The sequence below is a fragment of the Oscillibacter sp. PEA192 genome (assembly GCF_003574015.1).
GTDB lineage: Bacteria > Bacillota > Clostridia > Oscillospirales > Oscillospiraceae > Oscillibacter > Oscillibacter welbionis.
Genome location: NZ_AP018532.1, coordinates 457486 through 569791, shown reverse-complemented (window position 1 = coordinate 569791; position 112306 = coordinate 457486). Strand labels below are relative to the sequence as shown.

The following is a 112306-nucleotide window of genomic DNA, read 5'->3' as shown; positions in this document are numbered from 1 at the left end:
ACGATGGTGTTGTCGTTCTGCCACAGGAGCAGATACTCCCCCGACCGCCGGCTGCGGAGTACCGTCTCTTCAAACGCCAGATTGTAAAAAGGGTCCTGGGATCCGGTCTCCAAATAGTGAATCTCCTGACTCATAGCCGCCTCCTCTGCAAAAAGTGCCGGATGTTTTTTCTTATTGTATACCGTCCGGGCGGTCCCGGCAATGTGCAGAACCACCGAAAATGCCCGCCATCTTTCCGCTGCCCGGATGCGGGAGCGCCCGTTGCGGAATCGGACACAGCGGTCCGGGTTCGGCCCCGGGCCGCTGTGAGGGGAACGCATTTTTACCAGATGGCCTTGGTGTCCACGTCCTGCTTCAGCCGGGCGGCAAAATCCGCCACGGACATGGCGCCCAGATCCTCACCGGTCCGCAGGCGGACGGAGACGGTCTGGTTTTCCATATCCCGGTCGCCCACTACCAGCATATAGGGGATCTTCTCCAGGGTGGCCTCCCGGATCTTCTTGCCGATCTTCTCGTTGCGGCCGTCCACCTCCACCCGGAAGCCGGCGGCATCCAGCTGCTTTGCGATCTGATCGGCGTATTCCAGGGCGCGGTCTGTAATGGGCAGGACCTTCACCTGCACCGGGTTCAGCCACACCGGGAACGCGCCGGCAAAGTGCTCGGTGATGACGCCGATGAACCGCTCCACGCTGCCCAGAACCACCCGATGGACCATGACGGGGCGGTGCTTCTGGCCGTCCTCTCCGGTGTACTCCAGTTCAAACCGCTCCGGCAGCTGGCTGTCCAGCTGGATGGTGCCGCACTGCCAAGTGCGGCCCAGGGAATCGGCCAGATGGAAGTCCAGCTTGGGGCCATAGAAAGCGCCGTCGCCCTCGTTGACCTCGAAGGTCTTGCCCATGTCGGTGATAGCGTTTTTCAGGATGTCCTGGTTATGCTCCCACTCCTCCACAGTGCCGATGTGATCCTCCGGCATGGTGCTGAGTTCAATGGTGTAGCTGAGGCCGAAGGTGGAGTACACTTCGTCGAACAGGCGGACCGTCTCCTGGATCACGTCCTTCATCTGGTCCGGGGTCATGAAGATGTGGGCGTCGTCCTGGGTGAAGCAGCGGACCCGGAACAGGCCGTGGAGCGCACCGGACAGCTCGTGCCGGTGTACCAGGCCCAGCTCGCCCACCCGCAGGGGCAGCTCCCGGTAGGAGTGAGGCTCGCTGGCGTAGACCAGCATGCCGCCGGGGCAGTTCATGGGCTTGATGGCGTAATCCTCTTCGTCGATAACAGTGGTGTACATGTTCTGCTTATAGTGGTCCCAGTGGCCGGAACGCTCCCACAGCTGACGGTTGAGGATGATGGGGGTGGAGATCTCCACATAGCCGTACTTCTTGTGGACCTGGCGCCAGTAATCCAGCAGGGTGTTTTTCAAGGTCATGCCCTTGGGCAGGAAGAAGGGGAAGCCAGGCCCCTCGTCCCGCAGCATGAACAGGCCCAGCTCCCGGCCCAGCTTCCGGTGGTCCCGCTTCTTAGCCTCTTCGATCCGCTGGAGGTAGGCATCCAGCTCGTCCTTCTTCGGGAAGGCGATGCCGTAAATCCGCTGGAGGGTCTCCCGGTTGGAATCACCCCGCCAGTAGGCGGCGTTGCAAGCGGTGAGCTTGAGGGCGTTGCCCTTGATGCGGCCGGTGGAGTCCAGATGGGGGCCGGCGCAGAGATCCGTGAACTCGCCCTGCTTGTAGAAGGAGATATGGGCGTCTGCGGGCAGGTCGTTGATAAGCTCCACCTTGTAGGGCTCTGCCTTCTCCTCCATGAACTTCAAAGCCTCCTCCCGGGGCAGTTCGAACCGCTCCAGCTTCAGCTTCTCCTTGCAGATCTTCCGCATCTCTGCCTCGATCTTCTCCAGGTGCTCCGGCGTGAAGGCGAAGGGGGCGTCCAGGTCGTAGTACCAGCCCTCGTCGATGGAGGGGCCGATGGCCAGCTTCACCTCCGGCCACAGGCGCTTCACGGCCTGGGCCATCACGTGGGAGCAGGTGTGCCAGTAGGTCTGGCGGTACGCCGGATTCTCAAAGGTAAACTCGTTGTTCTTCACTTCTTCAGACATGGTTGATCCTCCTTTTGTTCAAGGGGCAGAAAACAAAAATCCCACCCCTGAAAAATCAGGGGTGGGATACAAAATCGTATTCCACGGTTCCACCCTGCTTGCATCCCCGGAGGGATGCCGCTCGTGTCCTCTATAACGGGAGGTCCCGTCCCAGCCTACATATCGGTGGGCGGCTCCAAGGCGGTGGCTGTGTTCCGGGCTCTGGCGGGGTCCGCTTTCAGCCAGCGGCGGTCCCTCTCTGCTGTCGAGTCCCGGACAGCGTCCTTTTCAATGCTTTTTTCAGTAAAAATAAATATATCACGGGCCTTTTTCCTTGTCAAGTGGGGGAACCTGCCTTTTTCCGGACGTCGGTTCCCTCTGTCTTTACAGGCCGGGCCAGAGGATGTCCCGGGCCACCGGTGTGTAGAACAGCCGCTCCACTTCCTCCCGCCGCCGGGTCTGCCCCAGGATCCACATGAGCTTGGCCACCACGGCCTCCGTGGTCATGTCGTAGGCCTCCAGCACCCCCAGATCGCTTTTGAGGCGGTAGCCCACGTGATACACCCCCAGGTCGCTGCCCTCATTCTCCACCTGGGTGGTGAGAACGACGACCCGCCCCGCCTCCATCCAGCGGCGGACGCAGTCGTAAAAGCCGCCCGCCTCCGGCAGGCCGCCCACGCCGAAGCTCTCGATAATCAGGGCGTCGTTCCGCTCCAGCAGGAAGTCCGCCGCATCCCGCCCGGTGCCGGGCACCAGCTTCAGCAGGGCCACCCGCGGGTCCAGGCGGTCGTAAAACACCGGGGCCTCCCGGCAGTCCTGGCGGATGTACCGCAGCAGCACGCCGTCCCGCAGGACGCCCAGCTCCGGGTGATTGATGCTGGAAAAGGCCTGGAAGCTCTTGGAGCGGGTCTTCTTGGCCCGGGTCCCCAGGATCACCCGGCTGTTGAACACGATAGAGACCCCCGGCAGGTCCTCCGCCGCGCAGCGGAAGGCGTCCGCCAGATTTGTCTTGGAATCCGTGGAATCAAATCCGATGGGTCTCTGGGCGCCGGTCAGCACAATAGGCTTAGGACTACCCTGGATCAGATAGCTCAGGGCCGCCGCCGTATACGCCATGGTGTCCGTGCCGTGGGTGATGACAAAGCCGTCATAGCAGCCGTAGTGCTCCCGGATACAGGCGGCGATCTCCAGCCAGTGAGCCGGGGTCATGTTGGTGCTGTCCAGGTTCAGCAGCTGGAGGCAGTCCACGCCGCAGATGTCCGAGATCCCGGGAATATGGGAGAGCAGCTGCTCCGTGGTCAGCTCCGGCGCAAGGCCGCTGTCCGTCACGTCCGAGGCGATGGTGCCGCCAGTGCCGATCAGCAGAATCTTCTTCATCTCATTCATTTCATCCGCTCCTCCGCTCACCCCAGATCCCGGTGGTCCAGCGCTGCCAGGCCGAACCGGGCCGCCAGGTCGATCTCCGCCCGTTCCGCTTCCGTCTCCGCCTGCTTCCGCCGCTGGCGCAGCTCCCGGAGAAACAGGCCCCGGAGGGAGTCCTCCTCCGCCCGCCGCCACAGGTCCTCCGCCATACGGGTGCGGTCCCGGACCTCCAGGGCGTAAAACCGGTCCGCCAGCGCCTCCTGGATGGCCGCGGCGCCAGCGCCGCCCTCTCCGGTCTCGCCGGTGAGGAGGATGCGGTACAGGTCCCCGGCCGTCTCCGGCGGCAGAGCTGCCTCCACGGCGGCCCGGGGCTCTTTTCCGGTGACGTCCACCTCTAAAACCTCATACCGGTGCCGGGCAAAGGGCACAAAGGTCAGGGAGACCTCTCCGCCGTCGGAGATCGTCCCCTCGTAAACCCCCTTCTCCCCCAGCTCGTCGAACCCCCGGCCCTCCGGACAGCCGGGCCAGGCGCAGACCGTCCGCCCCAGTGTCAGGGGCGCCGTCCGCTTGTGGACGTGGCCCAGTGCCAGATAGCAGAGGCCGCTGGCCGCCGCCTCTTCCCGGCGGATGGGGCCGTACCGCGCCTCCGCCCCGTCCAGCTCCCCATGGAGCAGGCCGATGTGACACTTTCCGTCTGCCGGGGCGGTGAAACCCGCCAGCAGGCTCTCCAGCTGTTCCGGGCCGGAGAATGCCGCCCCGTGGATCACCAAGTTCCGCTCCGGCACCTCCACGGCCGTGAGCCTGTTCTCTTTGAATACGTACACATTCTCCGGCCAGTCCACCGTCTCCCAGGGACTGCCGGGTCCGTACCAGTCGTGGTTGCCGGGGGAGATGAACACCCTGGTCCGCATCTGTCCCAGAGCGGCGGCCAGCTGTTCCCCCGTCTCCCGGAAGGGGCTGGCGCTGTCGAACAGATCCCCCGCCAGCAGCACCAGATCGATGCCGTGTTCCTTCACGTAGTCCGCCAGACGGAGAGCCAGCTCCCGGCTCTCCCGGCGGCGGGCCGCCGCCTGTCCGGGCGGCAGGGCGCCGAAGGCGCTGTCCAGGTGGAAGTCCGCGCCGTGCAGAAACCGGATCATCCCTGCTCCTCGGGCCGCCAGCCCTTGCACACATCCACCCACGCGGCAAAGTTGGAGGCGTACCGCTCCAGCTCGTCGCAGGTCATCTCCACGGCGCTGTTGCTGCTGCCTGCGGCGGGGAACACCGTCTCGAACCGCTTCATGGACACATCCAGGTACACCTTCACATCCTCCGGCAGGGCAAAGGGGCACACGCCGCCCACGTCGTGGCCGATCAGCTCGTGGGCCTCCTCATGGGTCAGCATTTTGGCCTTGGTGTGGAACTGGGCCTTGTAGCGGCTGTTGTCCACCTTGGCGTCCCCCGCCACCACAATGATGATGGGCTTGTCCTCCACCTTGAAGCTAAGGCTCTTGGCAATGCGGGCGCCCTCCACACCCACGGCCACCGCCGCCAGCTCCACCGTGGCGGAGGAAACATCGAACTCCCGGATTCGCTCTTCGATGCCGAGGGGCTTGAAATATGCTCTGACTTTTTCAATGGACATGATGGTTCGTTCCTCTCTATCTGAAATTTTAACCAGCCGGTTTGAAATCGTCCCGGTCACCGTACGTCAATCCGCTCCACGGCGGTGCACAGTCCGGTGGCGCTGTCCAGCGTGAAGATGGCCCCCTGGAGCTTGGCGGGTCCCTCCGGCGCCCGGTAGCGGCCCGGCAGGCCGCCCAGGAATCCCTCCACGGACTGCCGGGGGTCGATGCCCAGCACCGACTCGATGGACCCGGTCATTCCCAAATCCGTAATATAGCCCGTGCCCCTGGGACACACCCGCTCGTCAGCGGTGGGCACGTGGGTATGGGTCCCCCACAGGGCGGACACCCGCCCGTCCAGATAGTAGCCCATGGCCAGCTTCTCACTGGTTGCCTCCGCGTGGAAGTCCACCAGGGTGAAGTCCGCCGCGTCTCTCTCCAGCAGCCGGTCCGCCGCCGTGAAGGGGTTGTCCGCCCCCCAGGCCAGGTCGCACCGGCCGATCAGGTTCAGCACCCGGATCCGGACGCCGCCCAGGTCGTAAACACCGCAGCCCCGGCCCGGGGCCCGGCCGGTGTAGTTGGCGGGCCGCAGCAGCCAGGGCGCGTCCTCCAGGAAATCCGCAATCTGGCTCTTGCCGAAGGCGTGGTTCCCCAAGGTCACCACGTCGGCACCGGCGTCGTAGATCCGCTCCGCCTGGTCGCGGGTCAGCCCCACTCCGGCGGCATTCTCGCCGTTCACCACCGTGAAGTCGATGGCCTTCCACTTCTGGAGGGGACGCAGGTGCCGCTCCAGATGGCGGAGGCCGGGCTCCATCACCACGTCGCCCACTGCCAGAATGTGATACAGCATAGCGCGCCTCCCGTCTTTACAATCTAATGTGTTAGTATACCAAAAACCGTCCCGCTTGCAAAGAAAAACCGAAAATTTTTCCGCCGCCGTTGCGTTTCCTCCAGTCATCCCTTATAATGATTCCGGACACTATAAGAAATTCTGATTGCTGGAGGGATGATCCATGGCGGTCAAGCTGGAGCTGTACCGAGTGTTCAAAGAGGTGGCGGAGACGGGCAACATCTCCCTGGCGGCAAAAAACCTCTACATCTCCCAGTCGGCGGTGAGCCAGTCTATCAAGCAGCTGGAGACGGCGCTCCAGGCCCGCCTGTTCGCCCGCAGTCCCCGGGGCGTCTCCCTCACCTGGGAGGGGCAGATGCTCTACCAGTATGTCCGCAGCGCCCTGGGCCTGCTGGCCACAGGGGAGGACAAGCTGTCCCAGGCCCAGCAGCTGTTGCTGGGCACCTTGACCATCGGCGCCAGCGACACTGTCACCAGCTTTTTCCTGACGCCATATTTGGAGGCCTTCCACCGCCAGCACCCGGGCATCCGGCTGAAGATTGTCAGCGGCCGCAGCGCCAAGGTGCTGAGCATGCTGAAATCCGGCGCTGTGGACATCGCCTTCGCCTCCTCCCCCACGGACCCCGCCGCGCTGCATACCTGGTCCTGCTTCGCCACCCACTCCGTCTTTGTGGCGGGCAGCGGCTACGACTGTGACTTCGACCACGTGTATACCCGGCAGGAGATCGCGGAGTTCCCCCTGATCCTGCTGGAGCGCAAGGCCAGCAGCCGGGTGTTTCTGGAGCAGTACTTTCTGCAAAGCGGCATCACCCTGACGCCGGAAATCGAGCTCTCCTCCCGGAGCCTTCTGGTATCCCTGGCCCGGATCGGCCTGGGGGTGGCCGGTGTGACGCTGGAGTTTGTGCAGAAGGCCCTGGACAGCGGGGACATCCGCCTGCTGAAAACCGACTTCACCATTCCTGCCCGCAGCGTGGACATGTGCACCCTGCGGGACGTGACGCCCACCGCCGCGGCCTCCGCCTTTATGGAGATGGTCCGGCAGGACGCCCGGTGACGGCCATGGAACAGCTGTTTCTGATCCTGGAGCTGGTTGGGACGCTCGCTTTTGCCGCCTCCGGCGCCATCACCGGCCTGAAAAAGAACATGGACGTTTTCGGCGTCTGCATTCTGGGCCTCACCACCGCGGTGGGCGGCGGCGTCATCCGGGACCTGCTCTTGGGCATCACGCCGCCGGGCACCTTCCAGGATCCCATCTACGCCGTGGTGGCCCTGCTGACCTCCCTGGTGCTGTTTCTGCCCCGCATCCGGCGGCTCCTCATGTGGGACCAGCGGCTCTACGACTTGGTGCTGCTGATTATGGACTCCGCGGGCCTTGGCATTTTCACTGTGGCGGGCATCCGCATTGCCTATGAACACGCGGCCCGCCCCACCCTGTTCCTGCTGGTGTTTGTGGGCGTGGTTACCGGCGTGGGCGGCGGCGTGCTGCGGGACGTGCTGGCCGGGGACACGCCCTACATTTTCGTCAAGCATGTCTATGCCTCCGCCTCCCTGGCCGGGGCGCTGGCCTGCGTGGTCCTCTGGCCCCTGGCGGGAGAGATGGCCGCCATGCTCTGCGGCAGTGCGCTTGTGGTCGCCGTCCGCATCCTCTCCGCCCACTTCCGCTGGAACCTGCCTCACGCCCATGACTGAACAAACGGCCTCTCCGGATCGGGAGAGGTCGTTTTCTGTCCGGGGGACTCTTTTACAGGCCGTCAATGTTCGAGCCCGGATCCGCCGCTTTTCCCACGCCGCCCAGTGGAGATGCCAGGTTCTCTTCTCCATCTCTGCCATCCATGCCGGGATCGTATCTATACCCTCCGCCTTCCTGACAAAATAAACAGAAATTGAAATCAGGTTTCTAAGCAGCGGAAATGGGCACTCTGTTGCAAAAGAGGGTTGTGCTGTCCCAGTTTTTTTGATATACTAGATTAGTTTTCGGCCATTTCGGGCGGTCTTTCCGCCGAATGGCCCTGCACAACAGTTCACCAAGCAAAGGAGCGCGTATATGAAGCAGAAAAAAATTCCTCTCTCCCTCCAAATCTTTCTGGCGCTGGGGCTAGGCATCGCGGTCGGCATGGCCTTCACGGGAAATCCCACCTTTGCCGTCAGCTATATCAAGCCCTTCGGCACCATTTTCCTGAACCTGCTGAAGTTCGTGGTGGTGCCCATCGTCTTTTTCTCCATTCTCTCCGGCATCATCTCCATGAGCGATATCCGCAAGGTGGGTTCCATCGGCGTCAAAACGCTGGTGTATTATACCTGCACCACTGCCGGGGCCATCGTGCTGGCCATGTTCCTGGCCAACCTGTTCAAGGGCTTCTTCACGGTCATCGACCCCACCGGTGTCACCTTTGAGCCCGGTGAGACCGCCAGCTTCATGGACACGCTGGTGGACATCTTCCCCTCCAACATCATCGCCCCCTTTGCCAACGCCTCCATGCTGCAGGTGATCGTGGCGGCGCTGCTGTTCGGCTTCGGCATCCTGGCCGCCGGAGAGAAGGGACGGCCCGCAGCGGCGCTGGTCGACAGCCTTACAGAGGTCTGCATGAAGGTCATGGACATCATCCTGCGCCTCTCCCCCATCGGCGTGTTCTGCCTGATCCTGCCGGTGGTGGCGGAAAACGGTCCCCAGATCCTGGGCAATCTGGGCCTGGTGCTGCTGTGCGCCTATATCGGGTACTTCCTCCACGCCGTCATCGTCTACTCTGCCACGGTAAAGGCCCTGGGCGGCGTGAGTCCGCTGGCCTTCTTCAAGGGGATGTTCCCGGCCATGGCCATGGCGTTCTCCTCTGCCTCCTCCGTGGGCACCCTGCCTTTGAACCTGGAGTGCACGGAGCGGCTGGGCGCCCGGCGGGACATCGCCAGCTTCGTCCTGCCCCTGGGCGCCACCATCAACATGGACGGCACCGCCATCTACCAGGGCGTGTGCGCCGTGTTCATCGCCACCTGCTACGGAGTGGACCTGACCCTGGGCCAAATGATCACCATTGTGCTCACCGCCACCCTGGCCTCCATCGGAACCGCGGGTGTCCCCGGCTCCGGCGTGGTGATGCTGACCATGGTGCTGGAGAGCGTGAATCTGCCGGTGGCAGGCATCGGCCTGGTCATCGGCGTGGACCGCATCTTCGACATGGGCCGCACCACGGTGAACATCACGGGCGACGCTGCCTGCGCCCTGGTGGTCTCCAACCTGGAGAAAAAAGCGGAGGCCCGACGGGCTGCCCGCAGGCCCCGGGCCTGACCCCAGCCGAAAACGAGCGCGGCGCGGAATTTGTTCCGCGCCGCGCTCACTGTTCTTTTCACAGAGGACCGGTCAGCCCATGCGGAGGGTGTCCCGCACGTCGCTGTCAAAATAGGCCACCGGGTTCTGGGGCTCTCCGTCCTGGCGGACCTCAAAGTGGAGATGGGCCCCTGTTGCCATGCCGGTCTTCCCCACGGCACCGATCATCTCCCCGGCCCGGACGGTGTCGCCCTCCTCCACCGTAAAGTCCCGGCACTGGCCATATAGGGTAGAAAGGCCGTCCCCGTGGTCGATCACCACATAATTGCCTCGCTCCACGTCATAGCCGGACTCCACCACAGTGCCGCCCGCTGCGGCCAGGACTGCCTCGCCCTCCGGCGCGGCAATGTCGATTCCGGTGTGAGTTTCACAGGTCTTGCCGCCCGGCTGCCACCGGGGGGTACCATAGGGGTTGGAGAGGCTGATGGTGTTGGCTCCCTGCACCGGCCACTGGAGGAAACGGCTGGCCGTCTCATCCACCGCATAGACGCCGTAGAGCCACGGGTCTTCATCACCGGCCAGCTGGGGCAGGAGGATCCCGCCGGGGCTGTTTGCGTCATATTCCACCTTCAGCCGCCCTGTGGACAGCGTGTAGGTCTTGGTCTGCTCCGAACCGTCAGTGAAGGTCACCGTCACCGTCAGCCGGGCGCCGTCCATCCGGTCGATGCTCTCCTGATTCGCCACCCGGGGATCCCTGTCCCAGTCGATATCGCCGGTGTCCGGAATCAGGAATCCATAGCGCACCTCCGGGTCATAGCCCTCCGTGACGGCAGCGCCCAGATCCGTCACCACCTCCATGGTCAGGGGCCCCTCTTCCTCCTCGCCATAAACGGCATGGATCACTCCTTCGCCGCTGGAAAGCCGGTACTCCGTGCCGTTGGCCTCGGCATCGAGATAGTTCTGCACCTCTTCTCTGGAGAGGTTGGTCAGAGTTCTGCTGCGGTACAGCGCCTCTCGGTCAATGGCAAGGGAAATAGTTCGAATGTTCTCCCCTGTCACCTGGAACAGACAGCCGGTGTAGTGGCCGTCCTCGGCAGACCAGGAGACTTGACCGGCTGTACTGAAGGCCAGCCCCCCGTTGGCGTTCGCCTCGTAACGCTCCCCCGTGTCGGCGGCATAGGCCGTCAGGCCGAAGGAGAAGCTGGGCAGGGCTGTTACCGGCGCGCCGCTCTCTCCGGGCTCTCCGCCGCCAATGGGCCCCAGCGTTACAGAACCTACCACCAGCGCCAGTGCACAGGCGGCGCATACTGCCGCCCGGAGCACCGGGCGCCGCTTTCCGGGCGCCAGATGTTTGGGGCCGGTCGTCTCCTTCTGCGCTCCCGCCGTCTGCCGGGCGGCGGACAGCACCCGGTCATTCAGCCCGGCGGGGGGCTGGATATGCTCCATCAAATTCTGATAGTCGTTCTTCTTCATGGTCGTCTCCTCCCAGCAGGTCTTTGAGTCTTTTTCGGGCCCGGCGGAGCCGGGTGCGGACCGTGGCCGCCGGAATGTCCAGCAGCCCGGCGATCTCCTCCGTGGAATACCCCTCGGCATAATACAGGTGGATGGGGACGCGCAGCTTTTCCGGCAGGCGGGCCACTGCGTCCCACAGCTCTGCGGCGCCGCTGTCCGCTTCCGCGGCCGTCTCCGGCAGGTCCGCCAGCGCCAGCACCGGACGCCGCAGGCGGAAGCGGTGCAGGTCATGGCACCGGTTCACCGTGCACCGCAGCAGCCAGGCCCGCAGATGCTCCCCGTCCCAGGCAGATGCCTCCTGGCCCAGCAGCCGGAGAAACACGTCCTGGTACACGTCCCCTGCGTCCTGGACGCTCTGCATCCGGCACAGGGCCAGCCGGTAGACGGCGGCACCGTGGTGTTCCATGGCATTGCGCAGCAGGATTTCAGCCTCTTCCATGCAATGCCTCCTTTCTCTCGTTTGAAAAGCGCTTTCAACCTATATACGCCGGGGCGGGCCGAAATGTTTCCCCCTGGGAATTTTTCTGCCGGACAGCGGACGGCCGCCCGCTATATGGAATGCTGTCCTGCCAGACGCCCGGTCCCTTTTGCCCATGAGGCCGGCCCCTGTCCGGCCTGCCGTCAGGAGATCCCTCTCCGCAGGCAAAACAGGCAGGCGCGTTTGCGCCTGCCTGTCCCTCACGCTTCTTTGATTCCGTAGATCTCAAACCGGCCGATCAGGTTCTGAACCGTCAGCTTCTGGGCCAGCAGCTGCTGGTAGGTGGTTCCCCGATTCCTTCCCGCGGCGCGGAGCTTGTCCATGTCCGCCAGGACCTTGTCCCGTTCCTTCAGCAGGTCGGCGTACATGCGGTCATAGGCCGCCAGTCTCTCCGCCTCCGTCATCATACGTTGAACCGGAAGTAGACCATGTCTCCGTCCTGAACCACATACTCCTTGCCCTCGCTGCGGAGCAGCCCTTTCTCCTTGGCGGCGTTGACGCTACCGCAGGCGATCATGTCCTCATAGGCGATGACCTCCGCCCGGATGAAGCCCCGCTCGATGTCGGAGTGGATCTTGCCGGCGGCTTGGGGGGCCTTGGTGCCCTTCTTGATGGTCCAGGCCCGGCACTCGTCCTTGCCGTAGGTCAGGAAGGAGATCAGGCCCAGCAGAGCGTAGGAGCACTTGATGAGCCGGTCCAGGCCGGACTCCTCCACTCCCAGCTCCTCCAGAAACATCAGCTTCTCCTCGCCCTCCAGCTCGGCGATGTCCTGCTCCATCTTGGCGCAGATGGGCAGCACCTGGCTGTCCTCCGCGTCGGCAATGGCCTTCACCTGCTGGTAGTACTGGTTATGCTCCAGATCGGCGAAGCCCGCCTCGTCGGTGTTGGCGGCGTAGATCACAGGCTTCAGGGTCAGCAGGTCACTGGTGGCGATCAGGGCCGCGTCGTCCTCGTCACAGGCAAAGGTCCGGGCCAGATTGCCCCCGTCCAGATGCTTCTGCAGTGCGGTGAACACGTCCACCTCATGCTGGAACTTCTTGTCGCCCTTCAGGGCTTTCGTGGCCTTCTCCACCCGGCGCTGGACCATCTCCAGGTCCGCCATCACCAGCTCCATGTTGATGATGTCGATGTCCCGCCTGGGGTCCGTGCTGCCCTCCACGTGAATGACGTTCTCGTCGTCAAAGCAGCGGACCACGTGGACGATGGCGTCGGTCTCCCGGATGTTGGCCAGGAACTTGTTGCCCAGGCCCTCGCCCTTGCTGGCGCCCTTCACCAGTCCGGCGATGTCCACGAATTCGATGACCGCCGGGGTCTTCTTATCCGGCTGATACATCTCCGCCAGCTTGTCCAGCCGCTCGTCCGGCACCGCTACCATGCCCACGTTGGGGTCGATGGTGCAGAACGGATAGTTGGCGCTCTCGGCGCCGGCGTTGGTGATGGCGTTGAACAGGGTCGATTTGCCCACATTGGGCAGACCCACGATTCCTAATTTCATAAAAGCAGCGCTCTCCCTTGCTGATATTTTCGGACAATTATTGTACCATTTCAGGCCCAAAAGTGCAAGGGTCAGCCTGCGTTCCCCGACGTTTTTCTATCCTCTTTGCAAAAATGTAAAACACTATTGACATTTTGCATCTGCCGTACTATTCTAAAAATGTCAAAAGAACTTGACAATTCAAAGCAAGGAGGCAGTTCTATGAAATTCTTTCGGAACATGGATGAGATGGAACTTCACCTCTCCCTGAACGCCATCCGGGTGGCCTGGTTCTTCACGGTGATGGCCCTGTTTATATGGGGGATCTGGGACTGCGTCCAGACCGGCCGCGTCACCGCGCCCATGTACCTGTTGATCTTTCAGAATCTCCTGTATTTTCTGGCCCTGCAGGTGGGGAGATGGCGCGCCGGGGACCGGGACGGCGCCAGGAGCTTCCTGCTGTATGTCCCGCTGCTGGTAGTCTTCCTGCTGGCCTTCGGCCTGCTGCTGCGGTGCGCGGGGCTGTGAGCTATGGAAAACCGGATTCGGGAGCTGCGGAAGGCGGCGGGGCTCCGGCAGGAGGACCTGGCACGGGAGCTGGGCGTCACCCGCCAAACCATCAACGCCATTGAGAACAACAAGTACGATCCCACCCTGGGGCTGGCCATGCGGCTGGCCCGGCTGCTGAAAACCCCTGTGGAGGATATCTTCCATCTGCCGGACTGACGCAGAACACCCCCGCCGCGATGCGGCGGGGGTGTTTCAGGATCGTTCAGCATCTCCGGGCCGGGTCAGGGTCCGCCGCAGAATGGGCACAGTCTCCTCCTGCCTGTTCTGCGGGGCGGGATCAGGGATACAGGATCATCTTGCCGGGCACGCCGCTGTGGATCTGCGCCAGAGCGGCCTCAAAGTCCTTCATGGGGAAGCGGCCACCGATGACCTGATCCAGCTTGAAATAGGGTCCCTTCATGACCTTGGCGAAGTCCTCCCAGGTCTCCCAGATCTTCCGTCCGGAGACGCCGGTCAGCTGGACCTCCCGATAGACCAGGTCGTCGGTCATGTCGTGGAAGGTGATGGGCTTGGTGGGCAGTCCCACGCACACCAGACGGCCCGCAGCCCGCAGGCACTTGAGGGCGCTGTTGAGGGCGGGCTCCGCGCCGGTGATGTCGATGGCCGCGTCCACGCCCACGCCGCCGGTCAGAGTCCTGACCTCCGCCGGCAGGTCGCACTTGGCGCTGTTGAGCACCGCGTCGGCGCCCATCTTCTTGGCCACCTCCAGCTTCTCATCGATCAGGTCGCAGGCGATGACCTTGACAGCGCCGAAGGTCTTGCTGGCGCTGATGGCTGTCAGACCGATGGGGCCGCAGCCGCTGACCAGCACGGTCTTTCCGTTGACCTCCGCCGCCTCCACGCCGTGAATCCCAGCGCCCATGGGCTCGAACATGCAGGCCGCCTCGTCGGTGACGTCATCCTCCAACAGGAACGTGCAGTCCCAGCGGATCTTGGCGTATTCGGCGAAGGCTCCGTTCTGGGTGCAGCCGAACAGCTTCACGTTCTTGCAGATGTGTGGCATCCCGTTCTTGCAGAAATAGCACTCGCCGCAGGGAATATGGGACTCGCAGGACACCCGGTCGCCCACCTTGCGCTCCGTGACGTTTTTTCCCACCGCCACGATCTCGCCGGCTGTCTCATGGCCCACGGTAACGGGGGCCTTGATCCGCTTCTGGGACCACTCGTCCCATTCCATGATGTGCAGATCCGTGCCGCAGATGGCCGAGCAGTGGACCTTGATGAGGACTTCATCGTCATTGATCTCCGGGATCGACAGGTCAGTGTGATAGACCAGGCCGGACGGGGCGTTGACCTCCTTGACAAGGCCGCACATGGTATCCTTCATTGTCAGCTCCTCCTTTTTGATCCGCGCCGCGCGGCATTCTGACCGAGCCGCTCAGTCGGGATATGCTTATTGTAAAGGGAGAGCCGGCGGCCAGATTGTAACAGGTGATACAAATGCATCTTGTGGAATGGGAGAAAATCTGCTACTATTTTTGTTGATGTTGATATGGAATCCTCTCAGGAAAGGAGGCGGGATGCCCCGTGTCCGGCGACATCCAGATCAGCCCCCACGTGGGGGAGCTTTTTGTCAAATACGGCGTCAGACGCCAGTACCGCAGCGGCGAGGTCCTGCTGGAAAAGGGTGCGCTGTCCGCACAGGCAGGCTTTCTGGTCAAGGGGCAGCTCCGCACCTTCTGCCTCGGTCCCAGCGGAGATGAGATCTCCCTCTTTTACCTGGGACCCGGCAATCTGTTCGGCAGCAGCGCCCTGGTGTATCACGCCAAGGTCATGGTCAGCGTGTCCGCCATCTCTCCGGCGGAGGTCTATCTGCTGGCGGCAGACCGCTTTTGGAAGCTGTGGCAGGAGCACGGCTATCCTCCCCAGGACCTGATGGCCCATTTTGTGCGGCGGATCACCATGCTGTCCGACTATATCTGCTGTTCCCACTTTCTGGAGGATGACAAGCGGGTGGCCTATTTCCTGCACACCTGCTGCGCCAGCTCCGGTCCCTCCATTCCGTACACCCACGAGCAGATCGCGGCCATCACCGGTATGAGCCGTGTCTCCGTCACCCGCATCCTCAAACAGTTTCGGGAGGCCGGCATCCTCCGCCAGTCTTACCGCAGGATCGAGATTCTGGCCCCCCAGCGGCTGTCTGAGGTCTTTGCCTCCCTGGGATATTTTCTGGACTGAGCCCCTTTCGGAAAGCGCGAAAAATTTTTCCGAAAAGGGGCTTGCTTTTTTGGCTCATTGGCGCTAAGATATCGTTAAGAGGTCGTTAAGAATCCGTTAATATTTTTATATTCATGACAACTTTTCGTAAATAAATCCTCGAATCCGAATCGGGAAGGAGGTGTCCTCTCATGGAAGTCGGCGGCTATGTGATGCTCGCAATCGTTGCTGTCTTGGCGCTGGGCTGCATCAACAGCTCCATCAAGGCCCACAAAAACAAGCAGTCTGCTAAAGAGGAGGAGCCTGCCTCCAAATGATTCTGCTTTCCATCTCTCCCTTCATTTTTATTCAGTGCGGAAGCGGCGTCCATTTCGATGGACGCCGCTTCCATACTGGAAAGGCGCACCGCGGTTCCGCGGTGCGCCCTTTTCGTTCTATCTGAAATCTCCGCCGCCCGCCGCATCCGGCGGCTTTTTGCCCTTCCGCAGCATCTGCCGCAGAGCCGCCACCGGGCCGCAGAGTTATTTCTGGCTGCGGGAGTCTCCCGCCATCAGCCGAAGAAGTACTCGAAGAGGTCGTAAGGATTGGTGTACCCGCCGCCGTTCTGGGTGTTCTGATCCTGCTCCGTCTGGCCCTGCACAGCGGACTGCTGATCGGCAGACACGGCGCCCCAGGTCAGCTCCAGAGTGATGGTCTCACCCTGGCGGTAGACGGTCAGTGTGGAGGTATCGCCGGCCGCATAGCCCTTCTTGGCAGCGGTCAGGTCCTCCAGGGAGGTGATCTCCGTGCCGTCGATGGCGGTGATAACGTCGCCCAGCTGCAGGCCCGCCGCAGCCGCCGGACTGCCGTCCTCCACAGAGTATACGAAGGCACCCTGGCTGATGTCATAGCGGTACTGCTGGGCCATGCCGCTGGTCAGGGTGCCGATGGTGGCGCCCAGATAGGCCTTGTTGCTCACATAGCCGTTGGTCATGATGTCCTGGATCATGCTGATGACGTCATTGATGGGGATAGCGAAGCCCAAGCCCTCCACACTCTCGCCGGAGCTGCCGTAGCTGGAGTATTTGGCGGACACGATACCCACCACCTCGCCGTAGCTGTTCAGCAGCGGACCACCGGAGTTGCCGGGGTTGATGGAGGTATCGGTCTGGATCATATTGAAGGGCGTGCCGTCCACGTTGATGGTGCGGTTCACGCTGGAGACCATGCCGCCGCTCATGGAGAACGTCAGGTCCCCCAGGGGGTTGCCAATGGCCAGAACCCGGTCGCCCACATTCAGCTTCTCACTGTCGCCCAGGGTGACGGCCTGCAGGCCGGAGGCCTCGATCTTGATGACCGCGATGTCGTAGTCCTCATCCCCGCCCACATACTGGGCGTCGTATTCATCGCCGTTGTACAGGGTGACCTTCACGGTCTGGGCATCCTCCACCACATGGTAGTTGGTGACAATATAGCCATCCGTGGTGAGAATAAAGCCGGAGCCGGAGGATGCCGTTTGTACCGGCTGACCGAAGAAGTTGTTGCTGTTGGTCCCGGTGACATTGATAGACACCACGCTGTTGACATTGGCGGCGTAAACCTCCGCGTCGCTCATCGCCGTCTTGCCGTCCACGGTTTTCAGTGCGACCTGACTGACGGTGCGGCCGCTGACGTTGACCGAGGTCTCGTCGCCGCTTCTGCCGACGCCCCAGACAATGCCGCCGCCCACGGCGCCGCCCAGCAGGGCGCAGCACAGGGCCAGGGCCGTCACCTTCAGTCCAATGCGGTTTTTCTTCACAGGCTTCATCTCCTGCACGGGCTGCTGCGGCCCGCTGTTATGGTCCTGTACCGGGCCGGGCTGGGGAGCCGAATGCGCCTCCGCCTCGCTGCCGTCCTTCCGGTAGGTGTAGTGATAGAGATTGTGTTCGTCGTTATACATAATGATTGCCTCCTATTATGTATCCCGCTCATCCATTGTTTAGAACAGAGGATAACATGGGATCGTGTCAAAAGTATGAAGTTTCTGATTCCAATTTTTGAATTGTCCTGGACGGCGCTCCGGAAAAAACCGGAAGCTTTTCAGGGGCTCTTCCTTGAACCTTTGACTGAAGTATAGTATGCTTATCTTAAACACATCTGAAAGGAACTTTGAACAAGGTGTTAAGAATCGATTCCATCAAGCTCCCGCCGGAGGCCGGCATGGCGGAGCTGGCCGCTGAGGCCGCCCGGCTGCTCCGGATGCGGGAGAAGGACATTCTCTCCCTGCGCTTACTCCGCCGCAGTGTGGACGCCCGGGAAGAAGTCCGCCTGGTCTACACGGTGGAGGTCGCGGTCAAGGAGGAGTCCGCTATTCTCCGCCGAGCCAGGAGCCGGAAGATCAGCCGGGCCGCACAGGCCCCGGCGTACACGCCGCCGTCTCCCCTGCCTGCGCCGGCGGTGCCTCCCGTGGTGGTGGGCGCCGGGCCCGCGGGGCTCTTCGCCGCCCTGGTGCTGGCCCAGGCGGGGCTGCGCCCCATCCTGCTGGAGCGGGGCCGCCCGGTGGAGCGGCGGAAGGCGGATGTGGAACGGTTCTGGGCCACGGGAGAGCTGGACCTGACCTCCAATGTCCAATTCGGCGAGGGCGGCGCAGGAGCCTTCTCGGACGGGAAGCTGAACACCGGCACACGCGACCCCCGCCACCGCTTTATCCTGGAGACGTTGTTATCCTGCGGCGCTCCGGAGGATATTTTGATCGATGCCAAACCCCATGTGGGCACGGATTATCTCCACACCGTTCTGGTAAACCTGCGCCGCCGTCTGCTGGAACTGGGAACGGACATCCGGTTTGAGAGCCGGCTGGCGGATCTGGACATCCGGGACGGCGCCCTGCGGGGCATCACCGCGGAGGGGCCGGAGGGCGTTTATACCCTTCCCTGCTCCCACCTGCTCCTCTGCCCAGGGCACTCCGCCCGGGACACCTTCGCCATGCTCCATAAAAGGGGTGTGCCCATGGAGGCCAAGCCCTTCGCCGTGGGGGTGCGGATCGAACACCGGCAGGCGGACTGCGACGCCGCCCAATACCGGCAGTACGCCGGGCATCCCGGGCTTCCGGTGTCTACCTACAAGCTCTCCTGCCATCTGCCCGGCGGCCGGGCGGCCTACTCCTTCTGCGTCTGCCCCGGCGGGGAGGTGGTGGCGGCCGCTTCTGAGGCGGAGCGGGTGGTCACCAACGGCATGAGCGAATTCGCCCGGGACAAGGAGAATATCAATGGCGGCCTACTGGTGAACGTGACGCCAGAGGACTATGGCGGGGCGGAAGATCCCCTGGCGGGTATCGCCTTCCAGCGGAAGCTGGAGTCTGCAGCCTACGCTCTGGGGGGTGGGGACTACCGGGCCCCGGCCCAGCGGGTGGGGGACTTTCTGGCGGGGCGCCCCTCCGTCGGCCCAGGCCGAGTGCACCCCAGCTACCGCCCCGGCGTCACCTGGACGGACCTGCGCCGGTGCCTGCCGCCCTTCGTGGCGGATACCATTGCCGGGGCGCTCCCCCTGCTGGGGCAGAAGCTCCGGGGCTACGACGATCCGGACGCCGTCCTGACGGCGGTGGAGAGCCGTTCCTCCTCCCCTGTGCGCATCCCACGGGATGGGACCTGCCAGTCCTCTCTCCGGGGCCTGTACCCCTGCGGCGAGGGAGCCGGCTATGCCGGCGGCATCCTCTCCGCCGCCGCGGATGGGATGCACTGTGCCGAGCAACTCTGTCAATCCATTCAAAAGGAGTCTGATTGTTTATGAATCGCAATATCTGCATCTATCAGGAATTCCTCACGGAAGCCCACAAGGACCGGATCCGGGAGACCGCCCGCCGGACGGGCTTCACCCCCCATTTCTTCAACCTGGACCAGTTTGAGGAGGCGAAGGACTGCCTCCAGCACTGCGAGGTTCTGTACGCCCATTCCGCTGACCTTCTGCGCGCCGCTCCCGCTACGCTGAAGTGGTACTGCTGCTCCTTTGCCGGGGTGGACCTCTACTGCAAGGACCCTGGCCTGTTCGCCAACCCGGACTGCCTGCTGACCAACTCCAACGTCTACGGCGTTACCATCGCCGAGCATGTGGTGATGGTGACCCTGATGCTGCTGCGGCGGATGCCGGAGTACATCGAAATCGTCCGAGGCCACGGCTGGTCCAATCAGTTGCCCGTCCGCTCCATCCGGGACAACGAATTCACCATCCTGGGCACCGGGGATATCGGACGCCATGTGGCGGACCGGCTGCGGGGCATGGGGGCCGCGAAGATCGTGGGTCTCAGCCGCAGCGGAAAGCCCCACCCCGCCTTCGACGAGGTGTATCCCATCTCCGCTCTGGACGACGTGCTGCCCCGCACAAAAATCCTGGTGATGGCCCTGCCCAGCACGCCGGAGACCGTTCACATCCTGAACCGGGAGCGGATCGCCCTGCTGCCCGCCGACGCCTGCGTCATCAACGTGGGCCGTGGCACCGCTCTGGACCAGAAGGCCCTGGCGGAGGCCCTGAACAGCGGAAAGCTGGCAGGCGCCGCCCTGGACGTGATGGACCCGGAGCCTCTGCCCCAGGACGATCCTCTGTGGGACGCCCGGAACATCATTCTCACCCCCCACGTCTCCGGCAACATGACCCTGGGCTACACCTGCGACGAAAACGTAGCCCGCTTCTGTGCCGATCTGGAGAACTACGCCGCCGGGCGCCCGCTGGCGGGACTGGTGGACCGGAACCGGGGATATTAAGCAGTCCGCCGGGGCAGGCCAGTGATATACGAAAGCTATTTGCGAAAGGAGTTTTCCCATGACCATCGGCGAAAAAATCACCCAGAGGCGGCTGGCTGCCCACCTCTCTCAGGAGATTCTGGCAGAGCGGCTGGGCGTCTCCACGCAGGACGTCAGCCGCTGGGAGAGCGGCGAGGTCCTTCCTGATGCGGAAAAGCTTCTCCAATTGTGCCGCGTCTTCGGCATCTCCGCCGATGAACTGCTGGGGGAGAATGCCAAGGCTGATGATGCGTCCGACTTCCTGTCTCTTCCACTGTGGCGGTGGAGTCTCCGGGTGATCTCTCCGCCTCTGGCCTTCGCAGGAACAGCAGCCGCCTTGACAGGGCTGACCGGAGCTGTCTATCATGCACTGACCGCAGACCAGTGGTACACCGATTTCGGCCGCTTCGGCACTGCTCTGCGCAGCACCTGGTGCGGGGCCGTTCTCTCAGCGGGGCTTCTCCTGCTGGCGATAGCTCTGGCCCTGCTGGTATTTGAGGTGCTTCTATCCAAGCGGGACTGATTATGTTGTTGAATTTTTAAGGAAAGGAACTTCATCCATGAACAACTTCACCTTCTACTCCCCCACCCTCTTCACCTTCGGCGATGGAGAAGAGAAAAACACCGGCGCGCTGGTGCGCCGGTTCGGCGGCAGCCGGGTACTGCTGGTCACCGGCGGCGGGTCCGTCCGCCGCAACGGCGCCTATGACGCCGTCACCGCCTCCCTGGAGGCCGCGGGCATCCCCTTTACAGAGCTCTCCGACGTCCAGGCCAACCCCCGCAGCGGCAAGGTATACGAGGGCATCGACCTGGTCCGGCGGACCGGCGCGGACTTCCTGCTGGCACTGGGCGGCGGCAGTGTCATCGACACCGCCAAGGCCATCGGCTTCGGCGCGCTGTACAAGGGGGATTTCTGGGATTTCTTCACCGGCGCCGCCAAGATCGAGAAAACGCTGCCCGTGGGCGTGGTGCTGACTATTTCCGCCGCCGGCAGCGAGGGGTCCGACAGCTGCGTCATCACCCAGGAGCGGGGCAACCTGAAGTGGGGCTGCCCCAAGACGGATGTCATCCGCCCGAAATTCGCCGTGCTGAACCCCCGGTTCACCTGCTCCCTGCCTGCCTACCAGACCGCCAGCGGCGCGGTGGACATGATGGCCCACATCATGGAGCGGTACTTCACCAACACTCCCGACGTGGGGCTGACGGACCGGCTGTGCGAGGCCCTGCTGAAGACCGTGCTGGACGCGGCCCCCAAGGCCATTGCCGATCCCAATGACTACGCCGCCCGGGCGGACCTGATGTGGGCAGGGATGCTGGCCCACAACAACTCCTGCGGCGTGGGCCGGGAGCAGGACTGGGCCAGCCACCAGATCGAGCATGAGCTCTCCGCCTTCTACGATTGCGCCCACGGCGCGGGTCTTGCGGTGATCCTGCCCGCCTGGATGGAGTACGTGCTGCCCCATGATCCCGTCCGGCTGGCCCAGTTCGCCGTGCGGGTCTTCGGCTGTGAGATGAACTTTGCGGACCCGGAGGCCACCGCCCGCCAGGGCATCGAGAAGCTGTGCCTCTTCTTCCACTCCCTGGGGATGCCCATCACCTTTGACGAGCTGGGAGCCAAGGCCAAAGACATCCCGGACATGGTGGCCCACCGGGCGGAGAAGCCCGGCGGCTTCCCCTTCGGCGGCTTCGTGAAGATCCAGCCCGCGGACATGGAGGCTATCCTCCGCCTGGCAGCCGGCGAGGCCCAGTAACAGCAAGCCCGCCCGGGGATCGCTCCCCGGGCGGGCTTTTGCCGTATCCTCGTCACCGGAACTCCCGGGGACTCATGTGGAAGGTGCCGCGGAAGGCCCGCAGGAAGGTGGAATACTCCTCAAATCCGGCCTGCTCCGCCGCCTTCATCACCGGCACGCCGGCGCGGATTAGCTCCCCGGCCCGCAGCAGCCGCTTCTGGCTGATGTACTGGTGGACCGTGTAGCCGGTGACGGCCTTGAACCGGTGCATCAGATAGTACCGGCTGATGAAAAACCGCTTGGAGAGGGACTCCACCGTCAGCTCCTCTCCCAGATGGTCCAGAATGTACCGGAGCACCTCCTCCATCTTGGGGTCCACCCGGTAGCTGTCCCGCTCCTCCTGGGCGGTGCGGGAGCGCAGCACATCCCGGTTCACGTCGATCAGCATCTGCTGGCAGAGGGTATCCGCCATGCGGGCGGCGCCGAAGCTCCGGTCCCGCAGGGCCTCCTCCAGCTGCTGGATGCGCTGCATATAGTGGAGCCGCCGCTCTGCGTCGAAGCGCAGCAGGTGGAACCCCCGCTCCCGGGTGGTGTCGAAGCAGGTGTCCAGCGCCTCGCCGGGGTCGCTGCGCCGCTCCAGCCACTCCCGTCCCAGCCAGATCACCACCCGCTCATAGGGCTCCGCCGGGTCGATGATGGGCCGGTGGATCAGGTCGTGTCCCACCAGCAGCAGGTCCCAGGGCTGAAGGAAGTAGGTGACGCCCTCCACCACATAGGTGACCTTTCCCCCCAGGAGAAGGATCAGCTTGTCAAAGGCGTGGTAGTGATAGTCCACCTTCTGGGCCCGGCTGTCCTTCAGGTGGAACAGCCGGAAGTCCTCCTTTAGATAGCCCCGCTTGTTGATCTCCTTCCGGTCCGGCATCTCCCGCCTCCTTTTCCGCCCGCCGGAGCATCCGCCGGGTCACTCTTCGGCCGTGGAACCGGGCGCCGCGCCCGATGAGGCAGGGCCCGTTTTGCAGGTATTCTACCACACATAGCCGATTTTCACAACAGGCACAGGAAAAGACGCCCCCAATTTGGCGGCCGGGGCTTCATCTGCCGATTGTGTTTTTCTCCCGGATTTGCTATACTGAAAAAAATACCCAACGCTGAGGAGGGACCCCCATGAGCCGTGCCGATGCGCTCTTTCTGCAAAACTGCCGGGACATTCTGGACCACGGGGTCTGGGACACAGACCTGCCCGTCCGTCCCCATTGGGAGGACGGTACTCCCGCCCACACTGTGAAAAAATTCGGGATCGTCAACCGCTATGACCTTCAGGAGGAGTTCCCCATCCTGACCCTCCGCCGGACCTACTGGAAGACCGCGGTGGACGAACTGCTGTGGATCTGGCAGAAGAAGTCCAACAACATCCACGACCTGAACGGCCACATCTGGGATGAGTGGGCGGATCCGGACGGCTCCATCGGCAAGGCCTATGGCTATCAGCTCTCCATCAAGCACCAGTATCCCGAAGGGGAGATGGACCAGGTGGACCGGGTGCTGTACGACCTGAAGCACAACCCCGCCTCCCGCCGCATCCTCACCAGTCTCTACAACCACCAGGATCTCCATGAGATGAATCTGTACCCCTGCGCCTGGTCCATGACCTTCAACGTCTCCGGGAATGTCCTCAACGCCATTTTGAACCAGCGGAGCCAGGACATGCTGGCCGCCAACAACTGGAATGTAGTGCAGTACGCGGTGCTGGTCCACATGCTGGCCCAGGTCAGCGGCCTGGTGCCCGGCGAACTGGTCCACGTGATCGCGGACGCCCATATCTACGACCGCCATGTGCCCATCATTGAAAAGATGCTGGCCCAGACGCCGTCCCCGGCGCCGGTGTTCCGGATGGACCCGTCCGTGACGGACTTCTACGCCTTTACCCGGGACAGCTTCTCCCTGGAGGACTACATCCCCGCCCCCTTCGAGGACCAGATCCCCATCGCTATTTGAGGAGGCCTGCGCTGTGAATGCCATCGTCGTCGTCGATCAAAACTGGGCCATCGGCCGGGACAATGATCTGCTCTTCTCCCTGCCTACGGACATGAAGCGCTTTCGCTCCCTCACCCTGGGGGGCACGGTCATCCTGGGCCGCCGGACGCTGGACTCCTTTCCCGGCGGGCGGCCCCTGCCCAAGCGGCGGAACATCGTCATCACCCACTGCCCGGACTTTTCCCGGGAGGGGGCGGAGACCGTCTCCAGTCTGGCGGCCATGCGGGAGGCCACAGCCGGTACCCCGCCGGACCAGCTGTGGGTCATCGGCGGCGGCAGCATCTACGCCGCTCTGCTCTCCCAATGCGCACGGGCTTACGTGACCCGGGTGGACGCCGCCGCGGAGGGCGCGGACTCCTTCTTTCCCAATCTGGACAAGCTGCCCGGCTGGACTGTAAGAGCCGTCAGCGAGCCGGTGACGGAGAACGGGCTCACCTATCGGTTCTATGACTATGTGAATACGAAGCTGTGCGATTGAGCAGCGGCCCGCCGGGAGATCCCGGCGGGCCGCCTGGTTTTTGCTCCATGGCCTGTGAGTCACGGCAGGCCCCAGATCTCCCGGGCCCGGGACAGCAACGTCTCCACGTTCTCCTGGTGCTCCGCCAGCAGCTGCGCATTGGCCGCGTCCTCCGCCGCATCTCCATAGGGGCGGTACTCTCCCGCCGCCGTAATGTAGAGCTGGTGGCCGGCACAGGTGACGCCGTCCTCCTGAAAGTCATACTCAAAGAGAAGGACGCCCAGTTCCGGCTCGCCGGTCATCCGGGGCCAGATCAGGAGGGAATCTGTGAAGCCCACCTCCTCCCCGTTTTCCAGCGTCAGGTTCGGCATGCCAATCCCCAGATTCCCCGTCCAATGGAGAAATCCAGGCCGGGCCACATTACAGTTGTAACCCTCCCCATCCGTGCCGCACCCCGGGAGGGCCGGAGCCTCCCGCCACCCGGGCTGGGCCCGCAGGGCCTCCATGTAAACATCATAGGGCCGGTAGGCTGTGAAATACCACACAGCGGAGAGCAGGGCGAAGGCGGCGAGGAGCAGGGCCAGAAGACGGAGGAAACGCCGCGGGCTGCGCGGCCCGCCCTGTGCATCTTCCACTGGAATGACATCTTTTCTCATTCCTGCGGCACCTCCTGCGGTGGCAGTTCCGCAATCGCCCACATCTCCTCCTGGGCGGCGGTGGCGGCGGGCAAGTCCACCTCCTCGCCCTCTTTCCACAGCAAGACGGCATCCTCACCCAAGCCGAAGTAGATCGCTTCGGTCTCCATGGCATCATCCGACCAGCTTTCAAACATGGCGTCCCCGCCCCGGTTATAGTTGCTGTCAAAGTCAAACAACTCCACCCGGAGAATGGGCCGCTCCAGATAGTAGTGAAGTCCGTCCGCCTCCTCCCGGAATGTCAGGGCATACCAGGTCTCCCGGCCCTCCCGAAAATCCCAGTGGACCCCCACGCCTCCGCTCTTCAGCCGGTAAACATCCAGCGTATAGTCCCCGCCATCCATGGGGATGCACGTCCATGTAGTGAGGGTCCAAATCCCCACTGCGGCGGCCGCGCATACCACCACGGCAACAATCACGCCAATGATATGGGCCCGGCGCTTGCCCCTCTTCCACTCACCGGATATTTTTTTCACTGCTACCGCCGCGTCATCGGCGGCCTTTTCCACCTCCGGCAGGGGCGCGTCCATAGCCGTTAGGGCGGCACGGCACGCCTCACAGGTTTGCAGGTGTTCTTCCACCGCCGCCCGGCTCTTGTCCGAGCAGACGCCGTCGTGGTACAGGGGCAGCAGGTCCTGTACGATATCATGGTCCAGCTGGTCCATCAAATCCCTCCTTCAATTTCTGGCGGGCCCGGAAGTAGGTGACCCGGGCCCAGGACTCCGTCTTGCCGAAGAGCTCCCCGATCTGGGCAAAGGGCAGCTCCCCAAAGGTCCGCAGGGAGAACACCTCCTTGTAGGGTTCCGGCAGGTCATGGAGCAGCCGGTGGAGCCGCTTGGCGGCGTCCCGGTCCGCAAAGCCGCACTCCAGCCCGTCGTCCCCCGGCTCCTGCTCCAGCTCTCCCCGGTGCTTTCGCTCCCGGCACAGCGAGAGGTACTGGTTCCGGGCGATCTGGCACAGCCACACCCGCAGCTGGCAGTCCCCCCGAAACTGGTCGATGGAGGCCAATGCCCGGAAGAAGGTCTCCTGGGTCACCTCCTCCGCCGTGTGGGCGTCCCGGCTGAGGGCCAGGATGTAGCGGTACACGTCGGCGAAATACGTCTGATAGATCTCCTCAAAATCCGGCACGGCCTCCCCTCCTCTCTGCCATAGGACGCATGGGCAGTAGTTTTGTTACAAAAAAAGTGCCCGGGATTCCGGGCTCTTTTTTATGGCTCTTTTCTGCGGCATTCCCCTACGGGAAACATCGCTCCACAAATGTGGCAATACATGATTTTACTCCCATCCAGGCTCCACTTGGATGATCGGAAGTCCTGTCCCGATAACTCTGCGCCGCAGGAGGGGCACACAAACACCGTTGCATATCGTCGGCTCCACAGGACCAGCCCCACGGCGCCTGCGACAACTGCCGCCACTCCCAGGGGCCACAGGTCCGTTCCGGCCGCGATCATCCCGCCGAACAGGAGCACGCACCAGATCACGAAGCCCGCCCACTTCTTCCATCCGCCCATGCACCCATCTCCTTGTTTTTTCTCTGGCGCCATTATATAATGGAGGCCAGTGATTTGCAAGGCGGGAGGTGATTCCATGGCGGACCTGAACACAGATGTGCGGTACATCAAGGGCATCGGGGAGCAGCGGGCCAAGGCCCTGGGCAAGCTGGGCATCGCCACCCTGCGGGACCTGATCTCTTACTTCCCCCGGGCCTACGACGACCGCTCTGCCCTGCGGCGCATTGCGGACCTGGTGCCCGGCGAGACCGCCGGCGTGGCCGCCATGGTAGCGTCCCCGCCCACCATCTCCCACATCCGCAAGGGGCTGGATCTGGTGAAGCTCCGGGCGGTGGACGACACCGGCACCCTGGATGTGACCTTTTTCAACCAGGCGTGGCTGAAAAACAGCCTGCACCAGGGAGAGACCTATATCTTCTATGGCCGGGCGGAGGGCTCCCTCCTCCGGCATCAGATGGCCAATCCTGTGGTGGAGCCGGAGGGGCGGCGGGAGGTCACCGGCCGCATCGTGCCCATCTATCCCCTTACCGCCGGAGTCAGCCAGCTGATTTTGTCCCGGTCCATCCGCCAGGGGCTGGACGCCTGCGCGGACATCCTGCCGGACGTGCTGCCGGACCGTGTGCGGCAGCATCATCAGCTCTGCCGCATCGAGTACGCCTATGAGAACATCCACTTCCCGGAGAGCGCGGAGGCCCTGGACCTGGCCCGGCGGCGGCTGGCCTTTGAGGAGCTGTTCCTCTTCACCATCGGGCTGGAGCGGCTCCGCTCCCGCCGGGAGGTGGTCCACGTGCCCCCTTGTGGCGGCGTGGACATGGAGCTTTTCTACCGTGCCCTGCCCTTCACCCTGACGGACGCCCAGCGCCGCTGTGTGGAGGAAGCACTGGCGGACATGCGCTCCGGCACGCCCATGAACCGGCTCTGTCAGGGAGACGTGGGTTCCGGCAAGACCATGGTGGCCGCCGCCTGCGTGTACTTCATGGTGAAGAATGGCCGCCAGGCGGCCCTGATGGCCCCTACGGAGATCCTGGCCCAGCAGCACTACCAGGGCCTGGCCCCTCTGCTGGAAAATTTGGGTATCCGGTGCGCCCTGCTGACCGGCTCCACCACCGCCAAGACGAAACGGTCCATTACTCAGCAACTGGAGAGCGGGGAGATCGACTTTGCCATCGGCACCCACGCCCTCATCACCGGCAGCGTGGCCTACCGCGACCTGGGCCTGGTGGTGACGGATGAGCAGCACCGCTTCGGTGTGGCCCAGCGGGCGGAACTGGCCGCCAAGGGGGACCACCCCCACATTCTGGTCATGTCCGCTACCCCCATCCCCCGGACCCTGGCCCTGATCCTTTACGGAGACCTGGACGTGTCCATCATCGACCAGCTGCCCCCCGGCCGCCAGCCGGTGCAGACCTTCGCCGTCACCGGGGGCTATCACCAGCGGGTGTACCGCTTCATCCGCAAGCTGGTGGGCGAGGGCCGCCAGGCCTACATCGTCTGTCCCATGGTAGAGGAGAATGACCAGCTCCCCGACGAGCGCAAGGCGGTGACGGAATACGCCAAAAAGCTCCAGTCCGAGGTGTTTCCGGATCTCAAGGTGGCCTTCGTCCACGGCAAGATGAAGCCCAAGGAGAAGGACGCCGTCATGGCCGCCTTCGCTGCCCACGAGACGGACATTCTGGTGTCCACCACCGTCATCGAGGTGGGGGTGGATGTGCCCAACGCCGCGGTGATGGTGATCGAGAACGCGGAGCGGTTCGGCCTCTCCCAGCTCCACCAGCTGCGGGGCCGGGTGGGGCGGGGGAAGCATCAGTCCTACTGCATCCTGATCTCCGACAACCGAAACGAGGAGACGAGGCAGAGGCTGAAGGTCATGACCAAGACCACTGACGGTTTCCAGATCGCGGAGGAGGACCTGCGGCTCCGGGGCCCCGGTGACTTCTTCGGAGCGCGCCAGCACGGCCTGCCGGGGCTGAAGGTGGCGGATCTGGGCTGCGACACCCAGCTGCTGCAGGAGGCCCGTCAGGCGGCGGAGCAGCTGCTGGCACAGGACCCGGCGCTCACCTCCTGCCCCGCCACGGCAGAGCGGGTGACGGAGCTCTTCACACAGCAGGCGGATGCCCTGAACTGAAACTCCCCGGCAGAAGCCGGGGAGTTTTTGCAGTTCTTTGTGACCTTTTGCCCCGCTCACTCGTAATCACAGCAGAAGGAGGTGAGGCCAGTGACCGAAGCGGAACAGCTCTTTGAGCAGGTATACCGGACCTATGGGCCGTCCCTGTACCGTTTCTGCCTGATCCAGATGAAGAACCCGGCGGATGCGGAGGATATCTTGCAGGAGGTGTTCTGCAAGCGGCTGTACCGGGCGCCGGTCTTTGCCTCGCCGGACCACGAGCGGCGATGGCTGTTCCGGGTGGCCCTGAACCAGTGTCGGGACGCCTGGAAGCGATCCAGCCGGTCCGAGCTGCCGCTGGAGGCCGCCTCCGCCGCCGTCACGCCGGAGGAGCTGGGCCTGTTGGACCACGTGGCCGCCCTGCCGGAGTCCCAGCGGACAGTCCTTCACCTCCACTACTACGAGGGCTACACCCTCCGGGAGATCGCGCGGCTCCTGGGGGTGACGGTGCCCACGGTGAAAATGCGGCTGAAGCGGGGCCGGGACGCCCTGCGGAACACATGGGAGGAGAGCTTATGAATCGCTATCACGAGTCAATGGAACACTGCGCGCCCCCGCCGGAGCTGGAGGAACAGCTGCGGGAGGCTGTTTTGTCCGCGGAGCCGGAACCTCAGGCCCGGACCGCCGTCTACCGCCCCCGGGGATTTTTCCGAAAGGCGCTGCTGGCTGCGGTGCTGGCTGTTGTACTGACGCTGTCCGTGGGGGCAGCAGTGCTGGTGGACTGGGATGACATCTTCTCAGACCGGTTTGGCCCGGAGGGGGCGGAGACCCCCATGGCCGAAAAGGCCTTCCAGCCAGTCAACATGACCTCCGTCTGTGATGACGTAACACTGACCATCCGGGAGGCGCTGGTGGATGAAAAGAGCATCTACCTGATCCTGGACTACCAGCTGCCGGACTCGGTGGATCCGGAAACCGTGGAGATAGCTTACAACAGCCGGGAGAACACCCAAAAGGACGACATCAAACTTCCAATGGTCACCTATTACGCCACAGACGATATTGCCTGGGAGGATTTGAAAGCGGCCGAGCAGGATACCTGGGCAACACTGGACTGGACAGATCCGCTCACCCGTATCTTCTACGGGAAGTCGGAAAGCACGCTGAACCGCATTGGCAGGGTCAATGGCTCCAGCGGCCTGGGGGAGACCGGCTACGATCCAGCCACCAATACACTCTCCTATCTCTGTAATATCACCGGAGACGCGGACAGCCTGGACTTCACCGCCCAGCCCCTGACGTTGCTGGTGACGCCGCCTGTCCTACGGGTGAACGGTGTGGACACAGCGGTGACAAACCACCCCGCTATCCTCACCTTCCAGCCGTCCGCAGTCTCGCAGACCCTGACGGGATCCTACCGGCACGGCGGCTTCTCCGCCCGGGCCGTCCTGTCCCCCCTGTCCATCTATGTGGAGGTCTCCGGCGGCACCGCCTATCGGGATACAGAGGAGCTGGTGTCGGACACCTCCCTGCTGCTGCGGGATGGCAGCATCCTGCCAGCCGTGGACCTGATCTTCGGATTTACCGGAGGCGGCAGCCATAATACAGAGGACGAGTATCTCTCCTCAGCAGACTTCACCAGCCAGTTCCAGGACCTGCTGGACGTGAGCCAGGTCGCCGCCGTGCAGGTGGGAGACATCCAAATTCCCCTGGAATGACCATCCTCCCGTCCCGGGGCATTGCCCCGGGACGGCTTGTTTTTGGGGAATTGAGTTTTCCCGCCTGGTGTGGTATACTGAAACGATCAAATCACACAGCGGCGCGCCGGAAGGGCGCGCCCTTGAAATGGAGGACAGCGCAGAATGGTGCCTTATGCCAAGCGTATGGAAAAAATGGCCTTCACGGCCAATGTGGTCAAAGGACTGTTCGGGTCCATGACCAACCCGGACATCATCTCCTTCAGCGGCGGTTCCCCCGCCAGAGAGGCCCTGCCGGTGGACACCATCCGCCAGCTGGCCGACGAGGTGCTGCGGACGGACACCCGGGGCGTGGAGGCCCTGCAGTACGGCCCCATTGAGGGGATCCGGGACCTGCGGGAGGTGGTGGTCCGGGAACTGCTGGCTCCCAAGGGCATCGACTGCGGCGTGGACAACGTCATAATCATCACCGGCGGCCTGGAGGGCATCAACCTGGCCTGCCAGGCGTACATCGACCCCGGCGACGTGATCCTGGTGGAGGCCCCCACCTTCGTCCAGTCCGTGGAGATCTTCGATATGTTCGAGGCCAGGTGCGTGGGTGTGGCCATGGATGACAACGGCCTGATCCCGGAGGATCTGGAGCGGAAGATCCGGCAGTGCCATCCCAAGATGATCTATGTCATTCCCACCTTCCAGAACCCCAGCGGCCGCACCCTCAGCCTGGAGCGGCGGAAGGCCGTGGCGGAGCTGGCCGCCAAATACGACGTGCTGGTGCTGGAGGACGACCCCTATCGGGATATCCGGTACAGCGGAGAGGACCTGCCTCCCATCAAGCACTTCGACACCACAGGCCATGTGGTGATGGCGGGCAGCTTCTCCAAGATTTTCTCCCCCGGCTCCCGCCTGGGCTATGTGGTGGCGGATACGGAGACCATCCAGCATCTGGTGGACGTGAAGTCCGCCACCAACTCCCACACCTCCATGCTGCCCCAGATCCTCTGCGCGGAGTTCTTCAAGCGGGGCTGTTACCCGGCCCACCACCAGATGATCTGCGACCTGTACCGCAGGCGCCGGGACGTGATGCTCCAGAGCATCGACCGGTATTTCCCCGCCGGTACCAAGCACAGCAATCCGGACGGCGGCCTCTTCACCTGGGTGGAGCTGCCCGGCGGCATCGACACCTCCGCCCTGCTGCAGGAGTCTTCCACAGACCCGGCTGTGAACGTGGCTTTTGTGGCGGGAGAGGGCTTCTTCTCCGACCGGGACGGCCAGGGGAAGAACTGTATGCGCATGAGCTTCGGCAACACGCCGGAGGACCTGATCGAGGAGGGTGTCCGCCGCCTGGGCGGGCTGATCTGCTCCAAGCTGAACAAGTGAACAAAGAACCGCCCTGGCGCTGTGCGCCAGGGCGGTTCTTTGTTCACTGCAGCTCGTCCAGGGTCAGGGAGAAGCTGTCCATAAAGGTCTCCAGAAAGTACGTCACTTCCGGCAGTTCGTAGCCCTCCAGGGCTTTCCGGGTCTGGCCGGCGGCCTGCCGGAATTCGTTGTTGCCGGCTTTCAGCTCCTCTACACACTTGATATAAGCGGAGAGCTTGTCCGCCGCCTTCACCACCTGCCGCACCTCCGGGTCGGACTGCGTCAGGATGGGCCCGTACACCCCCTGAAGCTCCGGCGGCAGCATGTGGAGCAGCTTGCCCTCCGCCACCGCCTCCACGTCCTTGTAGGCGTTTCGGATGGCCGGGTTGTCGTACTTGATGGGGGTGGGCATGTCGCCGGTCAGGATCTCGCTGGCGTCATGGTACAGCGCCGCCACCGCCACGGCGCCGGGGTCCAGGCGGCCGCCGAACTTCTCGTTGCGGATCACCGCCAGAGCGTGGGCCAGGACGGCCACCTGATGACTGTGCTCCTGGACGTTCTCCGGCGCGGTGTTGCGCATCAGGGCCCACCGCTGGATGAACCGCATCCGGGAGATGTAGGCAAAGAAATGGCTCTTCATGTCAGTCCTCCAAAAGCTCACCCAGCAGGGATGCTCCGTCAGTGCCGGTGACTTTCACATTCCGCACCTGGTTATGCAGGTCCGTCCCGTCCGCCAGCACCTCCATATAGTTGGGTGCGTGGCCGAAATACCTGCCGTCCTTGGGCTGTTCAAAGAGGACGGGATACACCGCTCCCACACAGGCCGCGAGATAGTTCCGGTGGAGCGCCTCCGCCACCGCCGCCGCCTGGCGGGCCCGCTCTTCCTTCACGGCCTTCGGCACCTGACGCATCTTGGCCGCCGGGGTGCCGGGCCGGACGGAGTAGGGGAAAATGTGCATCTGGGCAAAGCCGCACCGGCGGATGAAGTCCAGCGTCTGGGCAAATTCCTCCTCCGTCTCCTCCGGAAACCCGGTGATGAGGTCCGTGGTGACAGCGGGGTGGTCAAAATATTGATTTAAAAGTGCAACGGACTGCGCATATCGAGTGGTATCGTATTTCCGGTTCATTCGCTTCAGGGTGTCGTCGCATCCGGACTGCATAGACAAGTGGAACTGGGGGCAGAGGTTCGGCAGGGCGGCCGCCCGGCGGCAGAACTCCTCTGTGATGGTCCGGGGCTCCAGGCTCCCCAGCCGGATGCGGACAGCCGGTGCGGCGGTGCAGACAGCCTCCAGTAGGTCGATCAGGGTCTCTCCGTTCTTCAGGTCCTGGCCCCAGGAGGAGATCTCGATGCCCGTCACCACGATCTCCCGGTAGCCCTCTGCCGCCAGGGCCCGAGTCTGCTCCACGGCAGTGGGGACGGGCAGGGACCGCACCCGTCCCCGGGCGTATGGAATGATGCAGTAGGTACAGAAGTTGACGCACCCGTCCTCCACCTTCAGCATGGCCCGGGTGCGGCCCCCCAGGCCGCCGGCGGGCAGGACCTCGAACACCCGCCGCTCAAAAGGCTGGTCGATGGCCTCGATCTGCCGCTTCTCCGCCGCGGCCTCTTCCAGAAGGCGGATAAAACCCGTCCGGTCGCCGGTGCCGGAGATCAGGTCCACCCCCAGCTTCCGCACGTCGTCCGCGTGGGTCTGGGGATAGCAGCCGCACACCGCCACCACGGCGCCGGGGTGCTTCCGCTGGACGCCGTGGATCACCTGCCGGGACTTCTGGTCGCTGACTGCCGTGACGGAGCAGGTGTTCACAATATAGGCATCCGCCTCATCGGAAAACTCCGTGAGCGTGTGCCCCCTTGCCAGCAGCTCCTGCTCCATGGCCTGAGTCTCATATTGGTTCACCTTGCAGCCCAAGGTATAGATGGCAACTTTCATGGAATCTCCTTGCACTTTCCGCAAAACCTTTATATAATAACTTGATGCGTTTCGATTATACTGTAATTTTTACTGTTGGGCAAGGCCCAACTGCAAGGAGATCGTTTTTCATGATTTATCTGGACCACGCCGCCACTACGCCCGTTCCCCGGGCGGTGGCGGATGCCATGTATGAGGTGCTCACCGAACAGTTCGGCAACCCCAGCTCCCAGTACCCCATGGGGCTGGAGATGAAGCGCCGGGTGGAAGTCTGGCGGAAGACCGTGGCGGACGCACTGGGCTGTGGGGCCAAGCAGCTGTTCTTCACCTCCTGCGGCACGGAGGCGGACAACTGGGCTGTCACCGCCGCCTGCTGGCAGAACCGCCACCTGGGCCGCCACATCGTTACCACCGCAGTGGAGCACAGCGCCGTGCTGGAAGCCTGCCGCTGGATGGAGCGGCAGGGATACGAGGTGACGTATCTTGTCCCGGCTCAGGACGGCTCCCTCTCTGCGGAGCAGGTCCTCGCCGCCGTCCGGCAGGACACGGCGCTGGTGTCCTGCATGCTGGTGAACAACGAGCTGGGAAACATCTATCCCATCGCTGAGATCGCCCGGGGCCTGGCGGTGAAGAACCCACAGACGTTGCTGCACACCGACGCGGTCCAAGGCTTTTTGAAGGTCCCATGCTCCGCAAAAACGCTGGGGGCGGACTTCCTCACCATCTCCGCCCACAAGATCGGCGGGCCCAAGGGCATCGGCGCTCTGTACATCGGTCCCCGGGTCCGGAATCCAAAGCCGCTGCTGGCCGGCGGCGGGCAGGAGGGCGGCCTCCGGGCCGGCACCGAAGCCACGGCCCAGATCGCGGGCTTTGCCAGGGCTGTGGAGCTGCGGCGGGAAAATTTGGAGGAGAAACTCCTCTGCATGGCGAAAATCCGGGACTATGCCGCAGAGCGGCTGTCTGCCATCCCCGACTTGAAAATCCTCTCCGCTCCCGGCGGCGCGCCCCATATCCTCTCCATCTCTCTCGTGGGCTGGCCCAGCCAAAATATTGTCAATGACCTGGGCAGCCAGGGCGTCTGCATCTCCGCCGGCTCCGCCTGCCATCAGGGCAAGCCCAGTCACGTGATCGCGGCCTTGAAGCTATCCAAGAAGGTCTCCGGCGGGGTGATCCGCCTGAGCTTCGGCCCGGAGACTGACAAGGGCGACATCGACGCCTGTGCGGACGCCCTGCGGCGCCACCACGACACGCGGATGCCCATGCTGTAAGGCAATTTTACTTTTCAGTTTCAAGAGGTTTCGTCTTTTATGTTTCGTCATCTTCATCGGGAGCCCGGCTTCTACAAGCGGCTGTTCTTGCTGGCTCTGCCGCTGATCCTGCAGAATCTCATCACCACTTCCCTGGGATTTGTGGACACCTTCATGGTGGGTATGCTGGGGCAGAATGAGCTGTCCGCTGTCACTGCCGCCAACACGCCCATCTACCTGCTCCAGATCATCATCCTGGGCCTGCTCAGCGGACTCTCCGTCCTGGCCAGCCAGTACTGGGGCAAGGGGGACACCGACAGCATCAACCGCTGTATGGGCGTCAGCCTTTACGCCGGGCTCATCATTGCGGTTTCCGTGGCCGCTGTGCTGTTCTTCTTCCCCCTCCATGTGATGGCTCTGGTGACCAACAACGACCTGCTCATTGAGTTGGGCGCCCCCTATCTCCGGATTGTTGGCCTCAGCTATATCTTCAACACCATCAGCTCCGTCTACATCGGCATGCAGCGCAGCACGGAGAATCCCGCCATGGGCATGATCGTCTTCGGCATCTCCATGCTGACCAACACGGGCTTGAACTACATTCTTATTTTCGGCAAGTTCGGCGCGCCTGCGCTGGGGATCACCGGTGCTGCCATTGCCACCCTGACCTCCCGGGTGCTGGAGTTCGTGATCGTCGCGGTCTATGCCCCCCGCTACCGCCGAGTGCCCCTGATGCTCCGCCTGCTGCTGCGGCCCGGCGGGGCCATGGCGCGGAGCTTCCTGAAATACGCCACCCCCGTTCTGGTGAACGAGGTGCTGTGGGGTCTGGGCGTCAGCGTTATGACCGCCGTCATGGGCCACATGGCCATCAGCACGGATATGCTGGCGGCCCACGCCATCATGGGCAACATCGACAAGTTCTCCACTGTGGCCTGCTTCGGCATCGCAGGCGCCACCGCCGTGATTGTGGGCAAGCGGATCGGTGAGGGCGCCGGCCGGGAGGAGGTCTACTCTCTGGGCTGCTGCCTGCTGACGGTCTCCTTCGGAGTGGGTCTCGTGGTGTCGGTGTGCCTGGCGGTCCTCCTGCCTACGGTGTTCATCCCCTATCTCTATCCTCTGTTCCATTTGGAGGGGCTGGCGCTGGAGATCGCCGTCACCATGTGCGTCGTATATCTCTTCATGCTGCCGCTGAAGGCCTTTGACATCACCAACATCACCGGCCTGCTTCGGGCGGGCGGCGACTCCCGCATGGCCTCCATCATCGACCTGAGCTGCCAGTGGGTCATCGCTGTACCTCTGACCTTCCTGACTGCCCTGGTGTTCAACGCCCCGGTAGCGGTGGTGTGCCTATGCATCCAGTCGGAAAATGTGTGCAAGTGCCCCTGGGGTATCCTGCGGCTGCGGAGCCGGAAGTGGATCAACGATGTGACGGGCGAGGACACGTGATGGAAAGTCTTTTCCGCTGCCCCGTCTGCGGGGCGCCGCTGGACCGCGGAGACCGGGCCTATCGCTGCCCGGCCGGACACAGTTATGACATCGCCCGGGAGGGCTACACCTATCTGCTGCCCCCCAATCAAAAGCACTCCGCCGCGCCGGGGGATGACCGGGATATGGCCGCCGCACGGCGGGATTTCCTCTCCAAGGGGTATTATGACCTGCTTCTCAATACGCTCTGTTGTCAGATTTTGTCTCTTTCCGGCGAATCGCCGGTGATCTGGGACGTGGGCTGCGGCGAGGGATTCTACACCTCCGGCATCTTCCGGACCCTGGCCGCCGCGGGAAAATCCCCCCGGATGGCGGGAACCGACATTTCCAAGCCCATTCTCCGATCCGCCGCCAAGCGGGAGAAAGGCATTGCGTGGGCTGTGGCCTCCTCCTTCCACCTGCCGGCGGCGGACGGCGCGGCGGACATTCTGCTGGACTGCTTCTCCCCCCTGGCGCTGGAGGAATTCCGGCGAGTGCTGAGGCCGGGCGGGCACTTCCTCTACGTGGTGCCCGGACCGGACCACCTCTGGGAGCTGAAGCAGGTCCTCTACGACCGTCCCTATCCCAATGAGGAAAAGGAGACCCCCTATGAGGGGTTCGCCTATCAGTCCATCGTGCCGGTGGAGGGCACCATCACCCTCCCCTGCCAGGCAGACATCCGCGCCCTGTTCCAGATGACGCCCTATTACTGGAAGACCCCCAAGACAGGTGCAAAGCGTCTGGCGGACCTGGAGTCTCTCACCACCCGTATCTCCTTTCGCATCCATATTTTTCAAAAACTCTGACAGGAGGTTCTGCTGATGAAACCCAATCCCACCCGCTCCGCCCTGCTGGTCATCGATATGGAAAACGGCTTTGTTCATCCGGAGGGCGGACACTGGATCCGCTTCGCCCAGTCCATGGTCCCCAACTGCGTCCGGGCCGTGGAGCTGGCCCGGGCCAAGGGCATTCCGGTATTCTTTGTCAAGCGGCTCTACCGCGCTGACGGCAGCGATGTGGAGCTGACCCGTTACCCCGGCTGGGTCGCTGGCGGCCGGGCCTGCCGCCCCGCCTCCACCGGTCCCAACAGCGCCCAGGCACCGGAGGGCCTGCGCCCCCAGCCCGGGGACTACACCATCATCAAGCCCAGGTGGAGCGCCTTTTTCCAGACGGAGCTGGACCTGATCCTCCGGCGGCTGGACGTGCGGACGGTGATCCTCACCGGCACCACCACCCCCAACTGCATCCGCACCACCTGCTATGACGCCATCGCTCTGGAGTACAACACCGTGGTGCTGACGGACTGCTGCTCCTCCCATACCGAGGAGATCCAGCGGGTGAATCTGGAGGACATGGCCCGGGCGGGCGCCATTTTGATGGACTCGGCGTCCTTTGCCGACTACGGCCCCGGCACAGTGGAGGACCTCTCCGCCGCCATCCGGGCCCGGATGCTGGAAGAGGACACGGTGCCCGAGCCCTTCCGGTCGGAGGACGGCCAGGTATTCTGGCCCGACCTCTGGTAATCACAAAGGAAAACGGACGCCCTCCGCACAACTGCGGAGGGCGTCTTCTTGTTTCGAGTCATTCCCTCTGGATCCGGATGCGCCGGGTGGCGATCTCGTCGCAGAAGCGGGCGTCGTGCTCCACGAACAGCAGGGTCGGCCGACAGGCCAGCAGCAGATCCTCCACCTGCATCCGGGAGATGACGTCGATAAAGTTCAGCGGCTCATCCCACACGTACAGGTGTGCCTGTGTGCAGAGGCTTGCGGCCAGCAGCACCTTTTTCTTCTGGCCGCTGCTGTAATCTGCCAGGTCCTTCTCAAACTGCTCCCGTGGAACATCCAGCTTCCGCAGGATGGTCCGGAACCGGCTGCCGTCCAGACCCTGGGTCCGGACAAACTCCGTCAGGCTGCCCCGCAGGTGGTCCGTATTCTGGCTGACATAGGACACCACCAGGCCGCGCATGGTCTCCACCGTGCCGCTGTGGGGGATCTCTTCCCCCAGCAGCAGCTTCAGCAGGCTGGACTTGCCGCAGCCGTTTGCGCCCTGGAGGGCGATCCGCTCCCCCGCCAGCACCTCGAAGGTGATCTCCCGGCAGACCCTGCGACCGTTGTAGCACACGGCTACGTCCCGGAACTCCGCCAGCCGCGCACCCGTCCGGCAGGGCAGGGGCGTAACCGCCAGCGCCTCCTGCCGCTCCAGGTTCTGCAGCAGCTGCTTCTTCTCCTCCACTGCCTCCTCCCGGCGGCGCTGGATGGATTTGGACCGCTGCATCAGCTTGGCCGCCTTGTGGCCCACAAAGCCCCGGTCCGCTGCCTTGGCCCCGGTCTTGTCCACACCGAACTTGCTCTTCTCCGTCCGGTCCGACCAGCCGGAGGCACGGCGGGCGGACTCCGTCAGCCGCCCGATGTCCTTCTGCAGCTTCTCCTGCCGGGCCAGTTCAAAGGCGTCCTGCCTCCGGCGGTTCTCCCACCAGGAGGAGAAATTCCCCCGCTGGATCTCAATATTGGTCCGGTTGATGGCCAGAATATGGTCCACACACTGGTCCAGGAACGCCCGGTCATGGGATACCAGCAGAAATCCCCGCTTCCGGGCCAGATAGCTCCCCAGCTTCCGCCGTCCCTCCAGGTCCAGATGGTTGGTGGGCTCGTCGATCAGCAAGAAGGCATTCTCCTTCAAAAACATGGCCGCCAGCAGCACCTTGGTCCGCTCCCCGTTGGAGAGGCTGGAAAAGGGCAGCTCCAGTGATCTCTCTGCCAGGTCCAGAAGCCCCAGCTCCCGCTGGATCTCCCAGTCCTCCGCCTCCGGCGCGATCTCCCGCACCACCTCCAGGCCCGTCCGGGACAGGTTCGCCACCTCGTAGGGGAAGTACTCAAATTCCACAGAGGCGGAGATGGTGCCGCTGTACGGGTACTCCCCCTGGAGCAGCCGCAGGAAGGTGGTCTTTCCCCGGCCGTTCCGCCCGGTAAAGCCCAATTTCCAGCCGCTATCGATCTGAAAGCCCACATGGTCAAAGATGAGCTCCGGACTGCCCTCGTATCCAAATGTCAGATTCGAGACGTCGATCATGGACATATCGCATTCCTCCTTTGCGCAGACCCTCATGTGCGGTCTGGCGCACCGCAGACTTCGGCAAATGCCGCGCACATGAGCGTCTCATCCGTCATTTCCGATTCGCCGTGCTTTTGCGCAGCAAAAAACGGCCGCGGGAGAGCAGACCTCTCCCGCGGCCGGGCATACGGCATTCACCCCGCATCCGGGGCTGTGCGATACCTGGGTGAGATCAGCGGTCTGCCTTCCCTGCAATGGCATGGAAAAAGACGCTGCGTCTTCGCCGCAGCAACCCTCTATGCCAAAACACGAAGGTCAGATCCGCATCTTCACACCCCTCCAATCATTCATCAATCTCCGGTTATCCTAGCACACTTCCGCCGGGATTGCAAGCCCCCCCTCATGCTCCCGCCTTCGGAAAGGTAAGCGTAAAGGTGCTGCCGTGGCCCGGTTCGCTGTGGAGCTCCACCTGGGCACCCAGATAGGCCGCCCCGTGCTTGACGATGGAGAGCCCCAGTCCCGTGCCGCCGGAGGAATGGCTCTTGTCCACCCGGTAAAACCGCTCGAATACCCGGCCCTGGGCCTCCCGGGGAATGCCGATGCCGGTGTCCGCCACCGTGATCCGGGGGCCGAAGGCGGTATTTTCCACCGTGACGGTGACGCTGCCGTTCGCCCGGTTGTAGGCGATGGCGTTGTCGCAGAGGTTGTAGACGATCTCCTCCACGATCTGGGGTACGCCCCGCACCAGAGCCTCGCCGCCCTGGAGCCGGGTGGTCACCTGTTTCCGCTGGGCCGCCGGAGCCAGCTGCTCCAGGACGGCTCGCGCCTCCTCGTACAGATCCACGGTCTCCCACTGGCCCAGGCCGCCGCCCTCGTCCAGGCGGGACAGCTTGATGATGTCGTTCACCAGCCCGATGAGCCGCTCCGTCTCCCGGTGGATGTTCCCGGCGAAGTGGGGGACGTCCTCCGGCTTCACCAAACCGTTCTGCAGGATCTCCGCCGTACCCAGGATGGAGGTCAAGGGCGTCTTCAGCTCGTGGGAGACGTTGGCGGTGAACTCCCGCCGCAGCCGCTCCCGCTGCTCCTTCTCCGTCACATCCAGGATCACCAGCACCGCACCCGCGATCTGGCCGTCCTGTTCCACAGGACTGGCGATGATCTGGCGGCAATCATCGTCCTTTTCCAGCAGCTGCTCACACCGCCGACCGGCCAGAGCCTCCTCCACGCAGCGGCGGAAGCCCGCCTCCCGGTTCAGGGCGTAGACGCTCTCTCCCTCCTCTGTGGGGACCTGCGCGTAGAGCAGCCGCAGCACGGCGGAATTGTAAGTCAGCACCCGCGTCTCCTGGTCGATCACCAGGAAGCCCTCGCTCATGTTCTCCGTGATGGCGGTGAACTCCTCCTGCCGGCGCTTTAAATCCCGCATCTGCCGCTGGATCTGCCTCTGCTGGCTGCGGAGCTTGGACAGCAGGGGCGTCAGCTCCTCATAGGTCTCGCTGCCGGCGGGGTCATTGAGGTCGATGGCGTTGATGGGCTCCACCAGCTGCCGCGCCACCCGGGAAGCCAGCGCCATGGCCAGGATGAAGGCCAGCAGCATCATCAGCGCCACCGGCTGCAGCGCCTGCAGTACCAGGACCCAGACGGAATACTGGGCGCTGGACACCCGCAGCACCGTTCCGTCAGCAAGCCGCTGGGCCGCATACAGCGTCTGCTGGGAAAGCGTGTCCGAATAGCGGACCGCATGTCCCTTCCCCAGGATCAGCGCCTCCCGGATCTCCTCCCGCTGGGCGTGGTTCCCCATCTCCTCCGGGTCCTGCCGGTTGTCGAAGAGCACGGTGCCGTCCGCATCCACCCAGGTAATCCGGTAGCTGCCGGGCAGATCCTCTGTGAGATAGTCCGTGCCATTCTCCTCTACCCCATGGGCGATGTACTCTGCCAGACTCTCCAGCTCACCGGAGACCCGATCCTGGAAATAACCGTGGAGCACGCCCACGATCAGCACCAGGCTGGCCAGCAGCACTGCCAGGGACACGCCCAGGATGGAGCGAAAGATCCGTTTCGTCATGTCTCTCCAGCCCTCCTGTCAGTTCACAGGGCTGATCTTGTAGCCATAGCCCCGGACCGTCTCGATGTAAGCGCCCGCCTCTCCCAGCTTCTGGCGGAGGGTCCGCACGTGGACGTCCACGGTCCGGCTCTCGCCGGTAAAGGCGTAGCCCCAGACGTTCTCGATCAGCTGCTCCCGGGAAAGCACCTGGCCGGGGTTGCGCAGCAGCAGGCACAGCACTTCAAACTCCTTCTGGGTCAGGATGGTCTCCTGTCCCCGGACCCGGACGATGTGCTGCCCCGGATCCACCTCCAGAATGCCGCAGCGGAGGGTGCCGTTCTCCGTCTCCGTCCGCCGCAGCAGCGCCCGGATGCGGGAGAGCAGCTCCATCATGCCGAAGGGCTTGGCCACATAGTCATCGGCGCCGCCGTCCAGACCCACCACCTTGTCGTACTCCGTGCCCTTGGCCGTCAGCATGATGACCGGCAGCTTGGCCGTGCGGGGCGTGGCCCGGAGCTTTTTCAGGACGCTGAGTCCATCCTCCTCCGGCAGCATGATATCCAGCAGCACCAGGGCAGGCATCTGCTCTCCCACGGCCTGCCAGAACAGGGAGGGCAGCGGAAAGCCCCTGGCCTCCATACCCTGGCTGTTCAATGTATAGATCACAAAATCCCGGATACTGTCGTCATCCTCCAGCAGATAGATCACAGATATCCCTCCCCATTCAATCTCTCCGCCCCGCTGGAGGGACGGAGGGTGTCTCCCTCCGGCGGCCGGTCAGATCAGCTGCTGCTCGTTAATCATCAGCTTGAACTGCAGGCCCAGCTTCTCCGCTGCCTTTCGACAGAGGAGCATCCGGCCCATGAAGATCTCAAAATAGTCCATGACAGAGCCGTACTTCGTGTCCACGGACAGCTTCAGCTTGATGAGCGTGTGCTCCTCGTTGATCTTCAGGACGGACTTCTTCACCGAGTAGTTCACCCGGTCATGGATGTCGAAGCTGGCCATATCCGGATTCCGGACCCGGCTGCGGCGGACGTCGGACTTGTCCGCCAGGATCAGTGCCGCCGCCACGGCGTTCACCGGCATGCCGGTGCCCTCGTCGTGGTTGCCGATGGCGGTGACGATGGTGGCGATCTCCTCCGGAGGACAATCCATGTTGTCCAGAATGCGGAAGGCCATGACCGCACCGGACTGGGAGTGATCCACCCGGTTCACCAGGTTGCCGATGTCGTGAAGAAACCCGGCGATCTTTGCCAGCTCCACCGTCCGCTCCGGATACCCCAGGGTGGAGAGGATATAGGCGGCGTTTTCCGCCACCGCCGTCACGTGGGCAAAGCTGTGCTCCGTATAGCCCAGAGCGGTCAGAGACTCGTCCGCCCTCTGGATATAGGTCCGGACCGCAGAATTGTTTTTCACATCCTCATAGGTAAGCATGGCCCCTCCCCCTTTTCAATATCGGCGCCGCGCCTGTGCGCAGGCCGCTCAGTTGTTGGAGGGGTGATTCCCCGTAATGGAGTACTCCACCCACTCCGCCACGTTGGTGGCGTGATCGCCGATCCGCTCCAGATACTTGGCCACCATGATGAGATCCAGCCACAGCTCGCCGGAGTCGGCGTCTGCGGCGATCAGCCCGATCAGCTCCTTTTTCACCTGGTTGAACAGGTCGTCCACCTGGTCGTCTTCCCGGCAGACCTCCCGGGCCAGCTCCAGATCCCGCTTTACAAAGGAGTCCACACTGTCTGTCACCATCCGGATGACGGCCTTGGACATCTCCTCGATCCGCTGGCGGCCGGGGCCGTCCGGCAGACGCACGAACCGGGTCAGCTCCGCGATGTCCGCCGCCTGGTCCCCGATCCGTTCCAGATCGGAAATCATCTTCAGCGCAGAGGAGATCTCCCGCAGGTCCCGTGCCACGGGCTGCTGCTGCAGCAGCAGCTTCAGGCAGAGGTTCTCCACCTCCCGCTCCTTCTGGTCGATCTCCCGCTCCGCCTCCCCGGCGGCGCGTGCCAGGTCCTCGTCACCCTTCATCAGGGCCTGGGCCGCGGCAGAGATGGCATCCTCACACAGGGCGCCCATCTGGATCATTTCCACGTGCAGCCGCTCCAGCTGCTCGCCAAATCTGTTTCTCACCTTACGTCCCTCCTTAGCCGAACCGGCCGGTGATGTAGTCTTCTGTGCGCTTGTCCGTGGGGGTGGAGAACAGTGTCTCCGTCCTGCCGAACTCCACCAGATCCCCCAGCAGGAAAAACGCCGTGTTGTCGGAGACACGGGCGGCCTGCTGCATATTGTGGGTCACCATGATGACAGTATACTTGCTTTTCAGTTCCACTGCAAGGTCTTCGATCTTGGAGGTGGAGATGGGGTCCAGGGCGCTGGTGGACTCATCCATCAGCAGGATCTCCGGCTCCACTGCCAAGGCACGGGCAATGCACAGCCGCTGCTGCTGGCCGCCGGAGAGGCCCAGGGCACTCTTCTTCAGCCGGTCCTTCACCTCGTCCCAGATGGCGGCGGAGCGGAGAGAGTTCTCCACGATCTCGTCCAGCTTGGCCCGGGAGCGGATGCCGTGGGTCCGGGGGCCGTAGGCCACGTTGTCATAGATGCTCATAGGGAAGGGATTGGCCTTCTGGAACACCATGCCGATCTGCTTGCGCAGCCAGGTGGTGTCCACATTGGGGGCGTAGATGTTCTGCCCGGCGTAGTTGACCTCCCCCTCAATGCGGATGCCCGGTACCAGGTCATTCATCCGGTTCAGGGTCTTCAGAAAGGTGGACTTTCCGCAGCCGGAGGGGCCGATCAGGGCGGTGATCTCATGCTCCGGAATGTCGATATTCACACCGTGGAGGGCATGGTGCGCCCCGTACCACAGATTCAGGTCCTTTACTTGAATGATGGTGGACATTTCGTATCCTCCTCGTCAGTTTTTCTTCAGCTTCCGGCCCACCAGATTGGCGGACAGGTTGATGACCAGCGTCAGCAGCATCAAAATGGTGGCGATGGCGAAGGCGATGTCTGTCTCGCCCCGCTCACTGGCATACACATACAGGGCCACGGTCAATGTGGCGGAGGAGGATTCCAGCGCAGTCACAAAGTTATTGAGCACCAGGCCGAAGCCGGCGGTGTACAGCAGCGCCGCGCTCTCGCCCACAATGCGGCCCACCGCCAGGATGCAGCCGGTGACGATGCCGTCCACCGCGTTGGGCAGCACCACAGTGCGGACCATGTGCCATTTACCGGCGCCCATGGCCAGGGCGCCCTCCCGGTAGGAGTCCGGCACGGTCTTCAGGCTCTCCTGGGTGGTGCGGACGATGGTGGGCAGGATCATCACCACCAGGGTCAGGCCGCCGGCCAGCACACCGGTCTTCAATCCCATCATCTGGATGAAGAACAGCATACCCACCAGGCCGAAGATGATGGAGGGGATGCCGGTGAGGGTCTCGGTGGCGAACTCGATGACAGCCACCAGACGCCGGTTGGTGGCGTACTCCGTCAGATAGATGGCGGCGCCCACGCCCAGGGGCAGCACGATCACCATGGACAGCAGGATGATATAGAGCGTGTTGAGGATATTGGGCAGGATACCGATGGTGTCGTTGATATAGCTGGACTGGGTAGACAGCAGCTCCCAGCTGATGAATGGGACGCCCCGGTAGAAGATATAGCCGATGATCAGAACCAGCAGCGCGCAGGTGAGGAAGCCGCAGAAGTACAGCACCACCCGCAGGCCCTTGTCGTACAGCTGGCGCCGGGGGGACAGGGTATGAGATTCCATGTTCGGTCAGTCCTCCTTTTTCCGCTTGATAAAGACGTTGAGGAACACATTGATCAGCATGATGAAGAGGAACAGCACCAGGCCGATGGAGAACAGGGCATTGCGGTGGAGGGAGCCCACGGAGGCGTAGGACATCTCCGAGGCAATGGCGGTGGTCAAAAACCGCACCGGCGTCAGCAGGCCCGGCATATTGGCCACATTGCCCGCCACCATAATGATGGCCATGGCCTCACCGATGGCCCGGCCGATGCCCAGCACAATGGCGGTGGCGATGCCGCTGCGGGCAGCGGGCACGCTGACGCGGAACACGGTCTCGATATGGGTGGCCCCCAGGGCCAGAGACGCCTCCTCATACTCCCGGGGCACGGCGCGCAGCGCCGTCTCCGACACGGAGACGATAGAGGGCAGAATCATCACCGCCAGCACGATGATAGCCGCCAGGAGCGTGGCGCCGGAGGGCAGGTCAAAGGCCACCCGGATGGCGGGCACCAGCAGGATCATACCCACCAGGCCGTACACCACGGAGGGGATGCCGGCCAGCAGTTCCACTGCCGCATGAACTACGGCGGCAAACTTAGGCGGCGCCACCTTGGACAGGAAAATGGCCGTCATCAGGCCGATGGGCACCCCCACGAGAATGGCCCCCGCCGTGCCCGCGAAGGAGGTGAGGATGATGGCGAAGATGCCGAAGTCTCCGGTAGAGGCATACCAGCGGGTCCCGAACAGGAAGTTGATGGGCCCGATCTCCAGAATGGCCGGCAGGCCCGAGATGATAAGGTAGATGCTGATGAGGAGCACGAACGCCACAGCCACCATGCCGCAGATAAAGAAGAGGGCATTCATCACCCGCTCCATGGCCTTCAGGGCTTTTTTCCCGGTCATGGGCTCCTTTTTCCTGTCGGCGGTGCCGACCAGCGCGCCGTCCATGGCGGCCTTCACAGCCTGCCCCGCGATTTCATGTTCCATAAGGTTCTCCTTTGTTCCCGGACAAGGCGTCCGTCCAGATTTCAGCGGAACGGCCGCCGCCCCAGTGGTGGGCACGGCGGCTGACCGTATATATGAGGGTGGAAAACAAGCGTTGTCTTACTGGGCCACGGGCACGGCGCCGGCGTTGGCGATCAGGTCGCTGGCGGCGGTGGAGGTGGCGAAGTCGAAGAAGGCCTGGGCCGCGTCCGACAGGGCCTCATCGGTGCGGGTGGCGAACACGAAGGGACGCTGAATGGCATAGCTGCCGTCCAGGACCGTGGCCTCAGAGGGAGCCACGCCGCCCACAGTCAGGACCGTGATGCCCTTCTGATCCTGCACGGCGGAGAGGGAGGCATAGCCGATGGCGCCGGGGGTGGTACGAACCGCCTCGATCACGGCGCCGGTAGAGCTCAGCTCCTGGGCCAGCACGCACTGGTCCTCAGTGCCGGTGATAGACTCGAAGCCGTCACGGGTACCGGAGCCGGACTCACGGCCGATCACGGCGATGGCGCCGGCGTCGCTGCCGAACTCAGACCAATCGGTGACAGCGCCGGTGTAGATGGAGGCGATCTGCTCCAGGGTCAGGTCGGAGACGGGGTTCTCAGCGTTGACGATCACGGCGATGCCGTCCAGGGCCACGATGGTCTCAGTCAAGCCGCCCGCCTTCTCGTCATCGGTCAGTGCGCGGGAGGCCAGGCCGATGTCGCAGCTGCCGTTGGACACGGCCTCGATGCCGGCGCCAGAACCGGTGGGGTTGTAGGTGACGGACACGCCGGAGTTGTCGGCCATAAACTGCTCACCCAGGGCGCCGATGACCTCCTCCATGGAGGTGGAGCCGTCGGTGGCCACAGTGCCGCTCAGCTCAGCGGTCTCCTCCTGGGCGGCGTCGTTGGAAGCGGTATCATCCGTGGTGTCGTCAGCCGTGGTGTCACCGCCGCAGCCGGCCAGCAGAGCCATGACCATGGTCAGGGACAGCAAGAGCGAAAATACTTTTTTCATATCGAAGATTACTCCTTTTCCTATGTCTGTTGCTCAAGGGACGGTCTTAGTATAAACAGCCGGAAGTAAAATCCGACACCAGGACTCTGTAAAGTCTATGTAAAATCCTTGCAAGCGCATACAAAGGCAAAAAAACAGCTCCCGGATTGCTCCGGGAGCTGTTTTCAAAAACGAATCAGGCATTTTCAGGCAGCGGGGATGGTCAGCACCTGCCCGATGTGGATCATGCCGGGGTCACGGATGGTATCCCGGTTGGCCTCGTAGATCACAGTCCAGCGAGTGCCGGTGCCGTACACCTCATAGGCGATGTTCCACAGGCAGTCTCCCGCCTCCACGGTGTAGGTCTGGGCCTGGGGAACAGGCTCCTCCGGCGTCTCCTCCGCGGGAGCCTCGGTCTCTACCGTGTAGTCCTTAGCCAGGTTCGCCTTCAGGGCGGTCACCTCGTCTGCGGTCAGGCCGGCGTCCAGCATATAGTCCTCTGCCGCAGCGGCCAGATCCACAGTGGTCAGATCCGTGCCCTCCGCAGCGCCGGTGATGTTGGTGAGGATGGAGACGATGTTGCTGTTCTTCACCGCCTCATACTGCTCGCCGCCTTCTTCCAGGTGATAGTAATTCACATAGGTGGTCATGTAGTCCGCCACAACCTCGTCATAGGTGGCGCCCATCAGGCACTCCAGCAGGGCGGAGACAAAGCCGGCCCGGTCCTTGCCCTCGGTGCAGTGGACCAGATAGGGCCCCTCATTCTCCGCGAAGAAGCGCAGGCCCTCCGCCAGGCCGGACTTGAAGTCGGCAGCGGTGAAGTCCACGCCCAGGTTCAGGGCCTTCACCTTCCCCGCCTCGTACAGAGACTGGTAGTAGGGGGAGTCGAAGCCCTCGGCGGCGATGTAGCCCTCGATCAGCTCGTTGGAATCCGCCAGGTTCATGACCGCCTGGATGCCGCCGGCCTCTGCCAGGTCATCGGCATAGGAGGCGCGGCCCAGCTCGTTGTTCACGGGGCTGCTGCTGCGGAAAAAGGCGTTCTCCCCCAGATCGCCCACAGCCACGTTGCGGAAGTTGGCGAACACCGCGTCGGAGGCGTAGTCCGCCCGCTCGTCGGTGCGGGTCAGCTGGTGGATGAGGTACTGGTCATAGTAGCCGCCCTGCTCCTTCATGGAGATGGAGACGGTGATGCTCTCCAGGGACTGGCCCTCGGGGAACTCCCAGGTGTAGGAGCCGTCCTCGGCGGTGACCTTGGCGGCCAGGCCGTTGCTGGTCGCAAAGTCCCCCATGTTGATGGCGGCGATCAGCACACCCTCGCTGTCCCGCAGCACCAGCGCGCCGGTGTCCACATCGGAGTAGTTGGTGCACAGGGGCATGTCATACCCAGTGCCGTTGACGGTGACGGTCAGCAGGTCGCCGTATGTGTAGCCGCCGTCCTTCAGGTCCGCCGGATCGATGTCCAGGACGATGTTGCCATACTTCTGGATCTCGGTTACGCCGCCCTCCAGGGTGGGGTACTCCGTCTCCGCAGCGGATGCGGGCAGCGCCAGGCTGAGCATCAGCACCAGGGACAGGAGCAGGGACAATGTCTTCTTCATACGCATTCCTCCCAAATTCTCGTCGGTCCTGTTGCGGGACCTTCTGTTTCGTATCATAGCACAGGCGCTTCCGCTTTTCCAGAGGGTTCCCTCCTTTTCACGCATTTTTTCAGGTCTTCCCGGAGCTGGCATCCGCTCTTGCGGTCCGCTTTCGGGTTAGATATAATAGAGGGGTATTTCATGGAACCTGGGAGGCACGACTATGGACTTCACGGAACTCCGCCATTTGGCGGAGCAGATCGAGACAGAGTGCGGCAAGGCCATCATCGGCAAGGGTGAGCAGATCCGCCTGGTACTCACCAGCCTGTTTGCCGGCGGGCACGTGCTGATTGACGATATCCCCGGCGTGGGCAAGACCACGCTGGTGAAGGCCCTCTCCGCGGTGCTGGGCTGCGGCATGGTGCGGGTGCAGTTCACCCCGGATCTGCTGCCCTCAGACATCGTGGGCATGAACATTTACAGCCAGAAAACCGGGGAGATGGTCTTCACCCCCGGCCCCATCATGACCAACATCCTGCTGGCGGACGAGATCAACCGGGCCATCCCCCGTACCCAGTCCGCCCTGCTGGAGGCCATGGAGGAACGGCAGGTGTCCGTAGACGGCGTCACCTATCCCCTGGCCCCACCCTTCATGGTCCTGGCCACCCAGAACCCCGTGGAGACGGAGACCACCTTCGCCCTGCCCGCTGCCCAGCTGGACCGCTTCCTCTTCAAGCTCTCCATGGGCTACCCCACCCCCAGGGAGGAGGCCGCCATGCTCCGAACCGTGGGAGATGGAGCCGCCTTTGCGGACCTCCGCCCCCTGCTCTCCCCGGAGGAAGTCAATCGGTTCACCCGGGAGATCCGGCAGGTCCGCCTGTCCGATCCGGTGGTGGCGTACATCGTGGAGCTGGTCCAGGCCACCCGGGAGCAGCCGGAGCTGGCCTGCGGCGCCAGCCCCCGGGTGTCCCGGGACCTGTTCCGGGCCTCCAAAGCCTATGCCGCCCTCTCCGGCCGGGACTATGTCACCCCGGACGATGTGAAGTATCTGGCCCGCTACGTCCTGCCCCACCGGGTACTGCTGTCCCATCAGGCGGCGCTCTCCGGCCTGGAGGCGGCCGGCGTGGTGGAGACCGTACTGGCCCAGGTGCCCTGCCGGGAGACCGGGGAGGTCCTTGCCCATGGCCAGAACGCCTGAGTCCGCTGCAGTGGACTTCGCCGAGTCCAGCCTGTTCACGGGGCGCTTCTCCATCCTGGCCCTGGCAGCCTGCGGAGTGGGCTTCAGCCTGAGCGGGCGGCTGCCCGCCGCCATCTTCTCTCTGGCGGCCGCCGCCGTGGCCGCCGCGGCCCGCCTCTGGGCCCGCCATGTGCTGGACGGCGTGAACGCCGCCCTCCAGGCGGAGCGGAGCTGCGTCTTCCCCGGGGAGCCCTGTCCTCTGCGGGTGACGCTGGACAACCCCAAGTGGCTGCCCCTGGTCTGGCTGACGGTGCGCTTCCCCCTGGAGCCGGGCGGCGCCCTCCGGCCGGAGCACCGCTGGGAGACCGTGGAACTCCCGGAGGGGGGCGTGCAGAAGCCCTATTATGAAAAGAACGTCTCCTTCCTGCTGGGGCATCAGCGGATGTCCTACACCAGCCGCCTCCAGGCGGAGCACCGGGGCCTGCTGTCCTTTGACCGGATCCGGCTGCTCTCCGGCGACGGCCTGTGCCTCTGCGTCCGGGAGAAGGAAATCCCGCTGCCCAGGCCCGTGACGCTGGCGGTGTTTCCCCGGCTGGTCCCCGTGTCCACCCGCTGGTTCCTGCGCAACAGCTGGGAGCTGGAGACCGGCGCCCGGGGCTTTCAGGATGACCGGACCGTGATCCGGAACGTCCGCGCCTACCAGCCGGGGGACAACGCCCGGTCCCTGAACTTCCGCCTGATGGCCCGGGGGCAGGGCGCCATGGTGAACATCTACGAGAAAATCTCCCCCCGCCGGGCCGCGTTCCTGCTGGACGGTGCCTCCTTCGCGGGCCTGCCGCCGGAGGACTTCGAATCTGCCCTGGAGATCCTGGGCTCCCTGGCGGCGCAGCTGATGGAAGAGGAGGTGGCCGTGTCTCTGCTCATCTCCCGCCCCGCCGGGCGGCTGGAGCAGTTTGCCACCTGCCGGGACCGGCTGCAGCTTCCCGCAGTCCTGACGCTGCTGGCCGCCGCAGACACCGCTGTCTCCATTACGGCGGACGAGATCCTGCCGCGCCTCCGCACCCTCTCCGGCGCCTTTCTGATCTGCGGGGATGTCCGCCGCCTGGACGCCGGTACCTGTGCGCTGCTGGAGCGGCACCGCGTCCCCCTGCTGGCCTGGGGGGAACAGTCTCACCCCCTCCTGCGGGTCCTGGACCTGAATGCTTTTCGGGCAGGAGGCGGCCTATGAGACATGGAAAGACCACCGCCCTCAAGTGCCTGCCGCTGGCCACCGAGCTGCTGATTGTCTTCCTGACGGCCGATATTCTGTGGCAGCTCCTGTGTGGCCGGCCGCCCTTCTCCATGTGGGGGTTTCTGCTCTCTGGCGGGCTGATGACCGCAGGCAACAGCCTCTTTCTCCAAAAGCCCCGCCGCTTTTGGCAGATTCTGCTGCTGAACGTTCTTCTCTGCGCCGTCTGGATCCCCCTGCTCAGCCGCACGCTGGACCTGACCTATCCGCCTCTTCTGGTGATTCAGGTGCCCCTGTACCTCTTCCCCCTGTGCCGGGGATACCACTGGGGCGTCACGCCTGTCACGGTCCGCCACCTCCACGGGGCCGGGGAGTACATGGGCCTGTATGGGCTGTTCTATCTGATCGTGGCCTCCTTCGCCCCTCAGCTGCTGGACCGGGTGCCGGTTCTGTTGGCGCTGCTGGCGCTGGATCTGCTGGCAGTGGTGGGGATGCGCACCTCCGGACGCAACACCATTCGGGCCGGTTCTCCCTTCGGGCGGCTCCCGGCCCTGCTGGTCCCAGCGGTCCTGGCCGTGCTGGCTGTGGCCGCCTGCGCTCTGCTGCTGGCCGCCAGGGGGGAGCTGATCCCCATCTTTCAGGCCGTCGGCAGCCTTCTGGAGGGCGCCCTGACCGCTGTATTCCGGTTCCTGACGTCTCTCTTCCAGGGCCGCTCCGCCGGGTCCGCAGGGATGTCCTCCGCCGCCGGAGGCGGCAGTGAGGCCGCTCTGCCTGTGGAAAGCGCCTCCGGCCCCGCCATCGCCCCTCAGCTGGTGACGGCGTTGCTGCTCCTGTCCCTGGCCGCGCTGGTCCTGGCCGGAGTGGCTGCTCTGGTGCGCTGGCTCTGGCGCAGCCGCAGCCGCATCAGATTGCCGGAGGAGGATGATGACGACGGGCTCGTCAGGCAGCGTCTGGGCCGCCGTGGCCTGCTCTCCCGGCTGGGCCAGCGCCTGCGGGTCAGGGCATTTCTGCTGCGGTACGCCGGAACCCCCCGTGCCGCCCTCCTGGAACTGGAGCACTGGGGCGCCCGCCGCCGCTGCCGCCGTCAAAGCCAGGAGACCCCCCGGGAGTATCTGGAACGTCTGGCAGGGGGGCCCCTCCGGGACGCGTTGGATGCGCCCATGCAGGCTCGGTACAGCATTCTGGTGGACGATGTGGAGCGGAGCTTGTACAGCACGCTTCCGCCCCGCCTCTCCCGGGAGCAGGTGCGGGAGCTGCTCTCCACTGTCCATAGAAGCGCCCGCACGCCTCCTGCACGTGCGAAGTGACCGCCGACCGGTCCGCGCCTCCAGAAATGCCCGAGATTCCCGATAACCGAAAATTCAAGAAGGCAGCCGTTCGCATGAACGGCTGCCTTCTTTGTATCCAGGTCGAACCTCGGCACCGGGCATTCCTCTCCGGAGTCTGAAAATACAGCCGACGCCCGCGCTTATGTAGAGGACAGCGCCGGACGGGGCGAACCGCCCCGGGTCTTTTGGGGTGCCGGTTCCACACTAGCTGCGGAATGCTCCGCCTCCGCGGTCTGATTCATGATGAGCATCTGGAGCCGGTTCTCCACATTGGCGTAGCTGGTGTCCGGATCCAGGTCCAGGGGCAGGATCTGCACGCCGGGGAACTCCTCCTTGAGCCGCTTGGTGACGCCCCGGCCGCACACGTGGTTGGGCAGGCACCCAAAGGGCTGGAGGATGATGAAGGACCGGACCCCCTGGTGGGCGTAGTGGGCGATCTCGCCCGCCATCAGCCAGCCCTCGCCGCAGGTGAGGGTCTTGGGGATGAAGTGCTCCACGTCACTGTACAGGTCCTGAGGCCGGGCCGCCGGGTGATACAGGGGATGGGACCGGGCAATGCGCTCCAAAAACCGCTGGATGAACTCCACGGCGCCGTCCAGGGCGAAGGGATAGGGCGCCAGATGGGCACCGAAGTCCCGGATCTCGCTGATGGCCGCCTGGAAGTCCTTGCGGAACTGGTAGGTGATGCGGGGCAGGATGACCTCCATGTCGTTGCGTTCCAGGTACTCCTCCACGTGGAAGTTGGTGCCGGGATGAAAGTTCACCAGCAGCTCGCCGGTGACCAGCACCCGGGGCTTGCGGCGGGAGCGGTCATAGCGGAGCCCCCGGAATGCCTCGATGGCCCGCCGGAAGGCACCGATCATCTTGCCCAGCCCCTGCTTGGATGCGGCGGCAATCCACTCCACACATTCGCTGAACACGCGGTTCGTCTCGCCTGCCGCCGTCTCATAGGGGCGGATCTTCCGGCACAGCTCCTCCAGAATGTCCAGCATGGAGAAGGCCCACGCCGCCAGCAGCACAGACCGGGCCCCCAGCATGGACACGCCGGGGTGGATACCCTTGGTGTCGCCAGGGTCTGTGGTGAGGATGGGGACGTTTTCAAATCCGGCGCTGTCCAGCGCCTTGCGCAGAATCGCGGTGTAATTGGCCATCCGGCAGTCGCAGCTGAGCTTGGCCATGCCCACGGCCACGGAGTCCTCCGGATAGTTTCCCTTCTGCAGGGCGTCGATCAGCTCGCCGATGACCATCTGACAGGGGAAGCAGATGTCATTGTGGGTGTACTTCTTCCCCACCCGGATCTGCTCCACGCCGCCCACCGGCAGGCTCACCGCCCGAATACCCTCCCGGTCCATCAAGGCCGTGAGAAGAGTGGACACCGGGGCGGAGATATTTGGCACCAGCACAGTCCGCAGCTTCCGGTCCTCCTTGCGGTACTTCACCGCGTAGGGCTCCGGCAGGCGGCAGGCCGCCTGCTCCGCCTGGGCAGAGCGGCGCAGCTGTACCGTCTCAATAAAGGACTGGACCCGGATGCCGAGAGACCCGGCGGCCTCGCTCTCATCCACCTTCAGGATCAGGGGCGGCTTGCCGCTGCCCTCCCCCAGCAGGCGGATGATCTCATCGGACAAAATGGCATCATGGCCGCAGCCAAAGCTGACGATCTGCACGTACTCCAGGCAGGGCTGCTCCGCTGTCACCATGGCGCCGGAGAGCATCCGGGCGTGGAAGTCATTGGTGATCTCCACACGGGACCGGCGCAGGTCCGCCTTCTCCAGTCCGGGCAGGCTATCCACCGTCAGCACCGGGATGCCCCGACGGGTGAACATCCCGGACAGGTCGTGGTTGATGAGGGGGTCTGTGTGATAGGGCCGTCCCGCCAGCACCACGGCGAAACCGCCCGCCTTTCCGGTGTCCGCGATGACCCGCTTTCCCTCCTCCACCAGCTGATGGCGGAAAGAGAGGATGGCCGTCTCCGCCTGACGGTAAGCGGCCTCCGCCTGCCGCTTTGTGGCGCCGCAGTGTTCCACGGCATACCGGCAGATCTGCCGCTTCCGGTCCTGCTTGCTGAACCAGTGGAACACCGGCGTCTCAAAGCCCACGGAGAAGTGCTCCCCGGGGGACTGGAAGTTCCGCACCACCATGGAGTAGCCCATGATGACCGGGCAGACGTAGGGGCTCTTCTCCCCTTTGTTCTCTGTGGGCATGTGGAGGATATAGGGCAGGAAAATCCGGTCTACGCCCTGTTTGGACAGGTCCAGCACATGGCCGTGGACCAGCTTGGCCGGAAAACAGATGGTGTCCGACGCCACGTACTGCAGTCCGCTCTCATACTGTCTGCGGCTGCTGGGATGGGAGAACTTCACCCGATATCCCAGAGCCCGGAAGAAGGTACTCCAGAAGGGCATGCTGTCCCAGAACTCCAGCACCCGGGGCAGGCCCACGGTCTGGCTCTGCTCCTCCCGCACGGGGGATACCGGATATGTCTTGAACAGCAGCTCCTGCCGCAGCCGGAACAGGTCCGGCACTTCCTGGGCCTTATGGGCAGGTGCCGCCTCCATCACAACGGCGCCCCGGTCGCACCGGTTGCCGGTGACATAGCAGCCACCGTCCGGGAAATGCAGGATCGTCCGGCTGCAGTGGTTGGTGCAGTGGGGGCAGAGTACACCGCTCTCCCGGGTGTATTGGAAGTTTTTCACCGCGTCAAAGCCGATGAAGGCGGAGCAGCGGCCGTTGGCGTAGCCGTGGGCCTCCACCTCCTGCTTCACCGCGAGAGCCGCACCCAGAGCGCCCATCTCGCCGGGATAGGGGGCCAGGGTCACGTCCCGGCCCAGATACTCCTCCAGGGCCCGCAGGACGGCGAAGTTCCGGAAGGTGCCCCCCTGGACCACTACCCGATCCCCCAGCTCCGCCACGTTGGCGATGCGGACCACCTTTGTAAACACGTTCTCGATGATGGAGCGGCACAGCCCCGCCATCAGGTCGTCAGGCTGCTTGCCGTTGCGCTGCTCGTTGATGATGGTGCTGTTCATGAACACAGTGCACCGGCTGCCCAGCTCGGCAGGGGCCTGAGATCGGAAGGCGGCGTCCGCCACCTGGTCCACCGGCATCCCCAGGGTGGCGGCGAAGTTCTCCAAAAAGGAGCCGCAGCCGGAGGAGCATGCCTCGTTCAGCATGATGTTCGTGACCACGCCGTCCTTCAGCCAGATGGCCTTCATGTCCTGGCCGCCGATGTCCAGCAGAAACGTGGCGTCCGGGAAGAAGCGGCGGCAGCCCCGGGCGTGGGCCACGGTCTCTACTGTGTGGTAGTCGGCGTGAAAGGCAGCAGAGAGCATCTGCTCGCCGTAGCCGGTGGTGCCCAGGCCCAGCACCTCCAGCTGGATGCCCAGCTTCTCATACTTCTCCGCCAGGGCCAGCAGGCCCTCCCGGACCACCTTCAGCGGCTCCCCCTGGTTGTTGTCGTAGAAAGTGTCCGTCACCTGCTCGTTCTCGTCTATAAAGACGAACTTGGAGGTGGTGGAGCCGGAGTCGATGCCGATGTACCCCCGCAGAATCTGCCGGTCCGCGGCATCCACCGGCCGGCGCAGCTCCGTCCGGTGGCGGCGGAGAAAGACCTCCCGCTCCTCGTCGCTGGCAAAGAAGGGCCTGCCGGTGCCGGAGGGCCCTTCGGTCTGGGCCGGGGCCTTGTCCAGCCGCTCCATGGCCTCTGCCAGGGTCATGGCGTCCTCCTGTCCGGGGAACAGCTCGTCGATGGCGATGGCGGTGCCCCGGGCCACGATGGTCTCCGGGTGGTCCGGTCGAACGATATCCCTTTCCTCCAGATTCAGCCGCTCCGCAAACACCCGCACCAGCGTGGGGTTGAAGGTCAGCGGGCCTCCCTCAAAGATGATGGGGGCCGTCAGCTCCAGTCCCTGGGACAGGCCGCCGATGGTCTGCTTGGCGATGGCGTGGAAGGTGGAAAGCGCGATATCCGCCCGCTCCGCCCCCTGGATCAGCAGGGGCTGGATGTCTGTCTTGGCAAACACGCCGCAGCGGCCGGAGATGCTGTAAACGGTCTTCCCGCGGGCAGCCAGCTGCTCGAACTCGTCCGCCGGCACGTTCAGCAGCGCGGCGATCTCATCGATAAACGCGCCGGTGCCTCCGGCGCAGCTGCCGTTCATCCGCATATCGGAGGTCTGGAGCTTTCCGCTGGCCTCGTCATAGCGGAAGAAGATCACCTTGGCATCCTGTCCGCCCAGTTCCACCGCGGTGCGGACCTCCGGATACAAGGCCCGGACTGCCGCCGCGTTGGCCACCACCTCCTGGACATAGCAGGCCCCCAGGGCGGCGGCAATGGGCCGTCCGCCGGACCCGCACACGCCGATACGGAACCGCATGCCGGGAAAGTGACCGGCCGCCTCCTCCAGCAGCTGCCGGACGGTATCCGCCTGATGGGCGTTATGCCGCTGATAGCGGGTGAACAGTACGCTGTTGTCAGCCGGGTCCAGGGCCACTGCTTTGACGGTGGTGGACCCCACATCCACGCCGAGGCGCAGAATATCCGAATTGATATGTGCCATATACACTCCTTCTAGGGAAAACGCCCCAGACCCGTACGGCAGCCTGGAGGGCGCGCCGGCGGATCGGGGGCTGGTCTCCCACATCTCTGTTTATTCGAACTCATTATAGCACGTTTTTCTCACAGGCTCTTGTATATTTTTCGTAAAGAATTTGCCGTTTTAGCTATCTTTTTCCCCAAAAAAGTCCGCCATCTTCCCATCCATTTTCGTCAAAGCAGCATCCGCAGGCACACGTCCCCGCAATCGAATCGCATAGGCGAGCGGAGCCGTATTCTTTGCGGTCCGATTGCGGGGCAGAGCCTTTCCGCCGTGCGGATGGTTCCGCTGAAAAAGAAAAGCGGGCACAGGCGGAATCCAATCCCCTGCGCCCATGAATGCATTTAGACAAAAAAACAACCACATCTTTTCGATGTGGTTGTTTTTTTGGAGGTGACACCCGGATTTGAACCGGGGAATCAGGGTTTTGCAGACCCTTGCCTTACCACTTGGCTATGTCACCGTTGCTTCTATTTTATTATATGCAGTTTGAACCGAAATGTCCACTGCTTTTTTAAATTTTCTTTTCCACTGAGAATGCCCACACGATCTTGTGTGGGCATTCTCAGTGGAGCGGGCAACGAGGCTCGAACTCGCTACCTCCACCTTGGCAAGGTGGCGCTCTACCAGATGAGCTATGCCCGCAAGTGGTGCCCAGAGCCGGAATCGAACCAGCGACACGGGGATTTTCAGTCCCCTGCTCTACCAACTGAGCTATCTGGGCAAATCTTTTCCGCGCCGCACGGCGCGGGAGGGGAATTGCAACCCCAAGGGGACCCACGAGATGGAACTCCATCTCGTGGGAGATGGCGACCCGGAACGGGCTCGAACCGTCGACCTCTAGCGTGACAGGCTAGCGTTCTAACCAACTGAACTACCGGGCCATGTATAACTTTGGTGGGAACAACTGGACTCGAACCAGTGACCCCCTGCTTGTAAGGCAGGTGCTCTAACCAGCTGAGCTATGCTCCCCGATTGCCGCTCATTTCAGACGGCAAAAGTTATTATACTCAAAGACGCCCGGTCTGTCAACTGGAAATTTAATTTTTTTACATTTTTTTCTGGAGCCCCCGGACCATGGCCTCCAGATCTGCTCTGGAGAAGTGCTGCACATTGTCACAGAAGCGGCAGGTGAGGTCCGCGCTGCCCTGCTCGTCGATCATGGCCTGAAGTTCCTCCGGCCCCAGGCTGATGAGGGCCCGCTCCATCCTGTCCCGGCTGCAGTAGCAGCGGTACTCGATGGGGCTCCTCTCCAGGATCTCCAGGTCGAAATCCGACAGAGCGTGCCGCAGCATAGCCTCCGGGTCCGGATCGTTCCGCAAAAGTCCCGTCACCGGCCCTGCGGCCATCAGGCTGCCCTCCACCTTGGCGATGACATCCTCGCCGGCGCCGGGCAGCAGCTGGATCAGATACCCGCCGGCGGCCAGCACGCTCTGGTCCCGGTCTACCAGCACCCCCAGGCCGCAAGCCGTGGGGATCTGTTCGGACTCCACGAAATAGGCCGCCAGGTCCTCCGCGATTTCGCCGCCCAACAGGCTCACGCTGCCCACATAGGGCTCCTTCATGTTCAGGTCCCGGATCACCGTCAACGTACCCTCATGGCCCACAGCGGCCCCCACATCCAGCTTGCCGTCGGGCCGCAGAGGCAGGTCCACGACAGGATTGTCCACCGTTCCCCGGACGTTGCCCTGGTTATCGGACACCGCCAGCAGCGTTCCCAGCGGGCCTCCGCCCTTGATCTGCAGCGTCACGCTGGCCCCGTCCTCCTTCAGGGCGTTGCCCATCATGGAGACCGCAGCCAGCGTCCGGCCCAGCGCCGCCGTGGCCACAGGCAGAGCCTTGTGGATCTGACGGGCGCGCTCTGTGAGCGCCCGGGTGGAAACTGCCGTGGCCTTGATATGGCCATCCTTGGAGATGGCCCGGATCAACTGATCGCTCATTGTACAAACTCCTGTTTTATCTTGGTCTGACCGGCTTTTGACACCGGAAAATCCAGCGGTCCTCCTCCGCCGCCGGTGGACGGCTGGTGAGGTCGCCGGTGACGGTGACAGCGCCGAAGCCCGCCTCCGTCAGATACGTCTCCAGCTCCTCCCGCCCCCAGGCCCGCTCCCGGTGCTCCTCAAAGGCCCGGTCCCAGCTCCCGTTGGCGTTCAGCCGGAACAGGTCCACCTGATAGGTGCAGATCTTCCGGCCGGGGGCGTAGAAGGTCCGCCAGACGCAGTAGCTGTCCTCTGTCTCGTCCAGATAGACCTGCCCGTCCATCCGCCGGAGCTTGTAGGGGGTGTTCACATCGAACAGGAACAGTCCGCCGGGCCGCAGCCAGCGGTATACCCGCCGCAGCGTCTCCCGCAGGTCTGCCGTCCGGGTGAGGTAGTTCAGCGCGTCCAGGGTGGAGATCGCCGCATCCACCTCCATGCCCAGGTGCAGGCGGGGCATGGACTGGTGCAGGAACATCGGCGGCTGCTCCAACGCCGCCGCCTTCCAGGCCGCCTGGGTCAGCATCTCCTCGGATCCGTCCACGGCGATCATCCGGTATCCCCGCTCCGCCAGCAGGCAGGCCATGGTGCCGGTTCCGCAGGCCAGGTCCAGCACCGTCTCCACCGGGAGGGCGCTTCTGTGGAACTGCCGCGTCAGGTAGTCTGCCCGCCGGCGGTATTCCACATCCACTGTCAGGGCATCGTAGCTGGCGGCCAGGGCGTCATAACTGCTCATTTGTCCCGCTTCTTGTACCGGGCGAAAATCTTCTCGTAGGCCCCGGTGCCGTAGCTGAGGGACCGGTTCACCCGGCTGATGGTGGCGCTGGAGGCGCCGGTGCGCTCCAGGATCTCGTTATAGATCATGCCGTCGTCCAGCAGGGAGGCTACCTCGAACCGCTGCTCCATGGCCCGCAGCTCCGACACGGTACACAGATCCTGGAAGAACTCATAGCACTCCTGCTCGTCCTTCAGCAGCAGAATCGCCTTGTACAGCTCGCCGTTCTTTTCCTTCTTGCCGATCTTTACCATATCCAGTACCCTTTCTGGGAGGCTCCAACAGATTTGCGGCGCTTCGCCGCCAAGATGTATTTTAACACTCTGCCGCGTGAAAGTAAAGGGCTCCGGACAGAAAAAATTTCTTGCACTTTAAAGCGTGTCCAGTCACCCCGCCCGGCGGCAGGGCATAGGCTGGTGCAGAACAGCATCTTTTCGGAAGGAGCGGCGCCTATGAACGAACCTCTCACCCAGCTGCACGCAGAGGCCATGACCGCGGAGCGGGAATGGACCGTAGAGGAGATCCCTGTGCTCTCCGCCTCCATCTCCCTGCCGGAACCAGTTCCAGCAGCGGACAAAGTCTCCCGCCGCATCCGGCGGTATTACCAGCTCCAGTGCCGTTCCTTCCTACGCTATTGTGAGACGTACCTCCTGCCTGCGGCGGCGGAGGAATACCGCGCTGCTCTGGCGGCCAGCCTGCCCCTGCCCCACTTCCGGGCGGAGCTGACCTATCAGGTCACCTACAACGACGGCGGCCTCTGGAGCCTGTATACCCAGTCCCGGGAGAGCGGCTTTTCAGGGCGCCCCACGCTTCTGCGCCATGGGGATACCTGGGATCTGATCTCCGGCTATCCGGTGCCTCTGTCCGCCTTCTTTCCCCGCCGCAGCGGATGGAAGCGGCGGCTGATGGAGGCAGCGGAGGCGGAGATCCAGCGGCAGGAGACGGCTGGGATCTCCCGGTACCATGAGGGCGTCCGCCGGCTGCTGCGGCGCCATTTCAACCCGCAGAACTTCTATCTTACGGCGGAGGGTCTGTCGTTTTTTTATCCCATGTACGCCATCGCCCCGGCCATGGAGGGCATCCCGGTCTTCACCCTCCCCTACGGCCAGGGCGGTCCGGCCCTCCCCGCCCGGGATGCTTGAAGAGACCCTCCGCCCGGAACTTCGGGCGGAGGGTCTCTTTCTGGGCGGGGCGCTTATTTGCGCAGGGCGTCCCCTCCCCTGGCCGCCTTGGCCACCAGCCCGCTGAGGGCCAGCAGCGCCAGCAGGTTGGGGAACACCATCAGCGCATTGAACAGGTCGGAGAGGTTCCAGACCAGGGGAGCCTCCAGCACAGCCCCCAGGGCCACGCACACCACCGCAATGCAGGCGTAGACCTTGACAGCCTTCACACCGAATAGATACTTCACGTTCTGCTCGCCGAAGAAGTACCAGCCGATGATGGTAGAGAAGGCAAAGAACAGCAGGCAGATGGCCACATAGAAATTGCCGAAGCTGCCGAACACAGTGGAAAACGCCACCTGGGCCATGTTCTCCGCCGCCGGATTGGCAGCCATGTCGCCCACGTTCAGCGCGCCGCTGGTAATCATCACCAGGGCGGTTATGGTCAGGACCACAAAGGTGTCGATAAACACACAGACCATGGCCACAACGCCCTGGTCCTGGGGCTTTTCCACCTTGGCCATGGCGTGGGCGTGGGGGGTAGAACCCATGCCTGCCTCGTTTGAGAACAGGCCCCGGGCCACGCCGTAGCGCATGGCCTCTCGCACGCCGATACCCACGGCGCCGCCCAGGATGGCCTGGGGGTTGAAGGCACCCTCAAAAATCAGGGCAAAGGCGTGAGGCAGGTTGGTAATATTGGCAATCAGCATGACGAGGCCGCCCGCCAGATAGAAGCAGGCCATGACAGGCACCAGCTTCTCCGTAACGGAGGCAATGCGGGTGACGCCGCCCAGGAAGATGAAGGCGGCCACCACCGCCAGCACCACGCCCACGATCCAGGTGGGGATGCCCAGCGCCTCCTGGAAGGCGTTGCTGATGGCGTTGGACTGGACCATGTTTCCAGTGAAGCCCAGGGCGAAGATGATAGCCAGCGCGAAGAAGCCCGCTAGGATCTTGCCGAAGGTCCCCTTGAATGCCTGCCGGATGTAGTAGACGGGTCCGCCGATGACGTGCCCCGTCTCGTCCTTGGTCTTGAAGGTCTGGGCCAGCACCGCTTCGCCGTAGATGGTGGCCATGCCGAAGAAGGCCGCCAGCCACATCCAGAAGATGGCGCCGGGGCCGCCGGAGATCATGGCGGTGGCGCAGCCGGTGATGTTGCCTGTGCCCACCTGGGCGGCGATAGAGGTTGCCACCGCCTGGAAGGAGCTCATGCCCTCCTTGCCGGCCTTCTCGCCGTTGAGGTTCACGCTGCCGAACAGCCGCCGGAAGCCGGCGCCGAATTTGCGCACCTGGATGAACCGGGTGCGGATGGTGAAGATGATGCCGGTACCCACCAGCAGATACAGCAGCAGGCCGTTCCACACAAAGCCGGCCAGTTCGCTGACCTTTGCGGCCAACAGATCCATGTCCATGTTTTCTCTCTCCTTGTCCGCAAACGAAAAGGGCCGGACAGACCCTGCCCAGCCCAACAAAGCGCCGGCCCCCTCCGCTGTGCGGAAGGGCCTGCCCTTTACTCTGTCCTTTTACCTGAGAGATTCAGCGGGATTTCCCGCCTTGCACCTTCGGTACTCATCTGAGCTTCTCCAGAGCCACATCCATCCCTAGTCCTCATCCCGTGCCGGGACACCTGAGAGTTTCACTCCTTCGGCAGGCTTGCGCCGTTTCTCTAGGGACTTCGTTTGCCTTTATGTAATTGACACTTGTTACCTTATCACGGACAATACCCATTGTCAATGGAGTTTTTGTACAGGAGCCGTCCGCTGTCTGCGGACGGCTCCTGTGCCTTCTCAATAAAACTCCCGGATATAATCCAGCACATCCTGTCGGGTGCCCTGGAAGGGGCCCGGCGTCTCCATCTTCAGGGAGACCAGGGCCGTGCAGTACCGCAGAGCCTCCTCCACCCCGGCCCGCTGGCGCTCCGTGATATAGCCGGCAAAGGTGGTGTCGCCCCGCCCGGTCCGGCCGGAGAGGTTCCGTGCCTTGATGGGACAGGTGTAGGTGGTCACCCCGTCGTAGGCCAGCACCTCGGTGTTGTGGGTGATGAGGACCTCCTTGGCGCCCCAGCTGTGCAGGAGCTTGGCGGCCTCCGCCCGATCGGTGAGGCCCGTCAGGATCTCCGCCTCCGCCGCGTCGGTCTTGAGGTAGTCGATCACCGGCAGGTACTGCTTCTTTTCCGCCCAGTCGTGGAAGGCCATGGTCCTGTCCGCCTCCACATGGCGCAGCAGGCACTGGACATCCACCGCCACCTTGCCGTGCCTGGCTGCCTCGGCAAAGAGGGCACCGTCGAAGTCGCCGTACACCAGGCCGGCGAAGTGATAGATCTTGGTCTCGATATCCGGCAGCTCATCGAACCGAAAGGGATCGCACACCCCCATGGAGGTGCAGGCCCGCTTTTCTTTGTCGGCGGTGAAATACTGGTTGCGGATGGAGCAGGTGGCCTGAGACGGCTTCCAGTACACATCCGCACCGGACCCGGCGAACCGCTCCTCCACATCCGCATCCGCGGGATTCAGCTTGGTAAACACGGCGGTGCGGTTGCCGCTTTTGGCAGCCGCAAAGCCGGAGGCCACCACGGCGCCGCCCACCTCCTTGCGTTCGTTGCCCTGATAGTCGATGTTGTGATCCAGGGACACCGGGCCGATCACCAGTACGTCATACGTTTTTTTCATAGTCTCTCTCCTATTCTTCCGGCTTGCGCCGCTGTTACAACTCCTCTACCGACACCACGCCCTCCGTGGCGTTCATCTTGGGGATCAGCTGCTCCACCCGGCACCGCTTGTTCAGCCGCAGGGTAAAGAGGGCGCAGGCATTGTGCGTCTCCGTCTCCGTAGAGCGGGTAATCTCCATGTTCAGCACTTTCAGGTTCAAATCCCGGAACAGCCGCAGCACATTGTCCAGGCAGGTCTTGTTACTGTACTCCATATAGAGGTTCACCTCCGGGGCGTTGTCCAGCATCCGGTACTCCAGCTTGGACAGGAACATCTCCGCCGCCAGAATCAGCGCCGTGGCGAAGATGCCGCCCTCGTAGAACCCGCCGCCCAGGCACAGGCCCACAATGGCCGCCGCCCAGAGGCCCGCCGCCGTAGTGAGCCCCTTCACCCGGCGGCGCCGGGTGACGATGATGGCGCCTGCGCCGATGAAGCCAATGCCCGCCACCACCTGGGCTCCCAGCCGGGCCATGTCCGTGTAGTAATGGAGGTTCAAATAAAGGAACTGGCTGGTGAGGGTCGTCATGGCCGCCCCCAGGCAGATCAGGATATGGGTGCGGAACCCCGCCGGCCGGCGCTTGTACTCCCGCTCCAGCCCGATGAGACCGCCGCACACCACCGCCAGCAGCATCCGCAGCGTGGTGGACAGCACGGTCACATCCCGCACACCGTCAAAAATCGGCAGCAATCTCCGCACCTCCCTCAGATTTCATCAATGGTGTAGACGCTCTCCAACTCGGAGATCGCCGCCAGGACCCGGACGTGGTAGTGCCTGCCGGGCAGCCGAATGGAGAACACCGCGCTGGGATTCTTGGACCGCTCCTCCCGGCCCCGGTCCAGATCCACTTCATAAATCTGTCCGCCCTGAGACTTGATGCGGGCAATGATGTCCCCCAGATTGTCCAGCGTCTGGAATTCCACATAGATGTTCATGTTCCGGGCGCTTTCGATGATGGCATCCTCCACGAAGGGCAGCAGCCGGTTGGTCAGCAGGATCAGCAGGAAGCCCAAAAGTACGCACTCGTAAAATCCCGCGCCGATGGCCAGACCCATACAGGCGGACGCCCAAAGGCCCGCCGCCGTGGTCAGTCCCTTCACCTCCTGCTTGCCGGTGACGATGATGGTGCCCGCACCCAGAAAGCCGATGCCGTTGATGACCTGGGCGCCGAAGCGGGACACATCCGTCCGCAGGCCGATCTCCATGGCGGTCTCATGCCAGGCGTGGGTCACCATATAGCTCTCATACTGACTGAGCAGCATGGTCAGCGCCGCGCCCAAGCATACCAGCATATAGGTCCGGAAGCCTGCCGGCCGGCGCTTCCGCTCCCGCTCCAGTCCGATGAAGCCCCCGAAGAGCATGGCCACAGTCAGGCGCAGCAGGACGGAGGCCACGTTCATCTCCCGCAGGTATGCCAGTCCTTCCATCATTCTGTGCACACTCCTCTCTCCGCCCCGCGCCGGGCAGTCAAACAATAAAAAGGGGAGGAATGGCTCCGCCAACTCTCCCCTCTCTTTCGGCAGGTCACCTCTGCGGCAGATGTTGCCGCATATTCCCGGAAACGGTTGCATGGTTAAATAAAGCTGTTTGAACGGCGCCATTCTCAGCATTCTTGACAAATTTCGACGAACCCAAAGCGCCCAAATTGTTTCTTTTATGTTTATCACAAGCCGGAAGAGAAGTCAATATCTTCCACACTCTGGCGGAAATCTTCGGCTGATTGCCTAAAGCCTGGAGAAAAATTTGGGCAATTTCAGTCCAGCCGGGTCCCGGGGATACGAAACGGTTTTGAAGGGCACGTGTTTGAAAGTAAGCGCTGTCATAAATTTTATAGTTTCACCAATTTCCCCTTCCGCTTTTTAACAAAACTTCCGGAAAAAGCCAGCGCCGCCGCCATTTTTGTCTCTTATACAAATACATTTTTTCTATTTTTGTCTTTGCTTTATGGGGTTCCTCCTGTGTGCAAACGTTACCAATTATTGACACTCTTTTCCGGAGATGCTACAATATCCCTAAAATCCCGGAGGATCCGGAACCTAAAATTGGTGAAAAGGAGACACTCTTATGAAACAGAGCAAACGTCTATTCGCGCTGCTCCTTACCCTGGCCATGACGCTGGGAATGCTCACCGCCTGCGGCGGCGGCAACAGTGACACCTCCTCCGAAGGGGACGGCGGGGAGTCCAGCGGCAGCAACGAGCTGACCGTCTACACGGCATTCCCCGAGGCCGAGGTGGCCTACTACTTCAACGCGTTTGAGGAGGCCACCGGCATCAAGGTCAACGCTCTGCGGCTCTCCGCCGGTGAGATGCTGACCCGCGTGGCTGCTGAGAAGGACAATCCCCAGGCCTCCCTGATGTTCGGCGGCTCCACCGATAACTACATCGCCGCCTCCAGCCAGGGCCTGCTGGAGGCCTATCAGTCCCCCGAGCTGTCCAACACCCCGGAGAACTATCTGGACCCCGACGGCGTGTGGAACCCCATCTATGTGGGCGCCATCGCCTTCGCCTGCAACAAGGACTGGTTCGCGGACAAAGGGTATGATTATCCCACCAGCTGGGATGACCTGCTGGATCCCAAGTATCAGGATATGATCATTATGGCCCACCCCGCCACCTCCGGCACCGCCTACACCGTTCTGGCCACGCTGATCCAGCTGAAGGGTGAGGATGCCGTGTGGGATTACCTGAAGGAGCTGGACAAGAACATGTCCCAGTACACCAAGTCCGGTTCCGCCGCTCCCAACGGCGTGGCCCTGGGCGAGGCGGCCATTGCCCTGACCTTCTCTCACGACGGTCTGCAGCCCACCACCGAGGGCTATCCCATCGAGCTGTCCTTCCCCACCGACGGCACCGGCTATGAGGTGGGTGCCATGGCCCTGATCAAGGGCGGTCCCGCTGACGAGCAGGAAAACGCCAAGAAGTTCATCGACTTCATGTGCTCTGCAGAGGGTCAGAACCTGTATGCCGAGAACAATTCCTTCCGGGTGCCCACCAACTCCCAGGCCACTCCGGCCGAGGGTCTGGTGACGCTGGACTCCGTGGCCGTCATCGACTATGATGCCGTCTGGGCTGCCGAGCACAAGGACGAGTTCGTCGCGCAGTTCGAGGCGAACATCGCCAGCTCTGAAAATCTGGAGTAATTCCGGAAGATTCTCTCTATGCCTGCAGGACTTCCTCCCCGGCGGGGAGGAAGTCCTCTTGCCAAACGCTTGAAAATCAACAGGAGGAACCCAAATGGCAAACGCTGCTGGTTCGGGCGGCAAAAGCGCCGCCCGCCTGAAAAGGCGGAACGAATCCAAGATGATCATGCGTCAGCCCATCATGCTGATCTCGATCCTTACGGTCATCGTGCTCCTGCTTTTATTCGTCATCTATCCCCTGGTGAAGATTCTGCTCTTCAGCCTGACCGATGCGTCCGGGACTTTCTCCCTGGCTACCGCGGCGGAGATCTTTTCCACCTCCCGGTATTTAAAGACGTTCGGCCGCACCATGGTGCTGGGAGTGATCGTGGCAGTGATCGCCACCTTCATCGGCTACATCTTCGCCTATACCATCACCCGCACAAACGTCCCCTGCAAGGGCTTTCTGAAGACCATCGCCACCCTGCCCATCCTGTCCCCGCCCTTCATTCTGTGCCTGTCCATCATCTTTCTGTTCGGGCGGCAGGGGCTGATTACCAACGGGCTGCTGAAGATCACGGACAACGACGTCTACGGCATGGGCAGCCTGATCGTGGTGCAGGTGCTGAGTTTCTTCCCCATCGCCTATATGACCCTCTCCGGCATCCTCTCCTCCATCGACGCATCGGTGGAGGACGCCGCCTGCAACATGGGCGCCAGCCGGTGGCACACCTTCTGGACGGTCACCTTTCCGCTGTCCCTGCCGGGCATCATCTCCGGCTGCCTGCTGGTGTTCATCCAGTCTCTGGAGGACTTCTCCAATCCCGCCACCATCGGCGGCGATTTCACCACCTTATCTGTGGAAGTCTATCAAACCATCACCGGCAGCTATGACATGCAGAAGGGCTCCGTGCTGGCGCTTTTGATGCTGGTGCCTACCATGCTGGCCTATCTGCTGAACAAATACTGGGTCAACAAAAAGAGTTTCGTCACCGTCACGGGCAAGCCCACCCAGGCCCGCAAGCTCATCGATGAGCCCCATATCAAATGGCCCCTGTTCGCTGTCTGCCTGGTGGTGGCCGCGGTCATCATCCTGTTCTACGGCACAGTGGTCTTTGGTTCCTTCGTCAAGACCTGGGGCTACGACTACACCCTCACCCTGGACCAGTACACCCGCGCCTTGCAGCAGGGCTGGGACAGCCTGCGGAACTCCATTATCCTGGGTCTGATCGGAGCGCTGATCGGCGGCCTGCTGGGCATGGTCATCGCCTACATCACCGCCAAGCGGGACTACTACGGCAAACGGTTTATCGAGGTGTCCTCTGTTCTGATGTTCGCCGTCCCCGGCACTGTGCTGGGCATCGCCTACATCCTGGCCTTCAACACCGGCTTCCTAGTGCTCACCGGCACCGCTGCCATCCTGGTGATCGTGTTCGTGTTCCGGAATATGCCGGTGGCGATTGAGTCCGGCACCACCACGCTGCTGCAGATCGACAACTCCATTGAAGAGGCCTCCACCATTCTGGGTGCCGGCAGCGGCTACTCCTTCCGCCGGATCTCCCTGCCTATGCTGCGCAACGCCTTCTTCTCCGGCCTGGTGTACTCCTTCGTGAAGGCCATCACTGCCGTCAGCGCCATCATCTTCCTGGTCTCTCCCCGCTGGGATCTGGTCACCAGCAAGATCTACACGCTCTTTGACCAGGCAAAATACAGCCAGGCTGCGGCCTTCGTCACCATGATGGTCGTAATCCTGCTGGTGTTTATCGGCATTTTCAACGGATTGATCAACCTGCTGCTGGCCCCCCGCTCCAGGGTGCCCAAGGGCGCAGGCATTCACGAGAAAACGGAGGAAACAAAATGAGCAAGCAGATGGAAAAGTCGGCGCTGGGCAAAAAGAGCTCCGGCGTGGTTTTAAAAGAGATCACCAAGATCTTCCAGCAGCCGGATACCGGCAAGGATTTCGTGGCTGTGGACCACATCAACCTGAACATCCAGGACGGCGAGATGGTGACGCTGCTGGGCCCTTCCGGCTGCGGCAAAACCACCACGCTGCGGATGATCTCCGGCTTTGAGTACCCCACCAGCGGCAGCGTGTTTATCGGTGAGCGGGATGTTGCCAAGATCCCCCCCAACAAGCGGGGCATCTCCATGGTGTTCCAGAGCTACGCTCTGTTCCCCCATCTGAACATCTGGGAGAACGTGGCCTACGGTCTGAAAGTGGCCAAGGTCTCCCAGGATGAGGTGGTCCGCCGCACCAACGCCGTCATGGAGCTGATGCAGCTGACCGGTATGGAGCGCCGGTTCCCCAACCAGCTCTCCGGCGGACAGCAGCAGCGGGTGGCCCTGGCCCGCGCCGTGGTCATTGAGCCCAGCGTGCTGTTGTTTGACGAGCCCCTGTCCAACTTGGACGCCAAGCTGCGGGAGAGCATGCGGGACGAGCTCCGGGCCCTTCAGAAACGGCTGGGCATCACCTCCCTTTATGTCACCCATGACCAGTCCGAGGCCATGGCCATCTCCGACCGGGTGGTCATCATGAAGGACGGCGTCATCTGCCAGCAGGGCACGCCCACAGAGATCTATGAGCAGCCCAACAGCCGGTTCGTGGCCAACTTCATCGGCAAGGCCAACTTCATCGACGGCACCTTCCGCGGCATGGACGGCGAGAACGCCCTGGTGGAAGTGGGCGGCCACACCTTCCCCATCCCCGCCCCCGGCAAGATGGAGGGCGTCCAGAAGGACGGCCCCTGCTGCCTGGCGGTTCGTCCGGAGTCTATTCTCCTCTCTGAGGAAGAGGGCCCCCTGTCCGGCCGTGTCTCCCGGGCCACTTACTACGGTGCCAAAGTGGAGTACGAGGTCATGCTGGGCGACCAGCCCATCATCGTGGAGGTCTACAACCCCCAGCTGTCCAAGCGCTTCGCAGAGGGCGAAGCGGTCCACATGACCCTCATCGACCGCTGCGTGCGGGTGCTGGCCTGATCCGGCACAGTTCTTCATCTAACTGAAAGAGAGCGCCCGGGCCACGTGGTCCGGGCGCTCTCTTTCACGCGCACTCCGGGGCAGCGCCTATTCCTCCCGCAGATAGTTCAGCTTCCCCAGGTCCAGGCCCATTTGCAGCCCCAGAAAGAAGTGGGCGGCGCAGGCCCGTTCTCCCGCGCCAGCCCAGGCGTCCTCCATCTCCAGGACCTCCTCCAGCAGCGGCACGTCCCCGCCGTGGGTTTCCCGGAAGCTGGCCATCAGTTCTTGCTGCTTCCGCTCCAGCGCCTGCCACTCTTCGTCCCGTCCCTGAAGCCTGGGCCGCAGATGCGCCAGCATCAGGCGCAGAAGTTCCATTGTATCGCTTTCCATTTTTTTCCTCCTTTTGAGTTTTTCCTAACTATACACTAGGGCCCCGCCTCTCCTCAAGAAAAACTGTTGCAGCGGACCGCCGGCAATGCGCAGAAGGGTACCGCCCTCCGTCCCCACAACCGCAAAAAACGGCGCCCTGTCCAAGCAGATGGACAGGGCGCCGGAGTCGATTTTATTTTTTAAAAGTCCGCACTGCCGACCGTTCTCGGGTGGGGCAGGACGTCCCGGATGTTGCTGACGCCGGTGAGGTACATCACCAGCCGTTCAAAACCCAGGCCGAAGCCCGCGTGCTTGCAGGAGCCGTAGCGCCGCAGGTCGCAGTACCACCAGTAGTCCTTGGGGTTCATGCCCAGCTCCCGGATGCGGCTTTCCAGGATTTCCAGCCGCTCCTCGCGCTGGCTGCCGCCGATGATCTCGCCGATGCCGGGTACCAGGCAGTCCGCCGCGGCCACGGTTTTCCCATCGTCGTTGAGGCGCATGTAGAACGCCTTGATCTCCTTGGGATAATCCGTGACGAACACCGGCTTCTTGTACACCTGCTCGGTGAGATACCGCTCGTGTTCCGTCTGCAGGTCGCAGCCCCAGGAGACCTTGTAGTCAAACAGGTCGTTGTGCTGCTCCAGAATCGCCACTGCCTCGGTATAGGTCACCCGGCCGAAGTCAGAGGAGGCCACGTGCTCCAGCCGCTCCAGCAGGCCCTTGTCCACGAAGCTGTTGAAAAAGGCCAGCTCCTGAGGGCACTTTTCCATCACCTGACGGATGACGAACTTGATCATGGCCTCCGCCACATCCATATCGCCCTTCAGGTCTGTGAAGGCCATTTCCGGCTCGATCATCCAGAACTCGGCGGCGTGGCGCTGGGTGTTGGAGTTCTCCGCCCGGAAGGTGGGGCCGAAGGTATATACGTCCCCGAAGGCCATGGCGAAGTTCTCCGCGTTCAACTGGCCGGAGACGGTGAGGTTCGCAGGTTTACCGAAGAAGTCCTGGGAGAAGTCCACCTCCCCATCCTCGGTCATGGGCGGATTTTTGGGGTCCAGCGTGGTGACCCGGAACATCTCGCCGGCGCCCTCACAGTCGCTGGCAGTGATGATGGGGGTGTGGACGTAGACGAAGCCCCGCTCCTGGAAGAACTGATGAATGGCGTAGGCCGCCACGCTCCGCACCCGGAACACGGCGGAAAACAGGTTCGTCCGGGGCCGCAGGTGCTGGATGGTACGCAGAAACTCCACGCTGTGGCGCTTTTTCTGCAGGGGGTAGTCGGAGGTGGAGGTGCCCTCCACCTCGATGGAGGCGGCCTTCAGCTCCAGGGGCTGCTTGGCCTCCGGCGTCAGGACGACGGTGCCGGTGACGATCAGGGCGGCGCCCACGTTCTGGGCGGCGATATCCTTATAGTTCTCCAGCGTCCCGGCCTCCATGACCACCTGGAGATTCTTGAAGCAGGACCCGTCGTTCAGCTCGATGAAGCCGAAGGTCTTCATGTCCCGGATGGTGCGGACCCAGCCGCCCACGGTGACCGTCTGGCCGGAGAGTGCCTCGCTGTCGGCGTAGATGGCCGCGATTTTCGTATAGCTCATAAACTTCACCCGTTTTCTTGTTTTTGCTGGAAATGGCTGCATAATCATGGATATTGTACTCCATTTCAAATAGTTTTACAAGAGGGAACGGGCGTTTTCCCGGTTTTCAGGCGATCGCCTCCGCCCCCACGGTGTAATCGCCCCACTGGCCGCCGCCATTTCGGACAGCGGTGCAGTCTGTGAAGAAATAGGCCCCCAGGCCGCTGCGCCACTTCTCCGCGTCAAAGCGGACGCCACTGTAGTCCGGCATCTCGTCCCCAGGACCGAAACTGGGCAGATTAAAGGTCACCGGGTTTTCATCCTGGGTCTCTTTGACGGAGAACAGGCAGCCGTCCTTCCAGAACAGTGCTTCCCCGTCGATATACCCGCTGTCCACGAAGTCCTGATATGTGCCCTCCATAGCCATCAGCCCGTGGGCGGAGCCGAAGGCATAGGCCACCGCGGCCTGTTCGCTTTCCGGCAGGGAGGTCCCGGACAGGTCCACCCCCAGCTCCGTGATGCCATCATTCAGGCTGGGGTCCACCTCCCAGAGATCGTTCAGCACGTCCAGGTGCAGCCGGCACAGATCGTCAAAGCCGTCCTCCAGGATGCGAACGGAGGCCACCGTGCCGAACCGCATGGGGTAGGACTCCATGACGGAGCCGTCCCAGGTGACCTCCACCAGAGCGCCAGGCATGGGAGACCAGTCCAGCAGGTCCATCTCCTCCTGGGTGTATCCCTCGATAGTCAGGTCTTCCACACTGAAGAGGTCCAGGGTGTACACAGCTCCGGCCCCGCCGTCCGTCCCGGCCAGCACAGAAGCCGGATCATCGCCGTCCCCCACAGTCACCAGCCGGAAGGTCTCCGTCACCCGGCCGGGCTCCGTCGTCTCTCCTCCGGTCCGGGTCTCCTCCGCGGGTGTGCCGCCGGAATCGGCCCCCGCACCGGCGGAGACGTCCCCTCCGGCGCAGGCTGCCAGCAGACAGATACAGAAATACAGGCTCAAAAACAGGCACCATTTTTTCATGAAGCATCGCCTCCTCTGCCTGTATAGTCGGCAAAGGCGGCGGTTTGGTTCCACTTCCGGCGCGATTTTTATTCCGCTGGGAGAACATGAAGCTCCCGCCCCATCAGCACCTCTCTGTCCGGTACCTGCGGCAGGCGAAGCGGGCATCCCCGTCCCACAGACGGCTGACGGCTAAAAATTGGGTCTTGACTTTTTCAAAAAAACAGATAAACTAAGCATTAGATTATATATCTTAATTTTTGCTTACAAGGAGGCGGCGCCATGACCCAGCGGGAACGGCAGATTCTGAACTGGATCGAAGAAAACCCTCTCATCTCCCAGCAGGAACTGGCGGAGAAGGCCGGCATCACCCGGTCCTCCGTGGCGGTGCACATCTCCAACCTGATGAAGAAGGGCTACATCACCGGCAAAGGCTACATCGTCCATACAGCGCCCTATGTCACGGTGGTGGGCGGCGTCAACATGGACATCGGCGGCTGGCCGTCGGAGGTGCCGGTGGACCGGGACTCCAACCCCGGCGCGGTGCGGATGAGTCTGGGCGGCGTGGGCCGGAACATCGCCCACAACATGAGCCTTCTGGGCCTGGACGTGCGGATGGTCACCGCCTTCGGCGACGACCTGTACGCCCAGAAGATCGCCGCCAGCTGCGGGGAACTGGGCATCGACATCTCCCAATCCCCGGTGATCCCGGAGGGGCACACCTCCACTTATCTCTTCATCAATGACGAGAAGGGCGACATGCTGCTGGCGGTCAGTGACATGGACATCTACCGCCATCTGACACCCCAGCTGCTCTCTCAGCGGCAGAAGCTGCTGTCCGGCAGCCAGGTGCTGGTGATCGACACCAATATTCCCGCGGAGAGCATCGCCTATCTGGCAGAGAACTGCCCGGTGCCTATCTTTGCCGACCCGGTCTCCACCGCCAAGGCGGTGAAGTTGCAGCCGGTGCTGGGCAGGCTCCACACCCTCAAGCCCAACCGCATCGAGGCGGAGCTGCTCTCCGGCGTGGCCATCACCGATGAGGCCAGCCTGCGCGCCGCCGCGGACGCCCTGCTGGCCACCGGTCTTCACCGGGTATTCATCTCTCTAGGCGGAGACGGCGTGTTCGCCGCCGACCGTTCCGGGGAGCGGGTGCACCTGCCCGTCCTGCCGGCGGAGATGGTGAACACCACCGGCTGCGGGGATGCCTTCATGGCAGCCATCACCTGGGCCTATCTTGCGGGCACGGATCTGACGGGCACCGCCAAGGCGGGTCTGGCAGCCTCCGCCATCGCCATGGAGGGGGCGGAGACCATCAACCCCGCCATGAGCGCGGAAGCGCTGAAGCTGCGGGCTGGGCTTTAAAGTTCCCGGTCCCCCCATTTCCAATTCCTGACACCCCATTCCCCATCGAATAACCAAAATTCAAATCTGGAGGTTTTTATCATGGCTCTGAACAAGTATCTCGACATCGCCCCTGAAGTGCAGAAGGCCCTGGACGAGGGTCGTCCCGTGGTGGCACTGGAATCCACCATCATCTCCCACGGCATGCCCTATCCCCAGAATGTGGAGACGGCCCTGAACGTGGAGAAGATCATCCGGGAACACGGCGCCACCCCTGCCACCATCGCCGTCATCGGCGGGCGGCTGAAGGCCGGCCTCTCTCCCGAGGAGATCGACTACCTGGGCAAGACCGGCCCTGCCGTGGCCAAGGCCAGCCGTCGGGATCTGCCCGTGCTGGTGGCGGAGGGCAGGGACGGCGCCACCACTGTCACCACTACCATGATTATCGCCCACATGGCCGGGATCTCCGTGTTCGCCACCGGCGGCATCGGCGGCGTGCACCGGGGGGCTGAGACCACCATGGACATCTCCGCCGATCTGGAGGAGCTGGCCCACACCCCCGTGATGGTGGTCTGTGCCGGCGCCAAGTCCATTCTGGACCTGGGGCTGACCCTGGAGTACCTGGAGACCCACGGCGTGCCCGTCATCGGCTACGGCACCCGCGAGCTGCCCGCCTTCTACACCCGGAAGAGCGGCTTTGCCGTGGACTATGAGATCGACACCCCGGCGGAGCTGGCCAAAGCCTTTTATGTCAAGCAGGATATGGGCCTGGGCGGCGGCATGCTGGTGACCAACCCCATCCCGGAGGAGTACTCCATGGACGCGGACGTCATCAACAAGGCCATCGACGAGGCCGTGGAGGAGGCCAAGGCTCAGGGCATCCACGGCAAGGAGACCACGCCTTTCCTGCTGGCCAAGATCAAGGATCTGACCGGCGGCGACTCCCTGGCCTCCAATATCCAGCTGGTGTACAACAACGCCAAGCTGGCGGCAGCCACTGCTGTGGAACTCAGCAAGCTTGCCAAAAACTGAAACTTCTGCTACACTGGACTGGCTGGGAACTCCCGGCCAGTCCAGTGCTGTTTCAGGAGGCGGCCGTTATGGAAGAAAAGACACTCTATCTGCCCACAGAGCACAATGACCGTATCGTTGCCTTCATCGGCTCTCCCCTGGGGCTGCTGGCCGCCTGGCTGGTGCTCATCAACACTGTGACCTTTTTGATCTTCGGCGTAGACAAGCTCCTGGCCAAACACCCCCGGTTCCGCCAGCGGGTGCCGGAGAAAAATCTGTTGCTTCTGGCCGTGGTGGGCGGCAGCGTGGGTGCCCTGCTGGGGATGTACCTCTTCCGCCACAAGACGCTCCACCGGGTCTTTCGGGTGGGCGTGCCGGTGATCCTGGCCGTGCAGCTCCTGCTGGCGGCGGCCATTACCCTGTACTGGAATTTCCTGCGGTGATCCTGTTCTGAAAAAAGCCCCGCCTCGTTCGTGAGGCGGGGCTTTGCGTATTTCAGGCGGGCAGCGCCTGCCGCAGCAGGGACACGGCCTTCTGCAGGGCCTCCTCCAGCGGGATGGTGTAATCCTCCTGTTCGATGCTGAGGGCGCCGTCGTAGCCGCAGTCCTGCAGCGTCTCCAGAAAGCGGCGCCACCAGGCGGCGTCGTGGCCTGTGCCGGGGGTGACGAAGTTCCAGGAGCGGCTGGCGAACTCCAGCACGCCCTTGGTGTCCAGCAGGGTGTTCTGCCCGGCAGCCGGCTCCAGGCGCACGTCCTTGATGTGGACATGGTAGATGCAGTCCGCCAGGGCGCGGGCCACCTCCACGGGGTCCGCCCCCATCCAGAAGAGATGGCTGGGGTCCAGATTCACCCCCAGAATGTCGTCTCCCACCTCACTCCGCAGGCGGCGGAGCGTCTCCACATTGTACACCAGCTGCCAGCCATGGAACTCCAGGGCGATGCGCTTCACCCCGTGGTCCCGGGCCCGGGCGGCCAGCGCCTTCCACACCGGGACGGCCGCCTTCCACTGGTAGCGGAGGATTTCCTCCGTCTCCGGCGGCCAGGACGTGACGATCCAGGTGGGAGTGCGGTCCTCCGGGCAGCCGCCGGGCAGGCCGCTCATCATCACCACGGTCTCCACCCCTAGCTGCTCCGCCAGGAGGAACGTGCCCTCCGCCACCGCCCTGTCTCCGGCTCCCTTCTCCCCGGGGAACAGGGGGTTGCCGGAGCAGTTCAGGGCGGAGATCGTGAGGCCGTTTTCCCCCAGAGTATCCAGCAGCCGGTGCCGGGCACCGGCGTCCGCCGTCAGCCCTTTCAGGTCCACATGGGGCGCCGGGGACCAGTTGCCGCAGCCCAACTCCACCTGCTCCAGCCCCAGTCCCCGGCAGACGGCCGCTGCCTCTGCCAGGGAGCGGTCTACCAGGCTGTCCGTCACCAAGCCGAGTTTCATGTCGATTCCTCCTCCGTCTTCGTTCTTGATACCCTGATGATACCAGAACCTCTGCCCCGGCGCAATCCTGAACTGATGCTTGACGGCGGCGGTTTTGGGTTGTATGGTAATAAGGGGAAAATTTCCTCCGTATTCTGACAAAAGGAGATCTAGCCATGGGATGCTTTTACTGCGATGAACATCACGAGGGCCGGGAGGCCATCATGTACAAGGTCGGCGAGATGGAGGCCGGTGTGCTCTATCTCTTCAAGGATCAGGCCCACAAGGGCCGCTGCGCCCTGGCGCTGAAGAACCACCGGAAGGAGCTGTGCGAGTGCGGGCCGGAGGAGCTGGCCGCCTTCGCCCGGGATCTGGCCCGGGCCTCCGGTGCAGTGAAGGAACTGTGGGGCTGCGACAAGATCAACCTGGGCTCCTTCGGCGATACGAATCCCCACCTGCACTTCCATATCGTACCCAAATACGAGGGCGGATTCGAGTTCGGCGGTTCCTTTGCCATCACGAATCCGAAGCCGGTGCTGCTCTCCGAGGGCGAATATCAAGAGATGATCGCCGCCCTGCGGGAAAAGCTGGGGATGTGAGCCTTCCCGCGCTGACGGGCCTTTTGGCGGATCCCTCTTGTTTATTGAACACTTTTCCACTTTTTTGCGCTGCGGCTTTGTGATAAACTGTCTTACAGTTTGTATCCCTTTTGACCGAAAGGTGGATTTTTATTTATGAGAAAGACAAAGATCGTGTGCACCCTCGGTCCGGCCACGGACAGGGAGGGCGTCCTGCGGCAGATGCTGGAGGCCGGCATGAACGTGGCCCGGTTCAATTTCTCCCACGGCAGCCACGCGGAGCACAAGGGTCGTCTGGACGCCCTGAAGGCCCTGCGGGCGGAGCTGGGCCTGCCGGTGGCCGCCATGCTGGACACCAAGGGGCCGGAGGTCCGGCTGAAGTCCTTCGCCGCAGGTTCCGTCATGCTGCGGACCGGCCAGGAGTTCACCCTGACCACCCGGGACATCGTGGGGGATGAGCAAGGCTGCTCCATCACCTACGCCGACCTGCCCGGGGACGTGAAGGCCGGCGACACCATCCTGCTGGACGACGGCCTGGTGCGCCTGACGGTGCTGGAGACCACAGCGGCGGACGTCCGCTGCCGGGTGGAAAACGACGGGGCCATGAAAAACAACAAGGGCGTCAATGTGCCGGGCATCCGCCTGTCCATGCCCTACATGAGCCAGCGGGACCGGGAGGACATCCTCTTCGGCGTGGAACAGGGCTTTGACTTCATCGCCGCCAGCTTCGTCCGCACGGCGGACGACGTGCGGGAGATCCGCCGCCTGCTGGATGAGGCAGACTCCTCCATCCAGATCATCGCCAAGATTGAAAACCAGGAGGGGGTCAGCAACCTGGCGGAGATCCTGTCCGTGGCGGACGGCATCATGGTGGCCCGGGGGGATATGGGCGTGGAGATCGACTTCACAGAGATTCCCATCATCCAGAAGGACATGATCGCCCAGTGCGTGGCCGCCGGCAAGCCTGTCATCACAGCCACACAGATGCTGGACTCTATGATGGAGAATCCCCGCCCCACCCGGGCGGAGATCACCGACGTGGCCAACGCCATCTACGACGGAACCTCCGCCATCATGCTCTCCGGCGAGACAGCGGCGGGCAAATACCCCGTGGAGGCGGTGCAGACCATGGATGCCATTGCCCTGCGGACCGAGGCGGACATCAACTACGCCAAGCGGATGCGCAACCTGCCGGGTTCCAGCCGCCTGTCCATCGCCGCCGCCACGGCCCATGCCGCCTGCACCACTGCCATGGACATCGGTGCCGATGCCATCCTCACCGTCAGCCAGAGCGGTGCCACCGCCCGGCTGGTGAGCCGTTTCCGCCCCGGCACCACGGTGGTGGCCTGCCTGCTCAGTGAGCGGGTCCAGCGGCAGATGGCCCTGTACTGGGGCGTGGTGCCCCTGCTGATGTCCTATGCCCAGAACACCGACCAGCTGATCGAGTTCGCCATCCAGGCGGCAGAGAAGGCAGAACTCGTGAAGCAGGGCGATCTGGTGGTCATTACTGCCGGTGTGCCCGTGGGTGTCTCCGGCACCACCAATATGATCAAGGTCCATCTGGTGGGCGGGGCCCTGCTCAACGCCGTCGGCGTGGGGGCCAGCAACGCCTCCGGCCCCCTGTGCGTCTGCCGCTCACTGGAGGATGTGGCCGCCAAGTTCCGCCCCGGGGATGTGCTGGTGGTGCCCTACACCACCAACGACCTCCTGCCCTATATCCGGCAGGCGGCCGCTGTCATCAGCGAGGAGAGCGGCACCAACGGCCATGCGGCCACTGTGGGCCTGACGTTGGGCAAGGCGGTGATCGTGGGCGCCGCCGGCGCCGTCCAGCGCCTGAAGGACGGTGCCATGGTCTCTGTGGACTGTGCCCGCGGCGTGGTCCAGACGCTGCCCCAGTAAACGCGCCAAAAGCGCCTCCGGCTTTTGCCGGAGGCGCTTTTTCTCTTCATCGGCGGCCCGCAGAACCGGAATGGAAGCGGGCGCTATGGGGAACCATCCCTCGCCAGGGTATCCTTATCCCGTAGGAATACCGGGAATTAAGGTGTGAAGCTGTGCTGTACGGGTCTCTCCGCCTGAGGGAGGTTCGTTTTTGCCGCCGGCTGCGCTGCCGGCAGAATGTCCATCCGCCGGTAGACCTCCCGCAGGCGCTCCCCCATCACCGACAGGCTCCGCTCCTCCGCCACCCGGCGGCCGGCGGCTGTCAGATCCGGCAATGTCCCTGTCAGAAGTCCTTCCGCCTTCTGCTGGAACTCGTCTGTGCCGGAGGCCTTGTAGACATTCTGTCCCTCCCGCAGCCAGCCGTTGTAAACAGGGATGTCCCGCACCACTGTGGGAATGCCGCAGGCCAGGGCTTCCAGCACCACGATGCCCTCGGTCTCCTCATGACTCATGAAGGCGAATACATCCGCGCCGCAATATGCCTCCCGCAGCGTCTCCCGGTCTACAAAGCCGGCGAAGGTCACATTCTCCGGCGCCTGTTCCATGGCCTGCCGGATCTCCTGGGGGATCAGATGGGGATCCGTCCAGCCGAACCAGAGGAAACGGGCCTCCGGCATCCGCCGGGCCAGCTCCAGGAATTCCGGCAGTCCCTTCCGGGCAATGGTGTGACCCACGGAAATCACCGCCCGCTCCCCTTCCCGGAGGCCCCAGCGGCGGCGGAAGGACGCCCGCCGGGTGGGATCCGGCGCGAAGAACTCTGTATCCACGCCGTTGGAAATGCTGTACACCGGCGGCTTGAGGCCGTAGCTCTCCAGCAAACGGCGGGAGTATTCCGTGGGGGTCAGCACCACGTCGCCCAGGCTGTAGCAGAAGGTGATCCACTTGCGGAAGAGGGGTGCCAGCCGGTCCGAGCCTCGAAAGGATCTGCGGAAATCCTCCATAGTGGAGTGGCCGTAGTAAATGACCTTCCGCCCCATCAGCTTGGCCGCCAGAGCCGCCAGCACCGAATCCGGCAGCACCGTGTTGATATGGACGGCCCCGGCCCGCTGGCACCAATGGTCGGCAGTGTCGATCCGGGCCCGGCGCAGCATCTCCCGCTGGTGGAGGATGGCCTGTCCCACACCGCTTTTGCCGACCAGGCGCAGGCCGCCATTGTAGATAAAAACGCGCATGTGTGTCTCCTTTACCGATCCGCCCGTCCGCGGATGTCTTTACCCCAGCCAGCCTGTGATCTGCTGGAACAGCACCGTCAGCCCCAGGCTGTACAGGGCGATGGAAAGGGGCTTGCCCAGCAGGATGATGGTGGTGAACCGCCGCCAGGTCATGGAGGTGGTACCCGCCAGATAGCACAGGAAGTCGTCCGGCGCCACCGGGAAAAAGATCGCCAGGGCGAACAGCCGTGCAAACCGGTCATTCCGCTCTGTCCAATCGCTGTACTTGGCGATGAGCTTTTCCGAAAACAGCAGGCTCAACAGCGGCCGCCCGCAGTTGCGCGCCACGGCAAAGGCCAACAGCGAACCGATGCAGATGCCCACATAATTGTAGACAAACCCCATCACCGGGCCGAACAGCACCACGCCCACCAGGCAGCCCAGGCCGCCGGGCAGCACCGGCACCACTACCTGCACCATCTGGAACGCCACGAACAGCAGCCCGCCGGCGGCGCCGCAGCTGGCCACAAAGGCCTGCAGCCGCTCCTGGGAGGTTAGCAGTCCTGCCTGCCAGGCCCAGATTCCGGTCAGCACGCACAAAATCAGTCCGAAGAGGGACGCCGCCTGCAGAGCGGTCTTTTCCACGCCCCGGCTCATGCGGTCACCCCCTGGACACAGCTGGCCGCCCGCCGGGCCAGCTGCATCTGATAGATGCGCTCCACCCGCTGGGCAAACCGCTGGGCGGAGAACTGCTCCGCACTCTCTGCGGCCCGCCGCTTCAGCGCTTCGTGGGTCTCCGGGCTGGCCAGGAACTCCTCCAGCCGCTGCCGGAACTCCACAGTGCTGTGGTACTGCCAGCCGTTCTCTCCCTCCAGGATGACGCCCTCCAGGCAGAGATCCGCCCGGCACAGGGCGGGCACGCCGGCGGCCAGTGCCTCGATGTAGGTCAGACCCTGGGTCTCGCTGGAGGAGGCGCTGACGAACAGGTCCCCCAGCCGGTACCACTCCGGCACCTCCTCCGGGGGCACCATGCCGGCAAAGATCACTGCCGGGGCCTCCAGCCGCAGATCGTGGGCCACCTGCTCCAGCCGGGGCCGGTCAGGACCATCCCCCACCAGCAACAGCGTCACAGGGCGGCTGCCCAGGGAGGCCCGGAGCTTCAGCAGCTCCTGGATGTTCTTCTCCTCCGCAAGGCGCCCCACGCACACCAGCACAGTGTTTTCCGCAGGGATGCCCAGGCTGGCCCGCAGAACCGCCCGGCGCATGGGATCGCCCTCCTGCTGGAAGCGCCGCAGGTCGATGCCCGTAGGCACCACGAAGACCGGGCAGCGAACGCCATAGCCCTGCAACAGTCCCCGCACCTTGCCGGTGGGGGCGATCATGCCGTCCACCTGGGCAGCTACCCAGCGGGAGAAAGCCGCCACCGCACATCGGCCCCACCGGACGCTGGGGGAGAAGTAGTGGGTGTAGTCCTCATACACCGTGTGGTAGGTGTGGACCAGGGGGACATCCAGCTCCTCTGCGATGCGGCGGGCCAGGAAAAAGGTGCTGAACTCACATTGGGAGTGGATCACATCCGGCCGCCAGTCCATCAGCTCCCGTACCCAGCGGCCCGCCATGGCGGTGCGGAGGCGGGCGCCGGGATAGATCCGTCCGGCGTTTACGGAGCCGATGGCGGTGACGCCGTCCCGGGACCAGGAGTGGAGCGACTGGGACAGCGTCAGGATCCGGACCTCATGGCCCCGGCGCTCCAACTCCCGCTGCAGGTTTTTCACAGAGGTGACCACACCGTTTACCGCAGGCGTATACCAATCTGTGGTAATCAGGATCTTCATAACAGGTTCCCTTCTTTCGTCTTGTTCTCCTATACGACGCAGCCCCGCCGAACGCTTCAACTTCCGGAACATTTTTTCAGTTCCAGTATAACGCCACCAGATCAACATCCCACGGCGTTTGCGTCAAATGTCTGTAAAATGTCTCACATAAGACGCGGCAGAGTGCGGTCCGTTACGATGTCTCTTTTTGTATTATTCTAATAATACAGTAACACAATTTTGAAATTTGTCAATGACAAATTTTTAAGCCATTCAAAAAAACTGTACTGCCCGTACTAGTACAGTTAGTATATACACAAACACAACTAATTGTCAATTTACAAATCAGTTACAGTTCCGTGTTTTTTTCGTAAATTCAGTATAGATTCCCTTGGTTTACGAAAAAACTGTGAAATTTCTTAAATTTTTATGAAGAGAGCCGCCCTGCGTGGAATCACGCAGGGCGGCTCATATTACTGCCTTCTGCGGCGCAGCACCATCAGCACAGCGCCCAGGAAGATGGCCAGGTCCGCCAGATTGTAGGTGTATTTCTTCAGCGGCCCCGGCGCCTTTGGAAAGCGCAGATAGTCCAGGACCCGTCCATGGCGGATCCGTTCCCACAGGTTGCTGAGTCCGCCGCCTAGCAGCAGTCCGGCCCCCAGGCCCCGGCCGCCGCACACCCCCAGCAGCGCCCACAGCGCCGCCAGGGACAGGGGGGCCATCTGCCGGCCGTTCAGCGGGACAAGGCCGAAGCCGGAGCCCTGGTTGTACCGGGGTTCGATCCGCACCCGGCCGCCGTCCAGCTCCTTTTGGGGCAGCCCCTTGCGCTCCAGGGTTCCGCGGACCTGGCCGCAGAGGGCCAGCACCGCGCCTGCGGTACAGCTCAATCCGATCATGGCTTCTCCTCCTCTGTCTGTCTCTGGGCCCGCTCCAGGGCGGAGCGGACGTTTCCGGTCTTCTGCCTGCGGTTGTTGGCGGCCAGGATGTCCGCGATCTGGCCTTCCACCTGCTCCACCTCCTGCCGGAAGGCGCTGGCGGAAAGCCGCAGGGCCCCGTGGCCCAGAATGATCAGCTGCTCCGGGCCGTCGGAGGTAGCCACCCGCACCCGATGGCGGCGGCCAATCTCGTAAGTGGCCCGCTCGATATAGGCGTCCGCCGTCTCCGCCTCCTTGGTGTAGACCACGTGGATGTCGTGGTACTTCTCCACGCTGCCCTGGCCGCCCTTGACCTTATAGGCGTCAAACACGGCGATGACCTCGCACTTCCGGAAGCCCCGGTAGTTGCTGAGGAGATCGCACAGCTGCTTGCGGGCGGCGTCCAGATTGTCCCGGGCGATGGCCTTCAGCTCATCCCAGGCAAAAATGATGTTGTAGCCGTCCACCAGCAGGTACTCCGGTCCGGAGAACTGCTCCCGGATGGTCCGCTTTTCCTGCTCTGCCTCCGCTGTCGGAGCAGGGCGCCGGGGGTCTTTCGGGGGAATAAAGGCCCGCCGCTTCACGGGGCCGTAGGTCCGCTCGAAGATGGCCTGGAGCTCCTTATCCTGCTCGATGGTCCCAGCGTAGACAGAGGCGCGCCGGGTATCAGACCTCCCCGCCAGCTCCTCTTTCTCCGGTCCCAGGTCCAGGCCGCTGGACACGTGCGCCCGGGCGGGCACTTCATCCCAGGGGACGATGACGCCGGCGCCGTGGCTACAGAACACGGAGTCCGGGGAGTTGTCCAAATCCGCCGTCGGGTCGTAATCGACGGACGCCAGCACAGCGTCCTGGTCCGCGCAGGGCGCATAACCCCGGAGGGAACAGAGCAGCCGCCCCCGGCCCTGGGTGTAGGCGGCCACCTCCCGGGCGTAGTCCCCCAGAGCGGACACCGCCACAGCACCAGTGAGCACAGCCTCCTCCCCCGCTGTCTCCGGCGGAGACAGCTGCGCCCCCATCTGCTGGAGGTCCGTCATGGCCCGGCCTACCTGAGGTGCGGGCAGCTCCAGGCGGAAGTCGTACCAGGGCTCCAGCAGGATGCTCTCCGCCTCCATCAGCCCCTGGCGCACCGCCCGATAGGTGGCCTGGCGGAAGTCGCCGCCCTCCGTGTGCTTCACGTGGGCCCGGCCCGCCGCCAGGGTGATCTTCATATCCGTAATGGGGGAGCCGGTCAGCACCCCCAGGTGCTCCTTCTCCGCCAGATGGGTCAGGACCAGCCTCTGCCAACGGCCCTCCAGCTGGTCCTCCGGGCAGGCCGTCCCGAACTCCAGGCCGCTGCCCCGCTCCCCAGGCTCCAGCAGCAGATGGACCTCTGCATAGTGGCGCAGGGGCTCAAAGTGGCCGATGCCCTCTACTGGGGCGGCGATGGTCTCCCGATAACAGATGGTGCCGGGGCCGAAGGCCACCTCCAGGCCGAACCGCTCCCGGATCATGCGTTGTAAGATCTCCAGCTGGATCTCCCCCATCAGCTGCACGTGGATCTGGCGGGTCTGCTCATTCCAGGCAATGTGGAGCTGGGGATCCTCCTCCTCCAGCTGGCGCAGATTGCCCAGGGCAGTGTGGGGATCCGTCCCCTCCGGCAGCAGCACCTGATAGGTCAGCACCGGCTCCAGCGCCGGGGCAGTCCAGCCGGCCTCAAGCCCCAAGCCCTCTCCCGCCCGGCTGCGGGAGAGACCTGTCACGGCGCACACCGTCCCCGCCGGGGCCTCCTCCACCGTGCGGAACTTGGCGCCGGAGTAGATGCGGATTTGATCCGCCTTCTCCTCCCACACCTGGTCCTCTCCCAGACCGGGGCGGCGGTTGGTCAAAAGGCTCTTCACCCGCAGGGTGCCGCCTGTCACTTTTAAATAGGTGAGGCGGGTGCCCTGGCCGTCCCGGGCGATCTTGTAGATCCGGGCGCCGAAGGTCTCCGGATAGGCGGGAACCGGGGCATACTGTTCCACCCCCTCCAGGAATTCCGAGACCCCCTCCAGCTTCAGCGCAGAGCCGAACCAGCAGGGGAACAGCTTCCGCTTCCCGACCATTCGCCGCAGGTCGCCGTCTGTCAGAACTCCGGTCTCCAGATACCGCTCCAGCACTGATTCATCGCAGACGGCCGCCTCCTCCCGGAACGATTCGTCCCGTTCGCCGCTGAAATCCACACAGCCGCTGCCCAGACGCTGCTTTAAGCCTGCCAGAACTGCGGAGCGGTCTGCCCCCGCCAGGTCCATTTTATTGATAAAGAGGAAGGTGGGGACGTGATACCGCTCCAGCAGCCGCCAGAGGGTGCGGGTGTGGGCCTGGACCCCGTCGGTGCCGCTGATGACCAGAATGGCACAGTCCAGCACCTGAAGCGTCCGCTCCGCCTCAGCGGAGAAGTCCACATGGCCCGGCGTGTCCAACAGGGTAACCTCCGTGTCCTTCAGGGAAAACACCGCCTGTTTGGAGAAGATGGTGATGCCCCGTTCCCGCTCCATGGCGTCCGTGTCCAGAAAGGCGTCCTGGTGGTCCACCCGGCCCAGGCGCCGCAGGGCGCCGCTCTGATACAGCAGCGCCTCCGACAGGGTGGTCTTCCCCGCGTCCACGTGGGCCAATATTCCAACGACCAGCTTTCTCATGTCTCCACTCCATCTTTCGTGTTCATACAGGTTTATCATATCATCTCCCGGCGGCGGGCGCAAGACGCCGTCCGGGGCGTTTTTCTTGCATTGCCGGTATCCCCATGCTAAAATAAAGGGTCAGAACATCGGGCGCCCGGCGCCCTTTCGGGAAGAGTTGTGCTTATGGAAGATCATGTGGAAAAATTCCGCCAGGCGGACGCCCTGGCTCAGAATATCCTGCGCCTGACCCGGAACACCCTGCTGGTGAACCTTCGGTTTCTGGATCTGGCCCTCAGCCAGTTCCAGCTGACCTCCTATCCAGGTACCCTGGCCACGGACGGCCAGCACCTGTTTTACGACACGTACTACGTCCTGTCCATGTACAAGCGGGAGCGGGGCCGGAATGTGCGGGACTACCTGCACATCGTGCTCCACTGTGTGTTCCGGCACCTGTTCACCAGCGCCAACATCGACCGTCGGTGCTGGGACCTGGCTTGCGACATCGCGGTGGAAAGCGCCATTGAGGACCTCCACCTGGAGAGCGCCGCCTGCAACCGGGCCTATGCCCAGGAGGAGACGCTGAAGGAGCTCCGCTCCCAGGTGCGGCTCCTGACGGCGGAGAAGCTCTACCGGTACTTTCTGGACCGGCAGCTCTCCGACGATCAGATGGCCCGGCTGCGGGACCCCTTCCTGGCGGACGACCACCGGGCCTGGTATCTGCCGGTGAAGAGCGGCCAGGGCGCCGGAGGAGGCAGCCAGTCCAACGGCCGGACACCGGAGACCGGCACCCCCGGCAAGCAGAAGTCCGGCCGGGGCAGCCAGGGCAGCCGGGCCCAGACGCCCAAGTCCGGCACGGAACGGCGGGACCGTGACCTGGAGCAGACCTGGCGGGAGATCAGCGAGCGACTCCAGGTGGACCTGGAGACCATATCCCGCCGCCACGGCACCGATGCCGGCAATCTGGTCCAGGAGCTGAAGGCGGTGAACCGGGAGACGTATGACTATGCGGACTTCCTCCGCCGCTATATGAGCCTGGGCGAGGTCACCCAGGTGAATCAGGACGAGTTCGACTATATCTACTACACCTACGGTCTGTCCCTGTACGGCAATATGCCCCTGGTGGAGCCGCTGGAGTACAAGGAGGTCCGGCGGATCAAGGAATTCGTCATCGCCATCGACACCTCCGGCTCCGTCAGCGGCGACCTGGTGCAGCGGTTCGTCACCAAGACCTACAACATCCTGCGCCAGCAGGAAAACTTCTTCACCAAGATCAATCTCCACATCATCCAGTGCGACGCGGAGGTGCAGGAGGACCGGAAGATCACCAGCCAGAAGGACTTCGACAACTATCTGGACACCATGCAGCTCCACGGCTTCGGCGGCACGGACTTCCGCCCGGTGTTTCAGTACGTGGACGAGCTGGTCCGGGCCGGAGAGTTCACCAACCTCAAGGGCATGATCTACTTCACCGACGGCCGCGGCATCTTTCCGGAGAAAAAGCCGGACTACGACGCGGCCTTCGTTTTTCTGGACGACGGGTACGACCCGCCGGACGTGCCGGTGTGGGCCATCAAGCTGGTATTACAGAGCGAGGAGATCTGAACCATGGAAACACAAGTGGAATGCCTGCGGCTGGAGGGCCGCCGGGCCGTGGTGCAGCCGGAGGGGCCGGTGGCCCGGGTCAGTGCCAAGGCCGTGCCCGCCCTGCGGGGCGTGGAGATTCTGGTGATCCCCCCGGATGTGGATGCCTTTTACGGCCTGAATCGCTTTGAAAACCTGCGGATCGTGGAATACGGCGGCACGGCGGATGTGTTCGCCTTTCAGGACAGCCTGGACTGGCTGTCGGAGAAGCTGGCCGACGAGGAGGCCTTTCTCTTCCGGCTGGCCACCAACGCCATCGGCGCCCGCCCCATCTCCCCGGCGCTGACCGCTATTGCGGCCCCCCGCATGCGCCCCATTCACGCCATGGTCCACTGGGACTGCCTGATGGCCGCCTTGGACGAGCGGGCCGCCAACGGCACCGTCCGGCAGGACACCTCCCGGGAGAATATCTTCCTGTGCCAGGGCTACGCCCAGTTGAAGCGGCTGGAATACGCCTTCTATCTGGGTTTCTCTTTGGAAGAGGAAGGGTACGCCCCGGAGATCGGCGCCTGCTACCGGCAGGAGGACCGCTTCACCGGAGAGGAGCGGCTGATCTACGCGCTGGCCCTGCTGCGGGGCCACTCCTATCAGGAGTTCTACACCAACGGCGGCACCAACGACTTCCGGCACATGCGGCCCAAGGAACATTATCTGGAGCATCTGCGCCGGAACTTGGCCCTGACGGACAACGACGCCCTGCGCCGCCAGCTGCTGCAGCTGGCAGACCTGGGCTTTCTGGACCAGGACAACTGCCGGGCCGCGGTGGACCTGTTGCTGCGCAGCCGTCTGACAGAGGCCACCGCCTTTCTTCTGGACTACTGCAACCGCCGCTGGCCCCGGGAGACGGCTGGGGCGGACACAGATTTTCTGGACGCGGAATTTGCGCTTTGAATCATACCGATACTGAGGAAAGTCAGGTTGAATGACCATGAACATCAAAGAGGCCAAGGAACAGATCAAAAACGCCATGACGGCATACTTCACCAAGGATGAGTTCGGCAGCTACGCAGTGCCGGTGGAAAAGCAGCGGCCTGTGTTCCTCATGGGCCCTCCGGGCATCGGCAAGACCGCCATCATGGAGCAGATCGCCCAGGAGTTGGACGTGTGCCTGGTGTCCTACTCCATGACCCACCACACCCGGCAGAGCGCCCTGGGTCTGCCCTTCATTGAGAAGAAGGTCTTTAACCGCAAGGAGTACCAGGTCTCCGAGTACACCATGAGCGAGATCATCGCCTCCGTGTACGAGACTATGGAGGCCACCGGCAAAAAGGAGGGCATCCTCTTCCTGGACGAGATCAACTGCGTCAGCGAGACGCTGGCCCCTTCCATGCTGCAATTTCTGCAATATAAAATCTTCGGCCGCCATCGGGTGCCGGAGGGCTGGATCGTGGTCACTGCCGGCAACCCGCCGGAGTACAACCGCTCCGTCCGGGAGTTCGACATCGTTACCTGGGACCGGCTCAAGCGCATCGACGTGGAGCCGGACTTCGATGCCTGGAAGGAGTTTGCCTACCAGAAGCACGTCCATCCGGCGGTGATGACGTACCTGGAGATCCGGAAGGGTGACTTCTACAAGGTGGAGTCCACGGTGAACGGCAAGCGGTTCGTCACCGCCCGGGGCTGGGACGACCTGAGCCAGATGATTCACCTGTACGAGCAGAACCACCTGCCGGTGGATGAGAAGCTCATCATCCAATATCTCCAGAATCCCAAGATCGCCAAGGAGTTCGCGGTTTACTACGACCTGTTCAACAAGTACCGCAGCGACTACCAGGTGGACAAGATCCTCGCCGGCAAGGCCACCAAGGCCATCCGCCAGCGTGCCTCTGCCGCCAAGTTCGACGAGCGGCTGTCCCTGCTGGGTCTGCTGCTGGACGCCGCCACCGGCGAGCTGCGCTCCGTGGTGGAGCGGGAGGAGATGCTGCGGGAGCTGCTTGGCATCCTGAAGGACGTGAAAGCCGCCCTGACCGCGCCGGAGGCGGATCTCGCCGCTCTGCTGGAGGAACAGCTGCGCCGTCAGAAGACCCGCATCGACACCGGCAGGCGGTCTGGCAGTCTCTCCCAGGAGGCGGAGCGCTCTCACCGCCGGATCATCGCCGCTCTGGAGCGGCAGAAAGCCCTGGCTGGACAGACCGTGGACAGTCAGACGGGCTTTGCTGCAGTGAAGGCGGACTTCGACCAGATGGTCCAGGGCCTGAAAGCCCAGGCCAAGACCGCCGGGGAGATGCTGAACAACCTCTTCGCCTTCTGCGAGGAGGTGTTCCCGGAGGGGCAGGAGCTGCTGATCCTGGTGACGGAGCTGACCATCAACTACTACGCCGCCACCTTCATCAGCCGCTACGGCTGCGACGCGTATTTCACCCACAACCAGGAGCTGCTGTTCTACGAGCGCCAGCAGGAGATCATCTCCCAGCTGGAGTCCCTGGAGCTGAACTGACCGCGGGGGGAGAGGAGGGGCTCATGTACCGCATTTTCATCGTGGAGGACGACGCGGCCATCGCCGGGGTCATCCGCCGCCATCTGGAGGGCTGGGGCTACACCGTCCGCTGCGCGGAGCGGTTCGACGACGTCTTGTCGGAGTTCGCCGCCTTCGACCCCCATCTGGTGCTGCTGGACGTCTCCCTCCCCTTCTTCAACGGCTACCACTGGTGTCAGGAGATCCGCCGGGTCTCCAAGGCGCCCATCTTATTTCTCACCTCCGCCTCGGACAATGTGAACGTGGTGATGGCCATGCAGCTGGGCGGGGATGACCTGCTGGCAAAGCCCTTTGATTTACAGGTGCTCTCCGCCAAGGTCCAGGCCCTGCTGCGGCGGGCCTACGACTTCGGCCCGTCTTCCCACCTGCTCTCCTGCGGCGCCGCGGTGCTGAACGTGTCTGATGGGACGCTGGATGCCCACGGGCAGCGGGTGGAGCTGACGAGGAACGAGTGCCGGATTCTGCAGCTCCTGCTGGAGCACAAGGGGGAGATCGTCAGCCGGGACGCATTGATGACCCGGCTGTGGGAGTCCGACAGCTTTGTGGATGAGAACACCCTGACGGTGAACATCGCCCGGCTGCGGCGGAAGCTGGAGGCGGCGGGCCTCCCGGATTTCATCCGCACCCGGAAGGGCGCCGGATATCTGGTGGAGGGGTGACGGAATGCTGACAGCCTATCTCAAGCGCCAGTGGAAGCTGCTGTTGCTGCTGGCCGGGGCGGTGGCGGTGTTCGCCGCCGTGTTCGCCCTGTACAGCCTGCCGGTGGAGGCGGTTGCCTATGCAGGCCTTCTCTGCCTAATGCTGGGGCTGGTCCTGTTTGCCCTGGGGTACTCCGCCTTTCTCCGGCGGCACCGGGAGCTGGAAGGGCTTTTACGAAAGGTCCATGAGTCGGTGCTGCCCCTGCCGCCGCCCCGGGGCGTACTGGAGGCGGACTATCAGGCCCTGCTGAGGGCGGTCTGCGCCGACCGGGTGCGTCTGGCGGCGGAGAACCGGGACCGGCTGGAGGACATGACGGATTACTACACCCTCTGGGCCCACCAGATTAAAACCCCCATCGCCGCGGCCCGGCTGCTCTTGCAGGAGGATCCCGGCGCTGTGGGCACGGAGGTGGAAGTGGAGCTCCTGAAGATCGAGCAGTATGTGGACATGGTGCTGGGCTACCTGCGGCTGGACAGCGAGAGCACGGACTATGTCCTCCGGGACACGGACCTGGACGGCCTGCTGCGGCAGGCGGTGCGGAAGTTCGCCCGGATGTTCATTCTGAAAAAGATCACCCTGGACTTTCGGGAGACCGGGCGGACGGTGCTGACGGACGGGAAGTGGCTCTCCTTCGTGGTGGAGCAGGTACTGTCCAACGCCCTGAAATACACCCCCGCCGGGGGCCGCATCCGGATCTACGGGGACGGAGAGACGCTGGTCATCGCCGACAGCGGCATCGGTATCCGGCCGGAGGACCTGCCCCGGGTGTTCGAGAAGGGCTTCACCGGCTACAACGGCCGGGAGGACAAGAAATCCACCGGCATCGGGCTGTACCTGTGCCGCCGGGTGATGGACCGGCTGAACCACGGGATCTCTATCGTCTCCCGCCCCGGGCAGGGGACGCTGGTGCGGCTGGACCTCTCCCGGGGCCGACGGGTGGTGGAGTGACCCAATGTGACGAAACTGTAAGGAATCGGGCCGGACTGTAAGCCAAATCCATGGCAGACAGTCCGGCCCTTTGGCTACAATAGAGGCATGATCCGATACGAGGAGGAATCTTGATGCCATTGTTGGAAGTACAGCATGTACAGAAAATCTACACCACCCGCTTCGGCGGCACGCAGGTCCAGGCCCTGTCCAACGTCAGCTTCTCCGTGGAGGAGGGGGAGTACGTGGCCATCATGGGTGAGTCCGGCTCCGGCAAGACCACCCTGCTGAACATCCTGGCGGCCCTGGACCGCCCCACCGCCGGGGAGGTTTTACTGGAGGGCAGGCCCCTCTCTGCCATCCGGGAGCGGGATCTGGCGGCCTTCCGCCGGTCCCACCTGGGGTTCGTGTTCCAGGACTTCAACCTGTTGGACACCTTCTCCCTTCAGGACAACATCTATCTGCCCCTGGTGCTGGCGGGCACAGACTACCGGGAGATGCAGCAAAAGCTCCGCCCCATCGCAGATCAGCTGGGCATCTCGGACATCTTGGCGAAATACCCCTATGAGGTCTCCGGCGGCCAGAAGCAGCGGGCTGCTGTGGCCCGGGCCCTCATCACGGACCCCCAGTTGATTCTGGCAGACGAACCCACCGGCGCTCTGGACTCCCGGTCCTCCGACGCCCTGCTGGAGCTGTTCGGAGAACTGAACGGCACCGGGCAGACCATTTTGATGGTCACCCACTCGGTAAAGGCGGCCAGCCACGCTGGACGGGTGTTGTTCCTCCGGGACGGACAGGTGTACCACCAGCTCTACCGGGGCGGCGAGAGCCAGGAGGCCCAGTTCCGCCGGATCTCCGACACCCTGACGGTCCTGGCGGGAGGCGGTGAGCCCCATGCGTAAGTCCGGATTCTTTCCCCGCTTGGCCCTGGTGAATCTGATGCGCAACGGCCGGTTCTATGGGCCGTATCTGCTCTCCTGCGGCATGACGGCCGCCATGTACTACATTCTCTCCTACCTGACCTTCAGCGACATTGTGGCCTCCGTCCGGGGGGCCGGATATCTCCAAAGCCTGATGTACCTGGGCCGGCTGGTGGTGACGCTGTTCTCCGCGGTTCTGCTGCTGTACGCCAACAGCTTTGTGATGAAGCGCCGCCGGCGGGAGCTGGGGCTGTACAACATCCTGGGTCTGGAGAAGCGCCACACCGCCCGCCTGATGGTGTGGGAGACGCTCTACTGCGCCGCCGCGGCCATTGTGGGCGGGCTCGCGGCAGGGGTGCTGTTGAGCAAGCTGGTGCTGCTGCTCCTATTGCAGCTGTCCCACCTGCCGGTGGAGTATGGCTTTGAGATCAGCCTCTCCGGCATGGCCGATACCGCCGCTCTCTTCGGCTTCCTCTTCCTGCTGACGCTGGTGTGGAACCTGTTCGGGCTGCTCCGGTCCCGTCCTGTGGAACTGCTCCACAGCGCCAGTGCCGGGGAGCGGGAGCCCCGGACCCGCCGCCTGCTGGTGGTGCTGGGGGCCGTCACTCTGGGGGCTGGCTATGCCACCGCTCTGACGGTAGAGGACCCCTTTACCGCCCTGGCCTATTTCTTCCTGGCGGTGGCGCTGGTGATGGTCGGCACCTACTGCCTGTTCACCGCCGGGTCCATCGCCCTGCTGAAGCACCTGCGGAACAGCCCCCGGTACTACTACCAGCCCAAGCACTTCACCGCCGTGGCGGGGCTGCTGTACCGGATGAAGCAGAACGCCGTGGGCCTGGCCAACATCTGCATCCTCTCCACCATGGTGCTGGTGACGGTATCCACCACCGTCAGCCTGTACGCCGGGCTGGAGGGAGCTTTGGAGCGGATGTATCCCTATGATGTGGACGTGGTCCAGTCCCTGGACGAAGTGCCGCCGGAACAGGAGACAACACTGAACGAGGACACCCTGGAACGGGTCCAGGCCGCAGCAGCAGACGCGGGCCGGAAGGTGGAACTGCTCCAGTGGTCCACTCCGGGGGACACCGTCGGCTATTACACAGGAAACACCTTCACCCTTGTGGCGCAGGAGGGCGTCAGCACCGAAATCCGGTTGCTCACCGCCGATGACTACGGCCGCCTCACCGGCCATACCGTGGACCTGGAGCCGGAAGAGGTGCTGGTCCAGGCAGAGAATCTGGACCTGCCGGATACCTTCTATATCGAAGACCTCCCTTTTCACATCGCTGGGACCATCATGGACTTTCCCCGATACAACAGCTCCATCCTGATCTCCGGCCAGACGGCGCAGCTTTTCCTGGTGGTGGCGGATGAGACCGTAGTCTCCGCCATCAGCGACCGGGATGCCAGCAGAGTCCACCGGGAATTTCGTGTCCAGGTGGACCTGGACGGCACGGAAGAGGAAAAGCTGGCCTTTGTGGACCCCCTGCTGGCGGCGGACGCCAATGACGTGTACTCCGTCATCAGCCATCAGGACAACGCTGTGGACCTGTACACCATGTACGGCGGCTTCCTGTTCCTGGGCGTGTTTCTGGGGCTGCTGTTCCTGCTGTCCACGGTGCTCATCATCTACTACAAGCAGATTTCCGAGGGATATGAGGACCAGCGCCGCTATCAGATCATGCAGCAGGTGGGCATGAGTCCCCGGGAGGTCCGCTCCTCCATCCGCAGTCAGGTGCTGCTGGTGTTCTTCCTGCCCCTGGTGACGGCGGGCATCCATGTGGCGGCAGCCTTCCCCATGCTGTGCAAACTGCTGGAGCTGTTCAACCTCTTTGACGTCCGTCTGTTCGCCCTCTGCGCCGCCGGGACGCTGCTGGTGTTCTGCGCCATCTACGCCTTGGTCTACGGCCTTACCACCCGCACGTACAGCCGCATCGTGGGCGGACAATAGGACACATGGAGCGCCCCCGGAGATATCAGATATAAGATAAAGGATAAGAGATGCCCTTGTTTGGGAAGATCTCTTATCCTTTATCTTTTCACTTTTATCTGTTACTTTGCAGGCCGGATCATGGCCCGGCGCAGCAGCAGCCAGCTGAGGGCGAAGAACGCCGCCCCCATGGCCAGCAGCACCGCCGCCGCGTTCCAGGGGGATGCGGCCAGGAACTGTCCGAAAGCCGCCAGGGCCTCCACCGCCGCCCGCCCGGCGGAGGTGGTGCCCAGCCAGCTAATCAGCGGCACACTGCCGAAGATCAGCACCAGCGGCACGGTCACGGAAATCAGGATGGTCCAGAACTTGTTCAGCCGCCAGTACAGGGCGGAGCAGAACTGCCCCAGGGCCGCCAGCATCCAGCCCACCGCGGCGGAGAAGATCGCGCCCCGCACCAGGCCACCGATCCCGGCACCGGCGGAGGGTCCTTCATAGATCACCTGGTACAGATCTGTAATCAGCAGCCGGCCCTGGCCGCCCAAGACTGTTTGATAGGCGCCCATAATCACCGTGACACCCGCTGCCACCAGCACCGCCGCCACCGCCAGGGCGGCCACGTCCGCCAGGAAGGCGGACCGACGGGACACGCCGTTCTGGTTCAGCACCCGCTGATTCTCCCGCAGGCCCACCATGCCCAACACAAGGCCGAACATCCCCACGGCAATGGAATAGCCGTTGAAGCTGCCCTCCATAGCCGTCTCTCCGGCCAGGAAATAGGTGATTGCCAGCATCGCCGCCGGGATCAGCGCCATGACCAGCCACAGGATCGCCACTGCCCGGAAATAATTCCGGACCTCATACCGGAAGGCCCGGCCGAATCGCGTGTTCATCTCTGATCCTCCTCTTCCATCAGGCTGATAAAATACTCCTGGAGCCCCACGCGCCGCCGCTCCAGCCCGGCGGGCAGGTCCTCTGTCCCCCCGCCCCGGATGCAGACGGTCTTGAGTCCGCCCAGCACAGAGGATGTAAACACGTCCCGCCCGGCGGCCCAGCTGTCCACCACCCCGGCAGGGCCGGACACCGCCCAGCAGGCGGCGGTCAGCTCTTCCGTGGGCGCGTCCTGCAGGATGCGTCCCTTCCGGATGATGACCGTGTGCTCGATGAGGTCCGCCACCTCCGCGATCAGGTGGGTGGAGACCACCATGGTGCAGGGGTGCTCCGCGTATTTCTGCACCAGCAGCTTGTAGAACAGGTCCCGGTGCTGGGCGTCCAGACCCAGAACAGGCTCGTCAAACAGCACATAGGGGGTGTTGACGCTGAGACCCAAAATCAGACGGAAGATGGACCCGTAGCCGGTGGAGAGGCCGTTGATCTTCTTGTTCAACGGCAGTTCGAACTGCTTTGCCAGGCTCTCCGCATAGCTCCGGTCGAAGTCCGGGTAAAACACGGCCGCCGTGTCCAGGGCCCGCTTCACCTTCATGTCGTCGGGATACAGGTTCTTCTCCCCCACCAGGAACAGCTTGCCCAGCGCCGCGTCGCTGTCGGCGGGAGCGCCGTCCACGGCGACGGTGCCGCTATCTGGGCACAGCCGCCCGGTGAGGATGTTCAGCAGCGTGGACTTGCCGGCGCCGTTGTTGCCCAGCAGCCCGTAGATCTTCCCCTCCTCAAAGGTCAAAGACACATCCTCCAGGGCGCGGGTGTCCGCAAACCGCTTGGAGATGTGCTGAAACTCAATGGCCATCTTCTTTCATTCCCCTTTCCAGAAGTTCCAGCAACTCCTGATCCGTCAGCCCCAGATTCCGGGCCTCCCGCACCATCCGCTGGACGTAGTCCTGATAAAACCGCTCCCGCCGGCTCTGGCGGAGCTTCTCCCGGGCGCCGGAGGCCACAAACATCCCCACGCCCCGTTTCTTGTACAGCAGCCCCGCGTCCACCAGCAGGTTGATCCCCTTCAGGGCGGTGGCGGGATTGATCCGGTACTGCACCGAATACTCCGTGATGGACGGCACCTGGCTCTCCTCCGGGTAGGCCCCGGAGAGGATCGCCTCCTCCAGCTGCTCCGCGATCTGCTGGAAGATGGGCCGGTCTTCCGTCAACGTCAAGGCGGTTCCCCCTTTCCTGCCGGCTTGTTATCTGGTTAATTAGTCTAGTAACTAACCGTGTGGCTAATATAGCATGAGCCGCACCTCTTGTCAATAGGGCTGGCAGAATTTTTTGGCCCGCGGCTTTCAAATAGAAGACCGCCCGCAGGGACAAGCATCCCCACGGGCGGTCTCTCTCTCCTTCAATCCGGAAACAGTTTGGCGGCGGTTTCCTCCAGCTCTTTGAAAAAACCGCTGATGTGGCCGCCGTCGTTGACGGCATGGGCAAACTCTCCGCCTACCGGCAGCACCGTCCGGTCCCCTGCCGGGTGGACCTTCCCCAGCAGGACGAATGGCGTGAAGTCCGGCTTGGGGTCCCCGCCGAAGCTGAAGGCGGAGAAGGCCAGCCCCGGCATGGCGGAGATACCGCAGACATTTGGGGGCAGGGTCTCGTCGCAGAGCAGCCGGCCGCAGGTCTCCGCCCGGGCGTAATCCTCCCGGAACCGGGAGAGGAACGCATCGTAGTCCGGTGTAAAGCGGGTGACCTTCATGGCGAACAGATCCGGGGCGTCCCGGCGGGGCACCGTATAATAAGGGTGCAGCTCATCCCAAATCCCGATCCGCCCCGCCTCATCCCGGCCATACCGGAAATGGGCGTGCCGGTTCAGCACGGCGGCCACACACCACACCAGAGCCGGGTACAGCTTTTCGCCCCGGGCCTTCGTGTGCCGATACAGCGGTGTGATATCCACCTCCGCCGTCAGATAGATGGCGGTCTGGCGGAAAACCTCCAGATACTCCCGGCGCTCCCAGGTCTGCTCGTCGATGGGCGTAAAGGCCATGGCGCTCCTCCCTCTCCGGCGTCCTCCGCCGGCCGTTTGGGCCATCGTACCACAGGCCGGGCCAAAAGTCCACTGCCGCCGCGGTCCATGCGAGGCGAAAATCCGCAGTTGACAAACTTGCCGCGGCGTGGCTATAATATGTTCCAAAGCGATGATGGAGAGGGACGGAGACCGGCGCCCTCAGAGAGCCGGCGGGCGGTGGAAGCCGGCGGCAAGGGTCTCCAGGTCCTATGGCTCCTGAGCCGAGGGTTCGAGGGCGGCGCGCCGCCGGTAGGGCCTCTCCGAGGACTGCCGCGTCAGGGCAGAGGGGTTGCTGGACCCCAAAAGGGGCGTCGGGCCGTGAGGACGGCGCAATTTGAGTGGTACCGCGGAAGCCTGACGGCTTTCGTCTCAAAGTTTTTCTTTGGGACGAAAGCCGTTTTTTCGTCTCCAAAGTCATCTTCATCCAGTCGAAAGGAGCACACACCATGAGCGATTACCGCATCGAAACGAAATGTGTCCAGGGGGGCTACACCCCCGGCAACGGAGAGCCCCGGCAGATCCCCATCGTCCAGTCCACCACGTTCAAATACGCCACCAGCGAGGACATGGGTAAGCTCTTTGACCTGGAGGCCAACGGCTACTTCTACACCCGCCTCCAGAACCCCACCAACGACTATGTGGCCGCCAAGATCTGCGAGCTGGAGGGCGGCACCGCCGCTATGCTCACCTCTTCCGGCCAAGCGGCCAACTTCTTCGCGTTGTTCAACATCTGCTCCTGCGGGGACCACATCGTCTCCTCGTCCTCCATCTACGGCGGTACCTTCAATCTGATCTCCGTCACCATGGCGAAAATGGGTATCGAGGTCACCTTCGTCTCCCCGGACTGCACCGACGAGGAGCTGGAAGCCGCCTTCCGGCCCAACACCAAGGCGGTGTTCGGCGAGACCATCGCCAACCCGGCCCTGACGGTGCTGGACATCGAGAAGTTCGCCAAGGCCGCCCACACCCACGGCGTGCCGCTGATCGTGGACAACACCTTCGCCACTCCGGTGAACTGCCGGCCCTTTGAATGGGGCGCCGACATCGTCACCCACTCCACCACCAAGTACATGGACGGCCACGGCGCGGCGGTAGGCGGCGCCATCGTGGACTCCGGCAAGTTCGACTGGATGGCCCATGCGGACAAGTTCCCCGGCCTCTGCACCCCGGACGACAGCTACCACGGCATCACCTACGCGGAGAAGTTCGGCAGGGAGGGCGCCTTCATCACCAAGTGCACCGCCCAGCTGATGCGGGACTTCGGCGCCATCCAGTCCCCCCAGAACGCCTTCTATCTGAACCTGGGGCTGGAGAGCCTCCATGTGCGCATGGCCCGCCACTGTGAGAACGGCCAGGCGGTGGCGGAGTTCCTGGCGGCACATCCCAAGGTGGCCTCCGTCAGCTACTGCGGCCTGCCAGGGGACAAGTACCATGCCTTGGCAGAGAAGTACCTGCCCCACGGCTCCTGCGGTGTGGTGTCCTTTGAGCTGAAGGGCGGCCGGGAGGCAGCGGGCACCTTTATGAAGCATCTGAAGCTGGCCGCCATCGAGACCCATGTGGCGGACGCCCGGACCTGCTGTCTGAACCCCGCCAGCTCCACCCACCGGCAGATGACTGACGAGCAGCTTGCCGCCGCCGGCATTCCCGCGGGCCTGGTGCGGATGAGCTGCGGCCTGGAGAGCAAGCAGGATCTGATCGGCGACATCGCCCAGGCGCTGGACCAGGTGAAGTGAGATGCCCATCAAAATCCCCAACCAGCTGCCCGCCACCTCCGTTCTGACGTCGGAGAACATCTTTGTCATGACGGAGACCCGGGCCATCACCCAGGATATCCGCCCCCTGCAGATCCTGCTGCTGAACCTGATGCCCACCAAGATCGAGACCGAGACCCAGCTGGCCCGGGTGTTGGGCAACACCCCCATCCAGATCGAGCTGGAGTTGATCGCCCCCAGCGGCCACGTGTCCAAGAACACCTCCCAGGCCCACATGCTGGCCTTCTACAAATCCTTTGACGAGGTGCGGGACCGGACCTTTGACGGCCTGGTCATCACCGGCGCGCCGGTGGAGAACCTTCCCTTTGAGGAGGTGGACTACTGGCCGGAGCTGTGCGAGATCATGGAGTGGTCCAAGACGCACGTCCACTCCACCCTTCACATCTGCTGGGGCGCTCAGGCGGGGCTGTACTACCACTACGGCATCCCCAAGCGGCAGCTGCCGGAGAAACTCTTCGGCGTGTTCCGCCACACGGTGGAGGATCCCAACTTCATCCTCTTCCGGGGCTTTGACGACGAATTCTGGGTGCCCCACTCCCGGCACACCACAGTGCTGCGGGAGGACATCGAGGCAATCCCGGAGCTGAAGATACTTGCCTCCTCCCCGGAGGCCGGGGTCTACGCCGTCAAGACCGACCAGGGCCGGCAGATCTTCCTCATGGGCCACGCGGAGTATGACCGGGACACCCTGCGGAATGAGTACATACGGGACCTGACCGCCGGAGCGGACATCCGGGTCCCCAAGAACTACTTCCCCGGCGATGACCCCAGCCGCAAGCCTGCGGTGACCTGGCGCTCCTGCGCCCACCTGCTGTACTCCAACTGGCTGAATTACTTCGTCTACCAAACCTCCCCCTACAATATCCGGGATATTGAACGGGGCATCCGCACCGACGACTGAGCCCACCGCCGTTCCGGCCGCTTCTGCGGCCGGAACGTTTTTTCTCTCATCGCAACTTTGAAAAAATTCTCTTGACTCTCACACAGTGGCAGGGCATACCATAGCAGTGAGCTCAAGAAAACGCATATATGCGGAGGGATCCTATGTTCAAAATCGGAGAATTTTCAAAGCTGTCCAGAATCAGCATCCGGATGCTGCGCCACTACGACGAGATCGGCCTGCTGGTGCCGGAGGAGACCGATCCCTGGACCGGCTACCGCCGGTACGCGGCGGCCCAGCTGATGACCGCCAACCGGATCACCGCCCTGCGGGGCCTGGGGTTCTCCCTGGCAGAGACGGCCGCGCTGCTGGCCTGCTGGGAGGACCGGACCGCCATGGAGACGCGCCTGCTGGCCCAGCGGGCAGCGGTGGAGGCCTCCATTCAGGAGGCATTGGACCGGCTGCGGCTTCTGGACACAACCATCGAACGGCTGAGAAAGGATGAAAAACAGATGAACTACGATGTCACCATCAAGACCCTGCCGGAGCGGCAGGTAGCCAGCGTCCGCCAGATCCTTCCCTGCTACGACCGTGAGGGAGACCTGTGGCACATCTTTGTGAGGGAGACCGCCCTTCTCCACATCCAGGACGGCGATCCGGCCCTGTGCATCAGCGTCTACCACGACGGGGAGTACAAAGAGGCAGATGTGGATGTGGAGATCCAAAAGACGGTGAAGGGCACATACCCTGACACCGAGCACGTCAAATTCAAAACCATCCCGCCGGTGACAGTGGCCTCCGCCACCTTCCAGGGCCCCTACCGCCAGATCGGCGAGGTGAATCAGGCGGTAGCATCCTGGGTAGAGGACAACGGCTATGCCTTTGACGGACTGTTCTTCAACATCTACCACGTCAGTCCCCACGAGACCCGGAACCCAGAAGAATTTGTCACCGAGGTCTGCTACCCGGTGCGGAAGCGGTAAGCAAGCAGGCGGCGCTTTCCAGCGCCGCCTGTCTTTTTTACAGCGTGTCCCACAGATACCATCCCAGGCATCCCAGGCACAGAGCGCCGGTAAAAATGCCCATGCCCAGAGCGGACCGGTCCCGGTCAGTCCGGTACCGGGCAAAGGCCCCCACGGAGCAAAACACGAACAGCATCGCCGCCACGTCTCCAAATACCTGCCCGGTAAACGCCTGGTAGATCATCAACAGCAGCGCCAGGACACACATGGCGTAAAAGCCCGCGTCGTCTCCCCGGCGGTTGACCTCCTCCCGGCCCTCGTCCACGCCCTCTTGGCGGTATCTTTGCAGAATTTTCTCCTTCTCCACAGAGATCTCTCCTCTCTCCGGAACGACCGGCCGTCAGTTAGGGATGCGGAAGGATTGTGCTCCGCCGCAGGCAGGATGATTTGCCCCGGTCAGCGCCGCTGGACACCCAAACTCCTAATTTCTCACTCAAAATAGAACAGTTCCTCGAACTTCTTGTCCAAGGCGATGCAGAGAATCAGCGCCAGCTTGGCGGTGGGATTGAACTGCCCCGTCTCAATGGAGCTGATGGTGTTGCGGGACACGCCCACCAGCTCCGCCAGCTGGGTCTGGGACAGCCCCTTCTCCGCCCGGGCCACCTTCAGCCGGTTTTTCAGGATCAGCTGATCGTCCATGGCGCTCACCCCAGCAGGAACATGGCCAGGTTGCCCGCGAACACCAGGCCGCAGGCCGCCGCCAGCAACGCCAAGCCCCGCCGCCGGGTCCTCCAATACAAATGCAGCTCTACGCCCGCCAGATACAGAAACACGATGGCCGTGTAGTCATAGGCATCCTGCCCGTTCACCAGCCGTATAATGGCGAGAATGACACACAGCAGTACCATCAGGATCCCGCCGATACCAAAGGACAGCCCCAGTACCTGCTGCTCCCGCTCGTCCATTCCAATCGCCCCCGCCTGAGCCTTTTTCAAAATCTCATCCCGGTCCATGCGCTACCTCCTCTCAGGCCATTTGAAAGAATTTTACCAGATTCCAGATCAAAAACGCAAGAGAGATCAGCAGCGTCACGATGTCGGAGGTATTCCGCCGCCGGGCCAGCCGGTAGACCCGGTTGGCCACGCAGGCCGTCCAGAACATGGTCAGCACATCCTCATGCGGCAGCCCATGGACCCGCTTCCAGGTCAGCAGAATCAGGCCCATCAAAAACACGAAGAGCAGGCTGAAGGACTCCCCCTCCATGCGGATGGTCCGCTCCCGTTCGTCACCCTTCTGGTTCTCCCGCCGGCTCTTCTCCAGAATTTCCTGTTTTTCCATAGCGTTCTCCCTTTTCTTTCTTTGCCAAGCCATAGGGCCTGCCTCTCATCCCAGTACGCCCCGTACATAAACGGCCAGATTCAACAACGCGGCTCCCGCCAGCAGCAGACTCAGGATCAGAACCAGTCGCCAGCCGCCCGGCTGTGCCGCAGGATCTCCTCCCGATCCATGCCGAACCATTTTGCATAGTTTACTTTTTATTTTACCAAGTTTTCTTTACAAGCAGAGCATACCATATACCAAGTAAACTTGTCAATGGGGAATCAAAAAAGATGCCCGGAAATTTCCGGGCATCTTTTTTCAAAAACGCAGCCAATTACCGGCCCGCCTTGCGGTCCGCCTCAATCAGCAGCTTCAGGGCCTCCACAGACACCTTCACGGAGGAGGATGTGTCCTCACTCATCTTCTGGTCCAGGCCGGCGGCCTCCCGTTCCTGGTTCCACACCACATGGAAGCAGGAGCCGCACCGGCAGCCCAGAGCCGCCGCCACCACGAACAGGGCGGCGGACTCCATCTCACTGGCCTTGACGCCCAGCCGCTTCCAGGATTCCCACTTCTGCTGCAGCTCGTAGTACACGGGCGAGGCAGCGGGGTCGTGCTGGCCGTAAAAGCTGTCCTTGCACTGGACGATGCCGGTGTGCAGGGGGAAGCCCAGCTTCTTGGTGGCCTCCACCAGGGCGTTTGTCACCTGGAAGTCCGCCACCGCCGGGAACTCAATGGGGGCGTACTCCCGGCTGGTGTGCTCATACCGGATGGCGCCGGTGGCTACCACCACGTCGCCGGACTGGACGTTCAGATCGATACCGCCGCAGGTGCCGGTGCGGATGAACGTGTCGGCACCGCATTTGTGGAGCTCCTCCATAGCGATGGAAGCGGAGGGACCGCCGATGCCGGTGGAGCAGGCGGTGACCTTCTCCCCCAGCAGGGTGCCGGTCCAGACGTTGAACTCCCGGTTATACGCGATCTGCTTGGCGTCGTCAAACAGGGCGGCGATGGCCGGGACCCGGCCCGGGTCACCGGGCAGGATGCAGTAGCGGCCGATATCCCCCTGAGCACAGGCAATGTGGAACTGCTTTGCAAGCTCTTGCATAAAATCACCTCATTGTGCAATTTCCAGAATGTGTGTTTTAGTGTGACTCCAGTATATCAAATCTCATCGGTTTCCGCAACCGGAGATTCCGGTTCTGCCAGCCTCTGCAATGCCGGTCCGGTAAGGCGGTAAACGGTCCAGTCCTCCATGGTCTCCGCCCCCAGGGACTTGTAGAAGCCGATGCTGGGGGTGTTCCAGTCCAGGCACCACCACTCCAGGCGGCCGCAGTCCCGCTCCGCGGCGATGGCCGCCAGCCGCCGGAAGAAAGCCTTGCCATATCCCTTTCCCCGGTGCTCCGGCCGGACATACAGGTCCTCCAGATACAGGCCCGCCCGACCCAGGAAGGTGGAGAAGTTTTGAAAAAACAGGGCGAAGCCCACCTCTGTCCCGTCCTCCAGGGCAAAGAGGACCTCGGCTCGGCGCTTTTCAAACAGCTGGTCCCGGAGGGTGGCCTCATCGGCCACCACCTGGTCCAGCAGGTGCTCGTAGTCGGCCAGCTCCCGGATGAATTGCAGGATCAGGAGCGTGTCGGTCTCCTGTGCAAATCGAAAGGTCAGTGCCATGTCAACCCCCTCATTTCAGTGTTGCCGGGCTCGCCGCCCCCATGGGGAGCACCCCACAGGAATCCCGCATTTAATTGGGGCGGTCAGGCAGAGCCCTCACACTCCAAGGTCCCGCCGCGCAGGACGCCTGATGCCGCACCGCGGCGACAGGCTCCGGCTCACTTCAGCGTCACCACGGTGACGCCGCTCTCTCCCTCGCCGTAGACGCCCAGGCGGAAGCTCTTCACAGCCTTATTCCGGCGGAGGATGTCGTGGACGGCCTTCCGCAAGGCCCCGGTGCCCTTGCCGTGGATGATGGTTACGGTCTCCAGTTTGCCCATGACGGCGGCGGAAATGAAGTTTTCCACCACGCTCTCCGCCTCCAGTGTCTCCATCCCTCGGATGTCCAGTTCCCGGGCGGCAGAAGCCCGCAGGGCGCGGTCGGCGTTCTGGCGAATGGTGACAGAGGGCGTCTTCTTCCTGGCGGCCCGCTCGTCATCCTCGATAAGACGCACTTCGTCTACCTTGGCTTTCATCTTCAAAATACCGGCTTTCAGCTGCAAGGTGCCGTCCTTGCCCACGGACACTACCTCCGCCGGCGTTTTGACACCGGGGATCTCCACCAGATCCCCCGCCCGGATGGGGCGGCTGGGCTTGGGGATGGGCTCCTGCCGGGCGTCGCGGCGGGACACGGCCTCCTCCGCCTCGTTCAGCGTGCGGCGGAGGGCCGCACGGGCCTCATTTTCGTTCAGCATCCGTTCGGCCTTGGCCTGGGCCTTCCGCATCTCGCTGAGCTCCTGGAACACCTGGTCCGCCGCCGTCCGGGCGTCCCGGAGGATGCGCTTGGCCTCCGCCTCGCCCCGGCTCCGGGCGTTGTCCTTGGCCCGCTCCATCTGCTCCCGGAACTCCCGGGCGCGCCTGGCGTCCTCTTCCCGCTGGCGCAGCAGGCGGTCCGCCTCCTGCTCCCGCTTCTCCAGGGCCTGGCGCTTCTCCTCCAGCTGGGTCAGGATGTCCTCGAACCGGACGCTCTCGCCGCTCATCTGCCCCTGGGCGGCGGCAATGACGTCCTCCGGCAGCCCCAGCCGCCGGGAGATGGCAAAGGCGTTGGATTTGCCGGGAATGCCGATCAGCAGCCGGTAGGTGGGCGCCAGCGTCTCCACGTCGAACTCGCAGGAGGCGTTCTCCACCCCTGCCGTAGTCATGGCGAAGGTCTTCAGCTCCGCATAGTGGGTGGTGGCGGCCACCTTGGCCCCCAGCCGCCGCACGTGCTGGATGACGGCGATGGCCAGGGCCGCGCCCTCCACCGGGTCCGTGCCGGCCCCCAGCTCGTCAAACAGCACCAGGCTGTGCCGATCCGCCTCTTTTAAAATCTCCACGATGTTCACCATGTGGGCAGAGAAGGTAGACAGGCTCTGCTCGATGCTCTGCTCGTCGCCGATGTCCGCCAGCACCCGCTCATAGACGGACACGGCGCTCCGGTCCGCCGCCGGGATGTGGAGGCCGCACTGGGTCATCAGCGTCAGCAGGCCCAGGGTCTTGAGGGTCACGGTCTTGCCGCCGGTGTTGGGACCGGTGATGACCAAGGTGTCAAAGGTGTCCCCCAGCTCGATGTCGATGGGCACCGCCGTCTTGGGGTCCAGCAGGGGGTGGCGGGCCTTGCGCAGATGGATAGCGCCGTCCCGGCGGACCTCCGGCCGCACGGCGTTCATCTTGTAGCTCAGCTGGCCCCGGGCGAAGATCAGGTCCAGGTGGACCAGGGTGTCGTAGTCCCACTGGATGTCCTCCCGGTGGGCGGCAGCCTCGGCGGAGAACTCCGCCAGGATGCGGTCGATCTCCTTCTGCTCCTTGGCCTGCAGCTCAATATACTCGTTGTTAGCCTGGACCACCCCCATAGGCTCCACGAACAGCGTGGCTCCGGTGGAGGAGATGTCGTGGACCAGTCCCGGCAGGTCGCCCTTGTGCTCCGCCTTCACCGGCACCACGAAGCGGCCGTCCCGCTGGGTGATGATGGTCTCCTGCAAAATTTTCCCATAGCTGGGGGAGGAGATGATCTTTTGAAGGATCTGGCGGCTCTTGGCCTGGGCCGCCCGCATGTGGCGGCGGATGTCCGCCAGCTCCGTGCTGGCGGCGTCGGCGATGGTGTCCTCGTCCGGGATGGCCCGCTTGATCTTCTCCTCCAGAAAGCGGTTGCCGTGGAGGGAGAGGAACAGGTGGTCGATGGCGGTTTTCTCCGCCGCCTCGTCGTTGAAGTACTCCTTGGCCCGGCGGGCGGCGGTCAGCAGATCCGCGATGGTCAGCAGCTCCCGAGTGTTCAGGGCGCCGCCCCGGTCCGCCCGGTCCAGGGCCTCCGCCACCGGCTTCACGCCGGAAAACGACGGACTGCCCCGCAGGCCGATGAGATTTCGGGCCGCGTCCGTCTGGTCCAGCAGGCGCAGCACCTCCTCCGGCTCCGTCTCCGGCCGGAGGCGCAGGGCCCGCTGCTTGGCCTCGGCGCTGACAGCCTGCTCGCTCAGCAGCTCCAGCACCCGGGGCAGCTCCAGGGTGCGGATGGATTTGTCAAATAGGTCACTCATGGTTCGGTTCTCCTGTCAAGGGTTTTCACTTCATCGTCCCTGTCGTCAGCTGCTTCATCTGCCGGTTCCTCCAGCACCCAGGGCAGGGTCATGGAAAGCCAGCACTGGAAGCAGGGCTCCGGGAAGTTCCGGAGGAACGGTCCCATATCTGTGGCGAACCCGGCGGTGACGCCGGGGGCAACGGGCAGCTCTCCCTCCCCCGCTTCCAGCAGGCGGCCTGCAATGTGCCACATGGGCATATACCACCGCCCGCCCTGGCGGGGACCATACTCGCCAATATCTCCGGGCCTGCGGAGGTTAAGCCCCAGGGGTTCCAGAAACGCTGCTGCTTCTGGCGGCAGGACCCCAACTGCGGCAGCATAGTTTCGGCAGTAGGCGCAGCCGCAGCCCCCGGTAGCGTTACCGTAACGGCCATACCAGGCCCGGGTGGCCTCCACGTCCACCTCCAGCCGGTAGGAGCCGAGGACAAATTCTGTCATATTCCGCTCCGTTTCGTATAAATCAGCAAAAGAAATACAAAATGTATCTTATTTCGACAACTCTTCCGGCGGCTGGAGGCTCTTGTAAAATTCCAGCGTCCGGAATCCCCGCTCCAGCTGGGCGGCCACGAAAGCCTCCGCCGCCGCGGAGAGTCGCTCCAGCGCCGGGCCTGTCAGCCGGAACGAGTAGAGCCGCTTGGGGTCCCCGTACACGATATGCCGCAGGGCCGCCAGGGAATCCGGGCACAGGGGCATGGAGAGGGCACTCTCCTTCGCGCCGCAGCTCCGGCACCGCAGGATGCCCTGTACCACGTCCAGCAGGGGCTGCTCCGGGTCCGGCCGGCCGCAGTAGGCGCAGCTGTCCGCCAAAGGTTCATATCCCGCCAAGCACAGCAGTTTGATCTCAAAGGCGGGCTTCACCAGCGCCGGCGGCTTCTGTAAAGCGGAGAGGGCGTACAGCCCGTTCAGCAGATGGGGCAGCAGTGCCCCGGCAGGGACCTCCGGCGCCGTGACGGTCTCTGTCAGCTCCGCGAAGTAGCAGCCCAGGGCCAGCGCCTCCAGATTCGTCCGCAGGCCGTTGAACAGCTCCGCCGTGGCTCCTTCATTGGCGTAGTACCACTCGCCCTTCTGATAGAGGGTCCACTCCGAATAGACCATCTGCTGGGCGCAGGCGGCGTACTTGCAGCTCTTCCGCCGGACGCCCCGGGCGATGACGGAGATCTTGCCCCGGTCCGCTGTCAGCAGCGTCAGGATCTTATCCGCCTCTTTCGTCTCCGTCTCCCGCAGGACCACGCCCTTTGTCACGATGTAGGCCCGCTCGGCCAACGCGCTCCCTCCTTATGTACGGAGAGCGTCCGCCCTCCGTTCTATGCGCTGATCCCGCCGCCGGACTCCTGGTCCAGAGCGGCCTGATACAGCAGGTACACCAGCGGTTCGCCGGTGAGGCAGAAGCACTCCCAAAGCCTTTGTGTGTCCATTCCGCAGACCTCCTCCCAGGAGTAGTCTGCGAATGTTGTCGGATTTTTATGGCTGGAAATCTCTAGCCTCCCTCGATCTCCATGGTCCGCATCTCTCCGGCGGTGATGTTGTTTTTCGCGCCGTAATCAGTCCAGTACCGGCCGGAGGCCCAGACGAACATCCGCCTGTTCAGCGGCATCCGCACCGACAGCACCTCGCTCCGTCCCGCCCGCATACCAGCGGCCAGGCGGCGCAGGCCCCGCCGCACCAGAAAGGAAAAAGGCGTATTCAAGATCGCCTCTCCCGAGCCGATCTGCAGCGCCATCCCCCAGGGAAATCCATATCGTTTGCAGAAAAAGCGCACCATTTCTACCGCAGGCCGGGTCTGCTCCGGCTCCAGAAAGCCGCAGTTCACCAGTACGTGGATCCTGGGGCGGGCCGTTCCCCTCCATACTGCGAGTTCCTTCAGGGTCCTCATCAGCACCGCCGGTATGCCGTCTGCGTACAGGGGGAACACCAGCAGCAGATCCGTACAGTCCTCTGGGGAGAGCGGTCCACCCCTCAGCGCGGTATACTGGTCCGCCGTCTCTCCCCAACACGGAAGAAACTGTTCGATATACCTCCGGGAGTTGGAACGGGGCGCCCGGGGACTCCCATTGACGATCAGGAGCTTTCCCATGCGCGTACCTCCTCCCTAATGGCCCCGGCCAGCTCCTCTTCCCGAAGGAAGCGGACACTCCAGCTCCGAAACAGCATATTATGGGCGTTGCGGGCCGCCAGCAGACGGAAGAGCGCCTGCTCCTCGTCTCCGGTATCTCCATAGGCCAGAATCACCGCGTCTTTCTCCGCCACCGCCCGCTGTATATGGTGCGTCTCTCCGTGGTGTATCCGAATAAACGCCTGCTGGATGGGAATGGCCCGCTCCAGCATGGTCTTCATCGGTACGTCATAGGACCCGCAGAAGAGACGGCTGACATAGATCACATGGTCGCTGTGGGCAATCAGGGGATATACGCCTACAGCGTCGTCCCGGATCACGCACCGCCCCGGCGTTCTGACCCAGCAGCTGAAGCAGCCCATACAGTCCGCGATTTTCAGCTGGCTCAGGTCCACATAGTGCCAGTCCTCCCGGACCGGCAGTCCGGTTGGCAGTGCCGTGTCGCTCAATACCAGTCTCATATTCTCACTCCCCGCACGGCAGCCTGCGGAATACCGGAGACCGCACGCTTCCTCCTTATTCGTCCCGGTACCCGAAGCTCCGCACGTAGTTCACGTTGTCCCGCCAGTTCTCCTTGACCTTCACCCAGGTCTCCAGATACACCTTGGTGCCCATGAACTTCTCCATATCCTGCCGGGCCAGGGAACTGATCTTTTTCAGCATGGCCCCCTGCTTGCCGATAATGATCCCCTTGTGGCTGGCCTTCTCACAGTAGATGGTGGCGTCCACGTCGATGACGCCGCTGTCCCGCTCAGAGAACTTCGTGATCTCCACCGCCGTGCCGTGGGGGATCTCCTTGTCCAGGCACAGCAGCAGCTTCTCCCGCAGGATTTCCCCCATCACCTGCCGCTCCGGCTGGTCCGTCGTCATCCCGTCCGGGAACAGCTGAGGGCCTTCCTGGGCATACTTCCGCAGTTCCTTCATCAGATCCTTCAGGCCGCTGCCGGTGTGGGCGGAGATGGGGATGATCGCGTCAAAGCCGTCCCATGCCTGGTTGTAAGCGGCGATCACCGGCAGCAGCTCCGCCGGTTCCACAGTGTCAATCTTGTTGACGCAGAGGATGCAGGGGATCTCCTCCTCCCGGATCCGGTCGATGAGTGCCTGCTCCGGGCCGCCCACATGGGGGATGGGCTCCACTAGCAGCAGGGCGCAGTCCACGTCGGAGAGGCTGGAGGTGACGACCTTCACCATGTAGTCCCCCAGGGCGGACTTGGGCTTGTGGAGGCCGGGCGTGTCCAGCAGGATATACTGGGTGTCCTCCCGGTTCACCACGCCGTAGATGCGGTTCCGGGTGGTCTGTGCCTTGTTGGAGACGATGGCCACCTTTTCCCCCACCAGGGCGTTGGTCAGGCTGGACTTGCCCACGTTGGGCCGTCCGCACACGGTAATCATGGCGACGTTTTTGATGTTTGACATAGGTGATCCTCAACTTTCTTTGAGCATTTTCGCGGGCGATCCCGCCCCGCCTGTTTCACAGTATCACACGCCCGCCGGAAAAACAACCGTTCCGGCGGCATTTCTTCGGGGAGATGCGGGAATTTCAGCAAAATTGCGGCGCTTCTGCTCTTGCCAGGGGCCTATGGAGCTGGTATACTGATAGAGATTTTGTCGAATTTACTCCGGGAGGTGCATATATGTCAGCCTCGGTCCCCACTCTCTTCACGGAAACCACGCTGGACGGCTTCCCCCTGTGGGTGGTCCTTCTGATCTGCGGCGGCGTCTTTCTGGCCGGCTTTATGGACGCCATCGCCGGGGGCGGCGGCATTATCTCCGTCCCTGTATACCTGATGGCCTTCTCCGGCCTGCCCACCCACTTTGTTTTGGGCACCAATAAGCTCTCCTCCTGCATCGGCACCGCGTTTTCCACCGCCCGCTTCATCCACCAGGGGTACGTTCACTGGCGGCTGTTCCTGCCTGCCGCCGGGCTGGCGGTGGCAGGCTCCGTCTGCGGGACCCAGCTGCAGCTTCACACGCCGGATGTGGTGCTGAAGTATCTGCTGCTGGCGGTGCTGCCGGTGGTGGCCTTCTTCACCCTGCGGACCAAAATGTGGCCGGAGGAGCCGGCCCCCATCCCGCCCCGGCGGCAGGCGGCCATCGTCTGGGCCGCCGCGCTGCTCATCGGGACGTATGACGGCTACTACGGCCCCGGCACCGGCACCTTTCTGATGCTGGTGTTCATCCACTTGGGCAAGATGGACACCCGCCACGCGGCCGGCGGGGTAAAGGTCATCAACCTGGCCTCCAACATCGGCGGTGTGTGCTCCGCCCTGATGGCGGGGACCGTCGTTCTGGGTGTGGGGCTGGCGGCCGCTCTGGCCTCCATCCTGGGACACTATCTGGGCGCCGGCCTGGCCATCAGGAACGGCAGCAAAATCGTCCGGCCTGCGGTGGTGGTCGTGCTGCTCCTGCTGCTGGTGAAGGTGATCTCGGAGCTGCTGTTTCCGAACTTCTGGAATTGACGCCCCATAGACAAGGGCCTCCGCATACAGCGGAGGCCCTTTTTGCGCGGTCTTACCGCTCCAGCAGCTTTTTCAGGTACCAGCCCGTGAAGCTCGACCGGCAGGCGGCCACCTCCTCCGGCGTGCCTGTGCGCGTCCTCGCCTGCTCCGGATCCCGCGCCCCGGCCTTCGGCTTGCTGCCTCCGCGGCCCGTCCTTTCCCCACCGGACCCGCTTCGCTGGGCTCCGGCGGGGGCTCCAAGGGGATCGTCTGCCCCGGCTTACTTTTCCAGCACCTTTTTCAGATACTGACCTGTGAAGCTCGACCGGCAGGCAGCCACTTCCTCCGGCGTGCCCGTGCAGACGATGGTGCCGCCGCCGTCTCCCCCCTCGGGACCCAGGTCGATCAGGTGGTCGGCACATTTGATAACGTCCAGATTGTGCTCGATGACCACCACGGTGTTGCCGCTGTCCACCAGCCGCTGGAGCACCTCCAGGAGCTTGCGCACATCGTCGGTGTGGAGGCCGGTGGTGGGCTCGTCCAGGATATAGATGGTCTTGCCGGTGGCGATTTTGCTGAGCTCCGTAGCCAGCTTCACCCGCTGGGCCTCACCGCCGGAGAGCTCCGTGGAGGGCTGGCCCAGCTTCACATACCCCAGGCCCACGTCGCACAGGGTCTGGAGCTTGTTGCGGATTCTGGGCAGAGGTGCGAAGAACTCCACCGCCTCATCCACGGTCATCTCCAGCACATCGGCAATGTTCTTGCCCTTGTAGCGGACCTCCAGGGTCTCCCGGTTGTACCGCCTGCCCTTGCACACCTCGCAGGGCACAAAGATGTCCGGCAGGAAGTGCATCTCGATCTTCAGCACACCGTCGCCGGAGCAGGCCTCGCACCGGCCGCCCCGGACGTTGAAGCTGAACCGCCCCGGGCCGTAGCCCCGGCTCTTGGCCTCCTGAGTGGAGGCGAACAGGTCCCGGATGTCATTGAAGAGGCCGGTGTAGGTGGCGGGGTTGGACCGGGGTGTCCGGCCGATGGGGCTCTGGTCGATGTCCACCACCTTGTCCAGATACTCGATTCCCTCGATCCGGTCGCACCTGCCGGGGTGGACCTTCATCCGGTTCAGCTCCACGCCCAGCTTCTTGAACAGGATCTCATTCACCAAGGAGCTCTTGCCGCTGCCGGACACGCCGGTAACCACGGTAAAGGTCCCCAGGGGGAACTCCACGTCGATGTGCCGCAGGTTGTTCTCCGCCGCGCCGATGACCTTCAGGCTCTTGCCGTTGCCCGGCCGCCGGGTCTCCGGCACGGGGATCCTCTTCTTGCCGGAGAGATACTGACCCGTCAGGCTGTTGGGGTTGGCCATGACCTCCTCCGGTGTACCGGCGGCCACCACCTCGCCGCCGTGGATGCCGGCGCCGGGACCGATGTCGATCAGGTAGTCCGCCGCCCGCATGGTGTCCTCGTCGTGCTCCACCACCAGCAGGGTGTTGCCCAGGTCCCGCAGGTTCTGCAGCGTCGCCAGCAACTTGTCGTTGTCCCGCTGGTGCAGACCGATGGAGGGCTCGTCCAGGATATACAGCACCCCCATCAGGCTGGAGCCGATCTGG

General features: G+C 63.3%; 107 protein-coding genes, 5 tRNA genes and 1 riboswitch (2 of these 113 running past the window's edge). Of the genes, 44 read left to right on the top strand and 68 right to left on the bottom strand.

The window, feature by feature from the left end; all coding sequences use genetic code 11:
* From DN611_RS02750 to DN611_RS02725, 6 genes are all read right to left on the bottom strand, one after another.
* A protein-coding gene (locus DN611_RS02750) for a lipoate--protein ligase (RefSeq protein ID WP_051319960.1) crosses the window boundary here: on the bottom strand, positions 1-134 show its 5' end (the start). The gene continues 865 nt to the left of window position 1, outside the view; the window shows 134 of its 999 coding nt (coding positions 1-134); it begins with the start codon at positions 132-134; its stop codon lies off the left edge, out of view.
* A 188-nt stretch (positions 135-322) separates the two neighbouring features.
* A complete protein-coding gene (thrS, locus tag DN611_RS02745; protein ID WP_021749704.1) occupies positions 323-2089 on the bottom strand; it encodes a threonine--tRNA ligase in 1767 nt (588 codons plus the stop codon).
* Positions 2090-2452: 363 nt separating this feature from the next.
* Positions 2453-3454 (bottom strand): asparaginase, encoded by a 1002-nt coding sequence (locus DN611_RS02740; protein ID WP_353733890.1) that lies wholly within the window; start codon positions 3452-3454, stop codon positions 2453-2455.
* Positions 3455-3471: 17 nt separating this feature from the next.
* Positions 3472-4569, bottom strand: a complete 1098-nt coding sequence (locus DN611_RS02735) for a metallophosphoesterase family protein (RefSeq protein WP_119310587.1) — start codon at positions 4567-4569, stop codon at positions 3472-3474.
* Positions 4566-5054: a YbaK/EbsC family protein gene (locus DN611_RS02730; RefSeq protein ID WP_021751773.1), complete on the bottom strand. Its 489-nt coding sequence runs from the start codon at positions 5052-5054 to the stop codon at positions 4566-4568. Before DN611_RS02730 ends, DN611_RS02735 begins: the two co-directional genes overlap by 4 nt.
* A 56-nt stretch (positions 5055-5110) precedes the next feature.
* Positions 5111-5884 (bottom strand): TIGR00282 family metallophosphoesterase, encoded by a 774-nt coding sequence (locus DN611_RS02725; RefSeq protein WP_119310586.1) that lies wholly within the window; start codon positions 5882-5884, stop codon positions 5111-5113.
* Positions 5885-6047: 163 nt separating this feature from the next.
* Between DN611_RS02725 and DN611_RS02720 the strand changes: the two genes are divergently transcribed.
* The 3 genes from DN611_RS02720 (at position 6048) to DN611_RS02710 (ending at position 9164) form a co-directional block, all read left to right on the top strand.
* Positions 6048-6938: a LysR family transcriptional regulator gene (locus DN611_RS02720; protein ID WP_021749699.1), complete on the top strand. Its 891-nt coding sequence runs from the start codon at positions 6048-6050 to the stop codon at positions 6936-6938.
* A 5-nt stretch (positions 6939-6943) separates the two neighbouring features.
* On the top strand, positions 6944-7573 hold the full coding sequence (locus DN611_RS02715) for a trimeric intracellular cation channel family protein (RefSeq protein ID WP_021749698.1): 630 nt from the start codon (positions 6944-6946) through the stop codon (positions 7571-7573).
* A gap of 355 nt (positions 7574-7928) precedes the next feature.
* Positions 7929-9164, top strand: a complete 1236-nt coding sequence (locus DN611_RS02710; RefSeq protein WP_119310585.1) for a dicarboxylate/amino acid:cation symporter — start codon at positions 7929-7931, stop codon at positions 9162-9164.
* A gap of 72 nt (positions 9165-9236) precedes the next feature.
* On the opposite strand, the gene DN611_RS02705 is transcribed toward DN611_RS02710, so the two are convergent.
* The 4 genes from DN611_RS02705 to ychF form a co-directional block, all read right to left on the bottom strand.
* Entirely contained in the window at positions 9237-10616 is a 1380-nt protein-coding gene (locus tag DN611_RS02705; protein ID WP_160117393.1) for a M23 family metallopeptidase, read from the bottom strand.
* On the bottom strand, positions 10555-11094 hold the full coding sequence (locus DN611_RS02700) for an RNA polymerase sigma factor (protein ID WP_119310583.1): 540 nt from the start codon (positions 11092-11094) through the stop codon (positions 10555-10557). The genes DN611_RS02705 and DN611_RS02700 overlap by 62 nt, the downstream gene beginning before the upstream one ends.
* 239 nt (positions 11095-11333) lie before the next feature.
* Positions 11334-11540 carry a hypothetical protein gene (locus tag DN611_RS02695; RefSeq protein ID WP_021749692.1) on the bottom strand — a complete coding sequence of 69 codons (207 nt, stop codon included), beginning with the start codon at positions 11538-11540 and terminating at the stop codon, positions 11334-11336.
* The gene (ychF, locus tag DN611_RS02690; RefSeq protein WP_119310582.1) at positions 11537-12628 is read right to left on the bottom strand and encodes a redox-regulated ATPase YchF; all 1092 of its coding nucleotides are present in this window, start codon (positions 12626-12628) and stop codon (positions 11537-11539) included. Before ychF ends, DN611_RS02695 begins: the two co-directional genes overlap by 4 nt.
* Positions 12629-12829: 201 nt before the next feature.
* Here ychF and DN611_RS02685 point away from each other — a divergent pair, with 201 nt between their 5' ends.
* Entirely contained in the window at positions 12830-13135 is a 306-nt protein-coding gene (locus DN611_RS02685; RefSeq protein ID WP_119310581.1) for a hypothetical protein, read from the top strand.
* Between the two features lie 3 nt (positions 13136-13138).
* Positions 13139-13333, top strand: a complete 195-nt coding sequence (locus DN611_RS02680; protein WP_021749689.1) for a helix-turn-helix transcriptional regulator — start codon at positions 13139-13141, stop codon at positions 13331-13333.
* Between the two features lie 121 nt (positions 13334-13454).
* Here the strand turns inward: DN611_RS02680 and DN611_RS02675 are convergent, their stop codons facing one another.
* Entirely contained in the window at positions 13455-14504 is a 1050-nt protein-coding gene (locus DN611_RS02675) for a zinc-binding dehydrogenase (RefSeq protein ID WP_021749688.1), read from the bottom strand.
* Between the two features lie 200 nt (positions 14505-14704).
* Here DN611_RS02675 and DN611_RS02670 point away from each other — a divergent pair, with 200 nt between their 5' ends.
* Entirely contained in the window at positions 14705-15355 is a 651-nt protein-coding gene (locus DN611_RS02670) for a Crp/Fnr family transcriptional regulator (RefSeq protein ID WP_021749687.1), read from the top strand.
* 170 nt (positions 15356-15525) lie between these two features.
* Positions 15526-15651, top strand: coding sequence for a hypothetical protein (locus DN611_RS16925; protein WP_256264416.1), 126 nt, complete (start codon positions 15526-15528; stop codon positions 15649-15651).
* A 233-nt stretch (positions 15652-15884) separates the two neighbouring features.
* Here the strand turns inward: DN611_RS16925 and DN611_RS02665 are convergent, their stop codons facing one another.
* A complete protein-coding gene (locus tag DN611_RS02665) occupies positions 15885-17252 on the bottom strand; it encodes a S1C family serine protease (RefSeq protein WP_021749685.1) in 1368 nt (455 codons plus the stop codon).
* Positions 17253-17470: 218 nt separating this feature from the next.
* On the opposite strand from DN611_RS02665, the gene DN611_RS02660 reads away from it, so the two are divergent.
* From DN611_RS02660 to DN611_RS02645, 4 genes are read left to right on the top strand one after another with little or no spacing between them, the layout of a single operon-like run.
* Positions 17471-19081, top strand: a complete 1611-nt coding sequence (locus DN611_RS02660) for an NAD(P)/FAD-dependent oxidoreductase (RefSeq protein WP_119311875.1) — start codon at positions 17471-17473, stop codon at positions 19079-19081.
* Complete coding sequence (locus tag DN611_RS02655) at positions 19078-20049, top strand: D-2-hydroxyacid dehydrogenase (protein ID WP_119310580.1); 972 nt, start codon at positions 19078-19080, stop codon at positions 20047-20049. The genes DN611_RS02660 and DN611_RS02655 overlap by 4 nt, the downstream gene beginning before the upstream one ends.
* Before the next feature lie 58 nt (positions 20050-20107).
* The gene (locus DN611_RS02650) at positions 20108-20590 is read left to right on the top strand and encodes a helix-turn-helix domain-containing protein (RefSeq protein ID WP_021749681.1); all 483 of its coding nucleotides are present in this window, start codon (positions 20108-20110) and stop codon (positions 20588-20590) included.
* A 37-nt stretch (positions 20591-20627) separates the two neighbouring features.
* Positions 20628-21818, top strand: coding sequence for an iron-containing alcohol dehydrogenase (locus DN611_RS02645; RefSeq protein WP_025544551.1), 1191 nt, complete (start codon positions 20628-20630; stop codon positions 21816-21818).
* A 52-nt stretch (positions 21819-21870) separates the two neighbouring features.
* Here DN611_RS02645 and DN611_RS02640 read toward each other — a convergent pair whose 3' ends face one another.
* Positions 21871-22719 (bottom strand): AraC family transcriptional regulator, encoded by an 849-nt coding sequence (locus tag DN611_RS02640; protein WP_021749678.1) that lies wholly within the window; start codon positions 22717-22719, stop codon positions 21871-21873.
* A gap of 242 nt (positions 22720-22961) precedes the next feature.
* On the opposite strand from DN611_RS02640, the gene thyA reads away from it, so the two are divergent.
* Positions 22962-23792, top strand: a complete 831-nt coding sequence (gene thyA / locus DN611_RS02635; protein ID WP_021749676.1) for a thymidylate synthase — start codon at positions 22962-22964, stop codon at positions 23790-23792.
* 13 nt (positions 23793-23805) lie between these two features.
* A complete protein-coding gene (locus DN611_RS02630) occupies positions 23806-24309 on the top strand; it encodes a dihydrofolate reductase (protein WP_021749675.1) in 504 nt (167 codons plus the stop codon).
* Positions 24310-24368: 59 nt separating this feature from the next.
* Here DN611_RS02630 and DN611_RS02625 read toward each other — a convergent pair whose 3' ends face one another.
* From DN611_RS02625 to DN611_RS02610, 4 genes are all read right to left on the bottom strand, one after another.
* Complete coding sequence (locus DN611_RS02625) at positions 24369-24944, bottom strand: hypothetical protein (protein ID WP_021748890.1); 576 nt, start codon at positions 24942-24944, stop codon at positions 24369-24371.
* Positions 24941-25648 carry a zf-HC2 domain-containing protein gene (locus tag DN611_RS02620; RefSeq protein ID WP_021748889.1) on the bottom strand — a complete coding sequence of 236 codons (708 nt, stop codon included), beginning with the start codon at positions 25646-25648 and terminating at the stop codon, positions 24941-24943. The genes DN611_RS02625 and DN611_RS02620 overlap by 4 nt, the downstream gene beginning before the upstream one ends.
* Positions 25629-26111 (bottom strand): RNA polymerase sigma factor, encoded by a 483-nt coding sequence (locus DN611_RS02615; RefSeq protein WP_119310579.1) that lies wholly within the window; start codon positions 26109-26111, stop codon positions 25629-25631. The genes DN611_RS02620 and DN611_RS02615 overlap by 20 nt, the downstream gene beginning before the upstream one ends.
* An 80-nt stretch (positions 26112-26191) precedes the next feature.
* Positions 26192-26494: a hypothetical protein gene (locus DN611_RS02610; RefSeq protein WP_119310578.1), complete on the bottom strand. Its 303-nt coding sequence runs from the start codon at positions 26492-26494 to the stop codon at positions 26192-26194.
* 76 nt (positions 26495-26570) lie between these two features.
* Between DN611_RS02610 and recG the strand changes: the two genes are divergently transcribed.
* The 4 genes from recG (at position 26571) to DN611_RS02590 (ending at position 31672) form a co-directional block, all read left to right on the top strand.
* On the top strand, positions 26571-28619 hold the full coding sequence (gene recG, locus DN611_RS02605) for an ATP-dependent DNA helicase RecG (RefSeq protein ID WP_021748886.1): 2049 nt from the start codon (positions 26571-26573) through the stop codon (positions 28617-28619).
* A gap of 90 nt (positions 28620-28709) precedes the next feature.
* Positions 28710-29177, top strand: a complete 468-nt coding sequence (locus tag DN611_RS02600) for an RNA polymerase sigma factor (protein ID WP_158629792.1) — start codon at positions 28710-28712, stop codon at positions 29175-29177.
* Complete coding sequence (locus DN611_RS02595; protein WP_145985046.1) at positions 29174-30316, top strand: hypothetical protein; 1143 nt, start codon at positions 29174-29176, stop codon at positions 30314-30316. The genes DN611_RS02600 and DN611_RS02595 overlap by 4 nt, the downstream gene beginning before the upstream one ends.
* Before the next feature lie 144 nt (positions 30317-30460).
* Positions 30461-31672, top strand: coding sequence for an aminotransferase-like domain-containing protein (locus tag DN611_RS02590; RefSeq protein WP_119310575.1), 1212 nt, complete (start codon positions 30461-30463; stop codon positions 31670-31672).
* A 43-nt stretch (positions 31673-31715) separates the two neighbouring features.
* Here DN611_RS02590 and yfbR read toward each other — a convergent pair whose 3' ends face one another.
* Together yfbR and mtaB are read right to left on the bottom strand one after the other, a co-directional pair.
* Complete coding sequence (gene yfbR, locus DN611_RS02585) at positions 31716-32291, bottom strand: 5'-deoxynucleotidase (RefSeq protein WP_021748882.1); 576 nt, start codon at positions 32289-32291, stop codon at positions 31716-31718.
* A gap of 1 nt (position 32292) precedes the next feature.
* The gene (gene mtaB, locus DN611_RS02580; RefSeq protein ID WP_119310574.1) at positions 32293-33582 is read right to left on the bottom strand and encodes a tRNA (N(6)-L-threonylcarbamoyladenosine(37)-C(2))-methylthiotransferase MtaB; all 1290 of its coding nucleotides are present in this window, start codon (positions 33580-33582) and stop codon (positions 32293-32295) included.
* Between the two features lie 110 nt (positions 33583-33692).
* Here mtaB and DN611_RS02575 point away from each other — a divergent pair, with 110 nt between their 5' ends.
* The 4 genes from DN611_RS02575 to DN611_RS02560 are packed head-to-tail and all read left to right on the top strand — an operon-like array spanning position 33693 to position 37795.
* A complete protein-coding gene (locus DN611_RS02575; protein WP_119310573.1) occupies positions 33693-34829 on the top strand; it encodes a cysteine desulfurase family protein in 1137 nt (378 codons plus the stop codon).
* Positions 34830-34868: 39 nt separating this feature from the next.
* Positions 34869-36254, top strand: coding sequence for an MATE family efflux transporter (locus DN611_RS02570; protein WP_021748879.1), 1386 nt, complete (start codon positions 34869-34871; stop codon positions 36252-36254).
* Positions 36254-37078, top strand: a complete 825-nt coding sequence (locus DN611_RS02565; RefSeq protein WP_021748878.1) for a putative RNA methyltransferase — start codon at positions 36254-36256, stop codon at positions 37076-37078. Before DN611_RS02570 ends, DN611_RS02565 begins: the two co-directional genes overlap by 1 nt.
* A gap of 15 nt (positions 37079-37093) precedes the next feature.
* Positions 37094-37795: a cysteine hydrolase family protein gene (locus DN611_RS02560; protein ID WP_021748877.1), complete on the top strand. Its 702-nt coding sequence runs from the start codon at positions 37094-37096 to the stop codon at positions 37793-37795.
* A 58-nt stretch (positions 37796-37853) separates the two neighbouring features.
* On the opposite strand, the gene abc-f is transcribed toward DN611_RS02560, so the two are convergent.
* The 10 genes from abc-f to DN611_RS16920 form a co-directional block, all read right to left on the bottom strand.
* Positions 37854-39347, bottom strand: a complete 1494-nt coding sequence (gene abc-f / locus DN611_RS02555) for a ribosomal protection-like ABC-F family protein (protein WP_119310572.1) — start codon at positions 39345-39347, stop codon at positions 37854-37856.
* A gap of 376 nt (positions 39348-39723) precedes the next feature.
* A complete protein-coding gene (locus DN611_RS02550) occupies positions 39724-41385 on the bottom strand; it encodes a sensor histidine kinase (protein ID WP_021748874.1) in 1662 nt (553 codons plus the stop codon).
* 18 nt (positions 41386-41403) lie between these two features.
* Positions 41404-42072, bottom strand: a complete 669-nt coding sequence (locus DN611_RS02545; protein WP_021748873.1) for a response regulator transcription factor — start codon at positions 42070-42072, stop codon at positions 41404-41406.
* 69 nt (positions 42073-42141) lie between these two features.
* Complete coding sequence (locus DN611_RS02540) at positions 42142-42801, bottom strand: HD domain-containing protein (protein WP_021748872.1); 660 nt, start codon at positions 42799-42801, stop codon at positions 42142-42144.
* A gap of 48 nt (positions 42802-42849) precedes the next feature.
* Positions 42850-43497 carry a phosphate signaling complex protein PhoU gene (gene phoU, locus DN611_RS02535; RefSeq protein ID WP_025544788.1) on the bottom strand — a complete coding sequence of 216 codons (648 nt, stop codon included), beginning with the start codon at positions 43495-43497 and terminating at the stop codon, positions 42850-42852.
* A gap of 13 nt (positions 43498-43510) precedes the next feature.
* Positions 43511-44266: a phosphate ABC transporter ATP-binding protein PstB gene (gene pstB, locus DN611_RS02530; RefSeq protein WP_021748870.1), complete on the bottom strand. Its 756-nt coding sequence runs from the start codon at positions 44264-44266 to the stop codon at positions 43511-43513.
* 15 nt (positions 44267-44281) lie between these two features.
* Entirely contained in the window at positions 44282-45136 is an 855-nt protein-coding gene (gene pstA / locus DN611_RS02525) for a phosphate ABC transporter permease PstA (RefSeq protein ID WP_021748869.1), read from the bottom strand.
* Positions 45137-45142: 6 nt separating this feature from the next.
* The gene (pstC, locus tag DN611_RS02520) at positions 45143-45991 is read right to left on the bottom strand and encodes a phosphate ABC transporter permease subunit PstC (protein WP_394802909.1); all 849 of its coding nucleotides are present in this window, start codon (positions 45989-45991) and stop codon (positions 45143-45145) included.
* A 228-nt stretch (positions 45992-46219) separates the two neighbouring features.
* Positions 46220-47101 (bottom strand): phosphate ABC transporter substrate-binding protein, encoded by an 882-nt coding sequence (locus DN611_RS02515; RefSeq protein WP_021748867.1) that lies wholly within the window; start codon positions 47099-47101, stop codon positions 46220-46222.
* Between the two features lie 185 nt (positions 47102-47286).
* Positions 47287-48678, bottom strand: a complete 1392-nt coding sequence (locus DN611_RS16920; protein WP_051365626.1) for a tyrosine-protein phosphatase — start codon at positions 48676-48678, stop codon at positions 47287-47289.
* A gap of 202 nt (positions 48679-48880) precedes the next feature.
* Here DN611_RS16920 and DN611_RS02505 point away from each other — a divergent pair, with 202 nt between their 5' ends.
* Genes DN611_RS02505 through DN611_RS02495 form a run of 3 tightly spaced genes read left to right on the top strand, consistent with a single transcriptional unit; the run spans position 48881 to position 52369 of the window.
* Entirely contained in the window at positions 48881-49855 is a 975-nt protein-coding gene (locus DN611_RS02505; protein ID WP_119310570.1) for an AAA family ATPase, read from the top strand.
* Positions 49839-51062, top strand: coding sequence for a DUF58 domain-containing protein (locus tag DN611_RS02500; RefSeq protein WP_119310569.1), 1224 nt, complete (start codon positions 49839-49841; stop codon positions 51060-51062). The genes DN611_RS02505 and DN611_RS02500 overlap by 17 nt, the downstream gene beginning before the upstream one ends.
* A complete protein-coding gene (locus tag DN611_RS02495) occupies positions 51059-52369 on the top strand; it encodes a DUF4129 domain-containing protein (RefSeq protein WP_119310568.1) in 1311 nt (436 codons plus the stop codon). The genes DN611_RS02500 and DN611_RS02495 overlap by 4 nt, the downstream gene beginning before the upstream one ends.
* A gap of 161 nt (positions 52370-52530) precedes the next feature.
* On the opposite strand, the gene DN611_RS02490 is transcribed toward DN611_RS02495, so the two are convergent.
* The 9 genes from DN611_RS02490 to DN611_RS02450 all read right to left on the bottom strand — a co-directional run bounded on the left by DN611_RS02490 (position 52531) and on the right by DN611_RS02450 (position 59984).
* Positions 52531-56943 carry an acyl-CoA dehydratase activase gene (locus DN611_RS02490; protein WP_174232991.1) on the bottom strand — a complete coding sequence of 1471 codons (4413 nt, stop codon included), beginning with the start codon at positions 56941-56943 and terminating at the stop codon, positions 52531-52533.
* Between the two features lie 424 nt (positions 56944-57367).
* Positions 57368-57442, bottom strand: a tRNA-Cys gene (locus DN611_RS02485).
* A 106-nt stretch (positions 57443-57548) separates the two neighbouring features.
* A tRNA-Gly gene (locus tag DN611_RS02480) sits at positions 57549-57624 on the bottom strand.
* A 3-nt stretch (positions 57625-57627) separates the two neighbouring features.
* Positions 57628-57703: transfer RNA gene (locus DN611_RS02475), tRNA-Phe, on the bottom strand.
* An 83-nt stretch (positions 57704-57786) separates the two neighbouring features.
* A tRNA-Asp gene (locus tag DN611_RS02470) sits at positions 57787-57863 on the bottom strand.
* 11 nt (positions 57864-57874) lie between these two features.
* A tRNA-Val gene (locus DN611_RS02465) sits at positions 57875-57951 on the bottom strand.
* 77 nt (positions 57952-58028) lie between these two features.
* A complete protein-coding gene (gene hslO, locus DN611_RS02460; protein ID WP_025544444.1) occupies positions 58029-58919 on the bottom strand; it encodes an Hsp33 family molecular chaperone HslO in 891 nt (296 codons plus the stop codon).
* A gap of 16 nt (positions 58920-58935) precedes the next feature.
* Complete coding sequence (locus tag DN611_RS02455) at positions 58936-59691, bottom strand: class I SAM-dependent DNA methyltransferase (RefSeq protein ID WP_119310566.1); 756 nt, start codon at positions 59689-59691, stop codon at positions 58936-58938.
* Positions 59688-59984: a YerC/YecD family TrpR-related protein gene (locus tag DN611_RS02450; RefSeq protein ID WP_025544442.1), complete on the bottom strand. Its 297-nt coding sequence runs from the start codon at positions 59982-59984 to the stop codon at positions 59688-59690. The genes DN611_RS02455 and DN611_RS02450 overlap by 4 nt, the downstream gene beginning before the upstream one ends.
* Positions 59985-60182: 198 nt before the next feature.
* Between DN611_RS02450 and DN611_RS02445 the strand changes: the two genes are divergently transcribed.
* Positions 60183-60872 carry a DUF3298 and DUF4163 domain-containing protein gene (locus tag DN611_RS02445; protein ID WP_160117392.1) on the top strand — a complete coding sequence of 230 codons (690 nt, stop codon included), beginning with the start codon at positions 60183-60185 and terminating at the stop codon, positions 60870-60872.
* 53 nt (positions 60873-60925) lie between these two features.
* Here the strand turns inward: DN611_RS02445 and DN611_RS02440 are convergent, their stop codons facing one another.
* The 4 genes from DN611_RS02440 to DN611_RS02425 all read right to left on the bottom strand — a co-directional run bounded on the left by DN611_RS02440 (position 60926) and on the right by DN611_RS02425 (position 65026).
* On the bottom strand, positions 60926-62296 hold the full coding sequence (locus tag DN611_RS02440) for an alanine/glycine:cation symporter family protein (RefSeq protein ID WP_119311874.1): 1371 nt from the start codon (positions 62294-62296) through the stop codon (positions 60926-60928).
* Positions 62297-62395: 99 nt separating this feature from the next.
* A riboswitch (glycine riboswitch) is annotated at positions 62396-62487 on the bottom strand.
* Positions 62488-62677: 190 nt separating this feature from the next.
* Complete coding sequence (locus DN611_RS02435; protein WP_021749068.1) at positions 62678-63559, bottom strand: PfkB family carbohydrate kinase; 882 nt, start codon at positions 63557-63559, stop codon at positions 62678-62680.
* 34 nt (positions 63560-63593) lie between these two features.
* A complete protein-coding gene (locus DN611_RS02430; RefSeq protein WP_021749067.1) occupies positions 63594-64286 on the bottom strand; it encodes an MgtC/SapB family protein in 693 nt (230 codons plus the stop codon).
* A gap of 14 nt (positions 64287-64300) precedes the next feature.
* Positions 64301-65026 carry an MgtC/SapB family protein gene (locus DN611_RS02425; RefSeq protein WP_025544438.1) on the bottom strand — a complete coding sequence of 242 codons (726 nt, stop codon included), beginning with the start codon at positions 65024-65026 and terminating at the stop codon, positions 64301-64303.
* Positions 65027-65660: 634 nt separating this feature from the next.
* Between DN611_RS02425 and DN611_RS02420 the strand changes: the two genes are divergently transcribed.
* The 3 genes from DN611_RS02420 (at position 65661) to DN611_RS02410 (ending at position 69692) form a co-directional block, all read left to right on the top strand.
* A complete protein-coding gene (locus tag DN611_RS02420) occupies positions 65661-66737 on the top strand; it encodes an ABC transporter substrate-binding protein (RefSeq protein WP_021749063.1) in 1077 nt (358 codons plus the stop codon).
* A gap of 94 nt (positions 66738-66831) precedes the next feature.
* Positions 66832-68577, top strand: coding sequence for an ABC transporter permease (locus DN611_RS02415; protein WP_021749062.1), 1746 nt, complete (start codon positions 66832-66834; stop codon positions 68575-68577).
* Positions 68574-69692, top strand: a complete 1119-nt coding sequence (locus DN611_RS02410; protein WP_021749061.1) for an ABC transporter ATP-binding protein — start codon at positions 68574-68576, stop codon at positions 69690-69692. The genes DN611_RS02415 and DN611_RS02410 overlap by 4 nt, the downstream gene beginning before the upstream one ends.
* Positions 69693-69779: 87 nt before the next feature.
* Here the strand turns inward: DN611_RS02410 and DN611_RS02405 are convergent, their stop codons facing one another.
* The 3 genes from DN611_RS02405 to DN611_RS02395 form a co-directional block, all read right to left on the bottom strand.
* Positions 69780-70061, bottom strand: coding sequence for a hypothetical protein (locus DN611_RS02405; protein ID WP_021749060.1), 282 nt, complete (start codon positions 70059-70061; stop codon positions 69780-69782).
* 179 nt (positions 70062-70240) lie between these two features.
* Complete coding sequence (gene asnS / locus DN611_RS02400; RefSeq protein ID WP_036630172.1) at positions 70241-71635, bottom strand: asparagine--tRNA ligase; 1395 nt, start codon at positions 71633-71635, stop codon at positions 70241-70243.
* A 106-nt stretch (positions 71636-71741) separates the two neighbouring features.
* Positions 71742-72641, bottom strand: coding sequence for a hypothetical protein (locus tag DN611_RS02395; protein WP_119310564.1), 900 nt, complete (start codon positions 72639-72641; stop codon positions 71742-71744).
* 261 nt (positions 72642-72902) lie between these two features.
* Between DN611_RS02395 and DN611_RS02390 the strand changes: the two genes are divergently transcribed.
* From DN611_RS02390 to DN611_RS02380, 3 genes are all read left to right on the top strand, one after another.
* Positions 72903-73985: a PfkB family carbohydrate kinase gene (locus DN611_RS02390; protein WP_021749056.1), complete on the top strand. Its 1083-nt coding sequence runs from the start codon at positions 72903-72905 to the stop codon at positions 73983-73985.
* Positions 73986-74066: 81 nt separating this feature from the next.
* Entirely contained in the window at positions 74067-74996 is a 930-nt protein-coding gene (locus tag DN611_RS02385) for a pseudouridine-5'-phosphate glycosidase (protein WP_021749055.1), read from the top strand.
* Positions 74997-75064: 68 nt separating this feature from the next.
* On the top strand, positions 75065-75418 hold the full coding sequence (locus DN611_RS02380; protein WP_119310563.1) for a DUF1294 domain-containing protein: 354 nt from the start codon (positions 75065-75067) through the stop codon (positions 75416-75418).
* Between the two features lie 52 nt (positions 75419-75470).
* On the opposite strand, the gene DN611_RS02375 is transcribed toward DN611_RS02380, so the two are convergent.
* A complete protein-coding gene (locus DN611_RS02375; RefSeq protein ID WP_119310562.1) occupies positions 75471-76403 on the bottom strand; it encodes a sugar phosphate isomerase/epimerase family protein in 933 nt (310 codons plus the stop codon).
* A gap of 155 nt (positions 76404-76558) precedes the next feature.
* Here DN611_RS02375 and DN611_RS02370 point away from each other — a divergent pair, with 155 nt between their 5' ends.
* Both DN611_RS02370 and pyk read left to right on the top strand, forming a co-directional pair.
* Positions 76559-76981, top strand: coding sequence for an HIT family protein (locus DN611_RS02370; RefSeq protein ID WP_119310561.1), 423 nt, complete (start codon positions 76559-76561; stop codon positions 76979-76981).
* Between the two features lie 135 nt (positions 76982-77116).
* Entirely contained in the window at positions 77117-78859 is a 1743-nt protein-coding gene (gene pyk / locus DN611_RS02365) for a pyruvate kinase (protein WP_119310560.1), read from the top strand.
* A gap of 137 nt (positions 78860-78996) precedes the next feature.
* Here the strand turns inward: pyk and DN611_RS02360 are convergent, their stop codons facing one another.
* From DN611_RS02360 to DN611_RS02340, 5 genes are all read right to left on the bottom strand, one after another.
* Positions 78997-80070 (bottom strand): glycosyltransferase family 4 protein, encoded by a 1074-nt coding sequence (locus DN611_RS02360; protein ID WP_025544929.1) that lies wholly within the window; start codon positions 80068-80070, stop codon positions 78997-78999.
* A gap of 39 nt (positions 80071-80109) precedes the next feature.
* Positions 80110-80706 carry a TVP38/TMEM64 family protein gene (locus DN611_RS02355; RefSeq protein WP_021749049.1) on the bottom strand — a complete coding sequence of 199 codons (597 nt, stop codon included), beginning with the start codon at positions 80704-80706 and terminating at the stop codon, positions 80110-80112.
* Entirely contained in the window at positions 80703-81884 is a 1182-nt protein-coding gene (locus DN611_RS02350; RefSeq protein ID WP_119310559.1) for a glycosyltransferase family 4 protein, read from the bottom strand. The genes DN611_RS02355 and DN611_RS02350 overlap by 4 nt, the downstream gene beginning before the upstream one ends.
* 452 nt (positions 81885-82336) lie before the next feature.
* The gene (locus tag DN611_RS02345) at positions 82337-82759 is read right to left on the bottom strand and encodes a signal peptidase II (protein ID WP_021749047.1); all 423 of its coding nucleotides are present in this window, start codon (positions 82757-82759) and stop codon (positions 82337-82339) included.
* On the bottom strand, positions 82756-85431 hold the full coding sequence (locus DN611_RS02340; RefSeq protein WP_119310558.1) for a translation factor GTPase family protein: 2676 nt from the start codon (positions 85429-85431) through the stop codon (positions 82756-82758). Before DN611_RS02340 ends, DN611_RS02345 begins: the two co-directional genes overlap by 4 nt.
* A gap of 165 nt (positions 85432-85596) precedes the next feature.
* Here DN611_RS02340 and DN611_RS02335 point away from each other — a divergent pair, with 165 nt between their 5' ends.
* From DN611_RS02335 to DN611_RS02305, 7 genes are all read left to right on the top strand, one after another.
* Positions 85597-87015 carry a vWA domain-containing protein gene (locus DN611_RS02335; protein WP_119310557.1) on the top strand — a complete coding sequence of 473 codons (1419 nt, stop codon included), beginning with the start codon at positions 85597-85599 and terminating at the stop codon, positions 87013-87015.
* Positions 87016-87018: 3 nt separating this feature from the next.
* Positions 87019-87945 (top strand): hypothetical protein, encoded by a 927-nt coding sequence (locus DN611_RS02330; protein WP_021749044.1) that lies wholly within the window; start codon positions 87019-87021, stop codon positions 87943-87945.
* Between the two features lie 37 nt (positions 87946-87982).
* The gene (locus tag DN611_RS02325; RefSeq protein WP_119311872.1) at positions 87983-89491 is read left to right on the top strand and encodes an ATP-binding protein; all 1509 of its coding nucleotides are present in this window, start codon (positions 87983-87985) and stop codon (positions 89489-89491) included.
* A 23-nt stretch (positions 89492-89514) separates the two neighbouring features.
* Positions 89515-90189: a response regulator transcription factor gene (locus DN611_RS02320; RefSeq protein ID WP_119310556.1), complete on the top strand. Its 675-nt coding sequence runs from the start codon at positions 89515-89517 to the stop codon at positions 90187-90189.
* A 4-nt stretch (positions 90190-90193) separates the two neighbouring features.
* On the top strand, positions 90194-91177 hold the full coding sequence (locus DN611_RS02315; protein WP_021749041.1) for a sensor histidine kinase: 984 nt from the start codon (positions 90194-90196) through the stop codon (positions 91175-91177).
* A 113-nt stretch (positions 91178-91290) separates the two neighbouring features.
* Entirely contained in the window at positions 91291-92058 is a 768-nt protein-coding gene (locus DN611_RS02310) for an ABC transporter ATP-binding protein (RefSeq protein WP_021749040.1), read from the top strand.
* The gene (locus tag DN611_RS02305) at positions 92051-94027 is read left to right on the top strand and encodes an ABC transporter permease (protein WP_021749039.1); all 1977 of its coding nucleotides are present in this window, start codon (positions 92051-92053) and stop codon (positions 94025-94027) included. Before DN611_RS02310 ends, DN611_RS02305 begins: the two co-directional genes overlap by 8 nt.
* Positions 94028-94128: 101 nt before the next feature.
* Here DN611_RS02305 and DN611_RS02300 read toward each other — a convergent pair whose 3' ends face one another.
* From DN611_RS02300 to DN611_RS02285, 4 genes are all read right to left on the bottom strand, one after another.
* Entirely contained in the window at positions 94129-94896 is a 768-nt protein-coding gene (locus DN611_RS02300) for a hypothetical protein (RefSeq protein WP_021749038.1), read from the bottom strand.
* Positions 94893-95747 (bottom strand): ABC transporter ATP-binding protein, encoded by an 855-nt coding sequence (locus tag DN611_RS02295; protein ID WP_119310555.1) that lies wholly within the window; start codon positions 95745-95747, stop codon positions 94893-94895. Before DN611_RS02295 ends, DN611_RS02300 begins: the two co-directional genes overlap by 4 nt.
* On the bottom strand, positions 95737-96108 hold the full coding sequence (locus DN611_RS02290; RefSeq protein WP_021749036.1) for a GntR family transcriptional regulator: 372 nt from the start codon (positions 96106-96108) through the stop codon (positions 95737-95739). Before DN611_RS02290 ends, DN611_RS02295 begins: the two co-directional genes overlap by 11 nt.
* 182 nt (positions 96109-96290) lie before the next feature.
* A complete protein-coding gene (locus DN611_RS02285) occupies positions 96291-96929 on the bottom strand; it encodes a CatA-like O-acetyltransferase (protein WP_025545038.1) in 639 nt (212 codons plus the stop codon).
* A gap of 467 nt (positions 96930-97396) precedes the next feature.
* Here DN611_RS02285 and DN611_RS02280 point away from each other — a divergent pair, with 467 nt between their 5' ends.
* From DN611_RS02280 to DN611_RS02270, 3 genes are all read left to right on the top strand, one after another.
* Entirely contained in the window at positions 97397-98683 is a 1287-nt protein-coding gene (locus DN611_RS02280) for an O-acetylhomoserine aminocarboxypropyltransferase/cysteine synthase family protein (RefSeq protein ID WP_119310554.1), read from the top strand.
* A 1-nt stretch (position 98684) separates the two neighbouring features.
* The gene (gene metA / locus DN611_RS02275) at positions 98685-99623 is read left to right on the top strand and encodes a homoserine O-acetyltransferase MetA (protein WP_025545037.1); all 939 of its coding nucleotides are present in this window, start codon (positions 98685-98687) and stop codon (positions 99621-99623) included.
* A 143-nt stretch (positions 99624-99766) separates the two neighbouring features.
* Entirely contained in the window at positions 99767-100585 is an 819-nt protein-coding gene (locus DN611_RS02270; RefSeq protein ID WP_021749031.1) for a MerR family transcriptional regulator, read from the top strand.
* 37 nt (positions 100586-100622) lie between these two features.
* Here DN611_RS02270 and DN611_RS02265 read toward each other — a convergent pair whose 3' ends face one another.
* The 12 genes from DN611_RS02265 to era form a co-directional block, all read right to left on the bottom strand.
* Complete coding sequence (locus DN611_RS02265) at positions 100623-100931, bottom strand: DUF6442 family protein (protein WP_119310553.1); 309 nt, start codon at positions 100929-100931, stop codon at positions 100623-100625.
* Between the two features lie 122 nt (positions 100932-101053).
* Positions 101054-101263: a helix-turn-helix transcriptional regulator gene (locus DN611_RS02260; protein WP_021749029.1), complete on the bottom strand. Its 210-nt coding sequence runs from the start codon at positions 101261-101263 to the stop codon at positions 101054-101056.
* 5 nt (positions 101264-101268) lie between these two features.
* Positions 101269-101577, bottom strand: coding sequence for a DUF6442 family protein (locus DN611_RS02255; protein WP_119310552.1), 309 nt, complete (start codon positions 101575-101577; stop codon positions 101269-101271).
* 13 nt (positions 101578-101590) lie between these two features.
* A complete protein-coding gene (locus tag DN611_RS02250) occupies positions 101591-101902 on the bottom strand; it encodes a DUF6442 family protein (RefSeq protein WP_119310551.1) in 312 nt (103 codons plus the stop codon).
* A 316-nt stretch (positions 101903-102218) separates the two neighbouring features.
* On the bottom strand, positions 102219-102992 hold the full coding sequence (udp, locus tag DN611_RS02245; protein ID WP_025545035.1) for a uridine phosphorylase: 774 nt from the start codon (positions 102990-102992) through the stop codon (positions 102219-102221).
* A gap of 56 nt (positions 102993-103048) precedes the next feature.
* Positions 103049-103555, bottom strand: a complete 507-nt coding sequence (locus DN611_RS02240) for a GNAT family N-acetyltransferase (RefSeq protein WP_021749025.1) — start codon at positions 103553-103555, stop codon at positions 103049-103051.
* Positions 103556-103713: 158 nt separating this feature from the next.
* Complete coding sequence (locus DN611_RS02235) at positions 103714-106107, bottom strand: endonuclease MutS2 (RefSeq protein WP_021749024.1); 2394 nt, start codon at positions 106105-106107, stop codon at positions 103714-103716.
* Complete coding sequence (locus DN611_RS02230; protein ID WP_021749023.1) at positions 106104-106586, bottom strand: hypothetical protein; 483 nt, start codon at positions 106584-106586, stop codon at positions 106104-106106. Before DN611_RS02230 ends, DN611_RS02235 begins: the two co-directional genes overlap by 4 nt.
* 48 nt (positions 106587-106634) lie before the next feature.
* Positions 106635-107411: a DNA repair protein RecO gene (gene recO, locus DN611_RS02225; RefSeq protein WP_021749022.1), complete on the bottom strand. Its 777-nt coding sequence runs from the start codon at positions 107409-107411 to the stop codon at positions 106635-106637.
* Between the two features lie 214 nt (positions 107412-107625).
* Positions 107626-108222: a hypothetical protein gene (locus DN611_RS02220; protein WP_021749021.1), complete on the bottom strand. Its 597-nt coding sequence runs from the start codon at positions 108220-108222 to the stop codon at positions 107626-107628.
* The gene (locus DN611_RS02215) at positions 108207-108722 is read right to left on the bottom strand and encodes an NAD(P)H-dependent oxidoreductase (RefSeq protein WP_021749020.1); all 516 of its coding nucleotides are present in this window, start codon (positions 108720-108722) and stop codon (positions 108207-108209) included. Before DN611_RS02215 ends, DN611_RS02220 begins: the two co-directional genes overlap by 16 nt.
* A 55-nt stretch (positions 108723-108777) precedes the next feature.
* Positions 108778-109677, bottom strand: coding sequence for a GTPase Era (gene era / locus DN611_RS02210; RefSeq protein ID WP_021749019.1), 900 nt, complete (start codon positions 109675-109677; stop codon positions 108778-108780).
* Positions 109678-109895: 218 nt separating this feature from the next.
* Here era and DN611_RS02205 point away from each other — a divergent pair, with 218 nt between their 5' ends.
* Positions 109896-110720 carry a sulfite exporter TauE/SafE family protein gene (locus DN611_RS02205; protein WP_119310550.1) on the top strand — a complete coding sequence of 275 codons (825 nt, stop codon included), beginning with the start codon at positions 109896-109898 and terminating at the stop codon, positions 110718-110720.
* A gap of 259 nt (positions 110721-110979) precedes the next feature.
* Here DN611_RS02205 and uvrA read toward each other — a convergent pair whose 3' ends face one another.
* A protein-coding gene (gene uvrA, locus DN611_RS02200) for an excinuclease ABC subunit UvrA (protein WP_021749016.1) crosses the window boundary here: on the bottom strand, positions 110980-112306 show its final stretch. The gene runs 1502 nt beyond the window's last position; the window shows 1327 of its 2829 coding nt (coding positions 1503-2829); the start codon falls outside the window, past its right edge; its stop codon occupies positions 110980-110982.

What these genes read in the sequence shown, in the direction of transcription:
- hslO (WP_025544444.1), bottom strand. Translation starts at nt 58,919, where the DNA reads ATGAGCGATCAGTTGATCCGGGCCATCTCCAAGGATGGCCATATCAAG.
- DN611_RS02250 (WP_119310551.1), bottom strand. Translation starts at nt 101,902, where the DNA reads ATGGAAAAACAGGAAATTCTGGAGAAGAGCCGGCGGGAGAACCAGAAG.
- DN611_RS02340 (WP_119310558.1), bottom strand. Translation starts at nt 85,431, where the DNA reads ATGAGAAAGCTGGTCGTTGGAATATTGGCCCACGTGGACGCGGGGAAG.
- DN611_RS02355 (WP_021749049.1), bottom strand. Translation starts at nt 80,706, where the DNA reads ATGAGCCGGGGCGTGGAAAAGACCGCTCTGCAGGCGGCGTCCCTCTTC.
- DN611_RS02260 (WP_021749029.1), bottom strand. Translation starts at nt 101,263, where the DNA reads ATGGACGATCAGCTGATCCTGAAAAACCGGCTGAAGGTGGCCCGGGCG.
- DN611_RS02315 (WP_021749041.1), top strand. Translation starts at nt 90,194, where the DNA reads ATGCTGACAGCCTATCTCAAGCGCCAGTGGAAGCTGCTGTTGCTGCTG.
- DN611_RS02700 (WP_119310583.1), bottom strand. Translation starts at nt 11,094, where the DNA reads ATGGAAGAGGCTGAAATCCTGCTGCGCAATGCCATGGAACACCACGGT.
- DN611_RS02610 (WP_119310578.1), bottom strand. Translation starts at nt 26,494, where the DNA reads ATGGGCGGATGGAAGAAGTGGGCGGGCTTCGTGATCTGGTGCGTGCTC.
- thrS (WP_021749704.1), bottom strand. Translation starts at nt 2,089, where the DNA reads ATGTCTGAAGAAGTGAAGAACAACGAGTTTACCTTTGAGAATCCGGCG.
- DN611_RS02595 (WP_145985046.1), top strand. Translation starts at nt 29,174, where the DNA reads ATGAATCGCTATCACGAGTCAATGGAACACTGCGCGCCCCCGCCGGAG.
- DN611_RS02515 (WP_021748867.1), bottom strand. Translation starts at nt 47,101, where the DNA reads ATGAAAAAAGTATTTTCGCTCTTGCTGTCCCTGACCATGGTCATGGCT.
- DN611_RS02205 (WP_119310550.1), top strand. Translation starts at nt 109,896, where the DNA reads ATGTCAGCCTCGGTCCCCACTCTCTTCACGGAAACCACGCTGGACGGC.
- DN611_RS02560 (WP_021748877.1), top strand. Translation starts at nt 37,094, where the DNA reads ATGAAACCCAATCCCACCCGCTCCGCCCTGCTGGTCATCGATATGGAA.
- DN611_RS02505 (WP_119310570.1), top strand. Translation starts at nt 48,881, where the DNA reads ATGGACTTCACGGAACTCCGCCATTTGGCGGAGCAGATCGAGACAGAG.
- DN611_RS02565 (WP_021748878.1), top strand. Translation starts at nt 36,254, where the DNA reads ATGGAAAGTCTTTTCCGCTGCCCCGTCTGCGGGGCGCCGCTGGACCGC.
- DN611_RS02740 (WP_353733890.1), bottom strand. Translation starts at nt 3,454, where the DNA reads ATGAATGAGATGAAGAAGATTCTGCTGATCGGCACTGGCGGCACCATC.
- DN611_RS16925 (WP_256264416.1), top strand. Translation starts at nt 15,526, where the DNA reads ATGGAAGTCGGCGGCTATGTGATGCTCGCAATCGTTGCTGTCTTGGCG.
- udp (WP_025545035.1), bottom strand. Translation starts at nt 102,992, where the DNA reads ATGCAAGAGCTTGCAAAGCAGTTCCACATTGCCTGTGCTCAGGGGGAT.
- era (WP_021749019.1), bottom strand. Translation starts at nt 109,677, where the DNA reads ATGTCAAACATCAAAAACGTCGCCATGATTACCGTGTGCGGACGGCCC.
- DN611_RS02575 (WP_119310573.1), top strand. Translation starts at nt 33,693, where the DNA reads ATGATTTATCTGGACCACGCCGCCACTACGCCCGTTCCCCGGGCGGTG.
- DN611_RS02410 (WP_021749061.1), top strand. Translation starts at nt 68,574, where the DNA reads ATGAGCAAGCAGATGGAAAAGTCGGCGCTGGGCAAAAAGAGCTCCGGC.
- asnS (WP_036630172.1), bottom strand. Translation starts at nt 71,635, where the DNA reads ATGAGCTATACGAAAATCGCGGCCATCTACGCCGACAGCGAGGCACTC.
- DN611_RS02720 (WP_021749699.1), top strand. Translation starts at nt 6,048, where the DNA reads ATGGCGGTCAAGCTGGAGCTGTACCGAGTGTTCAAAGAGGTGGCGGAG.
- pstA (WP_021748869.1), bottom strand. Translation starts at nt 45,136, where the DNA reads ATGGAATCTCATACCCTGTCCCCCCGGCGCCAGCTGTACGACAAGGGC.
- DN611_RS02590 (WP_119310575.1), top strand. Translation starts at nt 30,461, where the DNA reads ATGGTGCCTTATGCCAAGCGTATGGAAAAAATGGCCTTCACGGCCAAT.
- mtaB (WP_119310574.1), bottom strand. Translation starts at nt 33,582, where the DNA reads ATGAAAGTTGCCATCTATACCTTGGGCTGCAAGGTGAACCAATATGAG.
- DN611_RS02490 (WP_174232991.1), bottom strand. Translation starts at nt 56,943, where the DNA reads ATGGCACATATCAATTCGGATATTCTGCGCCTCGGCGTGGATGTGGGG.
- DN611_RS02395 (WP_119310564.1), bottom strand. Translation starts at nt 72,641, where the DNA reads ATGAAAAAATGGTGCCTGTTTTTGAGCCTGTATTTCTGTATCTGTCTG.
- DN611_RS02685 (WP_119310581.1), top strand. Translation starts at nt 12,830, where the DNA reads ATGAAATTCTTTCGGAACATGGATGAGATGGAACTTCACCTCTCCCTG.
- DN611_RS02540 (WP_021748872.1), bottom strand. Translation starts at nt 42,801, where the DNA reads ATGCTTACCTATGAGGATGTGAAAAACAATTCTGCGGTCCGGACCTAT.
- DN611_RS02415 (WP_021749062.1), top strand. Translation starts at nt 66,832, where the DNA reads ATGGCAAACGCTGCTGGTTCGGGCGGCAAAAGCGCCGCCCGCCTGAAA.
- DN611_RS02445 (WP_160117392.1), top strand. Translation starts at nt 60,183, where the DNA reads ATGAACGAACCTCTCACCCAGCTGCACGCAGAGGCCATGACCGCGGAG.
- DN611_RS02280 (WP_119310554.1), top strand. Translation starts at nt 97,397, where the DNA reads ATGAGCGATTACCGCATCGAAACGAAATGTGTCCAGGGGGGCTACACC.
- DN611_RS02440 (WP_119311874.1), bottom strand. Translation starts at nt 62,296, where the DNA reads ATGGATCTGTTGGCCGCAAAGGTCAGCGAACTGGCCGGCTTTGTGTGG.
- DN611_RS02495 (WP_119310568.1), top strand. Translation starts at nt 51,059, where the DNA reads ATGAGACATGGAAAGACCACCGCCCTCAAGTGCCTGCCGCTGGCCACC.
- DN611_RS02730 (WP_021751773.1), bottom strand. Translation starts at nt 5,054, where the DNA reads ATGTCCATTGAAAAAGTCAGAGCATATTTCAAGCCCCTCGGCATCGAA.
- ychF (WP_119310582.1), bottom strand. Translation starts at nt 12,628, where the DNA reads ATGAAATTAGGAATCGTGGGTCTGCCCAATGTGGGCAAATCGACCCTG.
- DN611_RS02300 (WP_021749038.1), bottom strand. Translation starts at nt 94,896, where the DNA reads ATGAACACGCGATTCGGCCGGGCCTTCCGGTATGAGGTCCGGAATTAT.
- DN611_RS02695 (WP_021749692.1), bottom strand. Translation starts at nt 11,540, where the DNA reads ATGATGACGGAGGCGGAGAGACTGGCGGCCTATGACCGCATGTACGCC.
- DN611_RS02500 (WP_119310569.1), top strand. Translation starts at nt 49,839, where the DNA reads ATGGCCAGAACGCCTGAGTCCGCTGCAGTGGACTTCGCCGAGTCCAGC.
- DN611_RS02715 (WP_021749698.1), top strand. Translation starts at nt 6,944, where the DNA reads ATGGAACAGCTGTTTCTGATCCTGGAGCTGGTTGGGACGCTCGCTTTT.
- DN611_RS02335 (WP_119310557.1), top strand. Translation starts at nt 85,597, where the DNA reads ATGGAAGATCATGTGGAAAAATTCCGCCAGGCGGACGCCCTGGCTCAG.
- thyA (WP_021749676.1), top strand. Translation starts at nt 22,962, where the DNA reads ATGAGCCGTGCCGATGCGCTCTTTCTGCAAAACTGCCGGGACATTCTG.
- abc-f (WP_119310572.1), bottom strand. Translation starts at nt 39,347, where the DNA reads ATGTCCATGATCGACGTCTCGAATCTGACATTTGGATACGAGGGCAGT.
- DN611_RS02680 (WP_021749689.1), top strand. Translation starts at nt 13,139, where the DNA reads ATGGAAAACCGGATTCGGGAGCTGCGGAAGGCGGCGGGGCTCCGGCAG.
- DN611_RS02705 (WP_160117393.1), bottom strand. Translation starts at nt 10,616, where the DNA reads ATGAAGAAGAACGACTATCAGAATTTGATGGAGCATATCCAGCCCCCC.
- DN611_RS02385 (WP_021749055.1), top strand. Translation starts at nt 74,067, where the DNA reads ATGGCTCTGAACAAGTATCTCGACATCGCCCCTGAAGTGCAGAAGGCC.
- DN611_RS02370 (WP_119310561.1), top strand. Translation starts at nt 76,559, where the DNA reads ATGGGATGCTTTTACTGCGATGAACATCACGAGGGCCGGGAGGCCATC.
- DN611_RS02310 (WP_021749040.1), top strand. Translation starts at nt 91,291, where the DNA reads ATGCCATTGTTGGAAGTACAGCATGTACAGAAAATCTACACCACCCGC.
- DN611_RS02725 (WP_119310586.1), bottom strand. Translation starts at nt 5,884, where the DNA reads ATGCTGTATCACATTCTGGCAGTGGGCGACGTGGTGATGGAGCCCGGC.
- DN611_RS02320 (WP_119310556.1), top strand. Translation starts at nt 89,515, where the DNA reads ATGTACCGCATTTTCATCGTGGAGGACGACGCGGCCATCGCCGGGGTC.
- DN611_RS02405 (WP_021749060.1), bottom strand. Translation starts at nt 70,061, where the DNA reads ATGGAAAGCGATACAATGGAACTTCTGCGCCTGATGCTGGCGCATCTG.
- DN611_RS02325 (WP_119311872.1), top strand. Translation starts at nt 87,983, where the DNA reads ATGAACATCAAAGAGGCCAAGGAACAGATCAAAAACGCCATGACGGCA.
- DN611_RS02345 (WP_021749047.1), bottom strand. Translation starts at nt 82,759, where the DNA reads ATGATCGGATTGAGCTGTACCGCAGGCGCGGTGCTGGCCCTCTGCGGC.
- DN611_RS02675 (WP_021749688.1), bottom strand. Translation starts at nt 14,504, where the DNA reads ATGAAGGATACCATGTGCGGCCTTGTCAAGGAGGTCAACGCCCCGTCC.
- DN611_RS02735 (WP_119310587.1), bottom strand. Translation starts at nt 4,569, where the DNA reads ATGATCCGGTTTCTGCACGGCGCGGACTTCCACCTGGACAGCGCCTTC.
- DN611_RS02625 (WP_021748890.1), bottom strand. Translation starts at nt 24,944, where the DNA reads ATGAGAAAAGATGTCATTCCAGTGGAAGATGCACAGGGCGGGCCGCGC.
- DN611_RS02235 (WP_021749024.1), bottom strand. Translation starts at nt 106,107, where the DNA reads ATGAGTGACCTATTTGACAAATCCATCCGCACCCTGGAGCTGCCCCGG.
- DN611_RS02710 (WP_119310585.1), top strand. Translation starts at nt 7,929, where the DNA reads ATGAAGCAGAAAAAAATTCCTCTCTCCCTCCAAATCTTTCTGGCGCTG.
- DN611_RS16920 (WP_051365626.1), bottom strand. Translation starts at nt 48,678, where the DNA reads ATGAAGAAGACATTGTCCCTGCTCCTGTCCCTGGTGCTGATGCTCAGC.
- DN611_RS02570 (WP_021748879.1), top strand. Translation starts at nt 34,869, where the DNA reads ATGTTTCGTCATCTTCATCGGGAGCCCGGCTTCTACAAGCGGCTGTTC.
- DN611_RS02220 (WP_021749021.1), bottom strand. Translation starts at nt 108,222, where the DNA reads ATGGGAAAGCTCCTGATCGTCAATGGGAGTCCCCGGGCGCCCCGTTCC.
- DN611_RS02655 (WP_119310580.1), top strand. Translation starts at nt 19,078, where the DNA reads ATGAATCGCAATATCTGCATCTATCAGGAATTCCTCACGGAAGCCCAC.
- DN611_RS02360 (WP_025544929.1), bottom strand. Translation starts at nt 80,070, where the DNA reads ATGCGCGTTTTTATCTACAATGGCGGCCTGCGCCTGGTCGGCAAAAGC.
- DN611_RS02215 (WP_021749020.1), bottom strand. Translation starts at nt 108,722, where the DNA reads ATGAGACTGGTATTGAGCGACACGGCACTGCCAACCGGACTGCCGGTC.
- DN611_RS02330 (WP_021749044.1), top strand. Translation starts at nt 87,019, where the DNA reads ATGGAAACACAAGTGGAATGCCTGCGGCTGGAGGGCCGCCGGGCCGTG.
- DN611_RS02455 (WP_119310566.1), bottom strand. Translation starts at nt 59,691, where the DNA reads ATGAGCAGTTATGACGCCCTGGCCGCCAGCTACGATGCCCTGACAGTG.
- DN611_RS02435 (WP_021749068.1), bottom strand. Translation starts at nt 63,559, where the DNA reads ATGAAAAAAACGTATGACGTACTGGTGATCGGCCCGGTGTCCCTGGAT.
- DN611_RS02425 (WP_025544438.1), bottom strand. Translation starts at nt 65,026, where the DNA reads ATGATGGAAGGACTGGCATACCTGCGGGAGATGAACGTGGCCTCCGTC.
- metA (WP_025545037.1), top strand. Translation starts at nt 98,685, where the DNA reads ATGCCCATCAAAATCCCCAACCAGCTGCCCGCCACCTCCGTTCTGACG.
- DN611_RS02230 (WP_021749023.1), bottom strand. Translation starts at nt 106,586, where the DNA reads ATGACAGAATTTGTCCTCGGCTCCTACCGGCTGGAGGTGGACGTGGAG.
- DN611_RS02645 (WP_025544551.1), top strand. Translation starts at nt 20,628, where the DNA reads ATGAACAACTTCACCTTCTACTCCCCCACCCTCTTCACCTTCGGCGAT.
- DN611_RS02450 (WP_025544442.1), bottom strand. Translation starts at nt 59,984, where the DNA reads ATGGTAAAGATCGGCAAGAAGGAAAAGAACGGCGAGCTGTACAAGGCG.
- DN611_RS02620 (WP_021748889.1), bottom strand. Translation starts at nt 25,648, where the DNA reads ATGGACCAGCTGGACCATGATATCGTACAGGACCTGCTGCCCCTGTAC.
- DN611_RS02420 (WP_021749063.1), top strand. Translation starts at nt 65,661, where the DNA reads ATGAAACAGAGCAAACGTCTATTCGCGCTGCTCCTTACCCTGGCCATG.
- DN611_RS02305 (WP_021749039.1), top strand. Translation starts at nt 92,051, where the DNA reads ATGCGTAAGTCCGGATTCTTTCCCCGCTTGGCCCTGGTGAATCTGATG.
- pstB (WP_021748870.1), bottom strand. Translation starts at nt 44,266, where the DNA reads ATGTCCACCATCATTCAAGTAAAGGACCTGAATCTGTGGTACGGGGCG.
- DN611_RS02255 (WP_119310552.1), bottom strand. Translation starts at nt 101,577, where the DNA reads ATGGACCGGGATGAGATTTTGAAAAAGGCTCAGGCGGGGGCGATTGGA.
- DN611_RS02295 (WP_119310555.1), bottom strand. Translation starts at nt 95,747, where the DNA reads ATGGCCATTGAGTTTCAGCACATCTCCAAGCGGTTTGCGGACACCCGC.
- DN611_RS02640 (WP_021749678.1), bottom strand. Translation starts at nt 22,719, where the DNA reads ATGCCGGACCGGAAGGAGATCAACAAGCGGGGCTATCTAAAGGAGGAC.
- DN611_RS02285 (WP_025545038.1), bottom strand. Translation starts at nt 96,929, where the DNA reads ATGGCCTTTACGCCCATCGACGAGCAGACCTGGGAGCGCCGGGAGTAT.
- recG (WP_021748886.1), top strand. Translation starts at nt 26,571, where the DNA reads ATGGCGGACCTGAACACAGATGTGCGGTACATCAAGGGCATCGGGGAG.
- DN611_RS02665 (WP_021749685.1), bottom strand. Translation starts at nt 17,252, where the DNA reads ATGTATAACGACGAACACAATCTCTATCACTACACCTACCGGAAGGAC.
- yfbR (WP_021748882.1), bottom strand. Translation starts at nt 32,291, where the DNA reads ATGAAGAGCCATTTCTTTGCCTACATCTCCCGGATGCGGTTCATCCAG.
- DN611_RS02380 (WP_119310563.1), top strand. Translation starts at nt 75,065, where the DNA reads ATGGAAGAAAAGACACTCTATCTGCCCACAGAGCACAATGACCGTATC.
- pyk (WP_119310560.1), top strand. Translation starts at nt 77,117, where the DNA reads ATGAGAAAGACAAAGATCGTGTGCACCCTCGGTCCGGCCACGGACAGG.
- DN611_RS02270 (WP_021749031.1), top strand. Translation starts at nt 99,767, where the DNA reads ATGTTCAAAATCGGAGAATTTTCAAAGCTGTCCAGAATCAGCATCCGG.
- DN611_RS02240 (WP_021749025.1), bottom strand. Translation starts at nt 103,555, where the DNA reads ATGGCACTGACCTTTCGATTTGCACAGGAGACCGACACGCTCCTGATC.
- DN611_RS02550 (WP_021748874.1), bottom strand. Translation starts at nt 41,385, where the DNA reads ATGACGAAACGGATCTTTCGCTCCATCCTGGGCGTGTCCCTGGCAGTG.
- DN611_RS02650 (WP_021749681.1), top strand. Translation starts at nt 20,108, where the DNA reads ATGACCATCGGCGAAAAAATCACCCAGAGGCGGCTGGCTGCCCACCTC.
- DN611_RS02350 (WP_119310559.1), bottom strand. Translation starts at nt 81,884, where the DNA reads ATGAAGATCCTGATTACCACAGATTGGTATACGCCTGCGGTAAACGGT.
- DN611_RS02390 (WP_021749056.1), top strand. Translation starts at nt 72,903, where the DNA reads ATGACCCAGCGGGAACGGCAGATTCTGAACTGGATCGAAGAAAACCCT.
- DN611_RS02375 (WP_119310562.1), bottom strand. Translation starts at nt 76,403, where the DNA reads ATGAAACTCGGCTTGGTGACGGACAGCCTGGTAGACCGCTCCCTGGCA.
- pstC (WP_394802909.1), bottom strand. Translation starts at nt 45,991, where the DNA reads ATGGAGCGGGTGATGAATGCCCTCTTCTTTATCTGCGGCATGGTGGCT.